Here is a 114,160-nt window from a genome sequence, read left to right as displayed (position 1 = left end):
AAGGTCTGGCGCGCGCAGGACGAGGTCCTGCACCGCACGGTCGCGGTGAAGGAGCTGACGGCGGGTCGGTTCGTCTCCGAGGCCGACCGGGTCGTCCTGCACGCCCGGACGCAGAAGGAGGCGCGGGCCGCCGCGCGGATCTCGCACCCGGGTGTCGTCACCGTGCACGACGTGCTGGAGCACGACGACCGGCCGTGGATCGTCATGCAGTACGTCGACGGGCCCTCGCTCGCGGACGCGATGAAGGAGGCGTCGCCCGACGCCCGCGAGGCGGCCCGGATCGGCCTGCACGTCCTCGGCGCGCTGCGCGCCGCGCACGCGGCCGGGGTGCTGCACCGGGACGTAAAGCCCGGCAACGTGCTGCTGGCCCGCGACGGCCGGGTGCTGCTCACCGACTTCGGCATCGCGGCCATCGAGGGCGACTCCACCATCACGCGGACCGGTGAACTCGTCGGCTCCATCGACTATCTGGCACCCGAGCGGGTACGGGGCGGGGCGCCCGGCCCGGCCTCCGACCTCTGGTCGCTCGGCGCGACGCTGTACGCGGCGGTGGAGGGGACGAGCCCGTTCCGCCGCGACTCGCCGATCACCACCATGCAGGCCGTCGTGACCGAGGAGCCGGACGCCCCGCGCAAGGCGGGCCCGCTCGCGCCGGTGATCACCGCACTGCTGCGCAAGGACCCGGAGGGCCGTCCGTCGGCCGACGAGGCCGAGCGGATGCTCCTGGAGGCCATGGAGGGGCGTACCCCGAAGGCTGCGCAGGCGTTCGTGCCGACCCAGCGGGTCGACCCGGCCCAGCTCGGCTCGGTCGCCACCCTGCAGCAGCCCGTCCCGCCCGCCTCCGAGCTCCCGGCCGCGACCCCGACCGTCCCGTCCGTCCCGGCGTCCGGCGGCGGTCGGTGGCGCACGGCGGTCCTCGCGGCGGTCGTCGCCGGTCTGGTCGCGGGCGCCGCGGTGTTCGCCGTGATGCAGTACGGGGGCGGTCAGGGCGGCGGCGACCAGGGGCGCGGCACCGGCCCGACGGCCGACAGCACCGCCGAGCCCGGCAAGGACAAGAGCAAGGGCAAGGTCGACCCCGTCCTCGACCCCGCCGGCTGGCACCGTGTGCAGGACCCGGAGGGCTTCAGCATCCTCGTGCCCAAGGGCTGGGAGCGGCAGATCAACACCCAGGGCAGCATCGACTACACGCCCGACGACGGCCGGCACCTCATCCGGATCAGCATCGACACGTCACCCGACTTCGAGACGCCGCTGGTGCATGCCGAGGACCTGGAGAAGCAGCTGAAGAAGCGGGCGCGCTACGAGCGGGTGCGGCTGACCCAGAACCTCTTCCGGGACCAGCAGTACGCCTGCCTGCTCGAGTTCACCTGGACGGAGCGGCGGAACAACCCGGGGCCGCGGCACGCCATCGACCAGCTCTACTACGGCGACGACGGCACGGAGTACGCGCTGTACATGTCCTCGCCCGAGAAGGACTGGGACACCACGCGCCGGCAGTTCGATCACCTCCTGAAAAGCTGGCGACCGCCGGCCGAAGCGCAGTGAGGTTCGACAGGATGGTGGCATGAACGACTACGGGGGACCGATGAACGAGCCCACCAGCTACGGACTTCAGCCGCCGAGGTCGCCGCAGCACGGACCCGTCCCGCCCCAGCACGGACCCGTGCCCACGCAGCACGTACCCGTCCCGCCGCAGGCCGCGCCCGGCGCCGGTCCGCTGGTCGGCGGCCGGTACCGGCTGCTGTCCCGGCTCGGGCACGGCGGCATGGGTACGGTGTGGCGCGCCCGGGACGAGGTCGTGGACCGCGACGTGGCCGTCAAGGAGCCGCGCGTGCCGGACCACCTGTCCGAGCAGGAGCGCGCCAACATCCACCTGCGGATGCAGCGGGAGGCCCGCGCGGCCGCCAGGATCGAGCACCCGTCCGTGGTCACCGTGCACGACGTCGTCGTCGAGGCCGGGCGGCCGTGGGTCGTGATGGAGCTGGTCAGTGGGCAGTCGCTGGGCGACCGGCTCCAGGAGGGCACGCTCGATCCGCGGGAGGCGGCGCGGATCGGGTTCGACGTGCTCGCCGCGCTGACCGCCGCCCACGAGGCGGGCGTGCTGCACCGCGACGTGAAGCCGGACAACGTCCTGCTCGGCCGCGGCGACCGGGTCGTGCTCACCGACTTCGGCATCGCGCAGATCGAGGGCGAGCAGCGGCTGACCGAGACCGGCGCGTTCGTCGGCTCGCCGGAGTTCGTCGCCCCGGAGCGGCTGCTCGGGCAGCGGCCGGGGCCCGCGTCGGACCTGTGGTCGCTCGGTGTGGTGCTGTACGCGGCCGTGGAGGGCATGTCGCCGTTCCGCCGGACCAACACCCCGGCCACCCTCCAGGCGGTGCTCTCGGCGGAGCCGCAGAGCCCGGCGCGCGGCTCGGGCGCGTTCGGCGCCCTGGTGATGCGGCTGCTGAGCAAGGACCCGGCGGCCCGGCCGGGGCCGACGGAGATCCGTGCGGCGCTGGAGGCGGTGGCCCGTCCGGTGCCGTCGTCCGCCCCCACGCAGACGGCCGGGCCGGCCGCCGCGGGGACCGTGGCCCCGCAGAACCGGTGGCTGCCGCCCGTCCTGGCGCAGAGCCGGGGCGCGCGGTACGGGCTGCTCGCCGGCCTCCTCGCGATCGCGGTCGCCACGACGCTGCTGGTCACCGACCCCTTCGGCGGGGACGAGCCGCTGCCCGGCTGGCAGGTGCGCCCGGAGCGGGAGTTGCTGGGCGCGGAGGTGACCGTGCCGCAGGACTACAAGCGGTCCCAGGAGGACGGCGACGGGGTGGTCTGGTTCTCCGACCCCAGCGGCGTCTTCGAGATCGACTTCTGGCGCACGGAGGCCGGCGGCGACGACCTCGGCCCGGGCGCCGCGGCGCGGAAGGCGAAGTACGAGCGCGGTGGCAACAACGGCCTGGAGATGAAGGACCCGAAGGTCACGGTCAAGGAGACGCAGCACCAGGGGCGGAAGGCCTCCGAGCTGGTCGTGGACTACACGCCGTACTCGTCGAGCGGCGACGACCCGGTCCGGTACCGCTACCACGAGCTGCTGATTCCGGGGGAGGGCAAGACGTACTGGCATCTGCGGGTGAAGATGCCGGCCGCGGGCAAGGCTGCGGGAGATGGTGAGGGGATCTACACCGAGGTTGTGAAGGGACTGCGGATCGAGGATTTCTCAGCGGCCTCGAAGCAGGGCTAAGCCCCTGATCAGGGCTTATCTGCCAGTGATCGCTGGCGTGGTTGTGCGCGGGCGGTGAAAACTGTTACCGACGGGTACCCAAAGTCCGGAATGACGCCTACCCTCGCCCTCATGACGGACTCGCAGGCCATCACCTCCACCGCCCCGGACACCGAGGCCCCCGCGGCCCGCGCCGGCGCCGGCACCAACCCGATCGCCCCCGCGCCGACCGGTGTGCGCACCGCCGCCGACGTCGTGACGCCGGACCTGGTCGCCCGGCTCACCAAGGGCGTCGTCGGGTCCGGTCGTACCGCCAACCACACCCCCTTCACCGGGGACAAGCTGGCGGACCTGCCCGAGTCCACCCCCGAGGACGTCGCCGAGGCGTTCGTGCGCGCCCGCGCCGCCCAGGGCGCCTGGGCGGCCACGCCGGTCCGCCGCCGCGCCGCCGTTCTGCTCCGCTTCCACGACCTGGTCCTGGAGCGGCAGGGCGAGATCCTCGACCTGATCCAGCTGGAGACCGGCAAGGCCCGGCTGCACGCCCACGAGGAGGTCCAGGCGGTCGCCGTCGCCGCCCGGCACTACGGCCGCAAGGCCTCCTCGTACCTGAAGCCCAAGCGGCACACCGGCGTCGTCCCGACCCTGACCAAGGTCACCGAGCTGCGCCAGCCGCGCGGCGTCGTCGGCCAGATCGCCCCCTGGAACTACCCGCTGGAGCTGTCGGTCGGCGACGCGCTGCCCGCGTTCGTCTCCGGCAACGCGGTGGTCATGAAGCCGGACACCGAGACCGCGCTGACCGCACTGTGGGCCCGCGACCTGCTGATCGAGGCGGGCCTTCCGGCCGCCGTCTTCCAGGTCGTCCTCGGCGAGGGCCCGGTCGTCGGCCCCGCCGTCGTCGAGCACGCCGACTACGTGTCCTTCACCGGCTCCACCCGCACCGGCCGCGAGGTCGCCCAGGGTGCCGCGGCCCGCCTCGTCGGCGTCTCCCTGGAGCTCGGCGGCAAGAACGCCATGCTGGTCCTGAAGGACGCCGACGTGGAGAAGGCCGCCGCCGGCGCCGTCCGCGCCTGCTTCTCCTCCGCCGGACAGCTCTGCATCTCCATCGAGCGGCTCTACGTCCACGAGTCGGTCGCCGACGACTTCGTCGCCCGGTTCGCGGCCCGGACGAAGGCGATGCGGCTGGGCAACGCCCTCGCGTACGGGGCCGACATGGGCTCCCTGGTCGGCGAGCGGCAGCTGGAGACGGTGTCCCGGCACGTCGAGGAGGCCGTCGCCAAGGGTGCGAAGCTGGTCGCCGGCGGCGTCGCCCGGCCCGACATCGGCCCGCTGTTCTACGAGCCGACCATCCTCGACGGCGTCGAGACGCCGATGGCGGTCTGCTCCGAGGAGACCTTCGGCCCGGTCGTCTCGATCTACCGCTTCAAGGACGAGGACGAGGTCGTCGAGCTGGCCAACGCCACCCCGTACGGCCTGAACTCCTCCGTCTGGACGAAGGACTCCCGGCGCGGCCACGCCGTCGCGGCCCGGCTGCGCACCGGCACCGTCAACATCAACGAGGGCTACGCCCCGGCCTACGGCAGCGTCCAGTCCCCGATGGGCGGCATGAAGGACTCCGGCCTGGGCCGCCGGCACGGCTCCGAGGGCATCCTCAAGTACACCGAGGCCCAGACCGTCGCCCAGCAGCGGCTGATCCCGCTCGCGCCGTCCTTCGGCATGGACGACGAGAAGTACGCGGCGTTCATGAGCGTGTCCCTGAAGGCGATGAAGGCCCTGCGCCTGCGCTGACCTGCCCGTCCCACCTGACCCGTTGCCCAAGAGGAGAGCCATGACCGCGGTAACCCCTGCCCAGAATCAGGACGAGGACGGTTCGTACGACTACGACGTCGTCGTCGTCGGCTCCGGCTTCGGCGGCTCGGTCACCGCGCTGCGGCTCACCGAGAAGGGCTACCGGGTCGGCGTCCTCGAGGCGGGCCGCCGGTTCGCCCGCGAGGAGCTGCCCCGGAACTCCTGGGACCTGAAGAACTTCCTCTGGGCGCCGGCCCTCGGCCTGTACGGCATCCAGCGCATCCACCTGCTGGGCAACGTCATGGTCCTGGCGGGCGCCGGCGTCGGCGGCGGTTCGCTGAACTACGCCAACACCCTCTACGAGCCGCTCGCGCCGTTCTTCGATGACCCGCAGTGGAAGGACATCACGGACTGGCGCGAGGAGCTGGGCCCGTACTACGACCAGGCCAAGCGGATGCTGGGGGTCCGGCTCAACCCGACCATGACCCCCTCGGACGTCCACCTGAAGGCGACCGCGCAGGCCATGGGCATCGGCGACACCTTCCACATGGCGCCGGTGGGTGTGTTCTTCGGGGACGGCAAGGACGCCGTCGGCGAGGACGGGGCAGGGACCGCGAAGGTGAAGCCGGGCGGCGAGGTCGCCGATCCGTTCTTCGGCGGCGCGGGCCCGTCCCGCAAGGCCTGCACCGAGTGCGGCGAGTGCATGACCGGCTGTCGGCACGGCGCGAAGAACACCCTCAACGAGAACTACCTCCACCTCGCGGAGAAGGCGGGCGCGACCGTCCACCCGATGACCTCGGTCGTCGCCGTCACCGAGGACTCCCGGGGCGGCTACGCGGTCAAGACCCTGCCCACCGACAACCGGAAGAAGGGCAAGGGCCGCACCTTCACGGCCCGCAAGGTCGTCATCGCCGCCGGTACGTACGGCACCCAGACGCTGCTGCACCGGATGAAGGACACCGGCCTGCTGCCCCGGATCTCGGCCCGGCTCGGCGAGCTGACCCGCACCAACTCCGAGGGCCTGGTGGGCTCGCAGACCACCGACCGCCGCTACCGGAAGAAGCACGGCAAGGACAAGGTCGACTTCACCCGCGGCGTCGCCATCACCTCGTCCGTCCACCCGGACGAGAACACCCACATCGAGCCGGTCCGCTACGGCAAGGGCTCCAACTCGATGGGCGCGCTGACCGTCCTCCAGGTGCCGTACGGCGCGCACCGGGTGCGCAGGTGGCTGGTCGAGCTGGTCAAGCACCCCACGCTGGCGGTCCGTTCGCTGTCCAACCGGCGCTGGTCGGAGCGGACCATCATCGGTCTGGTCATGCAGTCCCTGGACAACTCCCTGACGACGTACCGCAAGCCGGGCGGCATCGGGAAGGGTCTGCTCACCGCCCGCCAGGGCCACGGCGCGCCGAACCCGACGCAGATCGAGGCGGCGACGCAGGCGGCGAGCCTGCTCGCCGAGGAGATCAACGGCTTCGCCGGCTCCAACGTCGGCGAGCTGATGGGCACTCCGCTGACCGCGCACTTCCTCGGCGGCTGCCCGATCGGCGCGGACGCCGAGTCCGGCGTCATCGACCCCTACCACCGGCTGTACGGTCACCCCGGCATCTCGGTCGTGGACGGCGCGGCGGTCTCCGCGAACCTGGGCGTCAACCCCTCGCTGACGATCACGGCGCAGGCGGAGCGGGCGATGTCGTTCTGGCCGAACAAGAACGAGGAGGACGCCCGCCCGGCCCAGGGCGCGGCGTACGTGCGCCTGGCCCCCGTCGAGCCGAAGTCCCCGGCGGTCCCCGCGGACGCCTTCGGCGCCCTGAGGCTCCCGTTCCTCGGCATCCCGACGGTCCCGCCGAAGAAGTCCTGATTCCCCCACGCAACAAGAAAGGCGCTGCGCCCCCCTCCGAGCGCAGCGCCTTCCCAGTTTTGGGTGGTGCTGCATACATGACCTGTGACCAGGGGGATTGGTTGCACGCGAATATGCGGATCGGCATGTGACACGCGTCACTCACAACCCTCGCGGGGGCACGACGGTCATAAGGGGCGCCATCTCTTCTTGATCAAAGGTTCATGCATGAGACGCCTGTTCTCCGCCCTCGCTTCAGTGGGCCTCGCCGCCACGGCCGCCGGCCTCGCCGTGACCCCGGCGCAGGCCGAGCCGAACGAGTTCGAGCTCCTCGGCCCGGCCGAGGTCAGTGTCTGGCCGCAGACCCCGGGCGGCACGCCGAAGCCCTCCGAGTCGGACATCATGCTGCACTGGGACACGGGGGGTGACGAGGGCATGGAGAGCGGTCAGGCCACGATCACCTACGACTTCAGCGCCCTCGCCGGAGTCGCCACCGCCGAGGTCCAGAACGCGCCCGCCTTCCCGTGCACCGTCACCGGCGCCAAGGTGGTCTGCGAGCGGGACGTCGTCTGGGGCGGGTACGAGAAGGTCGCCCGGCTGAAGCTCACCGCGGCCGACGGCGCCGCCGTCGGCGCCACCGCCGACGTCAAGGTGACCGGACAGCTCGTCACCGCGCACGCGACGGAGACCTTCGCGCCGCTGACGACCAAGGTGACCGTGGGCGGCCCCGACCTCGCGCTGAAGGAGCTGCCGCTGAAGTCCGGCCTCAAGCCGGGTGCGAGCCAGGCGCTCCCCGTGACGTTCGCCAACGTGGGCACCACCAAGGTCGACGGCGCGCTGCTGACCATGTTCCGCACGCCGGGCCTGGAGATCCCCGAGCGGTACTCCAACTGTGAGTACGGCAAGGCCCCCGAAGCGGTCTGGCAGGGCTTCGAGAAGGTGCTGTGCACCCTCGACGGCCCGTACGAGCCGGGCGCGGAGTACACCCTGGAGCAGCCGCTCAGCCTCAAGGCGGCGGCGGACGGGCTCTACGAGCGCTTCACCTACCGGATCGGCATCGACGACCCGGCCGAGCGGGCCGAGCAGCGCGGCGCGGGCACCTTCACCAAGGGCACCGGACCGGCGCTCACCGTGAAGAAGAAGTCCGTCGCCCCGCTCGCCGCGGAACTCGACCTGCGGAACAACCAGTACTCGGCGGACCTGGACGTCGACAGCACGGCCGACTTCGTGGCGCGCGGCGCGAGCGTCGAGAAGGCAGCGGCCGGCGAGAAGCTCACGCTCGCGGTCGGCTTCCGCAACGAGGGCCCGGCCCGGGTCGACCGCCGTCGCGGCGTCGAGGGCATCGCCAAGGTCGACGTCGAGATGCCGCGGGGCGTCAAGGTCACGGCGGTGCCCGCGCAGTGCGTCGCCACGGAGGCCAACCGCCGCTACGTCTGCGACGTCCCCCCGGTCGTCGAGAACGGCGCGGAGCGCACGCTGCCGTTCGAGGTGAAGGTCACGAAGGTGATCGAGGACGCGACCGGCAAGATCACCGTCCGGCACGCCGACGGGGCCGGCAAGAAGCCCGCCTTCGACCCCGACCCGGCCGACAACACCGCCGCGATCGTGCTCAACGGCACCGCCCCTGCCGCCACGACCGGCGGCGGTGTCGTCACCGGCGGCGTCCCGGGCGGTGACACGGGCGCCGCCACCGCCGGCGGTGCGGGCGGGAACGCCGCCACCACCGGCGGTTCGGCCGGCGGCGACGCCTCCGCGCAGGGCGGCCTGGCCTCGACCGGCGCCGCGGTGTGGACCGCCGCCGGCCTGGCGGCCGCCGCGCTCGCGGCCGGCGCCGGGTTCGTGGTCGTCACCCGCCGCCGCGCGGCGGCCGGCCGGAACTGACCGGCGACGACCTGACCGGCAGGCGAACGAGGGCCCCGCTCGCGGCGATGGTCGCGCGGGCGGGGCCCTCGGCGTCGGCGCCGTGGGGAAGGCGGCGCTCGGGGGACTCGTACGGGACGGTGCAGACGGCACAGGTACGGGCGGATGCGGTCGGCCCCGGGCGTCCCCGGGACCGACCGTCCTTTCTGGGTGACCGGGCTGCTGTCCCCTGCCGTCCGGTCACGAGCGCCGGGGCGCGGTCCCACGACGCACCTGCGGTGCGTCACACGCCCCAGCGAAGCCACGCGTGGGTTCTTCTGGCCCGCCCCTGGCTGGCACGGACAACGGGACCAACGAACCGCCGGCGCGGCCGGTCACGCGCCGTACGGGTGAGAGAGGAACCGTACGGGCGTTCACGGGCAACCGGTCAGGCGGTTCCCCGGCAGTCGTTCGGCGTGCTCCCCGGCAGCCCGCCCGGCGGTCAGATGCGGCCCCGGCACAGCTCCAGCATCGTCATCGCCAGGGCCGTGCCCGGCTTGCCCAGCGCGTCGCGGTAGTGGCCGAGGACCTCCATCTCGCGGGCCAGGTTCACCCGGCGGCCGCCCGAGGAGATCCGGGCCTCCTGGATGACGGCCGAGACGGCCATCCGTTCCTGGATCAGTCCGATGATCCGGTCGTCGAGCGCGTCGATGCGCTCGCGGGCGTCGCCGATCAGCGCCGCCGCCTCGTTCGTGCGGGCGCCGGTCTTCTCGGTCTGGGTCGGGACGGTCATGGGGCTCCTCGTCGGTTCGGTGCGGGAGGCCCCGGAGCGGTTCGGCCCGGAGAAACGCAGAACGCCCCGGGCCTTGTCGGCCCGGGGCGCCTGGGAAGTCGCTTGTCAGTTGCTCAAGCAGCACGACCATGGCAGCCGGTGGGCCGGTTGCCATAGGTAAAGGAGAAGATCGTGAGCTTGCGCATGGGGGACAGTATGGCCCCGTTTGCAACGGCCCGGTCAACCGGGTTCGGATGGTGAGACGAAAGGGACTACCGGCGCGCCGGTAGAATCGACAAATAGAGACCCCTCCCAACCCCCGCCGGAAGGCCGCCGTAGTGTCCTCAGCGCACCCCGCTGCCGCGCCCCACTCCAACCCGGACGTAGTCCTCGTTGTCGATTTCGGCGCCCAGTACGCCCAGCTCATCGCCCGCCGTGTCCGTGAGGCGCGGGTCTATAGCGAGATCGTCCCGTCCACCATGCCGGTGGCCGAGATGCTCGCGAAGAACCCGAAGGCGATCATCCTCTCCGGCGGCCCCTCCTCCGTGTACGCCGAGGGCGCCCCGCGGCTGGACCGCGCGATCTTCGAGGCCGGCGTCCCGGTCTTCGGCATGTGCTACGGCTTCCAGCTGATGGCGACCACGCTCGGCGGCACCGTCGACAACACGGGCGCCCGCGAGTACGGCCGTACCCCGCTGCACGTCTCCAAGGCCGGCTCGACGCTGTTCGAGGGCACGCCGGTCGAGCAGTCCGTGTGGATGTCGCACGGCGACGCCTGCTCCGCCGCCCCCGAGGGCTTCACCGTCACCGCGTCCACCGACGTCGTGCCGGTCGCCGCCTTCGAGAACGACGAGAAGAAGCTGTACGGCGTCCAGTACCACCCCGAGGTGCTGCACTCCACGCACGGCCAGCAGATCCTGGAGCACTTCCTCTACCGCGGCGCCGGCATCGAGCCGAGCTGGACCACCGGCAACGTCATCGAGGAGCAGGTCGCGGCGATCCGTGCCCAGGTCGGCGACAAGCGCGCCATCTGCGGTCTCTCCGGCGGCGTCGACTCGGCCGTGGCCGCCGCGCTGGTGCAGAAGGCCATCGGCTCGCAGCTCACCTGCGTGTACGTCGACCACGGTCTGATGCGCAAGGGCGAGACCGAGCAGGTCGAGAAGGACTTCGTGGCCGCCACCGGCGCCAACCTGAAGGTCGTCGACGCGCAGCAGCGCTTCCTCGACGCGCTGGCCGGCGTCTCCGACCCGGAGACCAAGCGCAAGATCATCGGCCGCGAGTTCATCCGCGTGTTCGAGCAGGCGCAGCTGGAGATCCTCCAGGAGGAGGGCCCCGAGGTCGCGTTCCTGGTCCAGGGCACGCTCTACCCGGACATCGTCGAGTCCGGCGGCGGCACCGGCACCGCCAACATCAAGTCCCACCACAACGTGGGCGGCCTCCCCGACGACATCGAGTTCGAGCTCGTCGAGCCGCTGCGCCAGCTGTTCAAGGACGAGGTCCGTATGGTCGGCCAGGAGCTCGGCCTGCCGGACGAGATCGTCCAGCGCCAGCCGTTCCCCGGCCCCGGTCTCGGCATCCGCATCGTCGGCGAGGTCACCAAGGACCGCCTCGACCTGCTCCGCGAGGCCGACGCGATCGCCCGCGAGGAGCTGACGGCCGCCGGTCTCGACCGCGAGATCTGGCAGTGCCCGGTGGTGCTGCTCGCCGACGTCCGCTCCGTGGGCGTCCAGGGCGACGGCCGCACCTACGGCCACCCGATCGTGCTGCGCCCCGTGTCGTCCGAGGACGCCATGACCGCGGACTGGTCGCGCCTGCCGTACGACGTGCTCGCGCGGATCTCCACCCGGATCACCAACGAGGTCGCCGACGTGAACCGCGTCGTCCTCGACGTGACCAGCAAGCCGCCGGGCACCATCGAGTGGGAGTAGTCCCACCGCGTTCCACCGTCGGAGCCGCCGCCCCCTCGCGCAGGGGCGGCGGCTCCGCCGCTTTCGGCGTGTGATCTCTCTGGTCAGTTCGACGGCCCGGCGTTACCTTCCCGCCCATGAGCGAGACACCGGCCCCCATACCCGCGGATCGGCTCCACTTCGCGACGCCCCCCGTCCACGCGACCGCCGACGAGGAGCGGACGTACCGCAGGCAGCGGCTCGCGGGCGCGCTCCGGCTCTTCGGACGGTTCGGATACGAGGACGGCGTCTCCGGTCACCTCACCGCCCGGGACCCCGAGTACGACGACTGCTACTGGGTGAACCCGTTCGCCGTGCCGTTCGCCGAGATGACCGCGAGCGACCTGCTCCTCGTCGACGGGGACGGCCGGGTCCGGCACGGCGCGCACCGCGTCAACCAGGCGGCCTTCGGGGTGCACGCCGCCGTGCACCGCGCCCGGCCCGAGGTGGTCGCCGTCGCCCACGCCCACACCGTCCACGGCCGCGCGCTGTCCGCGCTCGGCGAGCTGATCGAGCCGATCACCCAGGAGTCCTGCGACTTCTACCGCGACCACGCCCTCTTCGACGCGTTCACCGGCGCGGCCGTCGACCAGGACGAGGGGCCGGCGATCGCCGCCGCCCTCGGCCCGTACAAGGCGCTCGTGCTGCGCAACCACGGACTGCTCACCGTCGGCGGCTCCGTCGACGCGGCGGCCTGGTGGTTCATCCAGATGGAGCGCGCCTGCCGGATCCAGCTCGCCGCGCGGGCCGCGGGCAAGCCGGTCCTCATCGGGCACAAGGACGCGCTCGCCTCCCGGTCCCAGACCGGCAACGACCTGGTGGCCTGGTTCAGCTATCAGCCGCTGTGGAACCGGATCAGTCGTGCGGAGCCCGAACTGCTGTCGTAGCCAAGTCGGATATGAGCGACTGACTCGTCAATACGATCAGGCGGCAATCACTCTCCGGCGGGGCGCGCGGAGCACCGGAAGGACTCCCTCCGTGCGGCACAATTCCGTGTACTCGGACGGCAGTTGACGGTCGGCCCGGGAACATCGACCAAACCGGCAGGGGAGTGCGCCGTGGCGCTGCAGGAGGCGGAACAGTGCGCCGACCGGACGGCGTGCGCGCACGGCGGGCGCGAGGCACACCGCCGCGCCGTCGCCGCCTTCCTCGCCCGCCGGGAGGAACTGGCAGCCGGACGCGGCGTGCCCGCCGCGCTGGCCCACTCGCCCGTCGCGTCCAGGCAGTGGGTCTCCGACGAACTCGCCCAGTCCGCCCGCGCCGTCACCGCGCGCGGGCGCGCCGCCGGCGAGGAGTGGACCGCCCGGGTCCGCCGGGCCAGCCTGCTCGGCGTCGGCGGGGGACTGGTGGCGCTGCTGCTCGCCCAGGCGTTCACCGCGATCGGCGCCGGCTGGACCACCGCCCGGACCTGCGCCCTGCTCGCCGCCGTCCTCACCGCCGCCGCGCTGCTCGCCGCCGCGCTCGCGCACCGCGCCCGCGGCGGCCTCCTCGCCCCGCTGCTCGGCGAGGACAACCGGCTCTCCACCTCCCGTACCGTCGCGGCGGCCTGGCTGTTGTTCGCCGGCCACACCGTGCTGCTGCTTGCGCTGTGCCGGGTCGCCGGCGCGGGGCCGGTGGACCTCGGGCTCAACCGGGGCGCCGGCCTCCTCACCGTGTTCGCGCTGGTGTCGGTGACCGCCGTCGCCGTGCGCCGGATCGTGCTCGTACGGGTCCTGGGGCGGCGGCTGCAGAAGGTGCGCGCGGACCGGCCGCGCGCCGCCGACCTGCTCTGCGACGACGGCGGCCGGGCCTGCCTCGCCGACGTCCAGTACGTCCTGGTCTCCGCCGTGGCCCTCGTGTACGCAGCGGCCGAACTGGCCGGCGCGCCTGCCCGGCTGCCGCAGCTCCCGTGGTCGCTCGTCGTCCTGGTGGGGGTGTCGACGGCCGGGTACCTCGCCGGGAAGGGCGCGGAGGGCGGCCGGCCGGTGGTCCTCTCGGTGGTCCGGGCCCGCGAGGCGGGTGACCTGGACGCGCCGATCCGGATCGGTGACGACATCGAGATCCGCGGCGCGGGCTTCGTGCCCCCGGGCGCCGCCGGGCCCGAGGCGCTGACTCGGCTGGTCGTGCGGATCGGGCCGGTGCACACGCACGTGCCGCTGGTCCCGGTGCCGGGCGGCTTCGCCAACCCGACCGACGGCGTGCTCACCGTCCCGCTGCCGGCGGACGTGGAGCCCGGCCGGGTGGAGGTGTCGGTGGTCACCGCCGCCGGCCTGGAGACCGACCGGGTCACGATCGACGTCGCCGACTGAGCCTTGTGGCCCCCTCCCACGTACCTCCTGGCAGGGGGTCCGAGGACAATCGGTTCTGCGGACAGTGGCGTGGGAGAGGCGGACCGGCGATGACGAACCTGCACCGGGCGACGGCGGACGACGGGATCGACGGCTGGAGGGCGACGGCGTCGCGGTACGCCCTGCTGCCGCTGCGCGTCTTCCTCGGCGTCACCTTCATCTACGCCGGGCTCGACAAGCTCACCGACCCGGCGTTCCTCTCCGACACCGGCAGCGGCTCGATCGGCGAGATGATGCGCGGCGTCCGCGACGGCGCCGCGATCCCCGCGATGGTCGACCTGGCCCTGAAGAGCCCCAGCGGGTTCGGCTACGCGATCGCCGTCGGCGAGCTGGCCGTCGGCCTCGGCACCCTGGCCGGGCTGTTCGCCCGGGTCGCCGCCCTCGGCGGGGCGCTGATCTCGCTGAGCCTGTGGCTGACCGTGAGCTGGCAGGTGAAGCCGTACTACTACGGCAACGACCTCGCCTACCTGATGGCCTGGCTGCCGCTGGTGCTCGCCGGGGCGTCGGTGTTCTCGCTGGACGCGCTGATCGCCGAACGACGGCGTCGCAACCGGTAGGCGACCAGGGCCGCGAGGCCCGCGAGAGCCAGGCCGCCGCAGGTCACCGGGAACACCAGGTACCAGGGGGTGACCCAGGCGCCCGCGGCGTCGCCGCCGTACAGCACCGCCAGGGTCAGCGCGGTCGCGCCCGCGAGCAGTCGGCCGGGACGGAACTCATGCAGCAGCACGGTCGACCTCCACCTGTCCGTATCCCAGATCCAGACGCAGTTCCAGCGTGCCGCCGGGCTTCACGCCGGCCGGCGGGGCGAGCGTGCGGCGTTCCGTGAAGTCGCCCCGCACCCGGATGTCGTCGGAGCGCTCGCCGGGCATCCGCAGGTCGGCGAAGCGGGTCCTGGCGACCAGGTGCACGGTCACGTTCCTCGGCACGATCACCTTCAGCCTGCCCGCGTCGCCCTCGGCGCCGGTGCGGACGGTCGTCCCGGCCGGGATCGCCAGACGGGACAGGTCGAGCGTGCCGACGCCGGTGCCCATCTCGTACCGCGGCTGCACCGCGGCGACGGTCGCGGGCTGCCACGTCGTGCGGACCCAGTGCGTGCCGATGTCGGAGGGCAGCGCGGCGGAGACCGCGAGCAGGCCACTGGCGACGAGTGTGACGAAGACGGTGCCGGAGCCGGTACGGCCCAGGAAGCTGCTCAGCATCATGCCCAGGCCGAGCACGCCCAGAGCGCAGACCAGGCCGATCTGGACGGCCGTGCCCAGGGGCTGGGCCTCCCACGACAGGCCGGTGCCCAGTCCCCCGGCGACCAGCGCGAGGAGGACCACCCGGCCGCCGATGGACCGCGCTCCGCGTGCCGCGCGCGGCACGGCGGCCGGGCCGCCCCACGGCGTACGGGCCTCGGCGGCGGCTTCCTGGTCCTCGTCGAGCGGGCCCCACAGGTAGCCGACCGGCACCGGGCCGGTCGACCCGTCCTTGACGATCGGGTCCCGCCACCACGACGGCGCGTCCGCGAGGGGCGGGGCCTTGGTCTCCGGCGGCGCGGCGTCGGCCACGGCCTGCGCGGCCGTGGCGTCCCGGCGCACCCGGCCGTCCGGCTCGCCCGTCCCTGCCTGGCGGCGGCGCTGGGACCAGATGGCCGCGCCGCACACCGCGATCGACAGCATCATCGCGAAGGAGAGGGTGCTGCCGTTGCCGCTCATGGTGAGGAAGAGCCCGCTGCCGACCAGCGCCGTCATCACGGCGGTCAGCGAGGCCCCGTCGACCCGGCCGGTGAGCAGCCGGCGCGCCTCGTTCTCCTCCTCCCCCTCCAGGGGGAGCGCCAGCCAGGCGAAGCCGTAGAAGATCAGTCCGACGCCGCCGGCCGCCGACAGGACGCCGACCGCGATCCGGAAGATCACCGGGTCCAGGTCGAAGTGCCGTGCCAGGCCGCCGCAGACCCCGGCCACGACCTTCTGCCGTCGTGCCCGGCGCAGTGGCGGGGCGTCGACGGCCGGCGGCGGGGCCTTCTCGGTGGTGGTCGAACGTGTCATGCGTCCATGGTGGGGGGCCGCGTCCGGCCGCGGCACCGGGGACGACCCTGGCACGTCCCTGATATTCACGACCGGCGCGTACATGCGCGCCGTACGTGCCCGCCGGCCGTCTCCGGGTGCATCTCAGGGCCGACCCTGATGTCCACGGCCCCGCCCGCATGTGACGATCGGGGCATGCCCGTTGCCGCCCATCCGACCGAGACCGACGAACCGCCGCTGCGCAAGCTCTACCGGAGTGCCGACGGCCGGATGCTCGGCGGTGTCGCGCGCGGCCTCGCCGGCCACCTCGGACTGCCCGTCGTGTGGGTGCGGTTCGTGTTCCTCGCGCTGTTCTTCGCCGACGGGCTCGGCTCGCTGCTGTACGCGGTGTTCTGGATCGTGGTCCCGCTCGGCGTCGGTGGCCGGGCTCCCGAGCCGCGGTCGCTCTTCGAGACGGCCCCCGACGGCCGGCGGCGGCTGCGCAAGCCGGACCGGGGCCAGGTCTTCGCGCTGATCGCGCTGGCGATCGGGGCCGCCGTGTTCGTGAGCAACATCGACCTCGGCGGCAGCGCCAACCGCTACATCTGGCCCACCCTGCTCATCGGGCTCGGCGTCATCCTGGTCTGGCGGCAGGCGGACAACGCCCGCCGGGCCAGCTGGACCGAGGAGGGCCGCCGCCGGCGCACGCTGCAGATCGCCCGCGGCCTCGCCGGGGTCGGCCTGGTCGGCCTCGGCCTGACCGCCTTCGTCGTGGTCCGCGGCTCCGCCGCGCAGCTCGGCACCGCGGTCACCGCCGCCATCGCGGTCCTCGGCGGCATCGCGCTGCTCGCCGGACCCTGGCTGATCAGGATGTCGCAGGACCTCTCCGAGGAGCGGACGATGCGCATCCGCGCCCAGGAGCGTGCCGAGGTGGCCGCCCACGTCCACGACTCCGTGCTGCACACCCTCACCCTGATCCAGCGGAACGCGGAGGATCCGGGGGAGGTGCGCAGGCTGGCCCGCGCGCAGGAGCGGGAGCTGCGGAACTGGCTGTACAAGCCCGAGGGCACCGGCAAGGACGAGGACGAGACACCGGACACGCTCGCCGAGGCGGTGAAGAAGGCGGCGGCCGAGGTGGAGGACAAGCACGGCGTGCCGCTGGAGGTCGTGGTGGTCGGCGACTGCCCGCTCGACGACGGGCTCGTGGCCCAGATGCAGGCCGCGCGCGAGGCCATGGTGAACGCCGCGAAGTACGGTGGCGAGGGCGGGGCCGTCCAGGTCTACGCGGAGGTCGAGGGCCGGCGGGTGTTCGTGTCCGTACGGGACCGGGGGCCGGGCTTCGACCTGGACGCGGTGCCCGGCGACCGGATGGGCGTCCGGGAGTCGATCATCGGCAGGATGCAGCGCAACGGCGGCACCGCCCGGCTGAAGTCGGCGCCGGGGGACGGCACCGAAGTGGAACTCGAGATGGAGAGGGCGGACGGATGACCGAGGAGACCACCGGGGGCGCGGGCGGGGACGCGGGCTCTCAGGCGCGTCGCGTACGGGTCGTGCTGGTCGACGACCACCGGATGTTCCGGGCCGGCGTGCAGGCCGAGATCGGGCGGACCGAGGAGACGGGCGTCGAGGTGGTCGGCGAGGCCGCCGACGTCGACCAGGCGGTCACGGTGATCACCGCGACCCGCCCGGAGGTGGTGCTGCTCGACGTGCACCTGCCCGGCGGCGGCGGGGTCGAGGTGCTGCGGCGCTGCGCGAACCTGATGGGGGCGGCCGAGAACCCGGTCCGCTTCCTCGCGCTGTCCGTGTCGGACGCGGCCGAGGACGTGATCGGCGTGATCCGCGGGGGCGCCCGCGGCTATGTGACCAAGACGATCACCGGGACGGACCTGGTCGCCTCGGTCTTCCGGGTGCAGGAGGGCGACGCGGTGTTCTCGCCGCGGCTCGCCGGCTTCGTCCTGGACGCGTTCGCGTCGACGGACGCGCCGCCGGTGGACGAGGACCTGGACCGGCTGACCCAGCGGGAGCGCGAGGTGCTGCGGCTGATCGCCCGCGGCTACGCGTACAAGGAGATCGCCAAGCAGCTCTTCATCTCGGTGAAGACGGTCGAGTCGCACGTCTCGGCGGTGCTGCGCAAGCTCCAGCTCTCCAACCGGCACGAGCTGACCCGCTGGGCGACGGCGCGCCGGCTGGTCTGACGCCGTCGGGCCCGAAGCCGCGTCAGCTCGACGTCTGCGCCGCGTCGAGGCGGCGGTGGGCGTCGTCCCAGCTGATCGGGAGCTGCTCGACGGGCGCCTCCCAGAAGGTGAACGTCGAGTCGCGCATGGTGGAGCGGAGCCCGGTCATGATGCTCCGGTGCGGCTCGGCGCGCGCGTACGCGTAGAGGGCGTCGCGGTCCTCCCAGGCCGAGAGGGTCAGGAAGGTGCGCCGCAGCGGTCGCGCGACCAGCGAGGCGCCGAGGGCTCCGGGCGCGGTGCGGACCTGGCGCCAGGCGGCCAGGGACTTGAGGAAGAACCGCGGTACGTCCTTCAGCGAGCGGACCTCGAAGCGCGAGGCCATCACGTACGCGTGGGTGGTGCTGGGGCTGGGCGGGTTCGGGGTGGTCCAGGGGAGCGTGGGCATGACACGTACCTCTTCCGGCGTCGCGCTTATTGGCTAGCGGCACTATCCATAGTGGAGAGTGCCGCTATCCATGTCAATCCCCGTAGCCCCGTGGTCCCCGTTCGGGCCGGCCCTCAGCCCACCCGGGTCGCCCCGGCGAACGGCATCTCGTCGATCGGCGCGATCCGCACCGGCGCGCCCGGCCGGGGCGCGTGGATCATCTGTCCGCCGCCGATGTAGAGCCCGACGTGGCTGATGCCCGAGTAGAAGAACACCAGGTCGCCCGGGGCCAGTTCGGAGCGCGAGACCCGCTGCCCGGCGTTGATCTGCGTGTACGTGGTGCGCGGCAGCGAGACGCCCGCGGAGCGCCAGGCGGCCTGCGTCAGCCCCGAGCAGTCGTACGCGTTCGGCCCCGTCGCACCCCACACGTACGGCTTGCCGATCGCCCCGTACGCGAACGCCACGGCCTGCGCCGCCCGCGGGTTGGGCGCGCTCACCGGGCCGCGGGCCTGTGCGCGGTCGGCCCGCGTCCCGGCCGGGGCCGCCCCGTCCTGGCGCCCGGCGCCCTGCGCCTCGTACGCCCGGCGCTGCTCTGCGGTGAGGCGGGCCAGCAGGGCCCGCGCGTCGGCGAGCTTGTCCTGCACCGTCGTCTTGTGGCGCTTCAGCGCGGCCTCGCTGCTCCTGAGGTCCGCCAGCTTCCCCGTCGACTCGGCGCGCAGTCGTCCGATCTCGGCGAGTTCGCGCCGTACCGACGCGATGGTGACGGCCTGCCGCTCGCCGGCCCGGTCGGCGAGCGCGGCCCGCTCCAGGTACTGGTCCGGGTCCGAGGTGAGCGCGAGCTGCACAGCCGGGTCGAGCCCGCCGGAGCGGTACTGCGCGGTGGCGGCGGAACCGAGCGCCGTACGCGCCTCGTTGAGCCGGGCGGTCCGCCGGGCGGACTCGTCGCGCAGGCCGTCGAGCGCCGTACGGGCCTCGTCGGCCCTCTCCTTCGCGCCGTTGTACCGCTCCGTGGCCTCCTCGGCCTCCCGGTACAGCCGGTCCACCTTCGCCTTGACCTGGGCGGGCGTGAGGCGGGGGTCGGCGTGCCCCGCGCCCTCGAAGGCGGTCGCGGTCGCCGCGCCGGCGAGGGCCAGCGTGGCGGCGGTGCGGGCGGCGGAGCCGCCGAGGGGGCGCTGCTTGGGCTTTCGGTGTGCTGCCACGAGGGCGGGTCACATCCTTTCCCTGCGGGGGAGTTCGCTGCTCGGCTCCCGGCTGCGATGGACGCTAAACCTGGGGGACACGGACGAACGGGGAGATGACCGCTATTGGTTGCGGATGTCGGCACGGGACCGTTCGGGAACGTTCCGGGTGCCGTACGGGCCGCGCAAATGCCCGGATAGGCTCCGGGCCATGGACGTACTCATCAATGTCTTCGTGGCCCTGCACATCATCGGCATCGCCTCCCTGCTGGGCGGGTTCCTCACCCAGATGAAGGCGATGGGCGCGGGAACGGCGCGCTTCGTCCCGGGCATGCTGCACGGCGCGCTGACCATGCTGGTCACCGGTGTGATCCTGGTCGGCCTGAACCAGGCCGACGACCAGCCGGTCAACAACCTGAAGATCATCATCAAGCTGGCGATCCTGGTCGCCGTCCTCGGCCTGGTCTACGTCAAGCGCGACGAGGAGTCCGTGGACAAGGGCCCCTTCATCGCGGTCGGCGCCCTCACGACCGCCAACATCTTCATCGCGACGCTCTGGACGTGATTCGGCCGGGGGTCCGGGGGTTGTCCCCGGGAAGGTGCAGCATCGCGACGCTCTGGACGTGATTCGGCCGGGGGTCCGGGGGTTGTCCCCGGGAAGGTGCAGCATCGCGACGCTCTGGACGTGATTCGGCCGGGGGTCCGGGGGTTGTCCCCGGGAAGGTGCAGCATCGCGACGCTCTGGACCTGATCCGGCCGGGACCTTGACCCGCCCCACCCGGCCGGGATCGGCCGCTACGCCGGGCGGACGCTGCCGTAGATCGGCATGTAGTAGATCGACTCCTCGCGGACGAACGCGCCCGGCTTCGGGGCGTGGATCATCTTGCCGCCGCCGATGTAGATGCCGACGTGGCTGATGTCGTCGTAGAAGAAGACCAGGTCGCCGGGGAGCAGGTCGCCCGTGGCGACCCGGGTGCCCACCTTCACCTGGTCCCAGGTGGTGCGCGGCAGGTCCACGCCGGCCGCCTTCCAGGCGGCCTGGGTCAGGCCGGAGCAGTCGTACGAGCTGGGGCCGGTGGCGCCCCACACGTAGGGCTTGCCGATCTGCGCGCGGGCGAAGTCCAGGACCTTCGCCGCCTTCGCCGCGTACGTGTCGCCGCCGCTCGTCGGCGGCTCCGGGGTGGGCGTCGTCGGCTGCTGCGTCTCCTGCTGCCGCTCCCGCGCGGCCTGCTCCTGGCGGAGCCGCTCGGCCTCCGCGGCCTCCGCGCGGGCCTGCTCCTCGGCCTTGCGGCGGGCCTCGGCGGCGCGCTTGCGCTCCAGCTCGGCGAGCCGGGCCTTCTCCTCGGCGGTCAGCCGCGACAGCAGGCCCCGGGCCTCGGCCAGCTTGTCCTGGACCGCCTTCTTGCTCTTCTGCAGGGCCTTCTGCGACTCGGTGAGCGTCGCCAGGCTCTTCGTCGCCTCGGCGCGCTGCTTCGCCGCCGCGGCCCGCTCGCCCTCGTACTCGGCGACCGCCCCGCGCTGCCGGGCGGTCATGCGGTTCATCAGCTGCGTCTGGTCGAAGTACGCCTGCGGGCTGTCCGCGAAGATCAGCGCGGCGGTCGGGCTCACCGCGCCGGTCCGGTACTGGGCCGCGGCGTAGGCGCCCAGCGCCCGCCGGGTCTCGTTGATCGACTCGGTGCGCTCCGCGGCCTCGTCGAGCATCGTCTGCACCTTGCGGCGCTGCTTGTCCGTGCTCTCCTTGGCGCGGTTGTACTCCTGCGTCGCCGTGCCGGCCTGCCGGTAGAGGTCGTCGACCTTCTTCTGCACCTCCTCCACCGTCGGCTTCGGCGGCGCCGCGGGCGCGGCCTCGGCGCTCTGCGTGGAGAGCAGGGTGACCGACGCGAGCGCGGCCGTCGTGACGCCGACGGCCGGAGAATGCGGGCGGGTGCTGCGCGGCTTGCGGTGGGATGCCAAGGCCGGCATCTCCTTCCCGTGGGGGAACGGAGGAGCCCCGGTGGAGAAACGCGGGGCGCGGGCTGTTGGGCGTGCACGCTAGCCAAGTCCCGGTGCCCCTGGGAAGGTTGCCGGGCGTTATGTCCGATACATTTTCGTGACCTGATGCGGACTGTCACCCTCCGTATGTCGCCGGTGACGTGCTGGTCCCCGCTCCCTGCCGGAAGGCGGGGCGGGTTGTCGGTGCGGCGGCCTAGACTCGTTGAGCGATGAGCAGCCTCTTTGACGACAGCTTCCTGGCGAGCCTCCAGAACCACTCCTCGGAGGAGCCCCCGCCCCCGCCCGAGGACCACGAGCACGGCGCCCCGGTTCAGGAGGAGGTCCCGCACGACCTCTTCGGGGACCACTTCGACGTGCCCGCGGCCCGCGACGCCCATTACCGCGACGGCGCCCCGCGCCCGGTCGTGGACGCCGCCGCGCTCCTCGACGGGCTGAACGAGCAGCAGCGCGCCGCCGTCGTCCACACCGGCTCCCCGCTGCTCATCGTCGCGGGCGCCGGCTCCGGCAAGACGAGGGTGCTCACCCACCGCATCGCCCACCTCCTGGCCACCCGGCACGTCCATCCCGGCCAGATACTGGCGATCACCTTCACCAACAAGGCCGCCGGCGAGATGAAGGAGCGCGTCGAGCAGCTCGTCGGCCCGCGCGCCAACGCGATGTGGGTCATGACGTTCCACAGCGCGTGCGTGCGCATCCTGCGCCGCGAGAGCAAGAAGCTCGGCTTCACGTCCTCGTTCTCGATCTACGACGCCGCCGACTCCAAGCGCCTGATGGCACTGGTCTGCCGCGACCTGGACCTGGACCCGAAGAAGTTCCCGCCGAAGTCCTTCACGGCCAAGATCTCGAACCTCAAGAACGAGCTGATCGACGAGGAGACCTTCGCCGACCAGGCCGCCGACGGCTTCGAGAAGACCCTCGCCGAGGCGTACCGGATGTACCAGGCGCGGCTGCGCGAGGCCAACGCGCTGGACTTCGACGACATCATCATGACGACGGTCCACCTGCTCCAGGCGTTCCCGGACGTCGCCGAGCACTACCGCCGCCGCTTCCGCCACGTCCTCGTCGACGAGTACCAGGACACCAACCACGCCCAGTACACGCTGGTGCGCGAGCTGGTCGGCGAGGGGTACGAGGACCTGGCACCGGCCGAGCTGTGCGTCGTCGGTGACGCGGACCAGTCGATCTACGCCTTCCGCGGCGCGACGATCCGCAACATCCTCCAGTTCGAGGAGGACTACCCGGACGCGACGACGATCCTGCTGGAGCAGAACTACCGCTCGACGCAGACGATCCTCTCCGCCGCCAACGCGGTCATCGAGCGCAACGAGTCCCGCCGCCCCAAGAACCTGTGGACCAACGCGGGCGCGGGCGCGCAGATCACCGGCTACGTCGCGGACACCGAGCACGACGAGGCGCAGTTCGTCGCCGACGAGATCGACCGGCTCACCGACGCGGGCGACGCGAAGGCGGGCGACGTCGCAGTCTTCTACCGGACCAACGCGCAGTCCCGTGTCTTCGAGGAGATCTTCATCCGCGTCGGCCTGCCGTACAAGGTCGTCGGCGGCGTGCGCTTCTACGAGCGCAAGGAGGTCCGGGACGTCCTGGCCTACCTGCGCGTCCTCGCCAACCCCGAGGACAACGTCCCGCTGCGCCGCATCCTCAACGTGCCCAAGCGGGGCATCGGCGAGCGCGCCGAGGCGATGATCGACGCCCTCTCGCTGCGCGAGAAGATCACCTTCCCGCAGGCCCTCAAGCGGGTCGACGAGGCGTACGGCATGGCCGCGCGGTCGGCGAACGCCGTCAAGCGGTTCAACACGCTCATGGAGGAGCTGCGGACGGTCGTCGAGTCCGGCGCCGGACCGGCCGTCGTCCTGGAGGCCGTCCTGGAGCGGACCGGCTACCTCGCCGAGCTCCAGGCCTCCACCGACCCGCAGGACGAGACCCGGATCGAGAACCTGCAGGAACTCGCGGCGGTGGCCCTGGAGTTCGAGCAGGAGCGTGGGGAGGAGGAAGGGGCCGGCACGCTCGCCGAGTTCCTGGAGAAGGTCGCGCTCGTCGCCGACTCCGACCAGATCCCCGACGAGGACGAGGACGGCTCCGGCGTCATCACGCTGATGACGCTGCACACCGCCAAGGGCCTGGAGTTCCCGGTGGTCTTCCTCACCGGCATGGAGGACGGCGTCTTCCCGCACATGCGGGCGCTCGGCCAGACCAAGGAGCTGGAGGAGGAGCGCCGGCTGGCGTACGTGGGCATCACGCGCGCCCGCGAGCGGCTCTACCTGACCCGCTCGGCCATGCGCAGCGCCTGGGGCCAGCCCTCGTACAACCCGGCCTCCCGGTTCCTGGAGGAGATCCCGGCGACGTACCTGGAGTGGAAGCGGACCGGCCCGATGTCCAAGCCGGCCGGGCCGACCGCCGGGATCACGTCCTCGCTCTCCTCGTCCCGGGCCCGCTCCGGCCCGTCGGGCTTCGCGACCCGCCGGACGACCGAGAAGCCGGTGGTCACGCTCCAGGTCGGCGACCGCGTCACGCACGACCAGTTCGGCCTGGGCACGGTCATGGCGGTGACCGGCGCGGGCGCGGACGCGCAGGCGACGATCGACTTCGGCGACGAGAAGCCCAAGCGGCTGCTGATGCGGTACGCACCGGTCGAGAAGCTGTAGCCGCTCGGCACGGACACGAGAAGGGCCCCGGCCGCTGTGGCCGGGGCCCTTCTCGTACGCGCGGTGTGTGCTCCGGGGGCTCAGCCCACCGGGTTGAGGCCGTGCTGCAGCAGCCAGGGCAGCGGGTCGATGGCCGAGCCGCCGCCGGGCCGGACCTCGAAGTGCAGGTGCGGGCCGGTGGAGTTGCCGGAGTTGCCGGAGTACGCGATCACGTCGCCGGCCTTGACCTTGCCGGAGCGGATCTTGGTGCTGCTGAGGTGGCAGTACCAGGTCTCCGTGCCGTCCTTGGTGGTCACGATCGCCATGTTGCCGTAGGCGTTGTTCCACTGGGTGCGCACGGTGCCGTCGGTCGCGGCCATCACGGGCGTGCCGTACTGGACCGGGAAGTCGATGCCGGTGTGCAGGGACATCCAGTTGACGCCGGACTGGCCGTAGCGGGCGCTGAGCTGGTGCAGCTTGACCGGCAGCACGAACTTGGGGCGCAGGGCCTCCTTGCGGGCCGCCTCCTCCTCGCGCTTCTTCTTCTCCGCGTCCTGCCGCGCCTTGAGGTCGATGCGCTCCTGGGTGCGGCTGGCGCGGTCGCCGAAGTCGCGGGCGTCGGCGCTGAGCGCGGCGAGCTGCGTGTCGAGCTCGGTGTTCGCGGCGACCGGCTTCACGGAGGAGGGGTCGGCCGCGGCCATCGAGGTCGTGTCGTCCGCCTTGTCGGCGTCGGTGAGTCCACTGACCGAGGCGGCGGCGATGCCGGCGACGCCCATGACGCAGGCCGAGGGGACGGCGACGGTGAGGAGCGCGGAGCGCTTCGCCGGGGTACGGCGGCGGCCGCGGCTGCCGCCGGAGGCGCGGCGCACGGGGCGGGCCTCGACGCGGGACTCGGGGAGCTCGACGCGCGGGGCGATCATGGTCTCGGCGGAGTGCAGCGAGGCGTCCTCGCCGTCCGCGTCGGCGTAGTCGTCGTACGCGTCGTGACCCTCGGCCGGATAGTCGGCGTACGCGTCGTGGGCGTCCGTGGCGACGGGCTCGGGCGTGGCGAAGTCCAGCACCTCGAACTCGGCCGTCATGTCGGCCTGCGGCGCGGCCTGCGGCTCCGGCGCGGCGTCGTAGGTGCTGTAGCCGTCCTGGTACCCGTAGCCGTAGCCCGGTGCGGTGTCGTGCTCGGGCGTGTACTGCTCCGGGACGACCGGCTCCGCGTGCGCGGTCCCGTCCGGCGCGTAGTTCCAGGCGGTGGCGTCGTACGCGCCGGTGTCGTAGTGCTGGGCACCCGTCCACTGGGCGGTGGCGTCGTAGGAGGCGAACTGCGAGGCGTCCCACTGGCCGGTCTGCTGCTGGGCGGCCTGGGCCTGGTTCCAGGCGGTGGCGTCCCACTGGCCCGTGGTGTCGTACTGCTGGGCACCCGGCTGTTGCGCGACGTAGGCGTCGTACGCGGGGGCGTCCCACTGCTGACCGCCACCGGTCCACCGGGTGCTGTCGTACTGGCCGCTCTGTCCGGCGTCGTAGCCGCCCGGCATAGCGCCGAACAGCGGGTCGGTGGCGAAGCTGCCGGTCATGTGGGCGTCGTCTCCGACGTACCCGGCGTGGGGGTGCTGGTCGTTCACCAACTTCTCTCTCGCCTCGGCAGCAGGACCAGTCCGGGACGGGCGACCTGAAGGGGGTGTCCCGGGGGCAATCAGTGGCGCGACTGTACCCGGCGGTACGCACGGCCGACAATCTTCGGCAGGTTTTGGCCGCGCGGGAAACGGGCAATCGGCCGCGTTTTGGCGCTCTGTGGGCAGAGCCTTGGCCTTGTGTTCGAGGAACGTTCGAAGAACAGTCGCCGGATGACGGGCTGTCAGACCGGAACTGTCGGGCTCAGGCGACCGAGACGGCGCCCGTCGCGTCGGCCGCGCCGTCGGCGCCGACCGACAGTCCGTCGGAGCCGAGCGCCTGCCGGATGCCCGCGGCGACGGTCGGGTGGACCGGCAGCGCGAGATGGCCGATGCCGCTCACCCGGACGTTGTGCACCTGGAGGTCGGGGTGGTCGAGCCGGGCCGTCTCCACCGGGACCATGATCTGGTCCAGATCGCTCCAGAAGCTGACGAACCGCGTCCGGCAGCCCCCGCTCGGCCCGGCCAGCTCCCGCAGCACCTCGGAGCCCGGCCGCATCTGCCGGATCAGAGGGTGCGCGTCCGCCAGCGGGGCGACGGTGGTCCCCGCGTGCGGGGTGCCGAGCGTGACGAGGGTGCGGACCCGTGCGTCACCGCCCAGGCGCTGTACGTAATAGCGGGCGATCAGCCCGCCCAGGCTGTGTCCGACGACGTCCACCTCGTCATGGCCGGTCCGGGCGCGGATCGCCTCGACGTGCCGGCCGAGCAGCTCGGCGGCGGCGCGCAGGTCGCAGGTGAGCGGCGAGTAGTTGAGCGCCTCCACGTGCCGCCAGCCGTGCCGGGCCAGGGAACGGCGCAGCAGGACGAAGACGGAACGGTTGTCGACGAAACCGTGCAGCAGGGCGACGGGGCGGCGCGGCGGGGCGAGCGCGGTGGCGGCCTCGGCGCCGGGCGCGGTCGCGTCGGCGGGGCGGGGGCGCTCCGGGACGAGTCCGGAGGGGTAGAGGAGGACGTGGCCGGTGAGGATGGCCAGCTCCAGAGCGGTGGCCTTGAGCAGAGGTGTGAACCGGGTCAACTCCGTGAGTTCCATCGCCTACCTCCCGACCGGCACGCCGGGGAGCCGGCCGAGGAAGCGGGCGTACGCGACCTCGAAGCGGCTCCCTTGCGACCGACCCGGGTGCGGCTCACGCTGGGTACGGCGCAGAGCGAACATGTCCCACGTGTGATTTCCCCCTCGCTCTCCACCGTGAAACGGTTGCTTGCGGGATGCTGTCGATAACGTTCGTTCACCTCCCCGGCGAGTCGCGCTCGGGGGTCGCATGTGGAGGCAGTGATGGGTGTGACCGGTCCGATCCGCGTGGTGGTGGCCAAGCCGGGTCTCGACGGCCACGATCGCGGGGCCAAGGTCATCGCGCGGGCGCTGCGCGACGCGGGTATGGAGGTCATCTACACCGGGCTGCACCAGACGCCGGAGCAGATCGTCGACACCGCGATCCAGGAGGACGCCGACGCGATCGGTCTGTCGATCCTCTCGGGCGCGCACAACACGCTCTTCGTGAAGGTGCTGGAGCTTCTGAAGGAGCGCGACGCGGAGGACATCAAGGTCTTCGGCGGCGGCATCATCCCCGACGCGGACATCCCGCCGCTGAAGGAGAAGGGCGTCGCGGAGATCTTCACGCCCGGCGCGACGACGGCGTCGATCGTGGACTGGGTCAACGCGAACGTCCGCGTCGCGGCCGCGTAACGGCTGCTCCGAAGGCGTTCTGGCCCGGGTTTCCGCACTGCGGAAGCCCGGGCCCGACCCGTTCTACGGGGCCGCCAGCTCCGCGTGCATCGCCGCGCGCAGGCGCAGCGTGGACACCAGGCGCTGGAAGGCCTCCGACCAGTAGCCCGCCGCGCCCGGTGACGCGTCCTCGCTCTCCGTCGCGAGCGTCGTCAGCGCCTCCAGCTGCGGCGCCGCGGCCGGGTCGAGGCAGCGCTCGGCGAGGCCCATCACGCCGCTGAAGCTCCACGGGTAGCTGCCCGCGTCCCGCGCGATGTCCAGCGCGTCCACCACCGCCCGGCCCAGCGGACCGGCCCACGGCACCGCGCACACCCCCAGCAGCTGGAACGCCTCCGACAGGCCGTGCGCCGAGACGAAACCGGCCACCCAGTCCGCCCGCTCGTCCTCCTCCAGCGTCGCCAGCAGCTTCGCCCGCTCGGCCAGCGACGACGTGCTCGGCGAGCCGAGGAGCGCCCGGGACCAGGCCGCGTCGCCCTGCCTCACCGCCGCCCGGCACCACGCCGCGTGCAGCTCGGGCTGCCAGTCGTCGGCGACCGGCAGCGCGACGATCTCCGCAGGCGAGCGACCGCCGAGCCGGGCCGGCCAGCAGGACAGCGGCGCGGACTCGACGAGCTGGCCCAGCCACCAGGAGCGCTCGCCGCGGCCCGGCGGCGGGGTCGGCACCATTCCGTCCCGCTGCATCGCCGCGTCGCACTCGTGCGGTGCCTCGACGACGAGCGCCGACCGGTCGCCCGTACGGTCCCCCGTGCGGTCGAGGGCGATGCAGGACGCCGCCCGGTCCGCCATCCGCGCGGCCAGCGCGGACGCGGGCAGCGCGGAGAGCAGCCCGGCCGCCGTCGCGCGCACGTTGCGGCTCCGGTCGGTCAGGGCCGTCTCCAGGAAGTCCTCGTCCGCGTCCGACAGGCCGGCCCGCAGCGAGTCCAGGAACATCAGCCGGTCCTCGGCCCGCTCCGTCGCCCAGGTCGAGGCGAGCAGCTCCCGCGCGGCGCCGGGCGCCTCGGCGCGTACGGCGGCGAGCAGCGCGACGCGCTCCGCGAAGAGCCCCTCGTCCCACAGACGGCGCACCTGCTCGGTGTCGTCGGTGGGCGGCAGTGCCGCGCCGCCCGCGGCGCCGCGCAGGGCGAACCGCCACTCCGGGTTCTGCCGGGCCAGCCACAGCCCGCGCGGCCCGGCGAAGGCGAGCGCGAGCGGCCGCAGGTCGGTCCGGGCCCGGGCGGCGTCGAGCAGGGCGGGCAGGGCCGAGGCGGGCGCCTTGTAGCCGTGCCGGCCGGCCGCCGCGAGCCACTGCGGCAGCAGCTCGGCGACGTCGGGAGCGGCCCCCCGCCGCCCCCCGGCCGGCGCGGGCGCGGCCCGCCCCGCGAGCAGCTGCCCCAGCCGCCGCCGGGCGGGCTCTGGCAGCCGCGCCCGCTCGTCCGGCGGCGCGGCCTCGGGCGGCTCCGCGACGGCCCCGGCCCGCAGCCCGGCGCGACGCCGCACGGTGTGCACGGCCGCCGCGTCGAGCACCGCCTCGGGCGCCGCCCCGCCCCGCCGGTCGGTACCGAGCAGCGCGGCGGGGACGAGGTCTTCCCAGGGCATCGCGCCGGCCGTGTGGGCGGTGTTCGCCGGGTCCATCCGGTCCATCGGGTTCCTCCGGTCCATCGGCTGCTCCGGGCGGGTGCGTCGGTCGGGTCGGGGGTCAGACGAGGGGGACGGTTTCGGTCGGGTCCTCGGGGGACCAGCAGGTCAGTGGCGTGAAGCCCTGGTGGCCGCATTCACCGAAGACCGTCACCGGTGCGCCGCCGGACAGGGCGACCAGGCGCCACAGGCCCGGACGGTTGGCTGCGGCGGGGGTGAGCGGGAGCGCGCCCGCCGCGTCCTGGAGCTGCCGGCCCGTGTCCGTCCGGACCGGGACGACGCCGGTCAGCGTCGCCGGGCGGGCGTCCAGCCAGGGGTCGTCCCGCAGGGCCCCGCCGTACGCGGCTATCGCCTCCGCCGTCGTCCCGCCCGGCGGAGGGCCCGCCGCCGGGACGGGCGCGGAGAACTGCTCCACCAGCTCCGCGCGGACCTGGCCCGCCCCCGGGTAGGCGCTGAGCGCGGCATCCAGGACCGCACCGACCGGCAGGGCGAGCTGCGGGGCCCGGCCGGCCGCGCCGAACGACAGCAGCAGCGCCGTGCGGCCGGTCTCCGTGCCGTGCAGCCAGATCCGGCGCGTGGTCAGCTTCGCGTCCCCTGTGTCGTACTGCGCGAGCACCTGCCAGTGGTCCCGGACCGCCGGACCGGACGCGGGCGCGGTCAGCCCGACCCGCGTACGGACCGTCGCCGCGAGCGGCTCCGGCAGGCGGTCCAGCGAGAGCCAGGCCCGGTCGAGCAGGTGCGTGAGCGCGATCTCCTCCAGGAGCCGCAGCGGCCAGCCCGCCCCGGAGCCGGGTATCGCCCCCAACTCCCGCACACGGGCCGCCAGTCCCGGTGCCTGCGCGTCGACCATCCGGGCGGCCGTCTCCTCCCACACCCCGTACCCGGGCTGCTCGGCCGAGGCGAGGCCGCCGCGCACCAGGTCGGCGAGGCGCTGCTCCAACTCCCGCGCGCCCGCGGTGATCCGGGCAGCCCGCCGCTCGGCGCGCCGCCGGGCCGCCTCCGGATCGGCGGGCCCGGCGGCGGTGGCGGTGCCGCCCCCCGTGACGGCACCGCCCTCCGCCGCCGGCTCCCGACGCCCCGTCAGCCACCGCTCCGCCCAGTCCGGCACGGCCTCCCCCTCCGAGACCGTCCCGTCGTCCCCCGCCCAGAGCAGCAGCAGGCCCAGCGTGTGCTTGCAGGGGAACTTCGGGCTCGGGCAGTCGCACGACGCCGCCGGCCCGCCGGTCAGGTCCACGACCGTCCGGTACGGCGTGCTGCCGCTGCCCTTGCACCGCCCCCACACGGCTTCCCCGGACGCCGAGCAGCCCGTCTCCGACCAGGGCCCGGCCACCCCGAGCCGACTCCCCGCGCTCGATGACGCTTCGTCAGGAGCCAGTGCCAGCACCTGTTCCGGCGTCCATCGTGCTCGCGCCCCCATGCGAACCCCCGTCCGACTCATGGAACGACCGTACGCCGCCCCACTGACAATCGCCCCGGCCTGCGACGACGGCCGAACGCCCGCGAAGTGTCAGTGGCGTGGTGCACGGTGGAGGCGTAACGGGTCGAACGATCTGGAGGGGGAACCCATGACCGTGCCCGGAACCGAGACCGAGGTACTGCGCCCGCACGCGGAGCACGCCTTCGCTGGCGAGCTGCGCGCCCTGGCCGCCCACGACGACCGCCCGCGCCCGCCCCGCTGGCGGCTCTCGCCGTGGGCCGTCGCCCGCTATCTCCTCGGCGGCACGCTCCCGGACGGGACGGTGATCACCCCGAAGTACGTGGGCCCGCGCCGGATCGTCGAGGTCGCCGTCACCACGCTCGCCACCGACCGCGCGCTCCTGCTGCTCGGCGTCCCCGGCACCGCGAAGACCTGGCTGTCCGAGCATCTCGCCGCGGCCGTCAGCGGCGACTCCACGCTGCTCGTCCAGGGCACCGCCGGCACGCCCGAGGAGGCGATCCGGTACGGCTGGAACTACGCCCAGCTCCTCGCGCACGGCCCGAGCCGGGACGCGCTCGTGCCCAGTCCCGTGATGCGGGCCATGACGGACGGCATGACCGCGCGGGTCGAGGAACTCACCCGCATCCCCGCGGACGTGCAGGACTCGCTCATCACGATCCTGTCCGAGAAGACGCTGCCCGTTCCCGAGCTGGGGCAGGAGGTGCAGGCCGTCCGCGGGTTCAACGTGATCGCCACCGCCAACGACCGGGACCGCGGGGTCAACGAGCTCTCCAGCGCGCTGCGGCGCCGCTTCAACACGGTCGTGCTGCCGCTGCCCGCCACGGCGGAGGCCGAGGTCGACATCGTCTCCCGGCGGGTCGACCAGATCGGCCGCTCGCTGGACCTGCCGGCCGTCCCCGACGGCGTGGACGAGATCCGGCGTGTCGTCACCGTCTTCCGCGAACTGCGCGACGGGGTCACGGCCGACGGCCGCACCAAGCTCAAGTCCCCCTCGGGGACGCTGTCGACGGCCGAGGCGATATCGGTGGTCACGGGCGGCCTGGCGCTCGCCGCCCACTTCGGCGACGGCGTGCTCCGCCCCGCCGACGTCGCCGCCGGCATCCTCGGCGCGGTCGTCCGCGACCCGGCGGCGGACCGGGTGGTGTGGCAGGAGTACCTGGAGACGGTGGTCCGCGAACGCGACGGCTGGAAGGACTTCTACCGCGCCTGCCGCGAGGTGACGGCGTGACCGCCCGGCGCGCGCGCCGCGCGCGGGACACCGCGGGCCCCGGCGGGCCCGGCGCCGCCACGCGGCACCCCCGACCCGGCCTCGTACCGGCCGGCGTGGCCCGGGCGGCCGGCGGCGGAGTCGGGCCGGACCGGCCCGCAGGCACCCCGAGTGCCGTCGGCCTCGGGCCACTTGCCGGCGCGGCGCGGGAACTCGGGGGCGCGGTCGGGCCGACCGCGGGCGCCACCGGCGGCTCCGGCGCCGATGGGACCTCCGGGCCCCTCGGGCCCACCGGTCCCGCCGGGGCCTCCCGTTCGGGCCGCGGCGACCCCGGGGCGGCCGGTGGGCCCGTCACGGTGCGGCGGGGGGACTCGGACGCCCGAGTGGGTGGCGACGTCACCCCGGGGCCGCTGCTGCTCGGGGTGCGGCACCACGGGCCCGGGTCGGCCCGGGCGGTGCGGGCCGCGCTGGATGCCGAGCGGCCGGCCGCGGTGCTGATCGAGGGGCCGCCGGAGGGGGACGCGCTGCTGGGGCTCGCCGCCGATCCCGGGATGCGGCCACCCGTCGCGCTGCTCGCGCACGCCGTGGACGACCCCGGCCGGGCCTCGTTCTGGCCTATGGCCACGTTCTCGCCGGAATGGGTCGCGCTGCGCTGGGCCCTGGACAACGGCGCGGCCGTCCGCTTCGTGGACCTGCCCGCCGCGCACACCCTCGCCCTCAACTCCGACCCGACCTGGGGCGACGGGGACGACGAGGAGCCCCAGCAGTCCGACCCCGCGGTCGGGCTGCGGATCGACCCGATCGCGGTGCTCGCCCGGACCGCCGGGCACGACGACCCCGAGCGCTGGTGGGAGGACGTCATCGAGCACCGCGGCGACGGCGACCCGCGCGCCCCGTTCGCCGCCGTCGCCGAGGCGATGGGCGTGCTGCGCGAGACGTACGGAGCGGGCGGACACGGCCGCGACCTCGTCCGCGAGGCCCACATGCGGCTCAAACTGCGCGCCGCGCAGAAGGAGTTCGGGGACGACCGGGTCGCCGTCGTGTGCGGCGCCTGGCACGTCCCCGCGCTGCGCCGCCGGACCACGGTCGCCGCCGACCGGGCCCTGCTCAAGGGGCTGCCCAAGGTCAGGACCGAGACGACCTGGGTGCCCTGGACGCACCGCCGGCTCGCCCGGCGCTCCGGCTACGGCGCGGGCATCGACTCGCCCGGCTGGTACGGCCATCTCTTCGCCGCCCCCGACCGACCCGTCGAGCGCTGGCTGACCAAGGTCGCCGGGCTGCTGCGGGACGAGGACCGGTCGGTCTCTCCCGCGCACGTCATCGAGGCCGTCCGGCTCGCCGAGACCCTCGCCGCGCTGCGCGGCCGGCCGCTCGCCGGGCTCAGCGAGACCACCGACGCCGTGCGGGCCGTGATGTGCGAAGGCTCCGACGTGCCGCTCGCCCTCGTCCGCGACCGCCTGGTCGTCGGGGACGTGCTCGGCGAGGTCCCGGCCGGCGCCCCCGCCGTACCGCTGCAGCGCGACCTCGACCGGCTCCAGCGCAGCCTGCGGCTGAAGCCGGAGGCGCGGGAGCGGGACCTGGAGCTCGACCTGCGGAAGGAGAACGACACCGCGCGCAGCCGCCTGCTGCACCGGCTGCGGCTGCTCGGTGTCGACTGGGGCGAGCCGGTCGCCGGCCGGGCCGGCACCGGCACCTTCCGGGAGAGCTGGCGGCTGCGCTGGGAGCCGGAGCTGCACGTCCGCGTCGCCGAGGCGGGCGTGTGGGGCACCACGGTCGACGGCGCGGCGACGGCGCGGGCCGAGTCCCGTGCCCTGGCCGCCCGCACCCTCGCCGACATGACCGCGCTCGCCGAGCGGTGTCTGCTCGCCGGTCTCGCCGACGCGCTGCCCGTCGTGATGCGCGCGCTCGCCGACCGGGCCGCGCTCGACGCCGACGTGGGGCACCTCGCGCAGGCCCTGCCCGCGCTCGCCCGCGCACTGCGGTACGGCGACGTCCGCGCCACGGACACCGCCGCGCTCGGCGAGGTCGCGGCCGGGCTCGCGGAACGGATCTGCGTCGGCCTGCCGCCCGCCTGCGCCGGGCTCGACCGGGACGCCGCCGACGAGATGCGCGGCCATCTCGACGCGGTGCACGCCGCGCTCGGCCTGCTCCCCGACAGCGCGGACCGGGCCGACCGCTGGGCCGCGGTGCTGCACCGGCTCGCGACCCGCGAGGCCGTCGCGGGGCTGATCCGCGGTCGGGCGGTCCGGCTCCTCCTCGACGACGGTCGGCTCGGCGAGGACGAGACGGCGCGGCTGATGGGGCTCGCGCTCTCGCCCGGCACCCCACCGGCCGACGCGGCCACGTGGATCGAGGGCTTCGTCGGCGGCGGGACGGGAGGCGGCATGCTGCTCGTCCACGACGAGCGGCTGCTCGCCCTCGTCGACGCGTGGCTGACCGGGGTGCCGGAGGAGGCGTTCGCGGACGTACTGCCGCTGCTGCGGCGCACGTTCTCCGCGTACGAACCGGGCGTCCGGCGCACCATCGGCGAGCTGGTCGCCCGCGGCCCGTCCGCCGCCGCGGCCCGTGCCCAGGCCGGCGTACCCGGCTTCGCCGACGCCCTCGACGAGCACCGCGCGGAGGCCGTACTGCCGGTACTGCGCCTGCTGTTGGGGAACGACGAGATGACGGGGGCGGACCGATGAACCCGATGAGCCCCATGAACCCGACCGGAAGCGGCGACGAACGGTTGCGGCGGTGGCGGCTCGTGCTGGGCGGGGGAGAGGCGGACGGTACCGGGCGGGCGTTGAGCGGGCGGGACGCGGCCGTGGACGGGGCGCTCGCCTCGCTCTACGACGAGCGGCCCGACCCGGTGGCGCGCGGCGAGCGGGGGCGGACGGCCGGGCTCGGCGCGTCCGCGCCGTCGGTCGCCCGCTGGCTCGGCGACATCCGCCGGTACTTCCCCAGCTCCGTCGTCCAGGTCATGCAGCGCGACGCCATCGACCGGCTCGGACTGTCCACGCTGCTCCTGGAGCCGGAGATGCTGGAGGCCGTCGAGGCGGACGTGCACCTGGTCGGCACGCTCCTGTCGCTGAACAAGGCGATGCCCGAGACGACCCGGGAGACCGCCCGCGCGGTCGTCCGCAAGGTCGTCGAGGACCTGGAGAAGCGGCTCGCCGCCCGCACCCGCGCCACCCTCACCGGCGCGCTCGACCGCTCGGCCCGGATCAGTCGGCCCCGCCACCGGGACATCGACTGGGACGCCACGATCCGCGCCAACCTGAAGCACTACCTGCCCGAGCACCGCACGGTCGTGCCCGAGCGTCTCGTCGGCCACGGCCGGGCCGCGCGGTCGGCGAAGAAGGACGTCGTCCTCTGCATCGACCAGTCGGGCTCGATGGCCGCGTCCGTGGTGTACGCCTCCGTCTTCGGGGCCGTCCTCGCCTCGATGCGGTCGCTCGACACCCGGCTGGTCGTCTTCGACACGGCGGTCGTCGACCTGACGGACCGCCTGGACGACCCGGTCGACGTGCTGTTCGGTACCCAGCTCGGCGGCGGCACCGACATCAACCGGGCGCTCGCCCACTGCCAGAGCCGGATCACCCGCCCCGCCGACACCGTCGTCGTGCTGATCAGCGACCTGTACGAGGGCGGCATCCGTGACGAGATGCTCAAGCGGGTCGCGGCCATGAAGGCCTCGGGCGTGCAGTTCGTGGCGCTGCTCGCGCTCTCCGACGAGGGCGCCCCTGCCTACGACCGGGACCACGCGGCGGCGCTCGCGGCGCTCGGCGTCCCGGCGTTCGCCTGCACCCCGGACCTCTTCCCGGAGGTGATGGCGGCGGCCGTCGAGAAACGTCCACTGCCCATACCGGACATGGCGACTCATCAGTAACACGGGACTTGCGTGACCCGGGGAGGCTCGTGCGAGCATCGGGCCGCATGCGCGGAACCTGCTGTTCCGCGCCGTCCCTCCCCGTGCTTCCGGAAGGCCCCGTCCCGTGACCGCCGCAGCCGTCGTGCCGCCCGCCGTACCGCGCCCCGCGCGCGGTACGGCGCTCCGGCGCGTGCTGGGCACCCTGGTCTTCCTGGGCGGCCTGTTGCTCCTGGCCGTCGCGTACGGCGGGCGCGCCGAGGCCGCGGAACTCCCGCCGGCTGCGACCGCCGAGACCGGGCGACTCGTGGACAGGTCGGCCGGCACGGCCGACGAGCCCCTCAGGGCCGTCGAGCACGTCGCCGCCACCGCAACCGCAACCTCCACCGCAACTGCCGTCGAACCGGTCGTCCGGCCCGTGACGAACACCGTCCGGGAGACCGTGCGCCGCGTCGCGGGTGCTCCCGTGGTGCGGGACATCGTCGAGCCCGTGCACGAGGCTGTGCACCTAGCCGTCCAAGACGCTCGTGACCGCGTGCCACTCCCCGCGGCCGAGTCGGTCCCGGCCGCGCCGTCGGTCCCGTCCGACGGCGCCACGTTCGAGCAGCTTTCGACCGTCCTGGCCACGTCCGCCGCGTCCCCGGCGGACGTCGCCGAGGCCACCGTCGTGCACGTACCGGCCGCGGACCCGCTCCCCGTGGTCGTACGGGAGTTCCGCCGCGCCCACGCCCGTACCGAGGCGCCCGCCACCGCTCGTCCCGCCCTGCCCGCGCACGCCCCCGTCCCCGGCCGGCCCTGCGGGGCGCCCGCGGTGGGGCAGGCGAGCGCGCCCCGGGGCGGCGACCAGCAGGACGCGACCCTCACCCCCGGCACGCCGTGCGCCGGGCCCGTCCGGGGCGCGACGCTGCCCGCGACCGCCGCAGTACTCCTCGACCGCACGGACGACGTTCTCGAATTCCCCGGCTAGAGCAGGCCCTTCTCCCCGCCTGCTCCACCACCAGCCGAAGAATTCGAGAAAGCGATCTCCCCCGTGAACAAGAACCTCCGCCGTTCCCTCGCCGTCGCCGCCACCGCCACCGGCATGTGGGCCATCGGCACCGCCGCCGCGAGCGCGAGCGAGCTGCCCGTCGACGTCCCGCTCACCACCCCGGACGCGACGGCCGGCCTCACCGACGCGACCGACGGCCTCCAGGAGGCGGTGACCGGCGTGACGGACACCGTCAAGGACGCCGTCGAGCTCCCGAGCACCCCGTCCGTCCCGGCGAAGCCGGCCGCACACGCCCCCGCCGTCGAGGCCCCCGCCGCCCCCGCCGTCCAGGCTCCGACCGTCGACAAGGCCCAGGCAGCCGCCGAGGACGAGGTCGACTACCTCTTCGGCCCGCTGGCCGCCTTCGCCCCCGACCTGGAGCAGACCCGGGCCGAGGCCGCCCCGGTCGTGGCCGGTGCCTCGCAGGACGTGCTGCCGCCCCTCGCCGCCCGCGCCGTGGAGTCGCTGGCCCCGGTCATCGGCCTGGCCGTCAACGACGCGGGCCTGCTGGCCGACGGCGTCCTCGCCGAGGTCCCGGAGTTCGCGGGCGGTGTCACCGGCACCGTCGACGGCGCCGTCCGGCCGATCGTCGGCGCGGTGACCGACCAGGTCCGGCCGGTCGTCACGGGCGTCGGCGGCAGCGCCGCGGGCCTGGCCGGATCCGTCACGGACGGTGCCACGCCGCTCGCCGGCAACGCCGTCACCGGCGTCCGTAGCGTCACCGTCGCCGTGACCCCGGACTACCTCCCCGGCTACGGCGGCTGATCACCTCACCGGTACCCCGGCAACCCCCGGCGACGGATTCCGCACCGCTGCGGAATCCGTCGCCGGGGCGCCACCCGCCCGGCCGTCTCCGGGCCGACTGAGGCCCATATCACATCGGCGCCCGTTCGCACCTCACCCCGCGGTCGGGCGCGTCGTGAGGCCCCCAAGGCCCCTTCCCCGCCTGGCACAAGGGGTTGAGGGGGTCCCGCCGCACCCCCTACGCACCGCCCCGTCCCCCCTACGATCTGTGACCCGTATCACCGCCCTGAGGTGATCTGCGATTTAGGGACCCAGGTCCGGCAGGGATAACCTGCGAGACGGACATGCCGCGTCCACGGACACCGTGTACGCCTCCCTTGTGACAGCGCAGTCACGTTGCCCTCCGCGGCACGCCCACGCAGACAACGAACCGCGATCATCAGAAAAGGGACGGACGCGCGTGGACCTGTTCGAGTACCAGGCGAGGGACCTCTTCGCCAAGCACGGTGTACCGGTGCTGGCCGGTGAAGTCATCGACACGCCTGAGGCGGCGCGCGAGGCCACTGAGCGTCTCGGCGGCAAGTCGGTCGTCAAGGCGCAGGTGAAGGTCGGTGGCCGCGGCAAGGCCGGCGGCGTGAAGCTGGCCGCCACCCCCGACGAGGCCGTCGCCCGCGCGACGGACATCCTCGGGATGGACATCAAGGGCCACACGGTCCACAAGGTGATGATCGCGGAGACCGCTCCGGAGATCGTCGAGGAGTACTACGTCTCGTACCTCCTCGACCGCACCAACCGCACCTTCCTGGCCATGGCCTCGGTCGCCGGCGGCATGGACATCGAGGAGGTCGCCGCGACGACCCCCGAGAAGCTCGCCAAGGTCCCGGTCGACGCCGTCGAGGGCGTCTCGATCGAGAAGGCCCGCGAGATCGTCGCCCAGGCGCAGTTCCCGGCCGACGTCGCCGAGAAGGTCGCCGAGGTCCTCGTGACCCTGTGGGACACCTTCATCGCCGAGGACGCGCTCCTCGTCGAGGTCAACCCGCTGGCCAAGGTCGCCTCCGGCGACATCCTGGCGCTGGACGGCAAGGTGTCCCTGGACGCCAACGCCGACTTCCGTCAGCCCGAGCACGAGGCGCTCGAGGACAAGGACGCGGCCAACCCGCTCGAGGCCGCTGCCAAGGCCAAGGGCCTCAACTACGTCAAGCTGGACGGCGAGGTCGGCATCATCGGCAACGGCGCCGGCCTGGTCATGTCGACCCTGGACGTCGTCGCGTACGCCGGTGAGAACCACGGCGGCGTGAAGCCGGCCAACTTCCTCGACATCGGCGGCGGCGCGTCGGCCGAGGTCATGGCGAACGGCCTGGAGATCATCCTGGGCGACCCGGACGTCAAGTCCGTGTTCGTCAACGTCTTCGGCGGCATCACCGCCTGCGACGAGGTCGCCAACGGCATCGTCCAGGCCCTGGAGCTTCTCGCCTCGAAGGGCGAAGAGGTCACCAAGCCGCTGGTCGTGCGCCTCGACGGCAACAACGCGGAGCTGGGTCGCAAGATCCTGTCGGACGCGAACCACCCGCTCGTGCAGCGTGTGGACACCATGGACGGCGCGGCCGACAAGGCCGCCGAGCTCGCGGCTGCGAAGTAAAGGGACGAGGTCAAGCACACCATGGCTATCTTCCTCAACAAGGACAGCAAGGTCATCGTCCAGGGCATGACCGGTGCCACGGGCATGAAGCACACCAAGCTCATGCTGGGTGACGGCACCAACATCGTCGGTGGCGTGAACCCCCGCAAGGCCGGCACGACCGTCGACTTCGACGGCACCGAGGTCCCGGTCTTCGGCACCGTCGCCGAGGCGATGGAGAAGACGGGCGCCAACGTCTCCGTCCTCTTCGTGCCGCCGGCCTTCGCCAAGGCCGCCGTGGTCGAGGCGATCGACGCCGAGATCCCGCTCGCCGTCGTCATCACCGAGGGCATCGCCGTCCACGACTCCGCCGCCTTCTGGGCGTACGCGAAGTCGAAGGGCAACAAGACCCGCATCATCGGCCCGAACTGCCCCGGTCTCATCACCCCGGGCCAGTCCAACGCCGGCATCATCCCGGGCGACATCACCAAGCCGGGCCGTATCGGCTTGGTGTCGAAGTCCGGCACGCTGACGTACCAGATGATGTACGAGCTCCGTGACATCGGCTTCTCGTCGGCCGTCGGCATCGGTGGCGACCCGGTCATCGGCACCACGCACATCGACGCCCTCGAGGCGTTCGAGGCGGACCCCGACACCGACCTGATCGTCATGATCGGCGAGATCGGCGGCGACGCCGAGGAGCGTGCGGCGGACTACATCGCCAAGCACGTCACCAAGCCGGTCGTCGGCTACGTCGCGGGCTTCACCGCCCCCGAGGGCAAGACCATGGGCCACGCCGGCGCCATCGTCTCCGGCTCCTCCGGCACCGCCCAGGCGAAGAAGGAGGCCCTCGAGGCCGCCGGTGTCAAGGTCGGCAAGACGCCGACCGAGACCGCCAAGCTGGCGCGCGCCATCCTCGCGGGCTGAACGACCTGAAGGGCCCCCGGGCCTGACGGTTCTTCGAACCACTGCGTGACCGCACAGGTGGGCCCCGCTCCCGGATCTCCGGGGGCGGGGCCCACGCGCGTTCTCAGCCCGTTTCGGGCAGCAGCCGTTCCGGGCCGTGGTGCGGCCGAGAGTGGAGCAGCTCGCGCAGCTTCTCGTCCTCGGGGCCCAGCTTGGGCGGGCCGCCGCGCACCGGGACGCCGTCGACCGTCCGCCCCGGGGCGACCTCGGGCTGGTACTGGGTCGGCGCGGTGTGCAGCGTGAACGCCGTCGCGCCGATGAGCGTCGCGGTCAGCACGAACGTCGTCCGGGTCCACAGCCGGATGCGGCGCTCGCTGCCGCCCCGGACCGTGCGCGCGGGTGCGAGCGACACCGTCGGTGCCTCCGCGACCAGCGCCCGCAGCCGTTCGTGCAGGGCGTCCGGGTCCGCGAGTTCGGGGATCCGGGTGCCGATGAGCGTCCGGGCGTACAGGAGCCGGTTGCCCGCCGCCGGGGTGCTCGCCTCGGTCTCGGCGGCCGTCTCGGGCAGGTCGAGGCCCAGGCCGTCGTAGAGCAGCACGGTGCGGCGGTACGGCGGGGGCAGTTCGAGCAGCGCCGCGAGCAGGGCCCGGCGGCCCGCCTCGGTCGGTGGGGCGTCGGGGTGCCGGTGGGCGCGGCGCAGCCGGTGCCAGGGCGAGAGGGCGTACTCGTACGCCGCCGCCCGCACCCAGCCGACCGGGTCACGGTCGCGGGCGACCTCGGGCCAGTGCTGCCAGGCGTGGTGGAAGGCGCGCTCGACGGACTCGCGGGAGAGCCGGCGGCGGCCGGTGAGCAGGTAGGTCTGGTGGACGAGTCCGGGGGCGGCGTACGCGTAGAGCGCGTCGAACGCCCCCTCGGGGGTGAGCCCGGGCTCGGCGGCGACGGCGGGCTCGGCGGCGGGCTCCGGCCGCGCGGTGGCCTCGGCCGACTCGGGTTTCAGCCGCTCCAGGCGCGCCTGGGCCGCGGGCGCGGGTGCCTCCGGCGGTGGCGCCGCTGCCGCCGGCTCGGGCGACGGTGCCTCCGCAGGGCGGGCGGTGGTCTTCGGCCGGGGCGCGGGGCCTGTCGGCGGCTTCTGGACGCGCTTGGCGGCGGCCTTGGGCCGGGTGGTGTCGCGGCCCGGTTGAGGTGCGGAGGTCTTCGAGGGCGCGGGAGCCGCGTCGGGCGCCTCTCCGGACGGCGCGAACGCCGTGTCGTCGCCGCTGAGCAGCTTCACGTACGCCTCCAGCTTGCGCCCCCGAGGCTTCGAGCGCCCGGTCTCCCAGGAGCGGACGGTGGCCCGGGTGACGCCCAGCGCGTCGGCCACCTGCTCCTCGGTCAGGGCCCGCGCCTCGCGCAGCCTGCGGCGCTCCTTCGGGGAGGGCAGCGAGTCGGCGGGGACGGAGTGTCCGGTGCTCTGGCTCATGGACGACGACCTCCCGCAGAGCTGCTCTGGCCGGAAAAGCACATAAATGTATCTTGAACGACACAACGGAGGTTTGCCTGTTACGCCACAAAAGGGCGTGTCGTTGGCAGCATGGGCCGGGTGACCCACGTGACCGAGCAGGGCTCTCCGCTGTCGCCCGACCCCCTTGTCCGCAGCGGTCGTTCCGCCGTCCTGGCGGCGGCCTTCGCGCGCGGCGGCATCGCGGCCGGGCTCGGCCTCGGCGCGCTCGCGGTCCTCGTGACGGTCCTGTGGATCAGCTCGCCGTACCCGGACCGGGGCCCCGGCGGCGCGCTGCACGCCGCCGCGGGCCTGTGGCTCCTCGCGCACGGCGTCGACCTGGTGCGCACCGACACCCTCACCGGCGTGCCCGCGCCGCTCGGGGTCGTCCCCATGCTGCTCATGGTGCTGCCGGCCCGTCTGGCGCACCGGGCCGCGCGGGACGCCCTGGAGTCCGAGGACGGCCGCCCCCGGCTGTCGGCGGCCGGCGCGGTGGGCGCGGTCACCGGCGGGTACCTGCTGGCCGGCGCGGTGGTGGTGGCGTACGCGTCGGCCGGCCCGCTGCCCGCCGACCCGCTGGCGGCGGCCGTGTGGCTGCCCGGTACGACGGTCGCGGCGGCCACGGCGGGCGTCTGGACGGCGAGCGGCCACCCGCTCGGCGCCCTGGCGCGACGGGTGCCGCGAGCCGGGGTGGCGCTGCGGTCCGCGGCGGTCGGGGTGCTGACCCTGCTGGCCGGCGGGATCGTGCTGGTCGCGGTCTCGTTGGCGTGGCACGCGGGCGAGGTCGGAAAGGCGTACGGCGGGCTTGCGGCGGAGTGGTCGGGACGGCTCGCGGTGGCGTTGCTGATCCTGGCGCTGGTCCCGAACGCGGCGGTGTGGGGCGCGGCGTACGGCATGGGCCCGGGGGTCACGCTCGGCACCGGCTCCCTCGCGACCCCGCTCATGGTGACCGGCACCCCGGCGCTGCCCGCGTTCCCCCTGCTCGCGGCCCTCCCGGAGCCGGGTCGGGGAACATGGGTGCACTGGCTGTCCGCGGCGGTCCCGCTGGCGGCGGGCGTCGCGCTGGGCCGCCGTACGGGACGGGTCGCGACGACCTGGACCGCCCGCGCCACGACCTGGACGACCCTGCAGGCCGCGGGCCTGTGCGGCGTGGTCGCGGCGCTCCTGGCGGCGCCGGCCGGCGGCTCGCTGGGCGTGGGGCGGCTGGCCGCGTTCGGTCCGGTGTGGTGGGCGACGGGCGGGGCTGCGGCGCTGTGGACGGCGGTGATCGGTGTCCCGGTCGCCCTCGGCGTACGCGCCTGGGCCCGCCGCGCGGAGGCGTCCGCGGACCTGGACCCGGCCGCGGAATCGGCCCCGGACCTGCACCCGGGCCCGGCCCCGGACGCGAAGGCGGCCGGCGCGAGGACCGCGGGCGCGAAGGCCGCGGGCGCGGAGACCGCGGGCGCCGCCGCCCCCGTACCGTCGATGCCCCTGCCGGTGACCCTGCTGCCCGCCCCGGAACCCGAGCGCCTGGACGACGAGCCCTACGAGCCGTACGACCTCTTCCCGGCGGCCTGGGAGACCCCGCGTCCAGAGCAGCCCCCGCTGACCCCAGCGCCCTCGGAGCCCCCGGCCGAGTAGGCGCCGCCCCTGCTAGACGCGCGTGTCGTCGAAGAGCTTCCGCAGCGGCTCCGGCAGGTGCCGGTTGCAGGCCTGCTGCCCGGACTGGGTCAGCGAGTCCTCGACGCAGGTGAAGTAGTCGCTGTAGGCCAACCGGAACGTGAACCCCGCCGCCACGATCGAGAGCGCCAGCAGGCCCGTCACCAGACCGCTGATCGCCGCGGTGCGCTGCCGCTTGCGCGCCCCCTCGGTCGTGGCCACGGACACCGGGGTCGAGCCCGGCGTGCCCGGCTCGACCGGCTTCGGCTTGGCGCGCAGCGAGCTGATCGCCCAGTACAGCGCGAGGGCGCCGAGCAACAGGGCGATCTCGGACAGGTTGAAGATCGCGAAGAAGAACGCCCACATGCCCGCGAGCAGTGCGTACCGGGCCCGCCGCTGGGCCGGGTCCGTCGGGTCCCAGCGCAGGCCGGGGCCCTCCTGCGGCCCGTCGGGGCCGCCGCCCTGACCGCCCTGGCCGCCCTCCGAGCGGCGGCCCCAGCCTGCCGACGAGCGGCCCGGCTGGCGGCTGCTCCAGCGGCCCGGGGTGTCGTCGGAGTCCGCGGGCTGCGACGGTTCCGAGGCGCCGTCGTCGTCCGCGCCCTCCGGTCGCCGCGGCTGCCAGGGCTGGTCCGGCGCGCCCTCCGGCGGCGGCGCGAACGGATTGTTGTCGTCCGTGGACTGGCGTTCCGTACGGCGGCGGTCCGGCATGTGGTGAACGTCTTCTCTCTGTCGTCGCGTTGAGGCGCCCGGCGGGTGTGTCGTCCGGCGTCGTCCTCAGACGCTACCGCCCGGCCGTGCCCCCGTCCCGTGGGGGCCGTCCGGTGTGCCGGTATCGTTGCTGACGGTCGGACCCTTCGTAGGGTTCCCCGTATCGAGGGATGCGATTCGTTCGTACGACCGCACAAACACCACGGAAAGAGTGACCCAGTGGCTGCCGCCCGCCTTGTCGTCCTGGTCTCGGGGTCCGGTACCAATCTGCAGGCCCTGCTCGACGCCGTCGCCGCCGACCCCGAGGGGTACGGCGCCGAGATCGTCGCGGTCGGCGCGGACCGCTCGGACATCGTCGGCCTGGAGCGCGCGGAGCGCGCCGGGCTGCCGACGTTCGTGTGCCGGGTCAAGGATCACGGGACCCGTGAGGAATGGGACCGGGCGCTGACCGAGGCCACCGCCGCGTACGAGCCCGATCTCGTGGTGTCGGCCGGCTTCATGAAGATCGTCGGCAAGGAGTTCCTCGCCCGTTTCGGCGGCCGGGTCGTCAACACGCACCCCGCGCTGCTGCCCAGTTTCCCCGGAGCGCACGGCGTGCGCGACGCCCTCGCGTACGGCGCGAAGGTCACCGGGTGCACCGTCCACTTCGTCGACGACGGCGTCGACACCGGCCCGATCATCGCCCAGGGCGTGGTCGAGGTCCGGGACAGTGACGACGAAGCCGCTCTGCACGAGCGCATCAAGGAAGTCGAGCGCTCGCTGCTCGTCGAGGTCGTGGGGCGTCTCGCCCGCAACGGCTACCGCATTGAGGGACGAAAGGTTCATGTCGGTGAATAAGCCCATCCGTCGCGCGTTGATCAGTGTCTACGACAAGACGGGCCTGGAAGAGCTCGCGAAGGGCCTGCACGAGGCCGGCGTGGAGCTCGTGTCCACCGGCTCCACCGCCTCGAAGATCGCCGCGGCCGGCGTCCCGGTGACCAAGGTCGAGGAGCTGACCGGCTTCCCCGAGTGCCTGGACGGCCGGGTCAAGACCCTGCACCCGCGCGTGCACGCCGGCATCCTCGCCGACCTGCGTCTCGACTCGCACCGCGAGCAGCTCGCCGAGCTGGGCGTGGAGCCGTTCGACCTGGTGGTCGTGAACCTGTACCCGTTCCGCGAGACCGTCGCCTCCGGCGCGACCCCGGACGAGTGCGTCGAGCAGATCGACATCGGCGGTCCCTCGATGGTCCGCGCCGCCGCCAAGAACCACCCGTCGGTCGCCATCGTCACCAGCCCGGAGCGGTACGCCGACGTCCTCACCGCGGTCGCCGCCGGCGGCTTCGACCTCACCGCCCGCAAGCGCCTCGCGGCCGAGGCCTTCCAGCACACCGCCGCGTACGACGTGGCCGTGGCCTCCTGGTTCGCGGACGACTACGCCGCCGCCGACGAGTCCGGCTTCCCCGACTTCCTCGGCGCCACCTACGCCCGCAAGAACGTCCTGCGCTACGGCGAGAACCCGCACCAGGGCGCCGCGCTGTACGTGGACGGCACGGGCGGCCTCGCCGAGGCGGAGCAGCTGCACGGCAAGGAGATGTCGTACAACAACTACACGGACACCGACGCCGCGCGCCGGGCCGCGTACGACCACGCCGAGCCCTGCGTCGCGATCATCAAGCACGCCAACCCGTGCGGCATCGCGGTCGGCGCGGACGTCGCCGAGGCGCACCGCAAGGCGCACGCCTGTGACCCGCTGTCCGCGTTCGGCGGCGTGATCGCGGTCAACCGCCCGGTCTCCGTGGAGATGGCCAAGCAGGTCGCCGAGATCTTCACCGAGGTCATCGTGGCCCCGGGCTACGAGGACGGCGCGGTCGAGGTCCTCGCGAAGAAGAAGAACATCCGCGTGCTGAAGGCCGAGGGCGCCCCGAGCAACCCGGTCGAGGTCAAGCCGGTCGACGGCGGCGCGCTGCTCCAGGTCACCGACCGCCTCCAGGCGGACGGCGACGACCCGGCGAACTGGACCCTCGCGACCGGCGAGGCGTTGTCCGCCGAGGAGCTGGCCGAGCTGGCGTTCGCCTGGAAGGCGTGCCGCGCGGTCAAGTCCAACGCGATCCTGCTCGCCAAGGACGGCGCCTCGGTCGGCGTCGGCATGGGCCAGGTCAACCGCGTCGACTCCGCGAAGCTCGCGGTCGAGCGGGCGGGCGAGGAGCGGGCCCGTGACGCGTACGCCGCGTCCGACGCGTTCTTCCCGTTCCCGGACGGCCTGGAGATCCTCCTCGACGCCGGTGTGAAGGCCGTCGTGCAGCCGGGCGGCTCGGTCCGCGACGAGCTGGTGATCGAGGCGGCGAAGCAGGCCGGCGCGACGATGTACTTCACGGGCACGCGCCACTTCTTCCACTGATCCGCGGTACGCGCAGGGCCCGCCGGTACGGTCACCGGCGGGCCCTGCCGCGTTCTCGGCGCTACGTCAGCACTCGCCCCGCCAGGTCACCGACCCGATCGTGCGCCCGCCGGAGGGGAAGTTGCCGCGGCCTTCCGCCCAGCCGTAGTGGAGGCAGGCCCCGCCGCCCTCCTTGTACGTGACGCCGACGTGGTCGTAACCGGGCTGCGGACTGCCGTTGTTGAAGTACGACTTCCGCAGACCGCACGGGCTCGTCGGGGTGTTCACGTCCGTCTTGCAGACCGTGCCCGTTCCGTCGGCGCCCGAGTAGAAGCAGACGAACCCGGCCGGGCACTGCCAGGGCTGCGGGCTGCCCGAGCAGTTGTTCTGGCTGGTCACACTGAGCCATTGGGCGCCCGCCCCGCTGTACTCGACGCCGTTGAAGTGCACCGGCTTGCGGTGCGACTCGTCCGTGAAGTCGCCGGAGGCCAGGTAGCGCTGCTCGTAGTGCAGATGCGCCCACTCGGACGCGCCCGAGGTGCCGACCCGGCCGATCTGGGTGGCTCCGGTGACCGCCTGTCCCTTGCTCACGTACGCCGTCGGCGCGTCCTTCAGGTGGTAGTACGCGGTGAACCAGCCGTTGGCGTGCTTGATCTGGATGGTGTTGCCGGACCCCGAGTCGGTGTACACCGCCGAGACGGTCCCTGGCGCGGAGGCGTACACCGGCAGGCTGTCGGAGCCGGGGTTGCCCTCCTTCACGATGTCGAGGGCCGGGTTGTGGCCCCAGGTGTTCAGCTGCCACTTCGTGCCGCAGGCGAACGGCAGTTGGAAGTTCGGCTTCCCGGTGGGCGGCGCGGCCGCCTCCGCCCGGTCGGCCCCGGCGACGCCCACCCCGAGGGTGAGCGCCACCGCGGCGAGGAACGCGAGCAGCGCGGTGCGGAACTGTGCGAGGGACACGTTCGGGATCCTCCTCGGGTTCGGTTGACGCCTCCACGGTCGCGCGGGTGGAGGCGGGGGCCGTACTCGGAACTACGAGGGTGACGCGGCGCAGTTCGGCACCCACTCGTGCGAGCGGGGCTTGGGCGGATCGGAGAAGTTGGTGCGGCTGCCCCGCGTCAGGCAGTCCATCCGGTCGACGTACTGGGGCTTGGTGAACAGGGCGACGTCGACGAGCAGCGTCCCCATGTCGGGGCCGTAGCCGTTGTTGTACGCCGACTTGGCGCCCAGCTCGGACGCCCACGGGCAGGCCGCCCCGCCCTTGAGCCAGTCCTTCGAACCGCCCACCCAGGTGCACATCTCGCCGCGGCCGTCGCGTTCGGCGAAGAAGCAGATGCTGCCCGCGGCGCAGCGCTCCCAGCCCGGGGGGTCGTCCGGCAGCAGCATGCCGGCCGTGAGCGCGATTCCCATCGCGGTCGCGGCCAGCCCCGTGACGACCAGCCCGGGCCGCCGTCGCCGTCTGCGGCGCGGGACGCGCCCCTGCGCCGCCGCGCGGACGCGCTCCAGGGGTGCGGCCGCGTCCCGGCCCGCCCTCAGGGCGCGGTCCTCGTGGTTGCGGCTCAGGCAGGCCGTGACGATCTCCCGCCACGCGTCCGGGAGTTCGGGCGACAGGCGAAGTTCCTCGTCGCCGCGGGCGTAGCGGACCGCCGCGTCCCGGCGGGCCGACGGCGTGCCGCCGGGCAGCGGGAAGGTGTCGGTGAGGACCACGTGGGCCAGTACCCCGAAGGCCCACAGGTCCGCGGTGGGTCGGGTCCGCGTGCCGCGCTCGCCGAACTCGGACCAGAGCAGCTCGGGCGGCGTGTAGTCGGCCGTGGCGAACGCGGGGGAGTACGCGTGGGTGCCGTCCAGCTCGCTCGCCGTGCTGAAGTCCCCGAGCCGGGCCGAACCGTCCGCCATCAGCAGCACGTTGCCCGGCTTGAGGTCGCCGTGCACCCAGCCGGCCCCGTGCAGCTGGGCGAGCCCCTCGCAGACCTGCACCAGGACCTCGGCCCGCTCGCGCGGGGCGAGCCGCGGCAGCGCCGTGTGCAGCGAGTCGGCGGCCTCCTCCAGGACGAGCACGGTCGCGCCGTCCAGCTCGGGGCGCTCCGGGTCGTCGACGGTGAGCGTCTCGTACATCCGGATCAGGCGCGGCGCGCGCAGCCGCCCGAGGAGCTCCACCTCCCGCGCGGCGAGGTCCCGCAGATGTCGCAGCTGACGTGGGCCGCAGGTGCCGGTCGGCAGGAACTTCAGGGCCGCCCGGTCCGGCGTCCCGCCGGGGCCGGCCCGCCGGACCGCCGCGTACACGCTGCCGAACGCGCCCGCGCCCAGAGGTCGTTCGACGGTCCACGGGCCGACGCGGTAGCCCTCGGGGACGGTGATCGCGAAGCTTCCGGAACCGGTGGTCCCGGCGCTCACCGCAGCACCCCGCTCGGCACGGACAGCGCCGTCAGGTCGTCCTCGCGGACCAGGTCGAAGCGGAGCGCCAGGGACACCAGCGACTCCTTCTTGCCGTTGAGCCGCGGGCCGGTGTCCGCCGTCTCGGGGCCGGGCTTGAGCCGGAGCTTCACCGCCAGGTAGTCGATGTTCCACTGCACGGCGGCCCGGTTCACCGCCGGCCACACCGGCCGCAGTCGCGTGCAGACCTCCTCGACGGTGGGCAGCGGCGCGTGCGGCTCGCCGCGCAGCCGGGCCTCGCACAGGGCGGCGAGAACGAGGAAGTACCGCTTGCCGCGGTCCAACGGAAAGGCGAGCGCGGTCGGTTCGCCCCCGGGCGGGTCCCCGAGCACGTAGTCGTGGCGCGGCGCCCAGACGGAGAAGCTGAGCAGGTCACGGCCCGCGGGCAGCACGACCCGGGCGAACTCGAAGGGGATGGGGGCCTCGACCCGGCCCGGGGCGATCTTGACGTGCTCGCCCGCGCCCTCCGGGTTCTCCACGACGTAGGTCGAGGCGGCGCTGAAGTTGCTGATCGCCCAGAACGTTCCGGTGGCCGTGATCTCGCCGGCGGTGCGGGACACCCCGGGGTGCGGGATGTCCAGGTGCGGGCGGTCGGCCGCGGGGGTGGTGCGGCCGAAGTGGAGCCGGCCGCCCGGGGCCAGCCGCAGCTGGCCGGCCGGGGTGGTGGCGTGTGCGGGCACCACGATGATGCTGTACATGGCGCTTCCTTTCCCCGAGGTGTGGGCGTCAGGGTAGGGAGCGGCGATAAACGAACGCAGAACGCGCGAAGGCCCGCCGGTCCGGGGACCGGCGGGCCTTCGCGCGTGGAGCGGGGTTACTTCTTGATGACGATCGTGCCGGCGGCACGGTCGTGCCAGCCCTGCAGCTTGCCCGAGTTGTCGAAGAACGGCGACACGTAGACGAGCAGCTGGCCGATACCGCAGGCGATGCTGCCGACGATCGGGATGATCCAGCGGATGAAGCCGCCGCCGATGCCCGGGACCTGACCCGTGCTCTCCTTGACGACCCGCAGGCCGAGCGCCATCTTGCCGACGGTGGCGCCGACGAAGGAGACCATCAGCCACTCGTAGAGCAGGCCGATGAGGCCGAAGAGCAGGAAGACGCCGATGAAGCCGGCGAAGACGCCGGTGGCCGCGTCGGTGGCGTCGTTCATGCAGGAGTCGTACGCGGAGGACAGCGGGTCCATCGCGGCGCACTCCTGCGCCTTGCTGTTGATGTCGTCCGCCGCACCGGCCGCGCCCGCGAAGCCGATCGCCGACAGGATGAAGTACACGACGACGTAGATGACCGCGTCGATCAGGCGGGCGCCGAAGCGCGCGCCCATCGTGGCGACCTGGACGGTGCCGAGGACCGGCACGTTGATGTAGCCGTTGTTCGCCTGCAGCGTGCCCGGGGCCTGCGGAGCGGCACCGTACGGCTGCGCCGGCTGCTGCGGGTAGCCGTAGCCCTGCTGGGGCGGCACGCCCGGCTGCTGCGGCTGCTGCTGCGGGTAGCCGTAACCGGGCTGGCCCTGCGGGGGCTGCTGCTGCCCGTACGGGTTGTTCGGGTCGCCGAAGCTCATGTGGGGTCTTTCCTCCGTTGTGCGGGGACGACGCGGCCTGGCGGAGGAAACAGGAAAAACTGATGCGGTTGCGCCCCCCGGCAGTGCCCGCGGCACTGTTCGGCCCCCATCGTCATAAGTGCCGCGTAAGTTTGTCCAGCCGGAATGCAGATGTGTTGCAGGAGTGCAACCGCCGAACCGGTCGTCCCGGGCTCCTCGAACCCCTCCTGGACGCCTTACGGGCGCCCGGCCGCGGCGTCCGGATTGGAACAAGGACGGGGTCATCCGGGAGGATGGCGGCATGAGCGCGCAGATTCTCGACGGCAAGGCCACCGCGGCCGAGATCAAGTCCGATCTGGCCACCCGTGTGGCGGCCCTGAAGGAGCGGGGTGTCACGCCCGGACTCGGCACCATCCTCGTCGGCGACGACCCGGGCAGCCAGAAGTACGTCGCGGGCAAGCACCGCGACTGCGCCGAGGTCGGCCTCGCGTCCATCCAGCGCGAACTGCCCGCCACCGCCACGCAGGAGGAGATCGAGGCGGTCGTCCGCGAGCTGAACGAGGACCCGGCCTGCACCGGTTACATCGTCCAGCTGCCGCTCCCCAAGGGCATCGACGAGAACCGCGTCCTGGAGCTGATGGACCCGGCGAAGGACGCCGACGGTCTGCACCCGACGAACCTGGGCCGGCTGGTGCTCAACGAGCCCGCGCCCCTGCCCTGCACGCCGAACGGCATCATCGCGCTGCTGCGCCGGCACGGCGTGGAGATCAAGGGCGCGGAGGTCGTGGTCGTCGGCCGCGGCGTCACGATCGGCCGCCCGATGCCGCTGCTGCTCACCCGTCGTTCGGAGAACGCGACGGTGACGCAGTGCCACACCGGCACGAAGGACCTGGCCGCGCACCTGCGCCGGGCCGACATCATCATCGCGGCGGCGGGCGTCCCGCACCTGATCAAGCCGGAGGACGTGAAGCCGGGCGCGGCCGTGCTCGACGTCGGCGTCTCGCGCAACGACGAGGGCAAGATCCTCGGCGACGTGGACCCGGGCGTGGCCGAGGTCGCGGCCTGGATCTCCCCGAACCCGGGCGGAGTCGGCCCGATGACGCGCGCGCTGCTGCTCGTGAACGTGGTCGAGGCGGCGGAGCGCGCGGCCGCGGCCGCGGCGCACTGACGTGAAGGGCGCGAGCCCCATGCCGACCGACCGCGACCCGGAGACGCCGGAGACCCCCGAGGCTGCGGAGACCGCTGAGGCTCCGGAGGCTCTGGACGCCGCCGGCGCGGACGCCGAGGGCGACGACGCGGCCGCGGCGCACTCCGCGGCGCACCGGTCGCGTCGGCCGCCTTCCGTCACGCGGGACACCGCGCGGCCCGAGGGCGGTGGCCGGGCCGCGCCCGGCGACGCGCCCGCGCCCGCCCGGCAGTGGCCGCTGCTGACCGTGCTGGGGCTCGCCGCGCTCGGCCTGCTGATCGTGGGGACGGACCCGTTCGCGCAGTCCTTCCGGGTCGGGACGATCCTTGTCGGCGTCGCCCTGCTCACCGGAGCGGTGCTGCGCCGGATCCTGCCGTCCGTGGGCATGCTCGCCGTCCGGTCCCGGTTCACCGACATGGTCACGTACGGGATCATGGGCACGCTCATCGTGCTGCTCGCGCTCATGGTCGAGCCGAACCCGTGGCTGAAGATCCCGTTCCTGGAGGACGCCCTCCACCTGACGATCACGTAGGCGCGAACCGGCCACACGACGAACGGCGCCCGTCCTCTCCCCCGAGGGAGGACGGGCGCCGTTCGCGTTCCAGGGTCATGTACGCGCCAATGTTGGATCAAGGTCCGTAGGCGCCCTGTGGCACGGAGGTGACCATTCCGGTACGTCGGGGCGCGCGCCCGATTCGTATGCACCCGTGCGGACCTGCCCCGGAACTGCCATCCTGCCTCCGAGCATCCTTCTGGGGGAACAAAAGGGGCCGAGGGGGGAACCGCACATGCCTCGTTGGAAGGCACTGCCGGACGAACTGGACCCGCAGATCCGTGAGTTCGCGAGCCAGTTGCGCCGGCTCGTGGACCGCAGCGGACTGAGCGTCTCCGCCGTCGCGGACCGCACGGGCTACAGCAGGACCTCGTGGGAGCGGTACCTGAACGGGCGGCTGCTCGCGCCGAGAGGCGCGGTCGCCGCGCTCGCCGAGGTGACCGGCACCGACATCGACCATCTGACGACCATGTGGGAGCTGGCGGACCGCGCCTGGAGCCGCTCCGAGATGCGCCACGACCGGACGATGGAGGTGCGGCGCGTCTCCCGGGCGAGGGCGGCGCTCGGTACGGCGGAGGAGGCGGGCGCGGGGGCTGCGACCGAGGCCGGGGCGGCCGGGGCCGGTCCACGGGAGCCGGCCCCCGACGAGCCCACGGACCTGCTCCGCGACGAGCCCAGGGATCCGCCCCGCCACCCGCTCCCGGCCGCGCCGCCCGTGCGGCCCCTCGCCCCGCCGCCCGCGCCGCCGCCGGGCTCGCCGCCCGCGCCGCCGGCCCGCGCCGCCGGCGCTCCCGCCGGCGGCCGCGGGCGCCGCCGGGTCCTGACCGCCCTGGCCGCAGGCGTCGGTCTCCTGCTCGTCGCCGTCGCCGTCGTGCTGCTCGTCGATCCGGGCGGCGCGGGCGACGACGGCGACGGGCGGACCGCCCCGCCGTCGAGCCGGGCCCCCACCACCGCCCCCGGTACGCCGCTCCCCGCCGGGGTGAAGTGCGCGGGCGCGGGGTGCGCCGGGCGGGACCCGGAGACCATGGGCTGCGGGGGCGAGTTCGCGACGACCGTCTCCCGGGCGCGGGTCGGCCCCGCCCGGGTGGAGGTCCGGCACAGCGTCACCTGCCGGGCCGCCTGGGCCCGGCTCACCGGTGCGGCGCCGGGCGACACCGTCCGCGTGACCGCGAAGGGCATCGGCGGCCAGGAGGCCCTGGTGGACGCCGACGGAGACGCGTACACGCCCATGGTCGCGGTGGCCGCGGCGGACGACGCGAGGGCCTGCGCGACCCTGAAGGGCGGTGCGGTCGGCTGTACCGGTGGCTGACGCGGAGCACGGCACGGGGGTTCGGGCGCGCCCCGGACGGGTGGCAGTGAGCCGTCCCACAAGGGGGAGGGGGTTCGAGGGGACCGGGGTCGGATAGCCTGACCGCTGGATATCTCTTCACATCGAGACACCGATCGATCGCGTGATCGATCTTCGATCAGAGGAGGCGTCCGGATCAGGGGCAGGGACCCCCACCGCCAGCTGTCTTAACGGAGATCGCCATGACCCGCACTCCCGTGAATGTCACCGTGACCGGCGCCGCCGGTCAGATCGGCTACGCGCTGCTCTTCCGCATCGCCTCGGGCCACCTGCTCGGCGCGGACGTGCCGGTCAAGCTGCGCCTCCTCGAGATCCCGCAGGGCGTCAAGGCCGCCGAGGGCACCGCCATGGAGCTCGACGACTGCGCCTTCCCGCTGCTCAAGGGCATCGACATCTTCGACGACCCGAACCAGGGCTTCGAGGGCGCGAACGTGGCCCTGCTCGTCGGTGCGCGCCCGCGCACCAAGGGCATGGAGCGCGGCGACCTGCTCGCCGCCAACGGCGGCATCTTCAAGCCGCAGGGCAAGGCCATCAACGACCACGCCGCGGACGACATCAAGGTCCTCGTCGTCGGCAACCCGGCCAACACCAACGCCCTGATCGCCCAGGCCGCCGCCCCGGACGTGCCGGCCGAGCGCTTCACCGCGATGACCCGCCTGGACCACAACCGCGCGCTGACGCAGCTGGCCCAGAAGACCGGCGCCTCCGTCGAGGACATCAAGCGCCTCACCATCTGGGGCAACCACTCCGCGACCCAGTACCCGGACATCTTCCACGCGGAGATCGCCGGCAAGAACGCCGCCGAGGTCGTCAACGACGAGCAGTGGCTGGCCGACACGTTCATCCCGACCGTCGCCAAGCGCGGCGCCGCGATCATCGAGGCCCGTGGCGCGTCCTCCGCCGCCTCCGCCGCGAACGCCGCCATCGACCACGTCCACACCTGGGTCAACGGCACCCGTGAGGGTGACTGGACCTCCATGGGCATCCCGTCGGACGGCTCGTACGGCGTCCCGGAGGGCCTGATCTCCTCCTTCCCCGTCACCTGCAAGGACGGCAAGTACGAGATCGTCCAGGGCCTGGACATCAACGAGTTCTCCCGCACCCGCATCGACGCCTCGGTGCGCGAGCTCGCCGAGGAGCGCGACGCGGTCCGCGAGCTCGGCCTGATCTGAGCGTGATCCGGGCCTGAGCCCGAACACCGCCTGCGCCCCACCCCCCGGTCTCCTGAGACCGGGGGGTGGGGCGTTTTGCGGCTGGTGGCGACGAGGTCGACCGCCACTTCATGTTGTGTATCTGCGCTCGGATGTAGTACTTCTTATACATGAGCGAGCAGGTGCACAACAGGCTCTCGGCCGTCCGGGCCGAGCGGAAGGTGTCGCGGCAGGCACTCGCCGAGGCAGTGGGCGTCCACTACCAGACCATCGGCTACATCGAGCGCGGCCAGTACAACCCCAGCCTCGACCTGGCCCTGAAAGTGGCCCGGTTCTTCGAGCTCCCGGTGGAGGCGCTGTTCTCCCTGGAGCCGTTCCAGCCGCTCACCGCAGAGGTCTACGGGAGGAAGCAGTGATGACCGACGCCACGCGCTACGACCGGCGCATGTACGCCGTGATGAACGACCGCAGGGCCCAGTCCCTGTACGCCACGGCGGCCCGCCGCCGCGCGGTCGCCGGGGCGCACATCGCGCTGACGATCGCCGGGATCGCCGCCGCGGTGTTCTGGCCGGGGCTCTGGGGCGGGATCGCTCTCCTCGTCCTCCTGCTGCCGTGGGCGGTCGCCACCGGCGCGATCAACGGGGCCACCCGCGGGCTGTTCGAGCTGCGCGGCCGGATGCTCGACGAGCGGCAGCTCGTCGAGCGGGACCGGGTGCGGTCGATCGCCCACCGCGTCACGGGTGTGCTGCTGGCGGTGGGGACCCTCGTCGCCGTCGTGGCCCCCGGGTCCACCGGCGTACGGCCCGACCGGATGCTCGTTCCGTTGCTGGCGGCCGCCCTGGTGCTGCACTGGCTGACGCCGCTGTGGGTCGCGATGCTGCGGGTCGAGGACGAGCCCGCCGACGACGAGGCCTGACCGTCACATCACGCGCCGCGCAACTCCTCGGCCAGGTCCCGGACATGGCCGAGGGTGCGCTCCAGCAGGCCGCCCCCGAAGGTGATCCGGGTCGCCCCCAGCCGGCCCAGCTCCGCGAACGACGGTCCGCCGGGTCGCGCCAGGACGTTGACCGGCAGGCCGTCGCCGAGCCCGGCCCGCAGCGCCGGCAGGTCCTCCGGCGGACCGACGATCGGATAGACGCAGTCGGCGCCGGCCGCCGCGTACAGCAGGGCCCGCTCCAGCGCCGCGTCGGCCGGGTCGGGTACACCGCGCAGGTAGACGTCCACGCGGGCGTTGACGAAGAGGGCGTCCCCGGCCGCCGCCCGTACCGCGGCCAGCCGGTCGGCGTGCTCGTGCGGGTCCTTCAGGGCGCCGCCGTCCGAGTCCTCCAGGTTCACGCCGGCCGCGCCGGTCTCCAGGACCCGCTCGACGAGCTCCTCCGGGGCGAGCCCGTACCCGCCCTCCACGTCCGCGGTCACCGGGACGGACACCGCGCGGACGATCCGCGCGACCGCCGCGAACATCTCGTCGGCGGGCGTGCTCCCGTCCTCGTACCCCAGCGCGGCGGCGATCCCCGCGCTGGGCGTCGCGAGGGCCGGGAAGCCGGCCGCCTCGAAGGCGCGGGCGCTCGCCGCGTCCCACGGGCCGGGCAGAACCAGCGGGTCGTCCGTTGCACGGCCCAGGTGCAGTTCCCTCAACAGGTGTGCGGCGTCGCTCACTTCTTGTACATCCCCGGGGTGTAGTGACCCGGCACCATGCGGGTCGTGACGGCGATCCGGTTCCAGGCGTTGATCGTGACGATCGCGCCGATCACCCGGGCGAGCTCCGTCTCGTCGAAGTGCTCCGCGGTCCGTGCGTACACCTCGTCCGGGACGAAACCCTCCGTCAGGACAGTGACGGACTCGGTCAGTTCGAGCGCCGCCGCCTCCCGCTCGGTGTAGAAGTGTCGGGACTCCCGCCAGGCCGGGAGCTGGACGATCCGCTCGACGGTCTCCCCCTCGGCGAGCGCGTCCTTGGTGTGCATGTCGATGCAGAACGCGCAGTGGTTGACCTGCGAGGCGCGGATCTTGATCAGGTGGTAGAGCGTCGGGTCGATGTCCTTCGCCGCCGCCCGTTCCAGTCGGAACATCGCCTGGTAGAACTCGGGCGCCGCGTCGGCGAAGCCCATGCGCGGGGCGTGCTCGGGGGCGTATTCGTTCTTCGTGTCGTTCACCGCTGTCGTCGTCATGACCACCACCGTACGGAGCCGATGGCACACCGGTATGGTCCATTCACATGGCGAGTGACTGGGCCACTTTCGGGGCCGACCTCCACCTTGACCTGCACGGTACGACCGGACTGCGGACCGGCCTGATGGACGCGCTGCGCGACGCGGTGCGCACCGGCAGACTCGCGCCCGACACCCGGCTGCCGTCCTCCCGGCAGCTCGCATCCGACCTCGGGATCGCCCGGAACACCGTCGCCGACGCGTACGCCGACCTCGTCGCCGAGGGCTGGCTCACCGCGCGCCAGGGATCCGGCACCCGGGTCGCCCGGCGGGCCGAGCCGCGCCGCGCCGGGCCCGGCGCCGCGGCCCCGGCCGGCGCGCGCCGCCGGCGGCCGGGCGGGCCCGCGCACGACCTCACGCCCGGGACCCCCGACCTCGCCTCGTTCCCGCGCGCCGAGTGGCTCAAGGCGGCCCGCCGCGCGCTGACCGCCGCGCCGAACGAGGCCTTCGGGTACGGCGATCCGCGCGGCCGCGTCGAACTGCGCACCGCGCTCGCCGAGTACCTCGCACGGGCCCGCGGCGTGTACGCGAGCCCCGAACGGATCGTGGTCTGCTCCGGCTTCGCGCACGGACTGATGCTGCTCGGGAAGGTGCTGCGGGCGCGGAAGGTCCGGGAGATCGCGGTCGAGTCGTACGGGCTCGACGTGCACTGGGACCTGCTGACCGGCGCGGGACTGCGGCTGCCCGCCCTCGGCTCCGACGAACGGGGCACGCGGACCGGGGAGTTGGCGTCGCTGAAAGGCGTCGGAGCGGTGCTGATGACACCGGCCCACCAGTTCCCGCTCGGCGGGGCGCTGCACCCCGACCGGCGCGCGGCGGCGGTCGACTGGGCCCGCACGACCGGCGGGCTGGTCCTGGAGGACGACTACGACGGCGAGTTCCGCTACGACCGCCAGCAGGTGGGCGCCCTGCAGGGACTCGACCCGGAGCGGGTCGTCTACCTGGGCACGGCGAGCAAGTCGCTCGCCCCGGCGCTCCGGCTGGCCTGGATGGTCCTGCCTGAGGCGCTGGTCGGCGAGGTCGCTGCGGCCAAGGGCCCGGTCGACTGGCACTGCGGCGCCCTCGACCAGCTGACCTTCGCGGACTTCCTCGCCTCGGGGGCGTACGACCGGCACGTACGCGCGATGCGGCTGCGCTACCGGCGGCGGCGCGACCAGCTGGTGGCGGCGCTGGCCGAGCGGGCCCCGGACATCCGCGTGAGCGGCATCGCGGCCGGCCTGCACGCCGTGCTCCCGCTCCCGCCGGGCACCGAGCGGGCGGTGCTGCGCGCGGCGGCGTGGCAGGGCCTCTCGGTGCTCGGCGTCGACGCCTTCCGCCACCCCTCGACCCCGCACACCATGGACGGCCTGGTCGTCGGCTACGCCACCCCGACGGACAGCGCCTGGCCGGGCGCGCTGGAGGCACTGTGCCGGGTGCTGCCGGGGGAGTCGGGAGAGTCGGGGGAGTGACGGGCCGGGCGCCGTCCAGGAACCACGGCACCCGCCCCGCCCCGCTGCTCCCGACCGGACGTCAGTCCGACAGCACCGCCCGCAGCTGCTCCAGACCCCAGTCCAGGTCCTCCTTGCCGATCACCAGCGGCGGCGCGAGCCGGATCGTCGAGCCGTGGGTGTCCTTCACCAGGACGCCCCGCTCCATCAGCTTCTCCGAGATCTCCCGCCCGGTGCCGCGCGACGGGACGATGTCCACGCCCGCCCACAGCCCGCGACCGCGGACCGCCTCCACCGCGCCGCCGCCCACCAGCAGGTTCAGCTCGGCGTGCAGGTGCTCGCCCAGCTCCGCCGCGCGCTGCTGGTACTCGCCGGTGCGCAGCATCGCGATCACCTCCAGGGCCACCGCGCAGGCCAGCGGGTTCCCGCCGAACGTCGAGCCGTGCTCGCCCGGTGCGAAGACCCCGAGCACGTCCCGGTCCGCGACCACCGCCGAGACCGGCACGACGCCGCCGCCCAGCGCCTTCCCCAGGATGTACACGTCGGGCACGACGTCCTCGTGCTCGCACGCGAAGGTCCGCCCGGTACGGCCCAGACCCGACTGGATCTCGTCCGCCATGAACAGCACGTTCTTCCGGCGGGTCAGCTCCCGCACCCCGCGCAGATAGCCGGCCGGCGGCACCAGCACCCCGGCCTCGCCCTGGATCGGTTCGAGCAGCACGGCGACCGTGTGGGCGGTGACCGCGTTCGCCATCGCCGTCAGATCGCCGTACGGGACGATCTCGAAGCCCGGCGTGTACGGGCCGTAGTGGTCGCGCGCCTCGTGGTCCGTCGAGAAGCTCACGATCGTCGTCGTGCGGCCGTGGAAGTTGTTCGCCGCGACCACGATCTTCGCGTGCCCGTCTGGCACGCCCTTCACCTCGTAGCCCCACTTCCGGGCGGTCTTCACGGCCGTCTCGACCGCCTCCGCCCCGGTGTTCATCGGCAGCACCATCTCCTTGCCGCACAGCTCGGCCAGGCGCGTGCAGAACTCGGCGAACCGGTCGTGGTGGAACGCCCGCGAGGTGAGCGTCACCCGCTCCAGCTGCGCGCGCGCCGCGTCCAGCAGTCGCCGGTTGCCGTGCCCGAAGTTCAGCGCCGAGTACCCGGCGAGCATGTCGAGATAGCGGCGGCCCTCGACATCGGTCATCCACGCGCCTTCGGCCGTGGCGACGACCACGGGCAGCGGGTGGTAGTTGTGCGCGCTGTGCGCCTCCGCGGAAGCGATCGCGTCTTGCGTCCTCGACACGGGATCTCCGTTCGTCCTGCGGCCAGGGGCGGGTGTGAGCCCTGTTTCTATCGTCGCTCGGATGCTGGACGAAGAAACCTCGGTGACGGCGCGCCCGCTAGTCTGGAAACACGCACGGCGACTGGCGTACGGGGAAGCGACCCCGGGGGAGCCGTGCGCGGCAGACCGCACGAGGTGCCGCTCGCCTGGGCATCACGGGAGACCCGTCCCGTGTGGTGCCGCGAGCGCAGCGCCCCGGGATCCGCCGAACCGCCCGGAGGCACGCCATGACCACGCCCCATCCCGCACTCGCCGTCACCGACCCCGAACTCGCCGCCCTCGTCGGCGCCGAGGAACGGCTCCAGGCCGAGACGCTCCGGCTCATCCCCAGCGAGAACTACGTCTCCCAGGCCGTCCTGGAGGCGTCCGGGACCGTCCTGCAGAACAAGTACAGCGAGGGCTACCCCGGCCGCCGCTACTACGAGGGCCAGCAGAACATCGACCAGGTCGAGTCGCTGGCGATCGAGCGCGCCAGGAGCCTCTTCGGCGTCGACCACGCCAACGTCCAGCCCTACTCCGGCTCCCCGGCCAACCTCGCCGTCTACCTCGCCTTCGCCGAGCCCGGCGACACGGTCATGGGCATGGCCCTGCCGATGGGCGGCCACCTCACCCACGGCTGGGGCGTCTCCGCGACCGGCAAGTGGTTCCGGGGCGTGCAGTACGGCGTACGCCAGGACAACGGGCTCATCGACTTCGACCAGGTCCGCGAACTCGCCATGAAGGAACGCCCGAAGGTGATCTTCTGCGGCGGCACCGCGCTGCCCCGCACCATCGACTTCGCGGCCTTCGGCGAGATCGCCCAGGAGGCGGGCGCGGTCCTCGTCGCCGACGTCGCGCACATCGCCGGCCTGATCGCGGGCGGCGCCCACCCGTCGCCGGTGCCGTACGCCGACGTCATCTCGACGACCACCCACAAGACCCTGCGCGGCCCGCGCGGCGCCATGCTGATGTGCCGCGAGGAGCACGCCAAGGCCGTCGACAAGGCCGTCTTCCCGGGCCTCCAGGGAGGCCCGCACAACCAGACCACCGCCGCGATCGCGGTCGCCCTGCGCGAGGCGGCCCAGCCGTCCTTCCGGGCCTACGCCGAGGCCGTCGTCGCCAACGCCAAGGCCCTCGCCGAGGCGCTGCTCGCCCGCGGCTTCGACCTGGTCTCCGGCGGCACCGACAACCACCTGATCCTGATGGACCTCACGCCCAAGGAGGTCCCGGGCAAGGTCGCCGCGAAGGCGCTCGACCGGGCCGGGATCGTCGTGAACTACAACACGGTGCCGTACGACCCGCGCAAGCCCTTCGACCCGTCCGGCGTCCGCATCGGCACCCCGTCGCTGACCTCCCGCGGCCTGGGCACCGAGCACATGGCGCAGGTCGCCGAGTGGATCGACCGCGGCGTCGCCGCCGCGGCAACCGGCGACGAGGCCGCGCTGACCGCGATCCGCGCCGAGGTCGCCGAGCTGATGGCCGCCTACCCGGCCCCCGGTCTGCCGGTCTGATCACCGGGCCCGGGCGGACGTGCGTGCGTCCGCCCGGGTCTGTCCGGAGCGCGTCCCGCACCTGAGAGAATGATGAGCATGGCCTCTGACAGTCCTCGCGTGCTCTCCGGAATCCAGCCCACCGCAGGCTCGTTCCACCTCGGCAACTATCTCGGCGCGGTCCGCCAGTGGGTCGCCCTGCAGGAGACCCACGACGCCTTCTACATGGTCGTCGACCTGCATGCGATCACCGTTCCGCAGGACCCCGCGGAGCTGCGCGCCAACACCCGGCTGGCCGCGGCCCAGCTGCTGGCCGCCGGTCTCGACCCGGAACGCTGCACGCTCTTCGTCCAGAGCCACGTCCCCGAGCACGCGCAGCTCGCCTGGGTGATGAACTGCCTCACCGGCTTCGGCGAGGCCTCCCGCATGACGCAGTTCAAGGACAAGTCCGCCAAGCAGGGCGCCGACCGGGCGACCGTCGGCCTCTTCACGTACCCGATCCTCCAGGTCGCGGACATCCTGCTGTACCAGGCCAACGAGGTCCCGGTCGGCGAGGACCAGCGCCAGCACATCGAGCTGACCCGCGACCTCGCGGAGCGCTTCAACGGCCGCTTCGGGGACACGTTCACGATCCCGGCGCCGTACATCCTCAAGGAGACGGCGAAGATCTACGACCTCCAGGACCCGACGATCAAGATGAGCAAGTCGGCGTCCACGCCGAAGGGTCTGATCAACCTCCTCGACGAGCCGAAGACGACCGCGAAGAAGGTCAAGAGCGCGGTCACCGACACCGACACCGTGATCCGCTTCGACGCGGAGAACAAGCCGGGCGTCTCCAACCTGCTCAGCATCATGTCCACGCTCACCGGCACCGGGATCCCCGAGCTGGAGAAGAGCTACGAGGGCAAGATGTACGGCGCGCTGAAGACCGACCTCGCCGAGGTGATGGTGGACTTCGTCACTCCGTTCCGCAGCCGGACCCAGGAATACCTGGACGACCCGGAGACGCTGGACGCGGTCCTGGCCAAGGGAGCGGAGAAGGCCCGGGCGGTCGCCGCGGAGACGCTGGCGCAGACCTACGAGCGGGTGGGCTTCCTGCCCGCCAAGCACTGAGTCCAAGGACCCTGGCCCAGAGGGGGGTGCAGGCCGCACACTGGCGGCTGCACCACCGCACACCATTCGACCGACGACGGAGGAGAACGACGTGGGGACCGTAACGCTCGGCGTTTCGATCGCGGTCCCGGAGCCCTACGGCAGCCTGCTCCAGGAGCGGCGCGCGGGCTTCGGGGATCCCGCCGCGCACGGCATCCCCACGCACGTCACCCTCGTCCCGCCGACCGAGGCCGACCCCGAGCGGCTGCCCGCGATCGAGGCGCACCTCGCCGAGGTCGCGGCGGCCGCGCGGCCCTTCCCGATGCGGCTCAGCGGCACCGGAACGTTCCGTCCGCTGTCCCCGGTGGTCTTCGTCCGGCTCGCCGAGGGCACGTCCGCGTGCTCCTGGCTGCAGGAGCGGGCCCGTGACGCGTCCGGTCCGCTGGTGCGCGAGCTGCAGTTCCCGTACCACCCGCACGTCACCGTCGCGCACGGCATCTCCGAGGAGGCGATGGACCGGGCGTACGCGGAGCTGGCCGACTTCGAGGCGGCCTGGACCTGCGCGTCCTTCGCCCTGTACGAGCAGGGGCCGGACGGGGTCTGGCGCAAGCTGCGGGTGTACGAGTTCGGTGCCGGCCCCACCGCGCCGGCCGTCCCCGCGCAGAGCTCCCCGGTCGACGAGCCGGCCCCGACGCAGGCGTAGGCCCCCGGCCCAGGCCCGGGGCCCAGGGTTCGGGGCCCGACGTCCCGGGCCCGGCGGCTCACAGCGGCAGGCGGCGGAACAGCGGCCGCGGCACGTGCCGCAGCGCCGACATCACCACGCGCAGCGCCCCCGGCACCCACACCGTCTCGGCGCGCCGCCGAAGGCCCAGCTCGACCGCCAGGGCGACCGCCTCCGGGGTCGTCGCCAGCGGCGCCTCCGCGAGCCCCCGCGTCATCTTCGTCCGCACGAACCCCGGCCGGACCACCATCACGTGCACCCCGGTGCCGTGCAGCGCGTCCCCGAGGCCCTGCGCGAAGGCGTCCAGGCCGGCCTTCGACGAGCCGTAGATGAAGTTCGCCCGCCGGGCCCGCTCGCCGGCCACCGACGACAGCACGACCAGCGAGCCGTGCCCCTGCGACTGCAGCGCCTTCGCGCACACCAGTCCGGCGGAGACCGCGCCCGTGTAGTTGGTCTGCGCGACCCGGACGGCGGCGAGCGGCTCGTCCTCGTCGTGGGTCTGGTCGCCGAGGACACCGAAGGCGAGCAGCACCATGTCGATGTCCCCCTCCGTGAACAGCTTGCCGAGCCGCTCCTCGTGGGACGCGGTGTCCAGTGCGTCGAAGGGGACGGTGTGCACCTCCGCGCCGAGGTCGCGCAGCGACTGCGCGGCGGCGGTCAGCGCGGGGGAGGGCCGGCCGGCCAGCCAGACCGTACGGGTGCGGCGGGCGACGAGTCGGCGGGCGGTGGCCAGCCCGATCTCGGACGTGCCGCCGAGCACGAGCAGGGACTGCGGCGCACCGAAGGCGTCCTTCATGGGTTCACGCTCCTCAGAGGGGTCGCCGGGGCCGTCACAGGCCCAGGCGGCGGGACAGGTCCGACCTGAAGACGGACCGCGGGTCCAGCTCCGCACGCAGGGCGCGGAAGTCGGCGAGCCGGGGGTACATCGCGGCCAGCAGCTCGGGCCGCATCCGGGAGTCCTTCGCCAGGTACACCCGGCCGCCCGCCGACGCGACCACCTCGTCGAGCTCGTCGAGGAACACGCCGAGTCCGCTGAGGTTCGCCGGGATGTCGAGGGCGAGCGTCCAGCCGGGCATCGGGAACGACAGCCAGCCCGGGTCGCCCTCGCCGAACCGCTTCAGCACGGCGAGGAACGACGGGCAGCCGCGGCGCGCGATCCGCCGTACCACCTGGCGCAGGGCGTCCTCCTGCCCGTACCCGACGACGAACTGGTACTGGACGAAGCCGCTGCGGCCGTAGACCCGGTTCCAGTGCGGGACGCCGTCGAGCGGGTGGAAGAAGGCGGAGAGCCGCTGGAGCCGGCCGGTCGAGCGGCGCGGGGCCTTGCGGTACCAGAGCTCGTTGAACAGGCCGACCGTGGTGCGTCCGAGCAGCCCCTCGGGGACGTACGCCGGCGCGGCGGGAAGCTGCCCGGGCCGGAAGGCGAGCGGCGCGCGGCGGGCGCGGCGCGGCAGCGCGTCGTACGCGGCGTGGTCGCCGCGGGTGAGGACGGCCCGGCCGGTCGCGGCGCCGCGGGCGAGCAGGTCGATCCAGGCGACCGAGTAGCGGTACCGGTGGTCGGTGGCGGTGAGCCGGGTCATCAGGTCGTCGAGGTCGGTCGCCCGCTCGGTGTCGACGGACATCAGCGAGGTCTCGACCGGCAGCAGTTCGATCGTCGCGGACAGGATCACGCCGGTCAGGCCCATGCCGCCGGCGGTCGCGTCGAACAGCTCGGTGCCACGGGCCGCCGAGCGGACGCCACCGTCGGCGGTGAGCAGCCGCAGTGAGGTGACATGGCGGGAGAAGGAGCCCGAGACATGATGGTTCTTGCCGTGGATGTCCGCGCCGATCGCACCGCCGACGGTGACGTAGCGGGTCCCGGGGGTGACGGGCACGAACCAGCCGAGCGGCAGCAGGACCTCCATCAGCCGGTGCAGGCTGACGCCGGCGTCGCAGACCACGATGCCCCGGGTCGTGTCGATGGAGCGGATCCGGTCCAGGCCGGTCATGTCGAGGACCACGCCGCCGGCGTTCTGCGCGGCGTCCCCGTACGCGCGGCCCAGGCCGCGGGCGATCGAGCCGCGCGGTCCGCAGGAGCGGACCGTGGCTGCGGCCTCCTCGTACGAGCGGGGTCGGATCACACACGCGAGCGTCGGGGCGGTACGGCCCCAGCCGGTCATCGGTACGACGTCGGGGAAGTCGGTCGGGGCAGCCATGCCCGTGACCGTATCGCCCTACCTGTGAGGTTTGCGTGGTTTGTCACGAGGCTCGCCGAAATGGGTGATAAAACGAGTGTCAGGAAAGATTGCCGTGCCGTTCGGCGCCTCCTCGCGTCAGAGTCGCCCCCGGGCCGTTGAGAACCCGGAAGGCAGGGGAGGCAGGGCGGATGCGATACGGGGACTGTGCCGGCGCCGAGCGGCGACTGCTGGCCGTACTGCGCGGCTGCGGCCGTCGGCCGGCCGTGGCCGCGACGGCCAGGCTGCTGTCGTTCAGCGGCGAACACGCCGCGGTGTGGCTCGCCGCCGGACTCGCCGGCGCCGCCGCCGACCCGGACCGGCGCGCGCAGTGGCTGCGCGGCGCGGCCCTGATCGGCACGGCGCACCTGGCGAGCGTCGCCGTCAAGCGGGTGGTGCGCCGCCCACGGCCCGGACACGAGGAGTTCGCCCCACTGGTGCGCACCGCGGGCCGGCACTCCTTCCCCAGCTCGCACGCCACCTCCGCCGCCGCGGCCGCCGTCGCCTTCGGCGTCCTCCGCCCCGCCGCCCGCCACGCGGCAGCCTCCGCCGCGGCCGCGATGTGCCTGTCCCGGCTCGTCGCCGGCGTCCACTACCCGACGGACGTCGCGGCCGGCGCACTCCTCGGCGCGACGACGGCGACCCTGGGCCGCAACTGGCTACGGTCCGGCCCCGGGGCCACACGGCCGGGCCGCCCGGTCGCTGCCGCCGGACAGGCCCCGTTCCCCCGGACCTGGAGCGCCCGTGTCTGAACGTGCCGTCGGGACCGCCGTCCTGGAGAAACCCGGCCCCGCACCCCTCCCGCCCCGGCCCCGCGGGCCGCGGGCCGCGCTCGCGGTGCCGCTGGGGCTGGTGCGGACCGCCCGGCCGCGCCAATGGGTCAAGAACGTGCTCGTCGTCGCCGCGCCCGCCGCCGCCGGACGGCTCGGCTCCTGGGACGCGGCCGGCCGACTCGCCCTCGTCTTCGGCCTGTTCACCGCCGCAGCCGCCGCCGTCTACCTGGTCAACGACGCCCGCGACGCCCCCGCCGACCGCGCCCACCCCGTCAAACGCCGCCGCCCGGTGGCCGCCGGAACCGTCCCCGTACCCGTCGCGTACGCGGCCGGCACCGCCCTCGGACTCGGCGCCGCCGCTGCCGGCGCGGCACTGTGCAACCCCATGACGGCCGCGCTGCTCGCCGCGTACCTGCTCATGCAACTCGCCTACTGCGTCCGCCTCAAGCACGTCCTCGTCGTCGACCTCGCCGTCGTCACCACCGGCTTCCTCATGCGCGCCATGATCGGCGGGGTCGCCCTCGGCATCCCGCTGTCCCGCTGGTTCCTGATCACCACCGGCTTCGGCGCGCTGTTCATGGTCGCCGCGAAGCGGTACTCCGAGGCCCTCCGGATGGAGGGCGCGCACGGCGCGACCCGCGCGCTGCTCACCCAGTACACCCCCGGCTACCTGCGCTTCGTCTGGCAGTTGGCGGCCGGCGTCGCCGTCCTCGGCTACTGCCTGTGGGCCCTGGAGAGCGGCGGCGTCGCGGCCGGCGCGCTGCTGCCCTGGCGCCAGCTCTCCATGATCGCGTTCATCCTGGCGGTGCTGCGGTACGCCGTCTTCGCCGACCGCGGCGCCGCCGGTGAACCCGAGGACGTCGTGCTCGGCGACCGCCCGCTCGCCGTGATCGGCCTCGTGTGGGCGGCGATGTACGGGATGGCGGTCACAGACCTGTGAGGCGCCCGTGAGGCGCGAACTCGCCGGATTCGCCGCCGTCGGACTCGCCGCGTACGCCGCCGACCTCGTGCTCTTCGCCCTCCTCCGCGGCCCCTCCGGGCTCGGCCCGATCGCCGCGAAGTGCCTGTCCTTCCTGGCCGGCTGCACCGTCGCGTACCTGGGCAACGCGCTCGGCACGTACCGCCGCCGCACCGTGGGCCTGCGCGAGTACACCGTCTTCTTCACCGTCAACATCGCGGGCGCGGCGGTGCAGTTGGCCTGCCTGGGCGTCTCCCACTACGGCCTCGGACTCACCTCCGCCCGCGCCGACACCGTCTCCGGGCTCGGCATCGGGATGCTGCTCGCCACCTGTCTGCGCTTCTGGGGCACCCGGACACTTGTCTTCGGACCGGACCACCGGTCGACCGGACGATCAAGGGGTACGGGTACCACATGGACTGGCTGACCAAGCTCCCCGTCATCGGCCCCGCCGCCGAGCGGCTCATGCGCACGCACGCCTGGCGCTCGTACGAGACCCTCGACGCGGCCCACTGGACCCGCCTCGCCGCCGCGATCACCTTCATCAGCTTCATCGCGATCTTCCCGCTGATCACCGTCGCCGCAGCGATCGGCGCGGCCCTTCTCAGCGACGAACAACTCGACAAGATCGAGGAGAAGATCGCCGACCAGGTCCCCGGCATCTCCGACCAGCTCGACATCGGCGGCCTCGTCGCCAACGCTGGCACGATCGGCCTCGTCGCCGGCGTCGTGCTGCTGTTCGCCGGCATCAGCTGGATCGGCAACATGCGCGAGTGCCTGCGCGCCGTGTGGGGCCTCGACGAGACGGACGAGGGCAACCCGATCCGCCGCAAGGCCCTGGACGCCGTCGTCCTGCTCGGCCTCGGCGGCGTCGGCCTGTGCTCCCTGGCCGCCTCCTGGCTCGGCTCCACCGCCGTCGGCTGGACCACCGACCGGCTCGGCATCTCCCACGAGGGCGCCGGCGGCGTCCTCATCCAGATCGCCGCGGTCCTCGTCGCCGCCGCCGCCGACTTCCTGATCCTGCTCTACGTCCTCACCCTCCTCCCCGGCGTCCACCCCCCACGCCGCCGGCTGCTCGTCGCGGCGCTGATCGGCGCGATCGGCTTCGAGGCCCTGAAGCTGCTCCTGGGCGGCTACATGCGCGGAGTCGCGGCGAAGTCGATGTACGGCGCCTTCGGCGTCCCGGTGGCCCTGCTCCTGTGGATCAACCTCACCGCGAAACTCCTGCTGTTCTGCGCGGCCTGGACGTCTACGGGTTCACGTCCGGATCCGGACCCTGATCCGAGCCCCGCATCGAGCCCTGAGGGTGACGGCGGCGGACCAGCTCGGGCAGGGGCCAGCGGCGGTTGACCAGGTAGCCGGCAGCGGCCAGCAGGACCAGCGCGCCGCCCGCGACGGCCAGGGCGGTGCCGACGCCGCCGGGCTTGTCCGATCCGGCCGAGGCACGGACCGTGTCGCTCTGCTTGTTCTTTCCAGGGGCGGGCGCGGTGCCGTCGGTGGAGGAGTCGGTGCGGGCGGACTTCGGCGGGACCAGCTGGCCGACCGGGGTCACCTTGCCGGCCGCCGCGAAGCCCCAGTCGAACAGCCGCTGGGTCTCCTTGTAGACGGCGTGCGACTCGGTCCCGGCCGGGTTCATCACCGTCACCAGGAGCACCTTGCCGTTCCGTTCGGCGACACCCGTGAAGGTCGACCCGGCGTGCGTGGTGTTGCCGTTCTTGACGCCGGCGATGCCCTTGTACGGGGCGATGCCGTAGTCACCGGTCAGCAGCCGGTTGGTGTTCTGGATCTCGAAGGTCTCGCGCTTCTTGCCCTTCTTCTGCTCGCCGGGGAACTTTGCCCGGGCGGTCGCGCAGTACTCCCGGAACTCGGCCTTCTGCATGCCGCTGCGGGCGATCAGCGTGAGGTCGTACGCGGACGAGACCTGGCCGGGCGCGTCGTAGCCGTCCGGCGAGACGACGTACGTGTCGAGCGCCTGCAGCTCGGCGGCGTGCGCGTTCATGTCCTTCACGGTCTGCGGGACGCCGCCGTTCATCGCCGCCAGCACGTGCACCGCGTCGTTGCCGGAGCGCAGGAACACGCCCAGCCACAGGTCGTGCACCGAGTAGCTCTGCTTCTCCTTGATGCCGACCAGGCTCGACCCCTCGCCGACGCCCTTCAGGTCCTCGGGCGTGACGAGGTGGGCCTGCTCCTTGGGGAACTTCGGCAGCAAGGTGTCCGCGAACAGCATCTTCAGGGTGGACGCGGGCGCCAGCCGCCAGTGCGCGTTGTGCGAGGCCAGCACGTCACCCGACTCGGCGTCCGCCACGATCCACGACCGGCCCGACAGCTGCTTCGGCAGCACCGGCGCGCCCGCCCCGAGCTGCACCTGCGTCCCCGGCCGGCCCAGCAGCGACCCGCCGACGGTGGACATCACCGCGGGTGGCTTGGGCTGTTTGTCCTTCGTGTCCGCCACTGGTCGCGCGAGCGCGGGGGCGGCCGTGAGGAGCGGAAGGAGGGCGGCGACGGCGGTAGCCGTGGTGACCGTCAGAGCGGCCTTCTTCGAAGCAGACACGGACGAGAACGTACACGCGGACCTCGTCATTCCGTACCCCGCAAGGACCGTCCGCCCCAGCCGGCCACCCGGACGTGGCCGCCGTGGGGCCGCCGGTGATACTGGGGCCATGAAGCTCAGCCGGTCCGTCTCCTGGTTCCTGCTCGCGTTCGGCGTGTGGAGCTGGTTCATCTGGATCACTTTCGCTAAGAACCTGTGGAACGACGGGAGCGGTCTCGCGTTCGACGACGCGGGCGAACCGACGGCGTACTTCTGGGTTCATCTACTGCTCGCCATCACGTCCTTTGTCCTGGGGACGGTGATCGGCGTGATCGGGTTGCGTGGCGTGCGCGCGTCGCGTCGCGAACAGGGTTAGGGGATCCGGGCCGTGCTGCTCGTACTGCTGGTGATGATCGTGGTCGTGGCCCTGCTGGTCGGGGTTCACTGGTACGTGTGGCGGCGCCTGGTCCGGGATGTGACGCTTCCGGGCGGGCTCGCGCGGCGGATCGGGACCGTGGCCGCTGTCGCGCTGCCGGTGCTGTCCGTGGCGGCGCTCGTGTCGGGGCGCGCGGGCGCGCCGTTCTGGCTCCAGCAGGCGGTCGCCTGGCCCGGGTACCTGTGGCTGGCGGTGCTGCTGTACGTGACGCTGGCGCTGCTCGTCGGCGAGCTGGTCCGGCCCGTGCTGCGGCGGGTCCTGAGGAAGCGTGAGGCGGCCCCGGTGGCCGCGCCGGAGCCGGAGGCCGTGGCCGTCGGTGTGCCGCGGGCCGCGGGCCCGGAGGGCGGCGCGCTGCTGACCGAGGAGGAGGCGCCGGGCGAGGCTCCTGCCGCGGGGGCCACTCCGACCGGGGACTTCTCGCGGCGGCTGTTCGTGTCCCGGGTGGTCGGTGGGGCCGCGGCCGCCGCGGCCGTGGGGACCGTCGGGTACGGCACGTACGGCGTGCTGCGCGGGCCGAGCATCAAGCGGGTGACCGTGCCGCTGGCCAAGCTGCCGCGGGCGGTCCACGGCTACCGGATCGCGGTGGTCTCCGACATCCACCTCGGGCCGACTCTCGGCCGCGCCCACACCGAGCGGATCGTGCACGCGATCAACTCCACCCAGCCCGACCTGATCGCGGTGGTGGGCGACCTCGTCGACGGCACCGTCGAGAACCTCGGCCCGGCCGCCGAGCCGCTCGCGCGGCTCCGGGCCCGGCACGGTTCGTTCTTCGTGACGGGCAACCACGAGTACTTCTCCGGCGCGGACGCCTGGGTGGACCACGTCCGCGAGCTCGGCCTGCACCCGCTGCGGAACGCGCGCGTCGAGATCGACGGCTTCGACCTCGCGGGCGTCGACGACGTGGCCGGCGAGAGCGAGGGCCAGGGCCCGGACTTCGTCCGCGCGCTCGGCGACCGAGACCGGTCCCGCGCCGCCGTTCTGCTCGCGCACCAGCCGGTGGTCATCCACGACGCGGTCGAGCACGGTGTCGACCTCCAGTTGTCCGGCCACACCCACGGCGGCCAGCTCTGGCCCGGCAACCTCATCGCGGACCGGGCCAATCCGACCCTCGCCGGTCTCGAGCGGTACGGCGACACCCAGCTGTACGTGTCGCGCGGTGCGGGCGCCTGGGGTCCGCCGGTGCGGGTCGGGGCGCCCTCCGACATCACCGTCGTACAGCTCGCGTCGAAGCGGGCCTGAGCCGGCGGGCGGTCGGGCGAGGCGCCCTGACTTGCCCCGGAGTGACCGATTGCGAAGTGACCGATACGTACGGTTCAGCCCCGCGAATCTCATATCCCGGACATATGCGTGTGTGGTGAAGGTTTCCTCTTCCGCTTGTGAAACCGGTGTGATGGGATGAGCGCCATCGCGATCGGATAGGGGCCGTCGCGACAGGGGTGGGCTCGAAATAAAGGAAACACGGCAATGCAGTCGGTCCGTCTGCGGATCCTCATCACGTGTGGCGTCCTGGTGGCCGCCGGATTCGGAGGATGGCAGCTGCTGCCGTCCGACGAGGTCAGGAAGGATCCGATCACCGTCGGCACGACCGACGAAGTGACCTCACTGGACCCGGCCGGGGCGTACGACGCCGGCTCGTGGGCCATGTACAGCAACGTCTTCCAGTCGCTGTTGACGTTCAGCCCGGGCTCCACCACGCCGGTGCCGGACGCGGCGCGCAGCTGCAAGTTCGTCGGGATGAAGCTGCAGACGTACCAGTGCGAACTGCGGGACGATCTGACGTTCTCCAACGGGCGGAAGATCACCGGCGAGGACGTCAAGTACTCGTTCGAGCGGATGCTCGGCATCAAGACGGACGTCGGTCCGCAGCCGCTGTTCCCGACGCTGAAGTCGGTCGTCGCCGAGGGGCAGACGGTCACCTTCAACCTGAGCAGCCGCGACGCGACGTTCCCGCAGAAGCTCGCGACGGGCGCCGGTTCGATCGTGGACCGGACCCAGTACCCGTCGAAGTCGCTGCGCGAGGACGTCCGGGTGGACGGCTCGGGCCCGTACGTGCTCAAGGAGTACAAGCCGGGCGTCAGCGCCAGGCTGGAGCCGAACCCGAAGTACAAGGGCGCGATCAACCGGACCGGCGGCGCCGTGGTGATCAAGTACTTCAAGGAGTCGGAGCAGCTCGCGGAGGCGTGGGAGACCAAGAAGGTCGACGTGACGCACCGGCAGCTGCCGCCGCAGATGGTGTCGACGCTGGACGACACGAAGGGCGACATCCGGCTCACCGAGGCGGACAGCCCGGAGATCCGGAACCTGAACTTCAACGTGCGCTCGGGCTCGGTGATGTCCGACAAGGCGGTCCGGCGGGCCGTAGCGGCGGTCGTGGACCGGCCGGCGGTCGTCACGAACGTCTTCCACGGCACGGTCGCGCCGCTGTACTCGCTGCTCCCGCAGGGCTTCACCGGTCACAGCACGGCGTTCTTCGACGCGTACCCGAAGCCGGACGCGAAGGAGGCGGAGCGGATCCTGAAGGACGCGGACGTCAAGACGCCGGTCGCGTTCACCCTCGGTTTCCGCAAGGACGCCACGTACGCGGCCGAGGCCGCCGAGCTGAAGCGTCAGCTGGAGGCGACCAAGCTGTTCGAGGTGAAGGTCGTGCAGGCGGACTGGCAGAACTTCCAGAAGGGGTACGCGTCCGGTGCCTACGACGCGTACACGGTCGGCTGGCTGCCCGACTTCCCGGACTCCGACAGCTTCACCGCCCCGCTGGTCGGCACCGACAACACGCTGCACAACGGCTTCTCCAGCCGGCGCATCGACCAGCTGATCTCCTCCACCCAGCAGTACGGCGACCGGGGCCGCGCGGCCGGGGACTTCAAGGAGATCCAGCGCGAGGTGGCCAAGGACGTCCCGCTGGTCCCGCTGTGGCAGAAGAAGGACTACGTCCTGTCGACCCAGGCGGTCGGCGGCTCGCAGTACCTCTCGGACGGCACGGGCATCTGGCGCCTGTGGGAACTGGGCTGGATCTAGCCCTCCGACGGCTCCGGCCCCTGGCCGGGGCCGGTCCTGGGCCGGAGCCGGTTCGCGGGAGTGCCTACTCCGCGGCCGGCTTCTTGGCGCGGGTGGGCTTGCCGGAGGCGGCCATGCCGGCCGCGGTCGGCATGAAGTCGGCCAGCAGGTCGTGGGTCTCCTTGACCAGGGGCCGCAGGATGCGGAAGCGGGAGAGCGAGATCGCGCGGGCGGTGACCGGGGCGAGGCGCTCGACCAGTCGGCGGCTGTTGGCGGCGCCCTCGGAGCGGTCGTAGACCCAGAAGAGGACCAGTCCCATCTGCTGGAGCCAGAGCAACCGGGGGAGCGGCTCGGCGAGTTCGGGGTCGATCTTCACCGAGGCGCCGGAGATGACCCGGCGGTGCACCTCGATCACGGCCTCGCGGGGGCCCTCCGACTCGGGCGAGAAGGGGCTGAGCGGGCTGTCCGGGTCGGCGGCGTTCTTGAAGAACTGGGCCGCGAACTCGTGGTACGGCTCGGCGATGTCGAGCCAGGCGAGCAGGACCCCGCGGATGCGGGCCGTGAGGTCCTTCTCGCCGCCGTCCAGGATCTCCCGCACGGCCGTCTGGTGCTCCTCGGCGATCCGGTCGTAGAACCCCTGGACCAGGTGTTCCTTGGAGGAGAAGTAGTAGTACGCGTTGCCGACGGAGACGCCGGCCTCCTGGGCGATGGCCCGCATCGTCGTCTTGTCGTAGCCGCGCTCCCTGAACAGGCGGAGCGCGGTCTCGAGGATGAGGGTGCGGGTCTGCTCGCTCTTGGGGGCCTTGGCGGCAGGGGCTTTCTCGGCGGGCGCCTTGCCGGCGAGGGCCTTGCCGGCGGGGGCCTTGGCGGCCTCGGGGGGCCTCCCGGCTTCGGCGGCCTTCTCTTCCTTCACGTCCTTCACGGTGTCCGAGCCTAGCCGGGCGCGCGGGGCGGGAGAAAAGCCGAGGCGGGCGACGGCCCGGCTGCTTAGGGTCTGCGGGTGATCCTTGCTCATGACCTGGCCGGTGAAGGCCCCTCGACCGTCGTCCTGCTCCACTCCGGCGTCTGCGACCGGAGGATGTGGGACGTTTCCCTCGACGCCCTGGCCGAGGCCGGCCACCGGGTGGTCCGGTGCGATCTGCGCGGCTTCGGGGAGACCCCGATCGATGCCCCGCACACCCATGCCGAGGACGTCCGCGCGCTCCTCGACTCCCTCGGGGTCGAGCGCGCCGCCGTCGTCGGGTCCTCGTTCGGCGGCAAGGTCGCGCTCGAACTCGCCGTGCTCCACCCCGAGCGGGTCTCCGCCCTCGCGCTGCTGTGCGCCGGCGCTCCCGGGCACGAGCCGAGCGCCGACCTCCGCGCCTTCGGGACCGCCGAGGACGCGTTCCTGGAGGCCGGTGACGTCGCAGCGGCGGTGGACCTCAACGTCGACTTCTGGCTCGGCCCGGACGCCGACGAGGCCGCGCGCGAGCTGGTCCGGCTGATGCAGCGGCGCGCCTTCGACGTCCAGCTGGCGGTGCCGGAGGAGAACTGGCCGGTGGGCGCTGAGGTGGCCGCGGCCGACCTCGCGCGCATCTCCGTGCCCGTCCTGGCCGTGTCCGGGGCCCAGGACGTGGACGACTTCCGGCAGATCGCCGTCCGCCTCGCGGAGACGCTGCCGGACGCCCGTCACCTCGTCCTGGACTGGGCGGGGCATCTCCCGTCCCTGGAGCGCCCGGCGGAGACCGCCGAGCTGCTGACGCGGTTCCTGGCCGGCGTCACAGCCCCCGGCGCAGCTGGGCGGTGATGGTGGGGTCGGTGATCTTCGCGTCGTCGGCGAGCAGGAACGCCTTCGACAGGATCACGGACAGCAGCCCGCCGTCCTCCTCGAACGGCAGGAAGAGCCGGTCGCCCCGGGCCGCCGTGCCCCGGTCCGCGACGATGCACAGGTAGGAGTCGTCCGGCTCCATCAGGATGTTGCCCGAGCCCAGGTGGATCCGGTACGTACGCCGGTCGCCCCGGACGCGCAGGAAGCGGTCCGTCAGCTCGATCCGGTCGGCCACGCGGGTGCGCGGCAGGAGCCGCGCCAGGGCCTCCTTCCGCAGCTTCGCGGACTCGGTCAGCTCGCCGAAGGCGTACGTCTGCCAGTACGTGCCGTACGCCCGGTCCGCGCCGCGGTCCCGCCAGTCGGGGTGGGCGCCGATCGACGCCACGCCGGTGAACAGGTCGACGTCCCGCAGCGCCTCCGACAGCACCAGCGCCGGGACGTCGGTGAGCGGGGCGGTGTCCCAGGCCCCGCGCGGTCCGGCCGAGGCCGCGCGGCGCTCGATCCGCACCTGGTCGGTGGAGCACAGCTCGGCGACCCCGTCGCCCCGCGTCCCGGCGTCGACCAGTTCGACGAAGAACCGGGCCCGCCAGAACACGCCCTCGGACAGCGGGAGTTCGCCGGGACGGGGCAGCTCCTTGAGCATCTCGGCGGCGTAGTTGTCGCCGAAGTGGCCCAGGTGGTTGCCCGTCCAGCCGCGTTCGGTCATCAGCGACCGGGCCTGGCCGTAGCGCAGGACGTGGCCGGCGAAGCGGTTGGAGTAGGTGCCCGTCGTCGCCTCGGCGGGGGTGAGCGGGTACACCTCGCGGAACACCTGCTTGAAGGGCTGCCGCACCTCGCGTGCGGTCAGTTCCTCGCGCCACTCGGCGACCTCGTCGGCCCCGGCCCGCAGCGGATGCCACAGCCGCACCCGCGCCCCCGGGCCGACCGGGGTCGCGGTGCCGTCGGGTCCGGCCAGCGCCCAGCCGCCGCCGGTCCGCTCGGGCAGACCGGCCGTCCAGCGCTCGCCGTCCTCCGCGTCGGCGCGGACCTCCCACAGCAGGGCGCGGGCGACCGAACCGGTGATTGGGTGGTCGATGCCGTACCGCTGCCAGTCCGCCGCCGCCCAGGTCGTCCCGGCGGCCAGGTGTTCCTCCAGGCGGGCCCGCTCGCCGGCCAGCAGAGTCCGCAGCTCCTTCAGGGCGCGCCGGAGCGGCTTCAGGGCCTCGGCGTGCTCCTCACGGACTGCCTTGGGCGCGGACTTCAGCGCCTTGCCCCGGGGGCCCAGGAACGACAGCCCGGCCACGCCCGGAGCCGCGGCCGACAGCACCGCCGTGTACGCCCCGAGCGGCTCCTCCCTCATCCCGCGCGCGTCGAGCCCGTGGTCGGGTACGCCGCGCTCGCGCAGCATCGACGGGGTGAGCCCGGCCCGCGCGGAGACGGCCTCCACGGCTTTGGCGAGGCCCTTGAGCACCGTCCGGTTGCGGACCTTGGTCCTGACCCGGGCCAGCGCCTGGATCGCCTGTTCGCCGTGCGGCCCGTCGAACTCGCCGAGGACGGCGACGGCGGTCGTGGTCAGCGGCTGGCTGCGGCAGGAGCCGCCCGACCCGCCCATGCCCGTACCGGCGTTGATCGCGACCTCGCCGATCAGCGGGGCCGCCCAGTCGGTGTCCAGGTCGCGCGCCGCCCACAGCAGTCCGCGCACCAGGCAGGTGTTGGTGTCGGCGGCGATGCCGAACCAGTTCATGCCCCACGGGCTGAGGTCGGAGATGTGGTGCTCGGGCTGGGCGGCGATCCCCTCCAGCAGCCGCCGCACCAGCTCCGCGCCGGCCTCGGTCTCCGCGAGGAGTTCCGCGGCCCGTCCGCGCCAGGCCTTGGTGGCCCGGACCTGCCCGACCTGGAGGCAGTGCGCGAGGAACGCGGCCGTGCCCCGCCCGGCGAGCAGTTCCGGGTGTGCGGCGCGCATCGCGGGACCGTAGTCGTCCAGGCCGTCGAGGACGTGCCGGGGCAGTCCGTCCGGGCCGATCCGGGGCTCGCGGGCCAGCAGGGCAGTCACCCGCCGCTTCAATGGCGCGTACTCGTTGCTGTGGGAGAGCCATGCGCCGTCGGCCGCGAGGTGCAGCGCCCGCAGCCGGGGCCGGTCGAAGTCCTCGGCCCGCTCGGCCGCCGAGAGCGCGAGGGACATCAGCGTGATGAACTCCTGCTCCAGCTCGTACGGCGACACGAGGGAGTCCCTGCCCAGCAGCCGTGCGAGCAGCAGGTCCGACTCGGCGGTCGTCCAGGCGAGTTCCTGCTCCGCGAGGGCCGCGAGGGCCCGCCCGACGACGCGACGGGGTTCCGTGCACATGCGTCGGTGCAGGTGCAGTGCGGCGGCCCGCCGCCCCGCGTCGTCCAGCGATTGCAGCAGCGTGCCGATCCGCCCGCCGTCCGCCGCGGCGTCGGCCGCGGCGGCCTCGTCCAGCCTGCTCTCCAGGCTCGTGCTCCCCACCATGTGCACGACGGTAGGGGACTCCACCGACAACGTCTCAGTCGGCCCGCACGGTGGACCGTTCCTCCGCCCCGAAACGCCGTACGCCCGGCACCAGCGCCGTGCCCAGGCAGCACCCGCCGACCGCCACCGCCGCCACCAGCAGCGGTACTTCGGACCCCCAGGCCGCGGCGGCGAGCGGGGCCAGGACGTAGCCGAGGGGCATCGCGGCGAGCGAGAGCAGCCAGTCGTACGAGGTGACGCGCGCCAGCGCGTGGGCGGGGACGGCCCGTTGGACGGCGGTCTCCCACACCGGGGACAGGAACCCGAGGCCGGCCTGCGCGATCCCGTACGCGGCGATCGTCACCGGTGCCGGCGCGGGCAGGGCCAGCAGCACCAGCGGCAGCGCGTACGTCGCGAGGCCGAGGTTGGCGACGAGGACGGGGCGGCGGGGGCGGGCCCGGCCGGCGACGAGGGAGCCCAGCAGCAGACCGACCGAACCGACCCAGAGGAACACGACCCAGGTGGCCTCGCCGCCCAGCTGCGCGACCGCGATCGCCGGGCCGAGGGTCAGCAGGACGGCCGCGGCCCCGTTCCAGGCGCTGTGGCCGATCAGGCTGGTCCAGTACCAGTCCCGGGTCCTGACCTCCTGCCAGCCCTCGCGGAGGTCGGCGCGCAGGGTGCTGCGGGGGACGGGAACCCGTACGACGCGGACGGCGGTCAGCAGCGCGGCGCTGACGGCGAAGCTGGCCGCGTCGAGGACGAACGCCCAGCCGGCCCCGACGGTCAGCACCAGCGTGCCGCCGAGCAGCGGGCCGCCGAGGCGGGTGGCGCTCTGCGCGATGCCCAGGGCGGCGTTGGCGGCGTGCAGGGACGCGGTGGCCACCGTGCCCTTGACCAGGGGCGCGCCGGTCGGCATGGCGAACGCCCCAGCCGCGCCGCCGACGACCTCGGCGGCGGCGATGACCCAGAGCGTCGGATGGCCGCTCAGCAGCTGGGCGCCGACGAGGAGTTGGGTCGCGCAGCGGACGAGGTCGGTGGTCAGGGCGATCGTGCGGGCGTCGAACCGGTCGCCGGCCACGCCGCCCAGCGGCAGCAGGAGCAGCTTGGGGACCACCGCGCAGGCGAGGACGAGGGCGAGTGCCGAGGTGGAGCCGGTGGCCTTCAGGACGGCGAGGGCGAGCGCGGCGGGGATCGCCGCGTCGCCGAGCAGCGAGAGCGTGCGGCCGGCGAAGAACAGCCGGAAGTCGCGGGTGCGCAGCGGGTGGGGGAGGGGCACGGCGTCGGGTGCGACGACGGCGTCGCCGGGAGCGGCAGGCATGACCGCGAGAATATTTCGGTACCGAATAATTCGTCAACGAAATATTCGGGGGCGAAGGATCGTGGACATCGACGTACGATCGGTCCATGGAGCCGACGCAGCCCCCGACCCCGCCCGCGGAACCCCCGCGGCGCGACTGGACCGACGCGCACGTGGCCCGCTGGCAGCCCGTGCTGCCCGGCCTCGACCCGGCCGTCGAGGGCGCGGTCACCCGCATGAAGAAGCTCTCCGTGCACCTGCGCCGGGTGCGCGAGCAGTCGCTCGTCGACTTCGATCTGGAACGCCACGAGTTCGACACCCTGCACAAGCTGGCAGGCCGCGGCGGCAGCGCCGCGCCCTCCGAGCTCGCGCAGGACCTCGACCTCGCGCCCGCCTCCGTCACGGGCCGCCTCGACGCCCTGGAGAAGCGCGGCTTCGTCCGCCGTACGCAGTCGACGACCGACCGCCGTCGGGTCGTCGTCGAACTCACCGCCTCCGGGCGCGAGACCTGGGTCGGCGCGATGGACTTCCTCGGCCACGAGGAGGAGCGGCTGCTCGGCGTCCTCGACAAGGACGAACTGACGCGGCTCAACGACCTGCTCCGGCGCGTCATGCTGGTCGCCGAGGAGGGCGTCACCGACCACTGGCACGCCTGAGCCCGACGGTCTGCGCCCGCTCCCCTCCCGAGCCCGGCAGGGCCGTTGTCAGACGGCTCTCCTACGCTGCTCCGCATGGCAATGGTGAAGTTCGTCGACGAGACGACGTCAGGGGCGCGGACCGAGGCCGGGGGCCTGGCCGTCACCGAGGAACGCCTCGCGCTGCGCGAGCTGATCCGCCGCCGCGTGGCGCAGGAGGCCGCGCCCGAACAGGCCGAGCGCGAGTTCGCCCGCGCGGTCGAGGCGTTCGGCCGGAACGGCTTCCTGGTCCTGGTGGGGGACCGTCAGGTCGAGGACCTCGACGAGACGGTGGAACTGGGCCCGGGCGTCGAGGTCACGTTCCTCAAGCTGGTCCCGCTGGTGGGGGGATGATGAACGCGCAGGACGTACGCGACCGGGTCCAGGAGATCGTCGACCGGGACAACATGGGGGAGCTGGCCGAGACGCTGGTGCGGATCGGCACGATCGACAACAACCGGTGGTCGGGCGAGCGGGCCGAACTGCCCGCGCTCGTCCGCGGGCTGTCCGAGGAGCAGCGCGTGCGCCTCGTCGGCGCCTGGGTCGCCCGCTACCAGCGCGGCACGGACGCCGAGAACGTCCGCTCGGTCGTGCTCACCCTGGCCGGGATCGCGGGCCGGGACCTGCCCGGCGACCAGCTGTCCGTCGAGCGCCTGAAGCGCATCGAGGAGCTGCGGACCGCGTACGAGTTCTACGCCACCAACGAACTCGTCGCCCTCGCCCGCGGCGAGCTCGACGCCGGCCGGCCGCTGCCCGGCGGCTTCGTCGCGCTGCTGCGCCGCTGCCAGAACAGCACGTACCTGACGGACAAGACCCTCCAGAAGATCCTCGGCCGCATCGAGGACCCCGTCCTCAGCCCCGGCGAGCCCTGGGCCGAGCAGGCCATGGCCGACGCCCCGGCCCGGCTGCTCGCGCACCTGCTCACCGCCACCGCCGCCCGGCCGACCGTCGCCTGGGACAAGGAGGCGCTCGCGCTCGCCGCGGAGGCCGGCGGCCCCGAGGCCGTGCGCGACATGCTGGCGCGCTGGATCGGCCTCGTGGGCGCGCCGCGCACCATCGAGCTGTACGTGCGCGAGGGCTGGACCGACCACAACAAGACCTATGACCCGTACAACTCGGTCGCCCTCAAGGGCCTCGCCTGGCTGCTGTCCCTGCTCCCGGCCGACCCGGCCGCCGTGCGCGCCCTCGGCCGGCTCGTCGAGGTCTCCCTGCGCAAGGTCCCGGGCATCGGCCCGCACAGCCCCAAGGTCGCCAACGCGGCCGTGCTCGCCCTGGCCCGCACCGACGACGAGGCCGCACTCGGCGAACTGGCCCGGCTCTCCGCGAAGGTGACCTTCAAGGGCACTCTCAAGCAGCTCACCGCCGCCCTGGACGCCAAGGCGGCCGAACGGGGCGTCGGCCGCGCGGAGATCGAGGAGCTGGCCGTCCCCGCCTTCGGACTCACCGACGTCGGCCGCCGCGAGGTGCGGCTCGGCGACGCGCACGGGCTCCTGGAGGTGCAAGGCACCAAGGCGAGGCTCACCTGGACCAACGCCAAGGGCAGGCAGGTCGCGACCGTGCCCGCCGAGGTCCGCCGTGACCACGCCGACGCGCTCAAGGAACTCAAGGCGTCCCTCAAGGACATCGAGAAGATGCTGACCGCGCAGAGCGACCGCCTGGACCGGCAGTTCCTCGCCCGCCGCAGCTGGAACTTCTGGACCTGGCGCGAGCGGATCCTCGACCACCCGCTCGTCGGCACGCTCGCCCGCCGGCTGATCTGGGCCGTCGGCGGCGAGACCCCGGTCCTCTTCGACGGAACCGACCTGCGCACCCTCCGGGGCGACCCGGTGTGCCCGACGCGCACCGCGACCGTCACCCTCTGGCACCCCGTCGGCCGCCCCGCCGAGGAGATCAGCGCCTGCCGTGACCGACTCGAACAGCTCGGCGTCACGCAGCCGTTCAAGCAGGCGCACCGCGAGGTGTACCCGCTCACCGACGCCGAGCGCGCGACCGCCACGTACTCCAACCGCTTCGCCGGGCACGTCCTGCGCCAGTACCAGCTCAACGCCCTGGCCGTACAGCGCGGCTGGACGGCGAAGCTGCGGCTGGCCGTCGACGACTCGTACCCCCCGCTGTACCGCGAGCTGCCCGAGTGGGGTCTGCGCGCCGAGTACTGGGTGGAGGGGGTCGGCGGCGACCAGGACGGCGACCTCACGACCTCGTACGCCTACGACCGGGTCGCCACCGATCAGGTCCGCTTCCATCGACTGGACGCGGAGCACAACTGGGCCCACGCGGGCGGCGGTCGGTACACCACCGCGTCCGATCCGCTGCCGCTGGAGCGGATACCGGAGCAGGTGCTCACCGAAGTCCTGCGCGACGTCGACCTGTTCGTCGGCGTGGCCGGCGTCGGCAACGACCCGACGTGGCAGGACGGCGGCCCGGGAGGTCGGCACCGCGACTACTGGGAGCGGTACGGCTTCGGCGAGCTCTCGCAGAGCGCCGAGACCCGCCGCGAGCTGCTCGCCCGCCTGGTGCCCCGGCTCGCGATCGGCGAACGGTGCACCGTCGAGGGCCGGTTCCTGCACGTGCGCGGTGCGCTGCACACGTACCGGATCCACCTCGGCTCGGGCAACGTGCTGATCGCGCCGCACGACCGCTATCTGTGCATCGTCCCGAAGTCCACCGCCAAGGCGGCGGTCGCCGCGGGCCCGCTGCCGTACGAGGGCGACGGAATGCTCGCGATCGTCCTCAGCAAGGCGATGCTCCTCGCGGACGACACGTCGATCACCGACCCGACGATCCTCAGTCAGCTCGGATGAGACGAGGGGTCAGATGCTCAGCGTCCGGGCGTAGTTGATCTGACCCATCACCCAGAAGAAGGTGTCGGGCGTGGTGGCCGGGATCAGCGTGGAGTGGTGCCGGCCGCCGCTGGTCACGGTCACCTGGACGTAGCCGGTGGTCTGCTTCTCCTTCATCAGCAGGAACAACAGGCCCAGCAGGCAGAACAGGAAGAAGACCACGGCGAGCACGATAGCGACCGGCGGGATCCGCTCCTCCACCCGCGACATGTCCGCCGCGTTCCACACCGCGCCCTTGAGCGGCATCGGCCCGGCGGGCGTGATGATCTGGTCGCCGACGATCGCGATGTCACCCAGGCTCAGCGTCGGGCCGGTGCCGGGCGGCGCCATCGGCGGGTAGGGCGGCGGGACGGGCGCGCCGGGCATCGGCGTCTGCTGTGGATAGCCGTAACCGGGCACACCCGGCTGCTGGTCCGGCCCCCACTGGTACCCGCCGTCGTCCGACTTGTACGGGTTCGGCTCGCTCATGAGTCCCCGCTCTCCACAACGTAAAAGCCCGCTTCCGCACGCCGAAGCGTACAGAAGCGGGCCCTTGCGCCGGGCGACCGGTCAGAAGCGACGCGTGATCAGCGCGCGCTTCACTTCCTGGATCGCCTTGGTGACCTCGATGCCACGCGGGCAGGCGTCGGTGCAGTTGAACGTGGTGCGGCAGCGCCACACACCGTCCTTGTCGTTCAGGATCTCCAGGCGCTGCTCGCCCGCCTCGTCACGCGAGTCGAAGATGAAGCGGTGCGCGTTGACGATCGCGGCCGGACCGAAGTACTGGCCGTCGTTCCAGAAGACCGGGCAGGACGACGTGCACGCGGCGCACAGGATGCACTTGGTGGTGTCGTCGAAGCGCTCGCGGTTCTCGGCGGACTGCAGGCGCTCGCGGGTCGGCTCGTTGCCCTTGGTGACCAGGAACGGCATGACGTCCCGGTACGCCTGGAAGAACGGCTCCATGTCGACCACGAGGTCCTTCATCACCGTGAGGCCCTTGATGGCCTCGATGGTGATCGGCTTCTCGGGGTTGATGTCCTTGATCAGCGTCTTGCAGGCGAGCCTGTTCTTGCCGTTGATCCGCATCGCGTCCGAGCCGCAGATGCCGTGCGCGCACGAGCGACGGAAGGTCAGCGTGCCGTCCAGGTCCCACTTGATCTTGTGGAGACCGTCGAGCACACGCTCCTTCGGGTCGATCTCGAGCTGGAAGTCCTCCCAGACCGCCGCGTCCGAGACCTCGGGGTTGAAGCGGCGGATCCGGAAGGTGACCGTGATGTACGGGGAGGCGGCGGCCTCCGCCTCGACCTTGTCCAGTACGGGGGTAGCCATCAGTACTTACGCTCCATCGGCTGGTAGCGGGTCTGGACGACCGGCTTGTAGTCGAGACGCACGGTCTCGGAGCCGTCCTCGCCGACCTCGCGGTACGCCATCGTGTGGCGCATGAAGTTGACGTCGTCGCGGTTCGGGTAGTCCTCGCGGTAGTGACCGCCGCGGGACTCCTTGCGCGCCAGGGCCGAGACGGCCATGACCTCGGCCAGCTCGAGCAGGTTGCCCAGCTCGACGGCCTCCAGGAGGTCGGTGTTGAAGCGCTTGCCCTTGTCCTGGATGGACACGTTCTCGTAGCGCTCGCGCAGCTCGGCGATCTTCTCGACGGCCGTCTTGATGGTCTGCTCGGTACGGAACACCATCACGTTGGCGTCCATCGTCTCCTGCAGCTCACGACGGATGTCGGCCACCCGCTCGTTGCCGGTGGAGTTGCGGAGCTTCTCGATCGTCTCGACGACGAGCGACTCCGGGTTCTCCGGCAGCTCGACGAAGTCGTGCTTGGCGGCGTACTCGGCGGCGGCGATGCCGGAGCGCTTGCCGAACACGTTGATGTCGAGCAGCGAGTTGGTGCCGAGGCGGTTGGCACCGTGCACGGAGACACAGGCGACCTCGCCGGCCGCGTACAGGCCCGGGACGACGGTGGTGTTGTCGCTGAGAACCTCACCCTCGACGTTGGTCGGGATGCCGCCCATGGCGTAGTGCGCGGTGGGCTGGATCGGGATCGGGTCCGTGTAGGGCTCGATGCCGAGGTAGGTGCGCGCGAACTCGGTGATGTCCGGGAGCTTGGCGTCGAGCTGCTCCGGCGGGAGGTGCGTCAGGTCCAGGTAGACGTGGTCGCCCTCGGGACCGCAGCCGCGGCCCTCGCGGATCTCCGTGTAGATGGAGCGCGAGACGACGTCACGGGACGCGAGGTCCTTCATGACCGGCGCGTACTTCTCCATGAAGCGCTCGCCGTCCTTGTTGCGGAGGATGCCGCCCTCACCACGGGCGCCCTCCGTCAGCAGGATGCCCATGCGCCAGATGCCCGTCGGGTGGAACTGGAAGAACTCCATGTCCTCCAGCGGCAGCCCGCGCCGGTAGCAGGCCGCCTGGCCGTCGCCGGTCAGGGTGTGCGCGTTCGAGGTCACCTTGAAGAACTTGCCGGTGCCGCCGGACGCGTAGATCACGGCCTTGGCCTGGAAGATGTGGATCTCGCCGGTGGCCAGCTCGTACGCGACGACGCCGGCGGACTTCTTGACGCCGTCGACCTCGGTGATCAGCTGGTCCAGGACGTAGAACTCGTTGAAGAACTCCACGCCCTCCTTGACGCAGTTCTGGTACAGCGTCTGGAGGATCATGTGGCCGGTGCGGTCCGCGGCGTAGCAGGACCGGCGGACCGGGGCCTCGCCGTGGTTGCGCGAGTGACCGCCGAAGCGGCGCTGGTCGATGGTGCCGTTCGGGGTCCGGTTGAACGGCAGACCCATCTTCTCCAGGTCGAGGACGGCGTCGATGGCCTCCTTCGCCAGGATCTCGGCGGCGTCCTGGTCGACCAGGTAGTCACCACCCTTGACCGTGTCGAAGGTGTGCCACTCCCAGTTGTCCTCCTCCACGTTGGCCAGCGCGGCGGCCATGCCGCCCTGCGCGGCGCCCGTGTGGGAGCGGGTCGGGTACAGCTTCGTCAGCACGGCGGTGCGGCTGCGCTTCGTCGCCTCGATGGCGGCGCGCATGCCGGCGCCGCCGGCGCCGACGATGACGGTGTCGTACTTGTGGATCTTCATGACGTGGATTACCTCAGCCCCGTGCCTAGCGGATGTTCGGGTCGAAGGTGAAGATCACCAGCGTGCCCAGAAGGATGGTGAACACCGTGGCGGTGTACAGCAGGCCCTTGAGCCACAGGCGCGTGTTCGGGCGCTCCGCGTAGTCGTTGATGACGGTACGGAGGCCGTTGGCGCCGTGCAGCATGGCGAGCCACAGCATCAGCAGGTCCCAGGTCTGCCAGAACGGGGACGCCCAGCGGCCGGCCACGAAGGCGAAGCCGATCTTGGAGACGCCGCCGTCCAGGAAGAGCTGGATCAGCAGGTGGCCGAGAACCAGCACGACGAGGACGACGCCGGACAGGCGCATGAAGAGCCATGCGGCCATCTCGAAGTTGCCGCGGGTCGCGCGCGGGGTCTTGCCGGTGCGCTTGCGGGGGGCCTCGATGTACGGGGCCGGGTTCTCCACGTCGTAGGCGGCGGCGCCTTCGACGGGACCGATCGCGGAGGTGGTGTCAGCAGACATTTCTGGCGTCAGCTCCCGAACAGTTCACGTGCGGCGTGGCCGAGGACGGGGTACAGCGAGCCCGCCATCAGGACCACCCAGACGCCCACGACGGTCCAGAGCATCTGCTTCTGGTAGCGCGGGCCCTTGGACCAGAAGTCCACGGCGATGACCCGAAGGCCGTTCAGCGCGTGGAAGAGGATGGCGGCGACCAGGCCGTACTCCAGAAGAGCGACGATCGGCGTCTTGTAGGTCGCGACGACCTCGTCGTACGCCTCGGGGGAGACGCGGACGAGAGCGGTGTCCAGCACGTGTACGAACAGGAAGAAGAAGATGAGGACGCCGGTGACTCGATGAGCCACCCAGCTCCACATTCCTTCCCGGCCGCGGTACAGCGTTCCAGCCGGCACGGAAAAACCCTCCGGGAGCGGGGATCAGGGTCGGCCGGCTTCAGTGTCGGTCTGACCCGGCCGGGTACGGTCCACCGGCCCCGGTCATCGTAGCGACGACTTGTCGGTTCGCTCGCGCGGGGTCCGCCAGTGTGATCAAACAGGCACGGACGGGCTATCACTCGGCCCTGGAACGCCCGTATTCCGGACGAACTCACGGACCTGCGACCGAACGGGTGAGCCGGGCGCGGGCCAGCCGGCGCAGCTCGTCGGCGGCCACCGACCGCTCCTCGTCCCTTTCGTTGCCGAGACGTGACCGGATCCCGGCAAGGACCTGGTCGAGCCGCTCGTCCGGGAGCACTCCGTCCAGGCTGATGACGAACGCGTGTCCGAAGGTGCTCTCGTACGCGGCGTGCGCGGCGCGCAGCGCGGTCAGCGCGGCGGGCGGCGTGCCGAGGGCCGGCGCGGCCGTGGACTCGTGGGCCAGGGCCTCGTCGAGGTCGGGCGAGGAGAGGTCGTAGCCGGCCTCGTCGGCGGCGGCGAGCAGCGCGTCGACCGTCGGGTACGGGCGGTGGGCGGCGATCCGCTCGGCCCAGCGGCGGCTGCCGCAGCAGGCCAGCAGCGTGGCCGCGGCGGCGGCGTGCGGGGCGGCGTTGAAACCGGCGAGGCCGCCGGGGTGCCGTGTGTCGCCGTGCTGGGCAGGTATGGCGGGTGGGACCGGGTTCCTGGAGCAGGCATGGGTGTCGCTGGTCAGCGGAAGCTCCGAACGCGGGAGAGGTGAGGTGGATGTGGCGCAACGCTATCGACGGGTCGGGGGAACTGTCCGACGGATGCGCGAATTTCACCCGGAAGGGAGGGTTTCGGAACCTGGGGTGGACGTACGCGGCGCCGCGATGGAGTGAATTGCCGAAAATGCCCCGAATGGCCGGTAAGGGCCGTTCGGGGGAGGATGCCGAGTGATGCGGTATCTCATACGCGGCCGGCGGACCGGCCCGGTGCTGATGGCCGCCGTGCTGGCGACGGCCGGCGTGGCGGCCTGTTCGAACGGCGCGCCGGACGCCGGCGCCGGCGGGACGCCGACACCGACCGGCTCGGCGGCGTCGAGCCCGGCGACCTCCGCCGCGCCCTCGCCGACGCCCACGCCCACGCCGACCCGCACCTACCCGCTCTCCACGGCGCCGCGCACCATCCCCGCCGTGCAGGAGCACCGACCCGCCCGCGGCCCCGGCTGGAGTCCCGGCCCGGCGGCCGGAATCGTCGTCGCCGCCGGCAGCGAGGCGCTCACCGACGAGGGGAAGCTGCTCGCGGGCGAGCTGAAGGTCGCCTTCCGGGGGACGGTCGCGGCCGGACCCCACGACATCGAGCTGGCGCTCGGCGGGAGCGGCGCGCCGGAGTCGTACACCCTGACCGCCACCGGCGGAAACGTCCGGATCACCGGCCCGGACCAGGCCGGCGTCTTCTACGGCACCCGCACGGTGAAGCAGGCCGTACGGTCCGCCGGGGTGGTCCCCGAGGGCGTGATCCGCGACCGGCCCGCGAAGCCGCAGCGCGGCCTCCAGGTCGACATCGCCCGCAAGTTCTTCACCGCGGGCTGGATCGAGGCCCGGCTGCGCGAGATCGCGGACCTCAAGCTCAACCAGTTCGAGCTGCACTTCGCCGACGACCAGGGCTTCCGGATCGCCTCGGACAGCCACCCGGAGATCGTCTCCGCCGAGCACCTCACCAAGGCCGAGGTGCGGCGCATCATCGCCCTCGCGGCGAGCCTGCACATCACGGTCGTGCCGGAGGTCGACTCGCCCGGACACCTCGGCGCGGTCCTGAGGGCCCACCCCGACCTCCAGCTGCGCAACGTGCAGGGGGTGCCGCGGCAGGGCGCGATCGACATCTCGAAGCCCGAGTCGGCGGGGATCGTCGACGACCTGCTCCGCGAGTACGCGGCGCTGTTCCCCGGCGGCTGGTTCCACGTCGGCGCGGACGAGTACCAGGCGCTGACGGTGCGGGACCCGGCCGCCTCGTACCCGCAGCTGGCGAGCGCGGCGACGGCAAAGTACGGGGCGGGGGCGAGCGTCGCGGACCTGGCCGAGGGCTGGCTGAACGACCGGGCGGCGGTGGTGCGGGGCGCCGGCAAGACGGCGAAGGCGTGGAACGACGGGTTCTTCCGGGGCGGCCGGGTGAGCGCGGACCGGCGTATCGAGGTCGAGTACTGGACCGGCACGGAGATCGGCGCCCGCCCGCCGTCGGAGTACCTGGCGGAGGGCCGCAAGGTCGTGAACCTGAACGACAAGTACCTCTACTACGTCCTCGGCGAGCCCAATCAGTTCAAGTACCCCACCGGCCGGGCCATCTACGAGGAGTGGACCCCCCGCGTCCTGCGCGGCACGACGCCGGTCGCGGCCGGCTACGACCCCCTGATCCTCGGCGGCCGCTTCGCCGTCTGGTGCGACCGCGCCACCGCCCAGACCCAGACCCAGGTCGCGGCCGGCATCCGCCTCCCCGTGACGGCCACGGCCCAGAAACTCTGGGACGCCCGCCGCCCGACCATGGACTGGCCGACGTTCCGAGCGCTGGCGGCGGAGGTGCGGGGCTGAGCCGCGAGAAGTCGCTCGGGGTGTGATCCGTCGGCTGACCTCTATGCAGCACACCAGGGCCACGGGCATGATTCCAGCCACTCAGTGACGGAATCATCACGGTCGGCGCAGTAGAAGGAAGTACTGCGTCCGCGACGGGAGGCGTCTCATGACGTCGGCAACGAGCCGAAGCCTGCTGGAAATGATCGCCCTGGCCGACGAGCGGGGTCTGGCCGCCGCCGGGCTCGCGTGCCTGGATCGCTGCCTGCCGCTGCTCGACCCCGACGCGGCGGACGTGCTGCGGCCCGCGTGGGCCGCCGTGGCCCGTGGGGGCGGGGGCGCGGCCTGGGGCGAGGCGGTCGGCAAGGCCGGGGCCGAACTCGACGGCGCGGGCGGCGCCGCCCCGCACGCCGGGGACGTCCGCGCGATGCTCGGCGCCGCGCCCGCCGACTGGGCCGAGGAGCCGCTGCGCGCCTGGGCCGACGCCTGCTCGGCTGCCGCGCTCACCCTGCACGCGCGGTACGACGCGGGCGCGGAGAGCGAGCGCGCCGCGCTGGTGGAGCGCTGCCGGGCCGGCGAGACCGAGGGCGCCGGGCCGCTGCTGGCCGGCGAACTCCGCCGCCAGCAGGCCGTCCTCGAGTCCGCCGAGCACGGGCCGACCGGGCTGCGCCGCGCCCGGGACCTGTCGACGGAGGGCCGCCGCGTCCTGAAGGCCGTCGTCTCGCGCCGTGCGCGCACCGCCTGACGCGGCGGAAGAGCAAAAGGGGAGAGGCCCGCCGGACATCGTCCGGCGGGCCTCTCCTCGTTCACCTCGCCGCGTTACGGGACCAGCGGCATCATGCCGATGCGCGCGCCGGCCACCGTGCCCAGCTGCGTCATGCCGTAGTACAGACCGGACGCCCGCGCGACACCTGCGCTGCCGTTGTCGATCTGGACGATCGTGCCGTTGTTCGCGTCCTCGCCGTCCGCGCCGATCGCCAGGTCCGCCCGCACGTAGCCGGACAGGTCCTTCAGCGTGACGGCCGAGCCGAAGCGGTCGTTGGCCTCGGCCGCGCCCGGCAGGCCGCTGTAGCCCTGCGCGTACCCGGTCGAGCCGGTGCCGGTCGGGCCGGTGGACGTGCCGGGCAGGTAGATCGCCATGCCGGCGTTCGCCAGGACGGTGCCGTTCGCGGAGATGTCCTGGCCCGGCATGCCGACCAGCACGTCGCCGTACCCGTCGAGGTTGACGTCGCCGATCGAGACGGCCGCGCCGAAGTCGTCGCCGACCTCGCCCGTGCCGTACACGTTCGCCGAGTCCTGGCCGAGGGTCCGGCTGCCGGTGGCGGTCAGGCCGGTCGACGAGCCGAGCACCGCGGTGACGGCGCCGCCCTTGAGCGCGTGACCGGACTCCGTGGTGGCCGGCTGGCCGACCACGATGTCGTCGTAGCCGTCGCCGTTGAGGTCGCCCGCCGCGAGCGAACGCCCGCCCCGGGTGCTCAGCAGTCCGCCGCGCGTGAGGCCGGCCGAGGAGCCCTTCAGGACGAGGACCCGGCCGACCGAGGACGGGTCGCGGTAGTTGATCGCGACGTCCGCGTAGCCGTCCTTGTCGAAGTCGCCCGTGGCGGCCGCCACCGCGCCGACGGCCGCGGTGTACGCCGCCGTGTTCAGGTAGCCGGACTTCGCCGTGCCGGTCGCGCCGTCCCAGGCCCACCAGCGGCCGGGCGCGCCGGGCGCGACGGAGAGGATGTCGGCCTTGCCGTCGGCGTTGAAGTCGCCGGAGGTGACGACGGTGCCGACCTTCTCGCCCGCGGCGCGCGCCGCGGTCCAGTAGCTCTGGCCGCTGCTCAGGCCGGGGCCGTACAGGACCGAGACGGAGCCGGTGTCGGTCTGGCCGGTGACGCCGTCCTCGCCCGGCACGCCGACGACCAGGTCCGCGTTGCCGTCGCCGTTGACGTCGCCCCAGGCGCTGGCGTAGCCGAAGAGGTCACTGGCCTCGTTGGCGTCGGGCACACCCGCGCTGTTCTGGTCCAGGTTCTTCTTCGCGGTGTGGCTCGGGCCCGCGGTGGTGCCGGGCAGCACGCTCACGCGACCGGCGAAGCCGGCCTCCCGCGGCAGTCCGACGACCAGGTCGGTGATGCCGTCCCGGTTGAAGTCGGACGTCGGGATCGCGGAGTTGCGGCCGGGCTTGGCCGCGAAGTCCCGGATCGCGCCGAGCTTGGAGTAGAGGTTCGCGCCGGGGCACTCGGTGGCGAAGCCGTCGCGGTGGCCCGAGATGGTGTTGAACGTGACGTCGCCGGCGGGCGAGGTGCTGCCGTCCGGGTTGCTGACGAGACGGGTCAGCGTGACCTTGCCGGTGGGGCTGACCCCGTACTGCCCGAGCTTGTACGCGGCGATGCGCGCGGCGGACTCCAGCGCGGCCCGGGTGGGCTTGCCGGTCTCGAAGTTCCCGAGCAGTGCGATGCCGGTGGAGTACGAGTTGAAGCCGGAGGTGTGCGCGCCCTTGACGGGCAGGTCCGTGCCGCCGCCGCGGCCCTCGAAGATCCGGCCGCACTTGTCGACCAGGAAGTTGTAGCCGAGGTCGTTCCAGCCGTTGGACTGCACGTGGAAGAGGAAGATGCCGCGGACCAGGGCGGCGGACTCCGAGCAGCTGTAGTTGTTGCTGTCCACCGTGTGGTGGATGTACGCCGCCTGGATCTTCTCGATGTACTCCGGCGGGTCCTCGACCTTGGTCTCGTCGGCGCCCCACTGGGCGCGGGAGATGATCGGCGGCTTGGTGGTGTTCGACGGCGGGGCCACCGGCACGGTGGCGGTCGGCTCCGGCGTCGGCTCGGTGCTCGGCGTGCCGGAGGGGGACGCGGCGGGAGACTCCGGGGCCGAGGTGGCGGGCGTCGGCTCGGTGCTCGGCTCCGCACCGGTGCCGGCGTCCGTGCCCGTGCCCGGCTCCGTGGTCGGCGAGGTGGGGGCGGGCGGCTCGGGCGTCGCGCTCTCCTCGGCCACGAAGGCGGCGGGCTCGGCGAACGCCAGGTCCTGCGGCCCGGCCTGCAGGGCGCGGCCCTGGGCGGTGGCCTCCTGCGGGGTCACGCCCGGGTCGATCAGGTTCAGTTCGAGGCCGCCGGGCAGCGGGATCCGGCTGCCGTCCTGGTCGACCACGCGGGCCTGGGCGCCGTTGGACGCGCCGACCCAGAGCGGCTCGGTCGAGCCGCGGACACCGGCGAGGTCGGAGCCCTCGGGCTGGTCGGCGGACCGCTCCAGGTGCTGCCAGCCGGACCACTTCCCGGTCTCGACGGACCGGGTGCGGACCTCCACGGCGCCGTCGAACTTCGCCTTGGCGGAGTCCCAGCTGACGCCGACCATGGAGAAGGTCTTCGTGTCGGTGCTCGCCAGCTCGCGCTTGCCGACGGCCGTGGCCTCGAGGGCGTAGTCGAACACGCCGCCCTTGCGCGCCGACGGCGGCTTCGGCGGCTCGTCCGACGGGTTGGCCACCGCGACGGTGACCACCCCGGCCCCGCCGAGCACGACGGCCCCCAGGGTCAGCCAGGCTCGGCGCTTGGTGCTCAGAGGTCGGTACGCATGCGATCTGCGTGGGCTCAAGTGCCCCACTCCTCGGGTGAGTTACGTGCTCAGAAGTTCACGTCCGGCCCACGCGTCACAGCAGCGGGCACACCCACACAGCGCGGGCCGGGGTTCAAACGTCACGCCGGAGAGGAGTTCTGTGGCACGGATCACAGCCCCCGCCGCGCGGGCGGCGGGGGCTGTGGGTGGATATGTCCGTGCAAGGCGGCTGTGGCGGCCGTGGCGGCCGCGGTCGGGTCAGTCCTGCGGGGTCTCCGAGGCCGCGCCGGCCGCCGAGGTCACCAACTCGGCGATCTCGGTCTCCGCCGTCGCCTTGTCCAGGCCGAGTCCGGAGAGCAGGCCCTGCCCGTCCTCGTGCTCCAGGAGCGCCAACAGGATGTGCTCGGTGCCGACGTAGTTGTGCCCGAGCCGGAGCGCCTCGCGGAAGGTCAGCTCCAGGACCTTCTTGGCGTCCGGGCCGTACGGGATCAGCGGAGGCACCTCCGCGACGGCCGCGGGCAGCGTCGGCGTCACCGCGTCCCGTACCGCCTGCGGGGTCACGCCCCGGGTCTTCAGCCAGGTCATGGCGAGCGACTCGGTGTCGGCGAGCAGGCCGAGGGTCAGGTGGCCGGGAACCTGCTGGTCGTTCCCGGCCGCCCGCGCCTCCTCCTGGCCGGTCACGACCGCCTTCCGGGCGCGCGCGGTGAACCGGCTGAACCCGGCGCTCGCGTCCATCTGCGCGGTGTCCGGCTCCTTCGGCACGAAGCGCTTCTGGGCGGCCTGCCGGGTCACGCCCATGCTGCGGCCGATGTCCGTCCAGGACGCGCCGGAGCGCCGGGCCTGGTCGACGAAGTGGCCGATGAGGTGGTCGGCGAGGTCGCCGAGGTGGTCGGCCGCGAGGACCGCGTCGGTGAGCTGGTCGAGGGCGTCGGGGTGGACCTTCTTGATCGCGTCGATGAGGTCGTCGAGACGTACGGGGATGTTCGGTCCGCCAGGATTCGTCATGGAGGCAACCCTAGGTTGACAGTAGAGAGGTGTCAACCGGCAGTTGACATCTGATGTGACGACGAACACGTCCGCACCGCGTGACGATCTTGTGAGGGACGGCGCTTGATCCGGTGTGGATGAAGACTCTCTGAGCTTGCCGACGGCGGACGGGATGCGGCCCTACGTCACGCGCTTCGTCGCGGGACTGACCCGGCGCAACCGCCTGCCGCTCGACTACTCCGCGGCCAGCCTGCGCCTCGTGGACCTGGTCGTGGACGGGCTCCGGCGCGACCGGCCGGAGCGGGTGCGGGTCGACGCGATCCTGCAGGGCCTCGGCGCGTACACCGGCGAGGTGATCGTGCGCCGGGCCGGTGCGCGCTGGGTGGACTTCGACGCGGCGCAGCGCGCGTACTTCGGGCAGCCGGTCGGCGTCCGGATGCCCGACGGGCGCGCGTGGAACCCGCTCGGCAAGGTGGTCAACCGGTTCGAGAACGGCCCGGAGGACTCCGTCGAGCGGTTCTACCTGCTGCTCCACGGACGCGTGCGCACCCCGGTCCGCTGTCTGTGACCGGCGCCCCGAAGCTGTGACGTTTCTGTGCGCCGGGGCGCAGAGAGCAGGGGCGCACGTGCGGCGTCCACGGGGGCATGGGCACGGTGAACGGTGCGGAGTCGGTACGAAGAGGGAAGCGTGGGGGCGTACGACGCGGAGCTGGGCATCGCCGTGGAGCGGGCCCAGGGCGGGGACGAGGACGCCTTCGCCCGGGCGTACCGGATCGTGCATCCGGGACTGCTGGGGTACGTGAAAGGTCTGGTCGGGGAGGACGCCGAGGACGTCGCCTCCGACGCCTGGCTGGAGATCGCCCGGGACCTGGGGCGGTTCCGCGGCGACGGCGCGGGGTTCCGGGGGTGGACGGCGACGATCGCCCGCCACCGGGCGCTGGACCATCTGCGCAAGCAGCGGCGGCGGCCCCTGACGGCCTTACTCGAGCAGGACGTGCTGGAACTGCCGGGCGGCCACGACACGGCCGCCGCGGCGCTGGAGACCCTGTCCACCGGGCAGGCGCTCGACCTGATCCGTTCCCTGCCGAGGGAACAGGCCGAGGCGGTCCTGCTGCGCGTGGTCGTCGGTCTCGACGGCCCGGCGGCGGCACGCGTCCTGGGCAAGCGCCCGGGCGCGGTCCGCACCGCGGGACACCGGGGACTGAAGAAACTGGCCGGAATGCTGGCCGCCGAGCCGCCGCAGGGACAGAGGGACGGAACATGAGACGCCAGCGGGACCCGCGGGAGACCCCGGCGGGAACGGAACCGACCGGGCGGTCCGCAGCGGCCGGGCATTCCGTATCGTCCCGGGACAGGTCGTCCGACCCGTCCGAGGACCCCTTCCGCACGCCCTTCGCCGACCGGATCGCCGACGCGCTCGCCGTCCCCTCCGCCCGTCCGCCCAAGGGCGCGCCGTACGCCGCCCGGGCCGACGCCCGTCCGTCCGGCGAGCCCGCCGACCCCCGCGAGGCCGCGGCCGTCGACGCGTTCCGGCGGGCCCGGGACGCCGGCGAGCACCGGACCCGGCGCACCCGGCGGCGGGACGACTGGCGGCCCGTGACCGTACGGCGCCGCAGCGCCTTTCCCGTACGGGCCGCCGGCCTGGGCATCGCCGTCACCGTGCTGCTCGGCGGTGTGGCGGTGGCCGCCGGGACCGGCGTGCTGCCGACCCCCTTCGCCCCCCGTCCCGAGACGCCCTCGCCCTCGCCCGTGCCGTCCCGCTCCGCGGGCGGGCAGCCGGAGGACGGCGGGCCGGGCCGCGACGGGACCCCGCCCGGGCGGCTCGACCCCGAGCTCTCCCCGGCCGCCGGGCGGCCGAAGCCGCCCCGCCCGTCCGCCGCCCGGGACGAGGAGGGGCACTGCCGGAGCTACCTCGCGGCGCAGCGGCGCAAGGGCGAAGCCCCGGACGGGACGGCGTACGAACGGTTGGAGGAAGCGGCCGGCGGCCCGCGCCGGGTGGCGGCGTACTGCGCGCCGCTGCTCGCGGAGGCGGAGAAGGACCGCGGGAACCCGAGGAGCCGCAAGCCCTGAACGGGCGGCCGGGCCCGGAAGTAGAGGACGACCGGGGCCGCCACCCCCCACAGGAGAGGCCCCGGTCGTCATCGACGGGGCCGCAGCACGGCCCCGTACTCCACTCAGCGCCGGGCGTGCGTTTTCTGTCACACCGCACTGCGTCCGCCGACTGTTGCAGCTTGTACAAACACGCCGACGCACGTGGACGTGACACCCGGTAAGGACGTAGCGTGCTGCTGCGTGCGCTGGGCGGCGCGGCGGCGATGACCAGCCGCGATGACGGACAGGTGTGGGGATTGCTGGGGGACGACGCGGAGCTGACTGCCGCGGTGCTTGCCGCGCAGGGCGGGGACGAGCATGCCTTCCGCGCTGTGTACCGCACCGTGCATCCCCGGCTGCTCGGCTACATACGCTCCCTCGTCGGTGAGACCGACGCCGAGGACGTAGCCTCCGAGTCCTGGCTCCAGATAGCCCGTGACCTCGACCGATTCAGCGGTGACGCCGACCGTTTCCGGGGCTGGGCGGCCCGCATCGCCCGCAACCGCTCGCTCGACCACATACGGATGCGCGGCAGACGGCCCGCCGTGGGCGGCGACGAGACCGAGCTGACCGACAAGCCCGCCGAGTCCGACACCGCGGTCGAGGCGATGGAAGCCCTCTCCACCAGCCGCACGATGGACCTGATCGCCCGGCTCCCGCAGGACCAGGCCGAGGCCGTGGTGCTGCGCGTGGTCGTCGGCCTGGACGCGAAGAGCGCCGCCGACACGCTGGGCAAACGACCCGGAGCGGTCCGCACCGCGGCCCACCGGGGACTCAAACGACTGGCCGAACTCCTCGCCGCCGACGGATCCGGTGGAGACGGAACCGACGTGAACGGAACCTCCTCTTCCTTGGAGGGCGTGCCCCCGCAGCGCGGGCGTGGGTCGGGTTCGACCGCGCCGGGCGGTGTGACGCATTCACGCGCGCGGACGCAGAAGGACATGTGATGGCCGACGAGCGGTACCAGTGGCTCGACCTGGAGGCCGCGGAGCGACTGCTGCGCGGAGACCGGGTCGAGGCCGTCGACGATCACGCGCGCGCCGAGGCGGAGACGCTCGCCGAGGCCCTCGAATCCGCCCGCCCCGCCGCGCTGTCCGGAACGGCTCCGCTTCCGGGCGAGGAGGCGGCGATGGCCGCGTTCCGCGCGGCTGCGCACGCCCGCGCGACGGCGCCCGACGCGGTCTCCGCGCCCGCCCCTGCCTTCGCCACCGCCCCCGATCCGGCTCCCTCGCCGGTTCCGGTTCCCGCCTCCGCCGCTCTGGGCGACGTGCGGCTGGGCGCCCCCGCCGGGCGGCGGGCGAGGCGCCGCCGCTGGACGCGGTCCATGCGCTTCGGCCTCGCGGCCTCGGTCGCCGGCCTCGCCGTCGGCGGAGTGGCCGTCGCGGCCGGCACCGGGATGCTGCCGACGCCGTTCGGGCCCGTGCCCGCCAGCTCCGTGTCGGCCGCGGTCACGCCGGGCCCCGTCGAGTCCGGCTCGACCGCAGGCGGCGGCGAGTCCCGTACGCCCGGTCACGGGGACGCGTCGGGGCCGGTCCCGACCCCGACGGCCTCCGGCGGCCCGTCCGAGACGAGCCCGCCGCGGGTGGGCGGCACCGAGGGCCCGGAGCGGGGCACGCCCGACGCGACCCTGCCCGACAAGGACCGGGCCGGCATGCGGGCCAAGTACCTCACGGCCTGCCAGGACCTCCGGGCCGGGCGGATCGACGCCTCCGACCGGCGCCGCCTGGCCGAGGCGACGCGGGGCGGCAGCCAGACGGTGAAGGCCTTCTGCGACCGGCTGCTCGGCGACGAGGAGAAGGACGGCGGTTCCGGCGAGGGCGCCTCCGGCGGCAACGGCGACGACGACGGCCAGAACGGCCGCACCACCGGGTCGGAGGACGGCACCGGCTCGGGCTCCGACGAGAACGACGCCACCGGCGCCCGCACCGGCTCCGTCTCCGACCGCGCCTCCGGCGCGGACGCCGAGACCACCCCCGTCCCGGTGGTCTCGTTCCAGCCGCTCTTCCTGCAGCCGGCCGGCATGGACGACGAGGCCGCGTCGGCCCCGTCCCACTCCGCCTGAATTCCCTGCGTCCTCCGTAAAACCCCTCTGACCTGCGGTGATGCATGCATCGTGGCACCCGCGCGGTCCGTTACCGTTTCGTTTCCACGGAGGTGTGACGTTTTCGGGGGCGGTGACGCAGTACTGAATGAGCCGACTGGTCATCGGCGGCGCCATCGAGCCGGGGTTCCCCCCGTACCTACGGCTCGGCGCACATGGCGCGGGCGGGACACGTTCCCCCGGTCCCGCCCGCGCCCTCTCTCTTCTCCCGTCCCGGTCCTACCAGTGGACGACGACCTTGTCCCCGACCTTCACCTGGTCGAAGAGGGCCGAGATCTTCCCCCGGTCACGGACGTTCACGCAGCCGTGCGAGGCGCCGTTGTAGCCGCGCGCCGCGAAGTCCGCGGAGTAGTGCACCGCCTGGCCGCCGCTGAAGAACATCGCGAACGGCATCGGCGTGTGGTAGATCGTCGACACGTGGTCGCGGCTCTTGGAGTTGACCTTGAACGTGCCCTCGCGGGTCGGGGTGTTCTCCGAGCCGAAGCGGACGTCCATCGACGACTGGACCTTGCCGTCGATCATCCAGGCCAGCGTCCGGGTCTCCTTGCTGATGCACAGCACCCGGCCGGTCATGCAGCGCGGGTCCGGCTTGTCCAGCTTGTTGCTGGTCGACGGCCGCAGCTCGTCCTTGGTCGGCTTGTGGGTCATCCCGACCAGCCGCTGCCAGGTGACCTCGTCCACGGAGCCGGTCTGCGGCAGCTCCCGCTTCTTCTGGAAGGCCTTCACCGCACCGCCGGTCAGCGAGCCGTAGAAGCCGGTGGGGGCGCGGTCGAAGTAGCCGATCTGGCGCAGCCGGGCCTGGAGTTCGCGCACCTGGGCGCTCTCGTCGCCGTCGCCCATCAGGACCTTGGCCTTCGGCTTCTCGCTCGTCGGCGTGGCCGACGGCGACGGTGCCCCGGTCGAGGGGGAGGCAGAGGGCTTGTCGTCCGAGGGGGCCTCGGTCGTGGGCGCGCTCGACGAGGGCGCGGCCGGCGACTGCGAGACGGTGCCGGGGCCGTCGCCCGCGGCCGCCGGGTTGCAGCCGGCGACGAGTGCGACCGCCGCGGCGGCCAGGACTGCTCTGCGTATGACGGAACTGTGGCGCATGGTTTTGCCCCCCGGGACGAGTGTGTGTACGTAGTGATGCTTCCCGCGCCCACTTGGTTGCGCACTCGAGGGCATCCGGGAGCATCCTGTGAGGAAGGTCCCAACGTGCGGCCCTCCACCCGCCGCACGGCCGCCGCTACAGTCCGTCGCGAGGGTCGGTACCGCACAGTAGGTCTATCGAGAGGCACAGAGATGTCGCGCGAGTCGGAGTCGGGTCTTCCGATCGAACCGGTCTACGGGCCGGACGCCCTGACCGGGTGGGACCCCGACGAGAAGCTGGGCGAGCCGGGCTCGTACCCCTTCACGCGCGGTGTCTATCCGTCGATGTACACCGGCCGGCCGTGGACGATGCGGCAGTACGCGGGCTTCGGCACCGCGGTCGAGTCCAACGCCCGGTACAAGCAGCTGATCGCCAACGGCACGATGGGCCTGTCCGTGGCCTTCGACCTGCCGACGCAGATGGGGCACGACTCCGACGCCCCGATCGCGCACGGCGAGGTCGGCAAGGTCGGCGTGGCGATCGACTCGATCGACGACATGCGGGTGCTGTTCGACGGGATCCCGCTGGACAAGGTCTCGACGTCGATGACCATCAACGCTCCCGGCGCCCTCCTGCTGCTGCTGTACCAACTCGTCGGCGAGGAGCAGGGCGTCCCGGCGGACAAGCTGACCGGCACCATCCAGAACGACGTGCTCAAGGAGTACATCGCCCGCGGGACGTACATCTTCCCGCCGAAGCCGTCGCTGCGGCTGATCGCGGACATCTTCAAGTACTGCAAGGCCGAGATCCCGAAGTGGAACACGATCTCGATCTCCGGCTACCACATGGCCGAGGCCGGTGCCTCGCCCGCGCAGGAGATCGCGTTCACCCTCGCCGACGGCATCGAGTACGTCCGCACCGCGGTCGCCGCCGGCATGGACGTGGACGACTTCGCGCCCCGCCTGTCGTTCTTCTTCGTCGCGCGCACCACGATCCTGGAGGAGGTCGCCAAGTTCCGGGCGGCCCGCCGGATCTGGGCGCGGGTGATGAAGGAGGAGTTCGGCGCGAAGAACCCCAAGTCGCTGATGCTCCGCTTCCACACCCAGACCGCGGGCGTGCAGCTGACCGCCCAGCAGCCCGAGGTCAACCTGGTGCGCGTCGCCGTGCAGGGCCTGGCGGCGGTCCTCGGCGGCACCCAGTCGCTGCACACCAACTCCTTCGACGAGGCGATCGCGCTGCCGACGGACAAGTCCGCCCGGCTCGCGCTGCGCACCCAGCAGGTCCTCGCCTACGAGACCGACGTCACCGCGACCGTCGACCCGTTCGCCGGTTCGTACGTGGTCGAGAAGATGACGGACGACGTCGAGGCCGCGGCCCTGGAGCTGATGACCAAGGTCGAGGACATGGGCGGCGCGGTCAACGCGATCGAGCGCGGCTTCCAGAAGAACGAGATCGAGCGCTCCGCCTACCGGATCGCGCAGGAGACCGACAGCGGCGAGCGGGTCGTCGTCGGCGTCAACCGCTACACCATCGACGTCGAGGAGCCGTACGAGCCGCTGCGGGTCGACCCGGCGATCGAGGCCCAGCAGGCCGAGCGGCTCGCCAAGCTGCGCGCCGACCGCGACCAGGCGGCCGTCGACGCGGCGCTCGCCGAGCTGAAGAAGGCCGCCGAGGGCACCGACAACGTGCTCTTCCCGATGAAGGACGCGCTCAAGGCGCGCGCCACGGTCGGCGAGGTCTGCAACGCGCTGCGCGAGGTCTGGGGCACCTACGTCCCGACCGACGCCTTCTAAGACGCAGGTCACGGCGGAGTGTCGTACCGGTGTGCGACACTCCGCTTCATGCTGGGTGTCACCGATCTGCCGACCTATCTCGCGGGCCTCGTCCTCATCATCCTTCTGCCGGGGCCGAACTCGCTGTACGTGCTGTCCGTCGCCGCCCGCAAGGGCACCCGTACCGGGTACAAGGCGGCGGCCGGAGTGTTCACCGGGGACGCGATCCTCATGACGCTGGCCGCCCTCGGCGCGGCCTCGCTCCTCCAGACCACTCCGCTGCTCTTCATGATCGTCAAGTACGCGGGCGCGGGATATCTGACCTGGATGGCGATCGGCATGCTGCGGGCGGCCCGAGGCATGTGGCGGGCGCGCAGGGAGGCCGTCGCCGAGGCGGAGGCGGAGGGGCCGGCCGCGTCCCCGGGGGAGAACCCGTTCCGGCGGGCGCTGTTCATCAGCCTGTTCAACCCCAAGGCGATCCTCTTCCTGATCTCGTTCTTCGTACAGTTCGTGGATCCGGCGTACGCCTACCCGGCGCTCTCCTTCCTCGTCCTCGGCAGCCTGCTCCAGCTGGGCAGCTTCCTCTACCTGACGACCCTGATATTCGGCGGCACGCGCCTCGCGGGCGCCTTCCGCCGCCGCCGTCGTCTCTCCGCCGGCGCCACCTCCGCGGCCGGAGCCCTCTTCCTCGGCTTCGCCGCGAAACTCTCCCTCAGCAGCGCCGCTTGACCCTGACACCGTGTGAGGTCGTTCCGTAGGAGTCGCCATGTTCACCATCGGAGACTTCGCCCGGCACGGGCGGGTGTCGGTCCGGATGCTGCGTCATTACGACGCGATCGGACTGCTGCGCCCGGCCCGGGTCGACCCGCACAGCGGCTACCGCTTCTACGAGGCGGCCCAGCTCGCCCGGCTCAACCGCGTCATCGCGCTCAAGGACCTCGGCTTCACCCTCGAACAGGTGCAGACGATCCTCGACGAGCGGGTGGGCGCGGAGGAGCTGCGCGGGATGCTGCGGCTGCGGCAGGCCGAGCTGGAGACGGCCGCCGCGGAGGCGGCGGCCCGGCTCGCCCGGGTCGGCGCGCGGCTCCGAGCCATCGAGAGCGAGGGACGCATGTCCACCCAGGACGTCGTCGTGAAGAAGATCCCGGCCGCCCGGATCGCCGAGCTGAGCGCGCCCGCCGCGAGCTTCGGCCCCGGCGACATCTCGCCGGTCATCACTCCGCTGTACGAGGAGCTGTGCGCCCGCCTGGAGGCCGCCGGTGTCGCCTTCGGGCCGGGAATCGCGTACTACGAGGACGCGGGCGACGGGGACGGCTCGATCGTCGTGCACGCCGGGATGACCGTCCCCGAGGGCACCTCGGTCGAGGGCCTCGAAGTGCTCGTCCTGCCCGGCCTCGACGAGGCAGCGACCGCCGTCCACCACGGGTCGATGGACACCATCCTGTCCACCGCGCAGAACCTGGCGGCGTGGATCGACGACAACGGCTACCGCTCGACCGGCTACGCCCGCGAGCTGTACCTGGAGTGCCCCGAGGACCGCGGCCGGTGGGTCACCGAGATCCAGGAGCCGGTGGCCCGCGCGTAGTCGCGGGCCACCGGCGCGGCTACCGGCTCATCCGGCGCAGCGCCGCGCGCTTCAGCCGGCGGGCGCTGCGGGCCAGCCGGCGGACGGCCGCGTGCCGGGGGACCGGCAGGCCGCCGGGGAGGCCGAGGACCGTCAGCCTGCGGCGGGTGAAGTACCGCCAGGCCGCCGGGGACGGCCCGCCCGCCAGGTACGCCTCCGCGACCGGCCGCAGGTCCGCCCGGACCTGCGGCTGCATCGCGAAGCCCACCGCGCCGACCAGCCCGGCCAGTTCCCCGGCGACCGTCGCCGGGGACGGCGGGGCCCAGGCCGCCACGGCGGCCGGGTCCGCGAGGTCCGGCAGCAGGGCGTCCACGATCGTGACCGGGACGCGGTTGCTGTTCTCGTACGGGCTCAGCCGCTCCAGGAGCGTGTCCGTGCCGATCCGGGCCACCGGCAGCCCGTAGAACGTGCTCGCCGTCAGCAGCGCCGTCGAGAAGCAGCCCACCACCAGGGCGGGCCGCAGCTCCCGGTACAGCACCTCCGCGAGCACCGGCCGCTCCACCACGGTCAGTTCCGCACCCAGCCGCTCCGCCTCCTCGCGCAGCGCCCGCGTCCAGGACTGCGGGGCCGTCGGGTGCGGCTTGAAGGCCAGCCGGCGGTGGCCGAGGGCGACCGCGCCGCGCACCATCCGCAGGTGCAGCGACTCCTCCTCGGCGGGCGTGAGCAGGGACAGCGCGGCCAGGTACTGGCCGAGCAGCAGGACCGGCCCGGTCTCGTCCTGCGCCGCGGGCGGGCCCGCGAGCTCCGCGATCACCTTGGTGAACGCCTCCGCCGGCACCACCCGGGCCGCCGCGCCGAACTCGGCGAGCAGCAGCGGCGCGAGCCCGGGCACCAGGTCCAGGTGGAACAGCCGCCGCACCCGCTCGCCGACCAGCGGGTCGATCTTGTTGCGGGTGGGGCCGTAGCTCATCAGCCCGTCCGCGTACACGTCGAGCGCGGCGTCCGGGAACAGCTGCGCGATCGATAGCGCCGGGGTGACCTGAACGGATTCCACGGCCAGTTCGAGCCGGTCGTCGCCGAGGTCCCACAGCTTGCGCAGGTGCCGCTCCAGGAGCGGGACGTCGTCCGGGCGCGGGGTCCAGCCGGACGGGTGCAGCGGGGAGATCGCCTCGTTCCAGGAGAGCACCCGGTCGAAGCGGTCGCGCAGCCGCTCGAAGCCCTCCATGCCGTCCGGGGCGACCGCGGTCTCCGGCACGGCCGCGTTGTTCGCGAGCAGCAGCAGGCGCCGGTCGGCCGGGCCGAAGCAGCCGCTGTCCAGCGCGGCGGCCAGCGTGGCGACGCCGTACAGGGTGGAGGCGTAGAAGATCTGGGTGGTGCGCGCGGCGCCGGTGTTACGGGCCGTGCCGGTGGTACGGGTGCTCATGCCGCGGCCACCTCCGCGGAGACCGGACGGCGGCGCAGCTTGCGCAGCAGACCCGCGCGTTCGGCGTCCATGGAGTTCAGCGCCTCCTTCAGAACGCCCTGCGGCATTCTTTTCAGTGCGGCCGTGCTGAGCGACCGCAATTTCTTCGCGACCGCCGGTTCGAATCGGCCGGTCGACGCGTTGTGGTGGGCGATGATCGCGCAGTACGTGCGGACCGCTTTCGGCAGCAATCGGTCCGCGTCGGGATCGTTCGCTGTTTCGTCGATCACCTGGTCGAATGCGCGAATGAAATCGAGTTGGCGCACATCGCCGATCTGGGTGAGGGACGTCGCCACGCCGCGCCGGTAGAAGACGCCGAGCGTGCTCACCGCGGCGAAGGACTCCGCCTCGCGGTGCAGCCGCCAGATCCACGGCCGGTCCTCGGCGGTCCGCAGCCCGTCCGTGAAGTGCAGCAGCCCCCGGTCGAGCAGCCGCCGGTGGTAGATCCCGGCCCAGGCGTACGGATAGTCCACCGAGGTGGTGCGGTGCGCCGGCAGGATCGCGTCCCGGGGCCGCAGCACCTCGCCGCGCCGGCCGACCGGCGCCCGCTTGACCGAGCGGTTGCGGCCGGTGGCCACGACGTGGTCGGTGCGGACGAAGTCGCAGCCCAACTCCTCGGCTGCCGCGAGGAGTTGGGTGAAGTGGCCGGGGGCCGCCCAGTCGTCGCCGTCCAGGAAAGTCAGGTACGTGCCGCGGGCCGCGTCGAGCCCGGTGTTGCGCGCGGTGGCAAGACCGCCGTTCTCCTCGTGCCGGACGAGCACCGCCCCCGGCAGCTCCCGCGAGGCCCGTTCCAGGATCCGCGGCGTCCCGTCCGTCGAGCAGTCGTCGACGAGCACGAACTCGACGTCGTCCCGCGCGTTCGCGCGGAGACTTCTGAGGGTGTCGGGGGCGTATGTCTGCACGTTGTAGAACGGCACGACGACAGAGAGCTTGACCACGTCGCCGACGCTAGGCGGGCCCCCGGCATTCGCCCTTTCTGAAAGGGAGATGTTCGGTGAACGCGCGGCGACGGTCTGCTGAATCGGGTTGACCGGAAGGCAACGACACGAATTTCTGTGGCCTTTTCAGAACGTGTAATGCCGGTGTTCACCGTTTGTTGTGGCCGAGTTGGGCCATCGAGCCGGATGCCTTTCTAACGTCCTCGACGTGCCATCACCCAGCAAAGCGGCGGTACGCGTCGCCGTACTCGCCGACTCCGACACCCGGTGGAAATGGGGAGCGCTCACCGCGCGCCGCATCGCCCCCGGCGGTGCGGAGCTCACCGGCTTCCTCCTGCGCGGCCGGGCCACCCCCACCGCGCGTCAGCTCGCCGAGACGGGGGTCTCCGACGAGCCGCCGCGCGAGGTGACCGGGGCGGGATTCCTGCGGGCGCTGCGGGACGAGGAGTTCGACGTCGTCGTCCTCGCGCTGGTCGGTGGCACCGTACGCGCGGTCCTCGAGGGGATCTCCGGACTCGCCCTCGAACGACGGCCGGTGATCGTCACCGGCTACGTCGGCGTCGTGTACGAGAAGCTCACCGACGGCCTGCTGCTGCGGCACGGCGCGGACGTGGTCCTCGCCAACTCCCGGCACGACGCCGAGCGTTTCCGCGCCGTGTACGAGGGAGTGGGCGCCGACGCCTCCTCGGTCGTCGAGGCCGCGCTGCCCTTCCTCGGCGGCGCGCCGTACGCCCCCGAAGCAGGCCGCGACACGCTCGTGTTCGCCGCCCAGCCGTCGGTGCCGGTGACCCGCGCCGAGCGCGTGTACCTGCTGCGCCGGCTCGTCGGCCACGCCCGGGAGCACCCCGAGCGCGAGGTGCTCCTCAAGCTCCGCTCCAAGCCCGGCGAGCACACCACGCACCTGGAGGAGCTGCCGTACCAGAAGCTCGTCCGCGACCTGGCCGTGCCGCCCAACTTCCGCCTGGTGTACGGGCACATGGGCGAGGTCCTGGACCGCACCGACCTGCTGGTCACGGTCTCCTCGACGGCCGCCCTGGAGGCCCTGCACCGGCGGATCCCGACCGCGGTCCTCACCGACCTCGGTGTGCGCGAGGTGCTCGGCAACCACCACTTCACCGGCTCCGGCCTGCTCACCTCCTTCGACGCGCTGGACAAGGACGAGCGGCCCGTCCCGGACGAGGACTGGCTGGCCCGCCAGGGCGTGGCCTCCGACAGTTCGTACGAGACGGCGTTCGACGCCGCGCGCGCCCGCGTCGCGGAGCTGCTCGACGGTCCGCCGCCGCCCCCGATCGACCCCTACTACACGGCGGAGACCGCCCCCGGGTACCTGCCCGGCATCCTCGCCCGGCACCGCCTCGACGTGACCGCGCCGGAGACCCCCGAGAGCGGGCTGCGCCGCATCGTCCGCGAGGCCGCCCGGGGCGCGTACCGCCACGGCGTGCAGCGCGTGGCCCCCGTCATCCGCCGCCTTGGAGAACTCTGATGACGACCGAGACCACCGCGACCGTCCTCGCCGTGATCCCCGCCCGCGGCGGCTCCAAGGGGGTCCCCGCCAAGAACCTCGCCCCCGTCGGCGGCGTCCCGCTGGTCGCCCGCGCCGTGCGCGCCTGCCGGGGCGCGCGCCTGGTGACCGACGTGGTCGTCTCCACCGACGACCCCGCCATCGCGGACGCGGCCCGCGCCGCCGGCGCGGAGGCCGTGCACCGCCCGCCGTCGATCGCGGGCGACACCGCGTCGAGCGAGTCGGCCGTGCTGCACGCGATGGACGCCTTCGAGGCGACCCACGGGCGGCGCGCCGACGTGGTCCTCCTCGTCCAGTGCACGAGCCCGTTCCTCACCTCGGGGGACGTCGACGGCGTCACCGCCGAGGTGCTGCACGGCCCCGCGGACACGGCCCTGACCACCGCCCCGTCCCACGGCTTCCTGTGGCGGGCCCGTACGGCGGACCCGAGCGACGCCACCGGCGTCAACCACGACAAGGCATTCCGCCCGCGCCGCCAGGACCGCGAGCCGGAGTACCTGGAGACCGGCGCCGCGTACGCCATGGACGCCGAGGGCTTCCGCCGCCACGGCCACCGCTTCTTCGGTCGGACCGCCGCCGTCGTCACCGACCCGGCCCGGGTCCTGGAGATCGACGACCCGCACGACCTGGCCCGCGCCCGCGCCCTCGCGCCGCTGCTCGACCCGGTCGCCACACCGGGCCCGGCCGATGTCGACGCCGTCGTCCTCGACTTCGACGGCACCCAGACCGACGACCGGGTCCACCTGGACGCCGAGGGCCGCGAGTTCGTCTCCGCGCACCGCGGCGACGGGCTCGGCATCGCCGCGCTGCGCCGCGCCGGGCTGCCCGTCCTGATCCTGTCCACCGAGCAGAACCCTGTGGTCGCCGCCCGCGCCCGCAAGCTGAAGATCCCCGTCCTGCACGGCATCGACCGCAAGGACCGCGCCCTGAAGCAGTGGTGCGACGAGCAGGGGATCGACCCGCAGCGGGTGCTCTACGCCGGCAACGACGTCAACGACCTGCCCTGCTTCCACCTCGTCGGCTGGCCCGTCGCGGTCGCGAGCGCCCACGACTCCGTCAAGGCCTCGGCCCGCGCCGTCACCGAGACCGCCGGCGGCGCCGGCGCGGTCCGCGAGATCGCCGGCTGGCTGCTCGGTCCCGAACTCGACCGGATCCCCGCACAGCGCCCCACCCAGCTCCCCGCTCCGACCCCGAACGCGTAAGGAACCGCACGCCATGAGCATCGACACCCGTCTGCGCACCCTCGGCGGCAAGACCGCCGGCCCCGGCCAGTCCGTCTACGTCACCGGCGAGATCGGCATCAACCACAACGGCGACCTGAACAACGCCTTCGCGCTGATCGACGTGGCCGCCGAGGCCGGCTGCGACGCCGTGAAGTTCCAGAAGCGGACCCCGGAGATCTGCACCCCGCGCGACCAGTGGGACATCGAGCGCGACACCCCCTGGGGCCGGATGACCTACATCGACTACCGCCACCGCGTCGAGTTCGGCGAGGACGAGTACCGCGCCATCGACGAGCACTGCAGGAAGCGCGGCATCGACTGGTTCGCCTCCCCCTGGGACACCGAGGCCGTCGCCTTCCTGGAGAAGTTCGACGTCCCCGCGCACAAGGTGGCCTCCGCCTCCCTCACCGACGACGAGCTGCTGCGCGCCCTGCGCGCCACCGGCAAGACCGTCATCCTCTCCACCGGCATGTCGACCCCGGCCCAGATCCGGCACGCCGTCGAGGTCCTCGGCAGCGCGAACATCCTGCTCTGCCACGCCACCTCGACCTACCCGGCCAAGGCCGAGGAGCTCAACCTGCGCGTGATCAACACGCTGCAGCAGGAGTTCCCGAACGTCCCGATCGGCTACTCCGGCCACGAGACGGGCCTGCAGACCACGCTCGCCGCGGTCGCCCTCGGCGCCGCGTTCGTCGAGCGCCACATCACCCTCGACCGCGCGATGTGGGGCTCCGACCAGGCCGCCTCCGTCGAGCCGCAGGGCCTGCAGCGTCTCGTCCGCGACATCCGCACCATCGAGACCGCCCTCGGCGACGGGATCAAGAAGGTGTACGAGTCCGAGCTCGGCCCGATGAAGAAGCTCCGCCGGGTCCAGGGGCTCGTCGCCGCATGACCGGGCAGCTGGCGTTCGTCGAGAGCCCGGTCCAGCTCCTGAACGTCCTGGAGTGGGCGTACGTCCGTACGCCCGTTCCCGCGCAGCGCGGCTCCGAGGCCCCGCAGGGCTTCGGCGGAGGCGATCTCACGATCGTCGTCCTGCCGCCGGTCGACCCGATGTCGCGCGGCCAGCTCCGCCGGATGGCGCAGCTGGCCCGCGACGAGGGCGTCGCGGTCCGCTGGCAGGAGGCCCGCGGCGGCGCCGGGGCGGTGCTGCGCACACTCGCCGGGCTCGCCCCGGAACTGAACCGGGCGGACCGGATCGTCATAGGCGACCCGTTCTCCCGCTACGTCCAGCTGCTGCTCACCCTGGTGCGCGCCGACCGGCTCACGGTGGTCGACGACGGCACCGCGACGATGGAGTTCGCCGCCCAGCTGACCCGCGGCGAACGGCTGGTGCGCTGGCACCGGCGCGGCAGCCGGGGCCCGCGCGAACTCGCGCTCGCCCCGGTCTCCGCGCTGGCCCGGCACCGGCTGGCGCCCACCGACCGGCGCACGGTGGAGATCTTCAGCGCGCTGCCGGTGGACCCGCCGCCGGGCACCACGGTCACCCGCAACCGGTTCGCCTGGACCCGGGCCCGGTTCGGTCCGCCCCGGCGGACCGGCGGGGCCGACCTGGTCGGGACCTCGCTGGTGGAGACGGGCGTGGTCGACCCGGACCGGTACGCCCAGGCCGTCGGCAGCCTGTCCGCGGCGCACGGCGCGACCCGGTACTTCGCGCACCGCCGGGAGAGCGCCGAGAAGCTGCACCGGATCGCCGTCGAGACCGGGATGGAGATCGTCCGGCCCGACCTGCCGCTGGAAGTGATCGCGCGGCGCGGTCCGATCGGGCGGACGGTGGTGAGCTTCCCGTCCACGGTGGTGCATACGCTGCCGGCGGTGCTCGAGGGGACCGGGGTGCGGATCGCGGTCTGCGAGGTGGCGCCGGAGTGGCTGCGGGAGAACGCGTCGCCGCGGGCCCAGGGCTTCCTGTCCGGAGTGACGGGCACGGCACCGACCGTGATCGAACGGCTCGAATTCGGCTGAGGATACCCACATGGGGTGGCTCCCATGCCTTCGGGAATCGGCTTTCTTCCCCTAACGGGCTGAACTTTTGTTGATCGACGGGCAGTTGATCTTCCAGGGGGCCTACCCTTCAAAAGGTGAACCAGTTGAAGTCCCGTGAGACCGACTCCGTCGTCCTGCCCGGCCGCCTGCCCGAAGCCCTGCGCAACGAACTGATCGCGTTCCGCAGGGACTTGCACATGCACCCCGAGCTCGGCAACCAGGAGTTCCGTACCACCGCCCGGCTCAAGGCCCGCCTGGAGGCGGCCGGCCTGCGGCCGAAGGTGCTGGCCACGGGGACCGGGCTGATGTGTGACATCGGCTCCTGGGCCGGGGCGAAGCCCATGCTGGCGATCCGCGCCGACATCGACGCGCTGCCGATCCCGGACGTCAAGACCGACGTCCCGTACCGCTCGACCGTGCCCGACATGGCGCACGCCTGCGGCCACGACGTCCACACCACCGCCGTCCTCGGCGCCGGACTGGTCCTGGCGGACCTGGACCGGCAGGGGCTGCTGCCCGCCCCGGTCCGGCTGATCTTCCAGCCCGCCGAGGAGGTGCTGCCCGGCGGCGCGCCCGACGCCATCGAGTCAGGCGTCCTGGAGGGCGTCGGCCGGATCGTCGCCGTGCACTGCGACCCCCGGGTGGACGCCGGCCGGATCGGGCTGCGGCCCGGGCCCATCACCTCCGCCTGCGACCGGCTGGAGATCACCCTGGACGGCGCCGGCGGCCACACCGCCCGCCCGCACCTGACCACGGACCTGGTCACGGCCGCCGCGAAGGTCGCCACCGAGGTCCCGGCGCTGCTCTCCCGCCGCGTCGACGCCCGCTCCGGGCTCGCGGTGACCTGGGGCCGGATCGAGGCCGGGCACGCCTGCAACGTCATCCCGCAGCACGCCGAGCTGTCCGGCACCGTCCGCTGCCTGGACCTGCCGGGCTGGCGCGACGCGCCCGACCTGGTGCACGCCGCCGTCGACGAGATCGCGACGCTGCACCGGGCCAAGTCGACGATCAACTACATCCGGGGCGTCCCGCCGGTCGTCAACGACCCGGTGATCACCGAGCTGCTCCGGGACGCCATGGCCGCGCGCCGCGGACCGTATGCGATCGAGGACACCGAGCAGAGCCTCGGCGGCGAGGACTTCTCCTGGTACCTGGAGCACGTTCCCGGCGCGATGGCCCGGCTCGGCGTGCGCACCCCGGGGGACACGACACGCAGGGATCTGCACTGCGGCGACTTCGACGCCGACGAGCGGGCCATCGAGGTCGGCGTCGAGCTGTTCACGGCGACCGCGCTCCTCGACGCGGCCCGCTGATCGCCTCTCCGGCGTGTTCCGCGTGGCGGACGCGCCGGACCTGTGTCACGGTGTGGTCAAACCGCCTCTGCGCTGATTGACGTCGTGGCTTGTTCGCGTCGATCCGATAACGACTCATGAACGCGTCTTTAACTGACATCTACGCGCGTTACGATCGCGGCGAAACCAGCGCCGGAAGAGGCGCTTTCGGTCAGTCTTGAAGGGACCTCGTCGTGCGCCGGGTATCCAAGATCACCGCCGCGTGTGCTGTCACCGCGGCTCTCGCAATCACCGCCACCGCGTGCGGCGAGTCCTCCAACGGGGACTCCGGCTCCGATGGCACCATCAAGGTCGGCATGGCCTATGACGTCGGCGGCCGTGGCGACAACTCCTTCAACGACTCCGCCGCGCGCGGTCTCGACAAGGCCAAGGCCGACCTCGGCGTCGAGACCAAGGAGCTCACCGCCAAGAACGGTGAGACCCCGGCCGACCGTGAGCAGCGCCTCGCCTCCCTGGCCGAGGGCGGCTTCAACCCCGTCATCGGTGTCGGCTTCGCGTACAAGGACGCGATCGACAAGGTCTCCGCGAAGTACCCGAAGACCACCTTCGGTCTCGTGGACTCGGTCTCCGAGAACAAGAACGTCGACTCGATCGTCTTCACCGAGGAGCAGGGCTCGTACCTCGCCGGTGTCGCGGCCGCACTGAAGTCCAAGGACGGCAAGATCGGCTTCATCGGCGGTGTCGACACCCCGCTGATCAAGAAGTTCGCCGCCGGCTTCCAGCAGGGCGTCAAGGACACCAAGCCGAACGACACGGTCACGATCCAGTACCTGTCCACCGGTACGGACTTCTCCGGCTTCGGTGCCCCGGACAAGGGCAAGGCCGCCGCCAAGGGCATGCTCGACAAGGGCATCGACGTCATCTACGCCGCCGCGGGCGGCTCCGGCGCCGGCGCCATCGAGGCCGTCGCCGCGAAGCCGGGCACCTGGGCGATCGGCGTCGACTCGGACCAGGCCAAGGACCCGGCCCTGTCGAAGTACGCCGGCTCGATCATGACCTCGATGGTCAAGAACGTCGACACCGGTGTCTTCGAGCTGATCGACTCCGTCAAGGACGGCAAGCCGATGACCGGCACGCACGTCTACTCGCTCGCCGAGAACGGTGTCTCGCTGACCACCACGGGTGACCACCTCAAGGACATCCAGGCCCAGCTCGACGCGGCCAAGCAGAAGATCATCGACGGTCAGATCAAGGTCAAGACGACCCTCTGACATCCGTGTGACGGGGGCCCGGAGAGCGGCTTCGGCCGACACTCCGGGCCCCCCTTCTCGCGTCCGCCCGTGGGCAGTTGAACGATTTTCCGAACGCTACGCGCGTAGCGTCCGTCCCACAGGGTAATTTTCGCCACCGACAGCGCCTGCGTCCCCGTCTCGTCCTCCTCACGCTCCCTGCCTAGGAGAGTGCGTCATCAAAGCCTCCAGCCCCAGTAGTCCGAACGCCGTAGAACTCCGCGGCATCACCAAGCGTTTCCCCGGCGTCGTGGCCAACCACGACATCGACATCACCGTGCGCCGCGGCACCGTGCACGCCCTCGTGGGCGAGAACGGCGCGGGCAAGTCGACCCTGATGAAGATCCTCTACGGCATGCAGAAGCCGGACGAGGGCACCATCACGGTCGACGGCGAGCTGGTGACGTTCAACAACCCCGGAGACGCCATCGCCCGCGGTGTCGGCATGGTGCACCAGCACTTCATGCTCGCGGACAACCTCACCGTCCTCGAGAACGTCGTCCTCGGCTCCGAGAAGCTGTACGGCATCGGTGACAAGGCCCGCGCGAAGATCAAGGAGATCTCCGACGCGTACGGCCTCGGCATCCGCCCGAACGTCCTCATGGAGGACCTCGGCGTGGCCGACCGCCAGCGCGTGGAGATCCTCAAGGTCCTCTACCGCGGCGCCCGCACCCTGATCCTCGACGAGCCGACCGCCGTGCTCGTCCCGCAGGAGGTCGACGCGCTCTTCGACAACCTGCGCGAGCTCAAGGCCGAGGGCCTGACGGTCATCTTCATCTCGCACAAGCTGGGCGAGGTCCTGTCGGTCGCCGACGAGATCACCGTCATCCGGCGCGGCACCACGGTCGGCACCGCCGACCCGAAGCACACCACCACCAAGCAGCTCGCCGAGCTGATGGTCGGCGCCGAGCTGCCCTCCCCGGAGACCCGCGAGTCGACCGTCACCGACGTGGCGATGCTGACGGTCCAGGACCTGTCGCTGAGCGCCGTCGACCCCGACGGCGTGGTCCGCGCGGTCCTCGACGGCATCAGCCTGACCATCCACAAGGGCGAGGTCCTCGGCATCGCCGGCGTCGAGGGCAACGGCCAGTCCGAGCTCGTCGACACGATCATGGGCATGCGCACCGCCGACGGCGGTGTGGTGACCCTGGACGGCGCCGACATCTCCGCCGCGCCGACCCGCAAGCGGCGCGAGGACGGCATCGGCTGCATCCCCGAGGACCGCCACCGGCACGGTCTGCTCCTGGAAGCCCCCCTCTGGGAGAACCGCATCCTCGGTCACGTCACCGAGAAGCCGAACTCCAAGGGCGCGATCCTCGACCTGAAGGCCGCCCGCAAGGACACCGAGCGGATCGTCCGCGAGTACGACGTCCGCACCCCCGGCATCGAGGTCACCGCGGCCTCCCTCTCCGGCGGCAACCAGCAGAAGCTGATCGTCGGCCGCGAGATGAGCCACGACCCCAAGCTGCTGATCGCCGCCCACCCCACCCGGGGCGTGGACGTCGGCGCGCAGGCGCAGATCTGGGACCAGATCCGCGCCGCCCGCCGCGAGGGCCTGGCGGTGCTGCTGATCTCCGCCGACCTGGACGAGCTGATCGGCCTGTCCGACACCCTGCGGGTGATGTACCGCGGCCGGCTGGTCGCGGACGCCGACCCGGCGACCATCACCCCGGAGGAGCTCGGCTCGGCCATGACCGGCGCCGCCGCCGGTCACCTTGCGCACGATGAGAGCCCTGAGGGCACCGACGGCCCGGAGGACGAGGCCCGATGAAGAAGATCGACAAGGAGCGGCTGCTCCTGGGGATCGCGGCCCCCGTGCTCGCGATCGTCGCCGCCTTCCTGATCACCGCCCTGGTGCTCGGCGCCACCGGCAAGGAGCCGTTCAGCGCCTTCGGGATCATGTTCGACTACGGCATCAAGTCGGACAGCCAGGTCTACATCATCAACAAGGCGACGACGTACTACCTGGCGGGCATCGCGGTGGCCATCGGCTTCCGCATGAACCTGTTCAACATCGGTGTGGACGGCCAGTACCGGCTCGCGGCCTTCTTCGCCGCCGCCGTCGGTGGCGCGCTGACCCTGCCGGGCATCGTCCAGATCCCGCTGATCATCATCACCGCGATGATCGTCGGCGCCATGTGGGCGGGCATCGCCGGTGTCCTCAAGACCACCCGTGGCGTCAGCGAGGTCGTCTCGACGATCATGCTGAACTTCATCGCGACCGCGATCATCGGCTACCTGCTCCAGCCCGGCCGCCTCGGTCACCTGGACCCGGCCGGCACCAAGGTCGCCACCACGCCGCTGCCGGAGTCCTCGCACTTCTTCGAGTTCCCGACCACCCCGACCCCGATCTACGGCTTCGTCGTGGTCGCGGTCCTCGCGGGCGTCGCGTACTGGTTCACGCTCTCCCGCACCCGCTTCGGCTTCGACCTGCGCACCGTCGGCCAGTCCGACACCGCCGCCGCGGCCAGCGGTGTCGACGTCAAGAAGATGGTCGTCACCTCCATGCTGATCTCCGGCGCCATGGCCGGTCTGATCGGTATGCCGACGCTGCTCAACGACTCGTACGAGTTCGGCGGCGACTTCCCCGTCGGCATCGGTTTCACCGGCATCGCCATCGCCCTGCTCGGCCGCAACCACCCGATCGGCATCGCGCTCGCCGCGATCCTCTGGGCGTTCCTGGAGCGCGGCGGCCAGCAGCTGGAGTTCGAGGACTACGACCGCGAGATCGTCGGCGTCATGCAGGGCGTCATCGTCCTGTGCGTCGTCATCGCCTACGAGGTCGTCCGCCGTTACGGCATCAAGCGCCAGCAGCGCCAGGTCGGCGAGAAGCTCGCGGCCCAGGCCCGTTCCCACGACACGACGGAGGTGTCGGCGTGACCGCCACGGCGACTTCCACCCCGCCGCCCGCCGCCCCCAAGGTGACCGGCGGCAAGGGCGGCCGCTCCCGCCTCTCGCTCCCCTGGATCCTCCTGATCGTGGCGGGAGGGCTCATCGCCCTCTCCGCCGTCCGCGCCATCACCGGCGCGCAGGACCTCACCTCGGCCGGCCAGATCAACGCCGCGCTCTCGCTCGCCGTCCCGATCGGCCTCGCCGGTCTCGGCGGTCTGTGGTCCGAGCGCGCGGGCGTGGTCAACATCGGCCTCGAGGGCATGATGATCCTCGGCTCCTTCTTCGGCGCCTGGGCAGGCTGGCAGACCGACCCCTGGCTCGGCATCCTCGCCGGCATCCTGGGCGGCATGATCGGCGGTCTGCTGCACGCGGTCGCCACGGTCACCTTCGGCGTCGACCACATCATCTCCGGCATCGCGATCAACATCCTGGCGGTCGGTTTCACGACCTACTTCGCCAAGCTGTGGT

100 protein-coding genes and 1 riboswitch (2 of these 101 cut by a window edge) are annotated in these 114,160 nt (G+C 72.9%); of the genes, 64 read left to right on the top strand and 36 right to left on the bottom strand.

What is annotated here, in order from left to right; translation table 11 throughout:
- The 5 genes from R2D22_RS14845 to R2D22_RS14825 form a co-directional block, all read left to right on the top strand.
- Positions 1-1,545, top strand: partial view of a serine/threonine-protein kinase gene (locus tag R2D22_RS14845; protein WP_318103701.1) — the 3' portion only. 87 nt of this gene lie to the left of the window's left edge; only the last 1,545 of its 1,632 coding nucleotides appear in the window; the start codon falls outside the window, past its left edge; its stop codon occupies positions 1,543-1,545.
- A 19-nt stretch (positions 1,546-1,564) separates the two neighbouring features.
- Positions 1,565-3,214 carry a serine/threonine-protein kinase gene (locus R2D22_RS14840; RefSeq protein ID WP_318103700.1) on the top strand — a complete coding sequence of 550 codons (1,650 nt, stop codon included), beginning with the start codon at positions 1,565-1,567 and terminating at the stop codon, positions 3,212-3,214.
- Between the two features lie 111 nt (positions 3,215-3,325).
- Positions 3,326-4,978: a succinic semialdehyde dehydrogenase gene (locus R2D22_RS14835; RefSeq protein WP_318103698.1), complete on the top strand. Its 1,653-nt coding sequence runs from the start codon at positions 3,326-3,328 to the stop codon at positions 4,976-4,978.
- Between the two features lie 40 nt (positions 4,979-5,018).
- Positions 5,019-6,839, top strand: a complete 1,821-nt coding sequence (locus R2D22_RS14830; protein ID WP_318103697.1) for a GMC oxidoreductase — start codon at positions 5,019-5,021, stop codon at positions 6,837-6,839.
- Positions 6,840-7,046: 207 nt separating this feature from the next.
- Entirely contained in the window at positions 7,047-8,699 is a 1,653-nt protein-coding gene (locus tag R2D22_RS14825) for a peptidase (protein WP_318103695.1), read from the top strand.
- Positions 8,700-9,159: 460 nt separating this feature from the next.
- On the opposite strand, the gene R2D22_RS14820 is transcribed toward R2D22_RS14825, so the two are convergent.
- Complete coding sequence (locus R2D22_RS14820; protein WP_318103693.1) at positions 9,160-9,450, bottom strand: chorismate mutase; 291 nt, start codon at positions 9,448-9,450, stop codon at positions 9,160-9,162.
- A 317-nt stretch (positions 9,451-9,767) separates the two neighbouring features.
- On the opposite strand from R2D22_RS14820, the gene guaA reads away from it, so the two are divergent.
- From guaA to R2D22_RS14800, 4 genes are all read left to right on the top strand, one after another.
- Positions 9,768-11,357, top strand: coding sequence for a glutamine-hydrolyzing GMP synthase (gene guaA / locus R2D22_RS14815; protein ID WP_318103691.1), 1,590 nt, complete (start codon positions 9,768-9,770; stop codon positions 11,355-11,357).
- Positions 11,358-11,473: 116 nt separating this feature from the next.
- Complete coding sequence (locus R2D22_RS14810; RefSeq protein WP_318103689.1) at positions 11,474-12,262, top strand: class II aldolase/adducin family protein; 789 nt, start codon at positions 11,474-11,476, stop codon at positions 12,260-12,262.
- 171 nt (positions 12,263-12,433) lie between these two features.
- Positions 12,434-13,663 (top strand): hypothetical protein, encoded by a 1,230-nt coding sequence (locus R2D22_RS14805; RefSeq protein ID WP_318103688.1) that lies wholly within the window; start codon positions 12,434-12,436, stop codon positions 13,661-13,663.
- Between the two features lie 89 nt (positions 13,664-13,752).
- Complete coding sequence (locus R2D22_RS14800) at positions 13,753-14,259, top strand: DoxX family protein (protein ID WP_318103687.1); 507 nt, start codon at positions 13,753-13,755, stop codon at positions 14,257-14,259.
- Here the strand turns inward: R2D22_RS14800 and R2D22_RS14795 are convergent.
- A complete protein-coding gene (locus tag R2D22_RS14795) occupies positions 14,166-14,429 on the bottom strand; it encodes a hypothetical protein (protein ID WP_318103685.1) in 264 nt (87 codons plus the stop codon). The two genes, R2D22_RS14800 and R2D22_RS14795, sit on opposite strands and share 94 nt — an antisense overlap.
- On the bottom strand, positions 14,416-15,729 hold the full coding sequence (locus tag R2D22_RS14790; RefSeq protein ID WP_318103683.1) for a PspC domain-containing protein: 1,314 nt from the start codon (positions 15,727-15,729) through the stop codon (positions 14,416-14,418). Before R2D22_RS14790 ends, R2D22_RS14795 begins: the two co-directional genes overlap by 14 nt.
- 174 nt (positions 15,730-15,903) lie before the next feature.
- Between R2D22_RS14790 and R2D22_RS14785 the strand changes: the two genes are divergently transcribed.
- Both R2D22_RS14785 and R2D22_RS14780 read left to right on the top strand, forming a co-directional pair.
- Entirely contained in the window at positions 15,904-17,175 is a 1,272-nt protein-coding gene (locus tag R2D22_RS14785; RefSeq protein WP_318103682.1) for a PspC domain-containing protein, read from the top strand.
- A complete protein-coding gene (locus R2D22_RS14780) occupies positions 17,172-17,882 on the top strand; it encodes a response regulator transcription factor (protein WP_318103680.1) in 711 nt (236 codons plus the stop codon). Before R2D22_RS14785 ends, R2D22_RS14780 begins: the two co-directional genes overlap by 4 nt.
- A gap of 22 nt (positions 17,883-17,904) precedes the next feature.
- Here R2D22_RS14780 and R2D22_RS14775 read toward each other — a convergent pair whose 3' ends face one another.
- Complete coding sequence (locus R2D22_RS14775; protein WP_318103679.1) at positions 17,905-18,306, bottom strand: DUF3291 domain-containing protein; 402 nt, start codon at positions 18,304-18,306, stop codon at positions 17,905-17,907.
- A gap of 113 nt (positions 18,307-18,419) precedes the next feature.
- Entirely contained in the window at positions 18,420-19,484 is a 1,065-nt protein-coding gene (locus R2D22_RS14770; RefSeq protein WP_318103677.1) for a C40 family peptidase, read from the bottom strand.
- A gap of 190 nt (positions 19,485-19,674) precedes the next feature.
- On the opposite strand from R2D22_RS14770, the gene R2D22_RS14765 reads away from it, so the two are divergent.
- Positions 19,675-20,028: a hypothetical protein gene (locus R2D22_RS14765; protein WP_318103675.1), complete on the top strand. Its 354-nt coding sequence runs from the start codon at positions 19,675-19,677 to the stop codon at positions 20,026-20,028.
- Positions 20,029-20,258: 230 nt separating this feature from the next.
- Here R2D22_RS14765 and R2D22_RS14760 read toward each other — a convergent pair whose 3' ends face one another.
- Positions 20,259-21,425, bottom strand: coding sequence for a C40 family peptidase (locus R2D22_RS14760; protein ID WP_318103673.1), 1,167 nt, complete (start codon positions 21,423-21,425; stop codon positions 20,259-20,261).
- A gap of 239 nt (positions 21,426-21,664) precedes the next feature.
- On the opposite strand from R2D22_RS14760, the gene pcrA reads away from it, so the two are divergent.
- Positions 21,665-24,118 (top strand): DNA helicase PcrA, encoded by a 2,454-nt coding sequence (pcrA, locus tag R2D22_RS14755; RefSeq protein ID WP_318103672.1) that lies wholly within the window; start codon positions 21,665-21,667, stop codon positions 24,116-24,118.
- Between the two features lie 80 nt (positions 24,119-24,198).
- Here the strand turns inward: pcrA and R2D22_RS14750 are convergent, their stop codons facing one another.
- Both R2D22_RS14750 and R2D22_RS14745 read right to left on the bottom strand, forming a co-directional pair.
- Entirely contained in the window at positions 24,199-25,710 is a 1,512-nt protein-coding gene (locus tag R2D22_RS14750) for a M23 family metallopeptidase (RefSeq protein WP_318103670.1), read from the bottom strand.
- Positions 25,711-25,963: 253 nt separating this feature from the next.
- A complete protein-coding gene (locus R2D22_RS14745; protein WP_318103669.1) occupies positions 25,964-26,788 on the bottom strand; it encodes an esterase/lipase family protein in 825 nt (274 codons plus the stop codon).
- A gap of 243 nt (positions 26,789-27,031) precedes the next feature.
- Here R2D22_RS14745 and R2D22_RS14740 point away from each other — a divergent pair, with 243 nt between their 5' ends.
- The gene (locus R2D22_RS14740; RefSeq protein WP_318103668.1) at positions 27,032-27,442 is read left to right on the top strand and encodes a coenzyme B12-dependent isobutyryl CoA mutase small subunit; all 411 of its coding nucleotides are present in this window, start codon (positions 27,032-27,034) and stop codon (positions 27,440-27,442) included.
- Positions 27,443-27,505: 63 nt separating this feature from the next.
- Here the strand turns inward: R2D22_RS14740 and R2D22_RS14735 are convergent, their stop codons facing one another.
- Positions 27,506-29,092, bottom strand: coding sequence for a DUF5691 domain-containing protein (locus tag R2D22_RS14735; RefSeq protein ID WP_411977138.1), 1,587 nt, complete (start codon positions 29,090-29,092; stop codon positions 27,506-27,508).
- Between the two features lie 64 nt (positions 29,093-29,156).
- Entirely contained in the window at positions 29,157-30,533 is a 1,377-nt protein-coding gene (locus R2D22_RS14730) for an SWIM zinc finger family protein (RefSeq protein WP_318103667.1), read from the bottom strand.
- Positions 30,534-30,660: 127 nt separating this feature from the next.
- Between R2D22_RS14730 and R2D22_RS14725 the strand changes: the two genes are divergently transcribed.
- From R2D22_RS14725 to sucD, 7 genes are all read left to right on the top strand, one after another.
- Complete coding sequence (locus R2D22_RS14725; RefSeq protein ID WP_318103665.1) at positions 30,661-31,761, top strand: ATP-binding protein; 1,101 nt, start codon at positions 30,661-30,663, stop codon at positions 31,759-31,761.
- 335 nt (positions 31,762-32,096) lie between these two features.
- Complete coding sequence (locus tag R2D22_RS14720) at positions 32,097-34,424, top strand: DUF5682 family protein (protein ID WP_318109765.1); 2,328 nt, start codon at positions 32,097-32,099, stop codon at positions 34,422-34,424.
- A complete protein-coding gene (locus R2D22_RS14715; RefSeq protein ID WP_411977024.1) occupies positions 34,421-35,611 on the top strand; it encodes a vWA domain-containing protein in 1,191 nt (396 codons plus the stop codon). The genes R2D22_RS14720 and R2D22_RS14715 overlap by 4 nt, the downstream gene beginning before the upstream one ends.
- 106 nt (positions 35,612-35,717) lie before the next feature.
- The gene (locus R2D22_RS14710) at positions 35,718-36,557 is read left to right on the top strand and encodes a hypothetical protein (RefSeq protein WP_318103662.1); all 840 of its coding nucleotides are present in this window, start codon (positions 35,718-35,720) and stop codon (positions 36,555-36,557) included.
- A 63-nt stretch (positions 36,558-36,620) separates the two neighbouring features.
- On the top strand, positions 36,621-37,382 hold the full coding sequence (locus R2D22_RS14705; protein WP_318103660.1) for a hypothetical protein: 762 nt from the start codon (positions 36,621-36,623) through the stop codon (positions 37,380-37,382).
- 439 nt (positions 37,383-37,821) lie between these two features.
- The gene (gene sucC / locus R2D22_RS14700; protein WP_318103659.1) at positions 37,822-39,000 is read left to right on the top strand and encodes an ADP-forming succinate--CoA ligase subunit beta; all 1,179 of its coding nucleotides are present in this window, start codon (positions 37,822-37,824) and stop codon (positions 38,998-39,000) included.
- A 21-nt stretch (positions 39,001-39,021) separates the two neighbouring features.
- The gene (gene sucD, locus R2D22_RS14695) at positions 39,022-39,906 is read left to right on the top strand and encodes a succinate--CoA ligase subunit alpha (protein WP_318103657.1); all 885 of its coding nucleotides are present in this window, start codon (positions 39,022-39,024) and stop codon (positions 39,904-39,906) included.
- A gap of 103 nt (positions 39,907-40,009) precedes the next feature.
- On the opposite strand, the gene R2D22_RS14690 is transcribed toward sucD, so the two are convergent.
- Positions 40,010-41,344, bottom strand: coding sequence for a transcriptional regulator (locus R2D22_RS14690; RefSeq protein ID WP_318103655.1), 1,335 nt, complete (start codon positions 41,342-41,344; stop codon positions 40,010-40,012).
- A gap of 120 nt (positions 41,345-41,464) precedes the next feature.
- Here R2D22_RS14690 and R2D22_RS14685 point away from each other — a divergent pair, with 120 nt between their 5' ends.
- On the top strand, positions 41,465-42,982 hold the full coding sequence (locus R2D22_RS14685; RefSeq protein ID WP_318103653.1) for a cell division protein PerM: 1,518 nt from the start codon (positions 41,465-41,467) through the stop codon (positions 42,980-42,982).
- A 12-nt stretch (positions 42,983-42,994) separates the two neighbouring features.
- Here R2D22_RS14685 and R2D22_RS14680 read toward each other — a convergent pair whose 3' ends face one another.
- Positions 42,995-43,708 carry a hypothetical protein gene (locus R2D22_RS14680; RefSeq protein WP_318103651.1) on the bottom strand — a complete coding sequence of 238 codons (714 nt, stop codon included), beginning with the start codon at positions 43,706-43,708 and terminating at the stop codon, positions 42,995-42,997.
- A 219-nt stretch (positions 43,709-43,927) separates the two neighbouring features.
- On the opposite strand from R2D22_RS14680, the gene purN reads away from it, so the two are divergent.
- The gene (purN, locus tag R2D22_RS14675; RefSeq protein ID WP_318103649.1) at positions 43,928-44,545 is read left to right on the top strand and encodes a phosphoribosylglycinamide formyltransferase; all 618 of its coding nucleotides are present in this window, start codon (positions 43,928-43,930) and stop codon (positions 44,543-44,545) included.
- Positions 44,532-46,085, top strand: a complete 1,554-nt coding sequence (purH, locus tag R2D22_RS14670) for a bifunctional phosphoribosylaminoimidazolecarboxamide formyltransferase/IMP cyclohydrolase (protein ID WP_318103648.1) — start codon at positions 44,532-44,534, stop codon at positions 46,083-46,085. The genes purN and purH overlap by 14 nt, the downstream gene beginning before the upstream one ends.
- Before the next feature lie 66 nt (positions 46,086-46,151).
- Here the strand turns inward: purH and R2D22_RS14665 are convergent, their stop codons facing one another.
- The 4 genes from R2D22_RS14665 to R2D22_RS14650 all read right to left on the bottom strand — a co-directional run bounded on the left by R2D22_RS14665 (position 46,152) and on the right by R2D22_RS14650 (position 50,055).
- The gene (locus tag R2D22_RS14665) at positions 46,152-47,021 is read right to left on the bottom strand and encodes a peptidoglycan DD-metalloendopeptidase family protein (protein WP_318103645.1); all 870 of its coding nucleotides are present in this window, start codon (positions 47,019-47,021) and stop codon (positions 46,152-46,154) included.
- A gap of 72 nt (positions 47,022-47,093) precedes the next feature.
- On the bottom strand, positions 47,094-48,455 hold the full coding sequence (locus tag R2D22_RS14660; protein ID WP_318103643.1) for a protein kinase domain-containing protein: 1,362 nt from the start codon (positions 48,453-48,455) through the stop codon (positions 47,094-47,096).
- The gene (locus tag R2D22_RS14655; protein WP_318103641.1) at positions 48,452-49,192 is read right to left on the bottom strand and encodes an FHA domain-containing protein; all 741 of its coding nucleotides are present in this window, start codon (positions 49,190-49,192) and stop codon (positions 48,452-48,454) included. Before R2D22_RS14655 ends, R2D22_RS14660 begins: the two co-directional genes overlap by 4 nt.
- A gap of 116 nt (positions 49,193-49,308) precedes the next feature.
- Complete coding sequence (locus R2D22_RS14650; protein WP_318103639.1) at positions 49,309-50,055, bottom strand: RDD family protein; 747 nt, start codon at positions 50,053-50,055, stop codon at positions 49,309-49,311.
- 280 nt (positions 50,056-50,335) lie between these two features.
- Here R2D22_RS14650 and R2D22_RS14645 point away from each other — a divergent pair, with 280 nt between their 5' ends.
- The 6 genes from R2D22_RS14645 to R2D22_RS14620 all read left to right on the top strand — a co-directional run bounded on the left by R2D22_RS14645 (position 50,336) and on the right by R2D22_RS14620 (position 55,188).
- Entirely contained in the window at positions 50,336-51,202 is an 867-nt protein-coding gene (locus R2D22_RS14645; RefSeq protein ID WP_318103638.1) for a bifunctional methylenetetrahydrofolate dehydrogenase/methenyltetrahydrofolate cyclohydrolase, read from the top strand.
- Between the two features lie 19 nt (positions 51,203-51,221).
- Positions 51,222-51,752 (top strand): DUF3017 domain-containing protein, encoded by a 531-nt coding sequence (locus tag R2D22_RS14640; protein WP_318103636.1) that lies wholly within the window; start codon positions 51,222-51,224, stop codon positions 51,750-51,752.
- A gap of 256 nt (positions 51,753-52,008) precedes the next feature.
- Entirely contained in the window at positions 52,009-53,082 is a 1,074-nt protein-coding gene (locus R2D22_RS14635; RefSeq protein WP_318103635.1) for a helix-turn-helix domain-containing protein, read from the top strand.
- A gap of 221 nt (positions 53,083-53,303) precedes the next feature.
- A complete protein-coding gene (locus R2D22_RS14630; protein WP_318103633.1) occupies positions 53,304-54,293 on the top strand; it encodes a malate dehydrogenase in 990 nt (329 codons plus the stop codon).
- A 149-nt stretch (positions 54,294-54,442) separates the two neighbouring features.
- A complete protein-coding gene (locus tag R2D22_RS14625) occupies positions 54,443-54,688 on the top strand; it encodes a helix-turn-helix transcriptional regulator (protein ID WP_318103631.1) in 246 nt (81 codons plus the stop codon).
- A complete protein-coding gene (locus R2D22_RS14620) occupies positions 54,688-55,188 on the top strand; it encodes a hypothetical protein (protein ID WP_318103630.1) in 501 nt (166 codons plus the stop codon). Before R2D22_RS14625 ends, R2D22_RS14620 begins: the two co-directional genes overlap by 1 nt.
- A gap of 8 nt (positions 55,189-55,196) precedes the next feature.
- Here R2D22_RS14620 and R2D22_RS14615 read toward each other — a convergent pair whose 3' ends face one another.
- Together R2D22_RS14615 and R2D22_RS14610 are read right to left on the bottom strand one after the other, a co-directional pair.
- Positions 55,197-55,928 (bottom strand): isocitrate lyase/PEP mutase family protein, encoded by a 732-nt coding sequence (locus R2D22_RS14615; protein WP_318103628.1) that lies wholly within the window; start codon positions 55,926-55,928, stop codon positions 55,197-55,199.
- The gene (locus R2D22_RS14610) at positions 55,925-56,437 is read right to left on the bottom strand and encodes a carboxymuconolactone decarboxylase family protein (protein WP_318103626.1); all 513 of its coding nucleotides are present in this window, start codon (positions 56,435-56,437) and stop codon (positions 55,925-55,927) included. The genes R2D22_RS14615 and R2D22_RS14610 overlap by 4 nt, the downstream gene beginning before the upstream one ends.
- Positions 56,438-56,484: 47 nt before the next feature.
- Between R2D22_RS14610 and pdxR the strand changes: the two genes are divergently transcribed.
- The gene (gene pdxR / locus R2D22_RS14605; protein ID WP_318103625.1) at positions 56,485-57,924 is read left to right on the top strand and encodes a MocR-like pyridoxine biosynthesis transcription factor PdxR; all 1,440 of its coding nucleotides are present in this window, start codon (positions 56,485-56,487) and stop codon (positions 57,922-57,924) included.
- Between the two features lie 61 nt (positions 57,925-57,985).
- Here the strand turns inward: pdxR and rocD are convergent, their stop codons facing one another.
- A complete protein-coding gene (gene rocD / locus R2D22_RS14600) occupies positions 57,986-59,191 on the bottom strand; it encodes an ornithine--oxo-acid transaminase (protein WP_318103624.1) in 1,206 nt (401 codons plus the stop codon).
- Between the two features lie 107 nt (positions 59,192-59,298).
- A riboswitch (ZMP/ZTP riboswitch) is annotated at positions 59,299-59,389 on the top strand.
- A 68-nt stretch (positions 59,390-59,457) separates the two neighbouring features.
- Here rocD and R2D22_RS14595 point away from each other — a divergent pair.
- The 3 genes from R2D22_RS14595 to R2D22_RS14585 all read left to right on the top strand — a co-directional run bounded on the left by R2D22_RS14595 (position 59,458) and on the right by R2D22_RS14585 (position 62,494).
- Positions 59,458-60,720 (top strand): serine hydroxymethyltransferase, encoded by a 1,263-nt coding sequence (locus tag R2D22_RS14595; protein ID WP_318103623.1) that lies wholly within the window; start codon positions 59,458-59,460, stop codon positions 60,718-60,720.
- 78 nt (positions 60,721-60,798) lie between these two features.
- A complete protein-coding gene (gene trpS / locus R2D22_RS14590) occupies positions 60,799-61,812 on the top strand; it encodes a tryptophan--tRNA ligase (protein ID WP_318103622.1) in 1,014 nt (337 codons plus the stop codon).
- A gap of 91 nt (positions 61,813-61,903) precedes the next feature.
- The gene (locus R2D22_RS14585; RefSeq protein WP_318103620.1) at positions 61,904-62,494 is read left to right on the top strand and encodes a 2'-5' RNA ligase family protein; all 591 of its coding nucleotides are present in this window, start codon (positions 61,904-61,906) and stop codon (positions 62,492-62,494) included.
- 58 nt (positions 62,495-62,552) lie between these two features.
- On the opposite strand, the gene R2D22_RS14580 is transcribed toward R2D22_RS14585, so the two are convergent.
- Both R2D22_RS14580 and R2D22_RS14575 read right to left on the bottom strand, forming a co-directional pair.
- The gene (locus R2D22_RS14580; protein WP_318103619.1) at positions 62,553-63,308 is read right to left on the bottom strand and encodes a decaprenylphospho-beta-D-erythro-pentofuranosid-2-ulose 2-reductase; all 756 of its coding nucleotides are present in this window, start codon (positions 63,306-63,308) and stop codon (positions 62,553-62,555) included.
- A gap of 34 nt (positions 63,309-63,342) precedes the next feature.
- Positions 63,343-64,707: a decaprenylphosphoryl-beta-D-ribose oxidase gene (locus tag R2D22_RS14575; RefSeq protein WP_318103617.1), complete on the bottom strand. Its 1,365-nt coding sequence runs from the start codon at positions 64,705-64,707 to the stop codon at positions 63,343-63,345.
- Between the two features lie 170 nt (positions 64,708-64,877).
- On the opposite strand from R2D22_RS14575, the gene R2D22_RS14570 reads away from it, so the two are divergent.
- Genes R2D22_RS14570 through R2D22_RS14555 form a run of 4 tightly spaced genes read left to right on the top strand, consistent with a single transcriptional unit; the run spans position 64,878 to position 67,806 of the window.
- Positions 64,878-65,477, top strand: a complete 600-nt coding sequence (locus R2D22_RS14570; protein ID WP_318103616.1) for a phosphatase PAP2 family protein — start codon at positions 64,878-64,880, stop codon at positions 65,475-65,477.
- Entirely contained in the window at positions 65,470-66,438 is a 969-nt protein-coding gene (locus R2D22_RS14565; RefSeq protein ID WP_318103614.1) for a decaprenyl-phosphate phosphoribosyltransferase, read from the top strand. Before R2D22_RS14570 ends, R2D22_RS14565 begins: the two co-directional genes overlap by 8 nt.
- A gap of 7 nt (positions 66,439-66,445) precedes the next feature.
- Positions 66,446-66,883, top strand: a complete 438-nt coding sequence (locus R2D22_RS14560; protein WP_318103612.1) for a GtrA family protein — start codon at positions 66,446-66,448, stop codon at positions 66,881-66,883.
- Positions 66,871-67,806 (top strand): YihY/virulence factor BrkB family protein, encoded by a 936-nt coding sequence (locus R2D22_RS14555; RefSeq protein WP_318103611.1) that lies wholly within the window; start codon positions 66,871-66,873, stop codon positions 67,804-67,806. Before R2D22_RS14560 ends, R2D22_RS14555 begins: the two co-directional genes overlap by 13 nt.
- Here R2D22_RS14555 and R2D22_RS14550 read toward each other — a convergent pair.
- The gene (locus tag R2D22_RS14550; RefSeq protein ID WP_318103610.1) at positions 67,706-69,007 is read right to left on the bottom strand and encodes a D-alanyl-D-alanine carboxypeptidase family protein; all 1,302 of its coding nucleotides are present in this window, start codon (positions 69,005-69,007) and stop codon (positions 67,706-67,708) included. The genes R2D22_RS14555 and R2D22_RS14550 overlap by 101 nt on opposite strands.
- Before the next feature lie 109 nt (positions 69,008-69,116).
- On the opposite strand from R2D22_RS14550, the gene R2D22_RS14545 reads away from it, so the two are divergent.
- The 3 genes from R2D22_RS14545 to R2D22_RS14535 all read left to right on the top strand — a co-directional run bounded on the left by R2D22_RS14545 (position 69,117) and on the right by R2D22_RS14535 (position 72,440).
- Positions 69,117-69,362, top strand: coding sequence for an SCO4848 family membrane protein (locus tag R2D22_RS14545; protein ID WP_318103608.1), 246 nt, complete (start codon positions 69,117-69,119; stop codon positions 69,360-69,362).
- 12 nt (positions 69,363-69,374) lie between these two features.
- A complete protein-coding gene (locus R2D22_RS14540; RefSeq protein ID WP_411977023.1) occupies positions 69,375-70,661 on the top strand; it encodes a metallophosphoesterase in 1,287 nt (428 codons plus the stop codon).
- Between the two features lie 225 nt (positions 70,662-70,886).
- Positions 70,887-72,440: an ABC transporter substrate-binding protein gene (locus tag R2D22_RS14535; protein ID WP_318103607.1), complete on the top strand. Its 1,554-nt coding sequence runs from the start codon at positions 70,887-70,889 to the stop codon at positions 72,438-72,440.
- Positions 72,441-72,504: 64 nt separating this feature from the next.
- On the opposite strand, the gene R2D22_RS14530 is transcribed toward R2D22_RS14535, so the two are convergent.
- Positions 72,505-73,341 carry a TetR/AcrR family transcriptional regulator gene (locus R2D22_RS14530; protein WP_318103604.1) on the bottom strand — a complete coding sequence of 279 codons (837 nt, stop codon included), beginning with the start codon at positions 73,339-73,341 and terminating at the stop codon, positions 72,505-72,507.
- Positions 73,342-73,419: 78 nt separating this feature from the next.
- Here R2D22_RS14530 and R2D22_RS14525 point away from each other — a divergent pair, with 78 nt between their 5' ends.
- Positions 73,420-74,205, top strand: a complete 786-nt coding sequence (locus tag R2D22_RS14525; RefSeq protein WP_318103602.1) for an alpha/beta fold hydrolase — start codon at positions 73,420-73,422, stop codon at positions 74,203-74,205.
- Here R2D22_RS14525 and R2D22_RS14520 read toward each other — a convergent pair.
- Positions 74,177-76,693 carry a DUF4132 domain-containing protein gene (locus tag R2D22_RS14520; protein ID WP_318103601.1) on the bottom strand — a complete coding sequence of 839 codons (2,517 nt, stop codon included), beginning with the start codon at positions 76,691-76,693 and terminating at the stop codon, positions 74,177-74,179. The two genes, R2D22_RS14525 and R2D22_RS14520, sit on opposite strands and share 29 nt — an antisense overlap.
- A 34-nt stretch (positions 76,694-76,727) precedes the next feature.
- On the bottom strand, positions 76,728-77,990 hold the full coding sequence (locus tag R2D22_RS14515) for an MFS transporter (RefSeq protein ID WP_318103599.1): 1,263 nt from the start codon (positions 77,988-77,990) through the stop codon (positions 76,728-76,730).
- Between the two features lie 86 nt (positions 77,991-78,076).
- Between R2D22_RS14515 and R2D22_RS14510 the strand changes: the two genes are divergently transcribed.
- The 3 genes from R2D22_RS14510 (at position 78,077) to R2D22_RS14500 (ending at position 81,444) form a co-directional block, all read left to right on the top strand.
- A complete protein-coding gene (locus R2D22_RS14510) occupies positions 78,077-78,625 on the top strand; it encodes a MarR family winged helix-turn-helix transcriptional regulator (protein WP_318103598.1) in 549 nt (182 codons plus the stop codon).
- A gap of 75 nt (positions 78,626-78,700) precedes the next feature.
- Positions 78,701-78,997 (top strand): hypothetical protein, encoded by a 297-nt coding sequence (locus R2D22_RS14505; RefSeq protein WP_318103597.1) that lies wholly within the window; start codon positions 78,701-78,703, stop codon positions 78,995-78,997.
- Complete coding sequence (locus R2D22_RS14500; protein WP_318103596.1) at positions 78,994-81,444, top strand: DUF4132 domain-containing protein; 2,451 nt, start codon at positions 78,994-78,996, stop codon at positions 81,442-81,444. The genes R2D22_RS14505 and R2D22_RS14500 overlap by 4 nt, the downstream gene beginning before the upstream one ends.
- 9 nt (positions 81,445-81,453) lie before the next feature.
- On the opposite strand, the gene R2D22_RS14495 is transcribed toward R2D22_RS14500, so the two are convergent.
- The 6 genes from R2D22_RS14495 to R2D22_RS14470 all read right to left on the bottom strand — a co-directional run bounded on the left by R2D22_RS14495 (position 81,454) and on the right by R2D22_RS14470 (position 86,037).
- Positions 81,454-81,951: a hypothetical protein gene (locus R2D22_RS14495; protein WP_318103594.1), complete on the bottom strand. Its 498-nt coding sequence runs from the start codon at positions 81,949-81,951 to the stop codon at positions 81,454-81,456.
- Positions 81,952-82,032: 81 nt separating this feature from the next.
- Positions 82,033-82,791, bottom strand: a complete 759-nt coding sequence (locus R2D22_RS14490; RefSeq protein WP_318103593.1) for a succinate dehydrogenase iron-sulfur subunit — start codon at positions 82,789-82,791, stop codon at positions 82,033-82,035.
- Positions 82,791-84,545 (bottom strand): succinate dehydrogenase flavoprotein subunit, encoded by a 1,755-nt coding sequence (gene sdhA, locus R2D22_RS14485; RefSeq protein WP_318103591.1) that lies wholly within the window; start codon positions 84,543-84,545, stop codon positions 82,791-82,793. The genes R2D22_RS14490 and sdhA overlap by 1 nt, the downstream gene beginning before the upstream one ends.
- A 25-nt stretch (positions 84,546-84,570) precedes the next feature.
- On the bottom strand, positions 84,571-85,047 hold the full coding sequence (locus R2D22_RS14480; protein WP_318103590.1) for a succinate dehydrogenase hydrophobic membrane anchor subunit: 477 nt from the start codon (positions 85,045-85,047) through the stop codon (positions 84,571-84,573).
- 8 nt (positions 85,048-85,055) lie between these two features.
- Positions 85,056-85,436 (bottom strand): succinate dehydrogenase, cytochrome b556 subunit, encoded by a 381-nt coding sequence (sdhC, locus tag R2D22_RS14475; protein WP_148005862.1) that lies wholly within the window; start codon positions 85,434-85,436, stop codon positions 85,056-85,058.
- 193 nt (positions 85,437-85,629) lie between these two features.
- Positions 85,630-86,037 carry a 2-oxo-4-hydroxy-4-carboxy-5-ureidoimidazoline decarboxylase gene (locus R2D22_RS14470; protein WP_411977137.1) on the bottom strand — a complete coding sequence of 136 codons (408 nt, stop codon included), beginning with the start codon at positions 86,035-86,037 and terminating at the stop codon, positions 85,630-85,632.
- Positions 86,038-86,374: 337 nt separating this feature from the next.
- Here R2D22_RS14470 and R2D22_RS14465 point away from each other — a divergent pair, with 337 nt between their 5' ends.
- Positions 86,375-88,003, top strand: coding sequence for a beta-N-acetylhexosaminidase (locus R2D22_RS14465; RefSeq protein ID WP_318103589.1), 1,629 nt, complete (start codon positions 86,375-86,377; stop codon positions 88,001-88,003).
- Positions 88,004-88,151: 148 nt separating this feature from the next.
- Positions 88,152-88,727, top strand: a complete 576-nt coding sequence (locus R2D22_RS14460; protein ID WP_318103588.1) for a hypothetical protein — start codon at positions 88,152-88,154, stop codon at positions 88,725-88,727.
- 74 nt (positions 88,728-88,801) lie between these two features.
- On the opposite strand, the gene R2D22_RS14455 is transcribed toward R2D22_RS14460, so the two are convergent.
- Together R2D22_RS14455 and R2D22_RS14450 are read right to left on the bottom strand one after the other, a co-directional pair.
- Positions 88,802-91,561: an FG-GAP-like repeat-containing protein gene (locus R2D22_RS14455; protein ID WP_318103587.1), complete on the bottom strand. Its 2,760-nt coding sequence runs from the start codon at positions 91,559-91,561 to the stop codon at positions 88,802-88,804.
- A gap of 210 nt (positions 91,562-91,771) precedes the next feature.
- Positions 91,772-92,518 (bottom strand): Clp protease N-terminal domain-containing protein, encoded by a 747-nt coding sequence (locus R2D22_RS14450; RefSeq protein ID WP_318103585.1) that lies wholly within the window; start codon positions 92,516-92,518, stop codon positions 91,772-91,774.
- A 154-nt stretch (positions 92,519-92,672) separates the two neighbouring features.
- Between R2D22_RS14450 and R2D22_RS14445 the strand changes: the two genes are divergently transcribed.
- From R2D22_RS14445 to R2D22_RS14425, 5 genes are all read left to right on the top strand, one after another.
- Positions 92,673-93,068: a hypothetical protein gene (locus R2D22_RS14445; RefSeq protein ID WP_318109758.1), complete on the top strand. Its 396-nt coding sequence runs from the start codon at positions 92,673-92,675 to the stop codon at positions 93,066-93,068.
- A gap of 120 nt (positions 93,069-93,188) precedes the next feature.
- Complete coding sequence (locus tag R2D22_RS14440) at positions 93,189-93,764, top strand: RNA polymerase sigma factor (protein WP_318103584.1); 576 nt, start codon at positions 93,189-93,191, stop codon at positions 93,762-93,764.
- On the top strand, positions 93,761-94,570 hold the full coding sequence (locus R2D22_RS14435; protein ID WP_318103583.1) for a hypothetical protein: 810 nt from the start codon (positions 93,761-93,763) through the stop codon (positions 94,568-94,570). Before R2D22_RS14440 ends, R2D22_RS14435 begins: the two co-directional genes overlap by 4 nt.
- A gap of 278 nt (positions 94,571-94,848) precedes the next feature.
- The gene (locus R2D22_RS14430) at positions 94,849-95,538 is read left to right on the top strand and encodes an RNA polymerase sigma factor (RefSeq protein ID WP_318109756.1); all 690 of its coding nucleotides are present in this window, start codon (positions 94,849-94,851) and stop codon (positions 95,536-95,538) included.
- Positions 95,538-96,653: a hypothetical protein gene (locus tag R2D22_RS14425; protein WP_318103582.1), complete on the top strand. Its 1,116-nt coding sequence runs from the start codon at positions 95,538-95,540 to the stop codon at positions 96,651-96,653. The genes R2D22_RS14430 and R2D22_RS14425 overlap by 1 nt, the downstream gene beginning before the upstream one ends.
- Before the next feature lie 258 nt (positions 96,654-96,911).
- Here R2D22_RS14425 and R2D22_RS14420 read toward each other — a convergent pair whose 3' ends face one another.
- Entirely contained in the window at positions 96,912-97,778 is an 867-nt protein-coding gene (locus tag R2D22_RS14420) for a L,D-transpeptidase family protein (RefSeq protein ID WP_318103581.1), read from the bottom strand.
- 192 nt (positions 97,779-97,970) lie between these two features.
- On the opposite strand from R2D22_RS14420, the gene R2D22_RS14415 reads away from it, so the two are divergent.
- Genes R2D22_RS14415 through R2D22_RS14405 form a run of 3 tightly spaced genes read left to right on the top strand, consistent with a single transcriptional unit; the run spans position 97,971 to position 101,115 of the window.
- Entirely contained in the window at positions 97,971-99,551 is a 1,581-nt protein-coding gene (locus tag R2D22_RS14415) for an acyl-CoA mutase large subunit family protein (protein WP_318103580.1), read from the top strand.
- Positions 99,552-99,599: 48 nt separating this feature from the next.
- Positions 99,600-100,259 (top strand): leucine efflux protein LeuE, encoded by a 660-nt coding sequence (gene leuE / locus R2D22_RS14410; RefSeq protein ID WP_318103579.1) that lies wholly within the window; start codon positions 99,600-99,602, stop codon positions 100,257-100,259.
- A gap of 37 nt (positions 100,260-100,296) precedes the next feature.
- Entirely contained in the window at positions 100,297-101,115 is an 819-nt protein-coding gene (locus R2D22_RS14405; RefSeq protein WP_318103578.1) for a MerR family transcriptional regulator, read from the top strand.
- 19 nt (positions 101,116-101,134) lie between these two features.
- Here the strand turns inward: R2D22_RS14405 and R2D22_RS14400 are convergent, their stop codons facing one another.
- Complete coding sequence (locus R2D22_RS14400; RefSeq protein ID WP_318103577.1) at positions 101,135-102,517, bottom strand: alpha-2,8-polysialyltransferase family protein; 1,383 nt, start codon at positions 102,515-102,517, stop codon at positions 101,135-101,137.
- Positions 102,514-103,494 (bottom strand): glycosyltransferase family 2 protein, encoded by a 981-nt coding sequence (locus R2D22_RS14395; RefSeq protein WP_318103576.1) that lies wholly within the window; start codon positions 103,492-103,494, stop codon positions 102,514-102,516. Before R2D22_RS14395 ends, R2D22_RS14400 begins: the two co-directional genes overlap by 4 nt.
- Before the next feature lie 208 nt (positions 103,495-103,702).
- Here R2D22_RS14395 and R2D22_RS14390 point away from each other — a divergent pair, with 208 nt between their 5' ends.
- The 9 genes from R2D22_RS14390 to R2D22_RS14350 form a co-directional block, all read left to right on the top strand.
- On the top strand, positions 103,703-104,977 hold the full coding sequence (locus R2D22_RS14390) for a DUF6716 putative glycosyltransferase (RefSeq protein WP_318103575.1): 1,275 nt from the start codon (positions 103,703-103,705) through the stop codon (positions 104,975-104,977).
- Positions 104,977-106,218 carry an acylneuraminate cytidylyltransferase gene (locus R2D22_RS14385; RefSeq protein WP_318103574.1) on the top strand — a complete coding sequence of 414 codons (1,242 nt, stop codon included), beginning with the start codon at positions 104,977-104,979 and terminating at the stop codon, positions 106,216-106,218. Before R2D22_RS14390 ends, R2D22_RS14385 begins: the two co-directional genes overlap by 1 nt.
- A 13-nt stretch (positions 106,219-106,231) precedes the next feature.
- Positions 106,232-107,131 (top strand): N-acetylneuraminate synthase family protein, encoded by a 900-nt coding sequence (locus R2D22_RS14380; protein ID WP_318103572.1) that lies wholly within the window; start codon positions 106,232-106,234, stop codon positions 107,129-107,131.
- Positions 107,128-108,198 (top strand): polysialyltransferase family glycosyltransferase, encoded by a 1,071-nt coding sequence (locus R2D22_RS14375; RefSeq protein WP_318103571.1) that lies wholly within the window; start codon positions 107,128-107,130, stop codon positions 108,196-108,198. Before R2D22_RS14380 ends, R2D22_RS14375 begins: the two co-directional genes overlap by 4 nt.
- A gap of 116 nt (positions 108,199-108,314) precedes the next feature.
- Positions 108,315-109,532, top strand: a complete 1,218-nt coding sequence (locus R2D22_RS14370) for a M20 family metallopeptidase (protein ID WP_318103570.1) — start codon at positions 108,315-108,317, stop codon at positions 109,530-109,532.
- 212 nt (positions 109,533-109,744) lie between these two features.
- The gene (locus tag R2D22_RS14365; RefSeq protein ID WP_318103569.1) at positions 109,745-110,782 is read left to right on the top strand and encodes a BMP family lipoprotein; all 1,038 of its coding nucleotides are present in this window, start codon (positions 109,745-109,747) and stop codon (positions 110,780-110,782) included.
- Positions 110,783-110,978: 196 nt separating this feature from the next.
- Positions 110,979-112,571, top strand: coding sequence for an ABC transporter ATP-binding protein (locus tag R2D22_RS14360; RefSeq protein WP_318109754.1), 1,593 nt, complete (start codon positions 110,979-110,981; stop codon positions 112,569-112,571).
- A complete protein-coding gene (locus R2D22_RS14355; RefSeq protein ID WP_318103568.1) occupies positions 112,568-113,680 on the top strand; it encodes an ABC transporter permease in 1,113 nt (370 codons plus the stop codon). The genes R2D22_RS14360 and R2D22_RS14355 overlap by 4 nt, the downstream gene beginning before the upstream one ends.
- Positions 113,677-114,160 carry the 5' end (the start) of an ABC transporter permease gene (locus tag R2D22_RS14350; protein ID WP_318103567.1) on the top strand. Its footprint extends 806 nt past the window's final position, so the window shows 484 of its 1,290 coding nt (coding positions 1-484); the start codon lies at positions 113,677-113,679; its stop codon lies off the right edge, out of view. Before R2D22_RS14355 ends, R2D22_RS14350 begins: the two co-directional genes overlap by 4 nt.

This window comes from Streptomyces sp. HUAS YS2 (genome assembly GCF_033343995.1).
Lineage (GTDB): Bacteria > Actinomycetota > Actinomycetes > Streptomycetales > Streptomycetaceae > Streptomyces > Streptomyces solicathayae.
Note: the sequence above shows the minus strand (reverse complement) of the source record. Positions and strands in the feature narration are given on the sequence as shown.

Excerpts from the sequence above, each read along its gene's own strand:
- R2D22_RS14420 (WP_318103581.1), bottom strand. The coding sequence starts at position 97,778 with ATGCGCCACAGTTCCGTCATACGCAGAGCAGTCCTGGCCGCCGCGGCG.
- R2D22_RS14400 (WP_318103577.1), bottom strand. The coding sequence starts at position 102,517 with ATGAGCACCCGTACCACCGGCACGGCCCGTAACACCGGCGCCGCGCGC.
- R2D22_RS14775 (WP_318103679.1), bottom strand. The coding sequence starts at position 18,306 with ATGCCCACGCTCCCCTGGACCACCCCGAACCCGCCCAGCCCCAGCACC.
- R2D22_RS14790 (WP_318103683.1), bottom strand. The coding sequence starts at position 15,729 with ATGACACGTTCGACCACCACCGAGAAGGCCCCGCCGCCGGCCGTCGAC.
- R2D22_RS14570 (WP_318103616.1), top strand. The coding sequence starts at position 64,878 with ATGCGATACGGGGACTGTGCCGGCGCCGAGCGGCGACTGCTGGCCGTA.
- R2D22_RS14645 (WP_318103638.1), top strand. The coding sequence starts at position 50,336 with ATGAGCGCGCAGATTCTCGACGGCAAGGCCACCGCGGCCGAGATCAAG.
- R2D22_RS14460 (WP_318103588.1), top strand. The coding sequence starts at position 88,152 with ATGACGTCGGCAACGAGCCGAAGCCTGCTGGAAATGATCGCCCTGGCC.
- R2D22_RS14830 (WP_318103697.1), top strand. The coding sequence starts at position 5,019 with ATGACCGCGGTAACCCCTGCCCAGAATCAGGACGAGGACGGTTCGTAC.
- R2D22_RS14740 (WP_318103668.1), top strand. The coding sequence starts at position 27,032 with ATGGGTGTGACCGGTCCGATCCGCGTGGTGGTGGCCAAGCCGGGTCTC.
- R2D22_RS14810 (WP_318103689.1), top strand. The coding sequence starts at position 11,474 with ATGAGCGAGACACCGGCCCCCATACCCGCGGATCGGCTCCACTTCGCG.
- R2D22_RS14500 (WP_318103596.1), top strand. The coding sequence starts at position 78,994 with ATGATGAACGCGCAGGACGTACGCGACCGGGTCCAGGAGATCGTCGAC.
- purH (WP_318103648.1), top strand. The coding sequence starts at position 44,532 with ATGTCGGTGAATAAGCCCATCCGTCGCGCGTTGATCAGTGTCTACGAC.
- R2D22_RS14505 (WP_318103597.1), top strand. The coding sequence starts at position 78,701 with ATGGCAATGGTGAAGTTCGTCGACGAGACGACGTCAGGGGCGCGGACC.
- R2D22_RS14715 (WP_411977024.1), top strand. The coding sequence starts at position 34,421 with ATGAACCCGATGAGCCCCATGAACCCGACCGGAAGCGGCGACGAACGG.
- R2D22_RS14555 (WP_318103611.1), top strand. The coding sequence starts at position 66,871 with ATGGACTGGCTGACCAAGCTCCCCGTCATCGGCCCCGCCGCCGAGCGG.
- R2D22_RS14595 (WP_318103623.1), top strand. The coding sequence starts at position 59,458 with ATGACCACGCCCCATCCCGCACTCGCCGTCACCGACCCCGAACTCGCC.
- R2D22_RS14520 (WP_318103601.1), bottom strand. The coding sequence starts at position 76,693 with ATGGTGGGGAGCACGAGCCTGGAGAGCAGGCTGGACGAGGCCGCCGCG.
- R2D22_RS14535 (WP_318103607.1), top strand. The coding sequence starts at position 70,887 with ATGCAGTCGGTCCGTCTGCGGATCCTCATCACGTGTGGCGTCCTGGTG.
- R2D22_RS14445 (WP_318109758.1), top strand. The coding sequence starts at position 92,673 with ATGCGGCCCTACGTCACGCGCTTCGTCGCGGGACTGACCCGGCGCAAC.
- R2D22_RS14735 (WP_411977138.1), bottom strand. The coding sequence starts at position 29,092 with ATGGACCCGGCGAACACCGCCCACACGGCCGGCGCGATGCCCTGGGAA.
- R2D22_RS14380 (WP_318103572.1), top strand. The coding sequence starts at position 106,232 with ATGAGCATCGACACCCGTCTGCGCACCCTCGGCGGCAAGACCGCCGGC.
- sdhA (WP_318103591.1), bottom strand. The coding sequence starts at position 84,545 with ATGAAGATCCACAAGTACGACACCGTCATCGTCGGCGCCGGCGGCGCC.
- R2D22_RS14630 (WP_318103633.1), top strand. The coding sequence starts at position 53,304 with ATGACCCGCACTCCCGTGAATGTCACCGTGACCGGCGCCGCCGGTCAG.
- R2D22_RS14635 (WP_318103635.1), top strand. The coding sequence starts at position 52,009 with ATGCCTCGTTGGAAGGCACTGCCGGACGAACTGGACCCGCAGATCCGT.
- trpS (WP_318103622.1), top strand. The coding sequence starts at position 60,799 with ATGGCCTCTGACAGTCCTCGCGTGCTCTCCGGAATCCAGCCCACCGCA.
- R2D22_RS14835 (WP_318103698.1), top strand. The coding sequence starts at position 3,326 with ATGACGGACTCGCAGGCCATCACCTCCACCGCCCCGGACACCGAGGCC.
- R2D22_RS14820 (WP_318103693.1), bottom strand. The coding sequence starts at position 9,450 with ATGACCGTCCCGACCCAGACCGAGAAGACCGGCGCCCGCACGAACGAG.
- R2D22_RS14610 (WP_318103626.1), bottom strand. The coding sequence starts at position 56,437 with ATGACGACGACAGCGGTGAACGACACGAAGAACGAATACGCCCCCGAG.
- R2D22_RS14765 (WP_318103675.1), top strand. The coding sequence starts at position 19,675 with ATGGACGTACTCATCAATGTCTTCGTGGCCCTGCACATCATCGGCATC.
- R2D22_RS14465 (WP_318103589.1), top strand. The coding sequence starts at position 86,375 with ATGCGGTATCTCATACGCGGCCGGCGGACCGGCCCGGTGCTGATGGCC.
- R2D22_RS14680 (WP_318103651.1), bottom strand. The coding sequence starts at position 43,708 with ATGCCGGACCGCCGCCGTACGGAACGCCAGTCCACGGACGACAACAAT.
- R2D22_RS14375 (WP_318103571.1), top strand. The coding sequence starts at position 107,128 with ATGACCGGGCAGCTGGCGTTCGTCGAGAGCCCGGTCCAGCTCCTGAAC.
- R2D22_RS14650 (WP_318103639.1), bottom strand. The coding sequence starts at position 50,055 with ATGAGCTTCGGCGACCCGAACAACCCGTACGGGCAGCAGCAGCCCCCG.
- R2D22_RS14545 (WP_318103608.1), top strand. The coding sequence starts at position 69,117 with ATGAAGCTCAGCCGGTCCGTCTCCTGGTTCCTGCTCGCGTTCGGCGTG.
- R2D22_RS14510 (WP_318103598.1), top strand. The coding sequence starts at position 78,077 with ATGGAGCCGACGCAGCCCCCGACCCCGCCCGCGGAACCCCCGCGGCGC.
- R2D22_RS14655 (WP_318103641.1), bottom strand. The coding sequence starts at position 49,192 with ATGTACAGCATCATCGTGGTGCCCGCACACGCCACCACCCCGGCCGGC.
- R2D22_RS14450 (WP_318103585.1), bottom strand. The coding sequence starts at position 92,518 with ATGACGAATCCTGGCGGACCGAACATCCCCGTACGTCTCGACGACCTC.
- R2D22_RS14385 (WP_318103574.1), top strand. The coding sequence starts at position 104,977 with ATGACGACCGAGACCACCGCGACCGTCCTCGCCGTGATCCCCGCCCGC.
- R2D22_RS14840 (WP_318103700.1), top strand. The coding sequence starts at position 1,565 with ATGAACGACTACGGGGGACCGATGAACGAGCCCACCAGCTACGGACTT.
- pdxR (WP_318103625.1), top strand. The coding sequence starts at position 56,485 with ATGGCGAGTGACTGGGCCACTTTCGGGGCCGACCTCCACCTTGACCTG.
- R2D22_RS14690 (WP_318103655.1), bottom strand. The coding sequence starts at position 41,344 with ATGAGCCAGAGCACCGGACACTCCGTCCCCGCCGACTCGCTGCCCTCC.
- R2D22_RS14435 (WP_318103583.1), top strand. The coding sequence starts at position 93,761 with ATGAGACGCCAGCGGGACCCGCGGGAGACCCCGGCGGGAACGGAACCG.
- R2D22_RS14480 (WP_318103590.1), bottom strand. The coding sequence starts at position 85,047 with ATGTCTGCTGACACCACCTCCGCGATCGGTCCCGTCGAAGGCGCCGCC.
- R2D22_RS14625 (WP_318103631.1), top strand. The coding sequence starts at position 54,443 with ATGAGCGAGCAGGTGCACAACAGGCTCTCGGCCGTCCGGGCCGAGCGG.
- R2D22_RS14415 (WP_318103580.1), top strand. The coding sequence starts at position 97,971 with ATGTCGCGCGAGTCGGAGTCGGGTCTTCCGATCGAACCGGTCTACGGG.
- R2D22_RS14760 (WP_318103673.1), bottom strand. The coding sequence starts at position 21,425 with ATGCCGGCCTTGGCATCCCACCGCAAGCCGCGCAGCACCCGCCCGCAT.
- pcrA (WP_318103672.1), top strand. The coding sequence starts at position 21,665 with ATGAGCAGCCTCTTTGACGACAGCTTCCTGGCGAGCCTCCAGAACCAC.
- R2D22_RS14730 (WP_318103667.1), bottom strand. The coding sequence starts at position 30,533 with ATGAGTCGGACGGGGGTTCGCATGGGGGCGCGAGCACGATGGACGCCG.
- R2D22_RS14780 (WP_318103680.1), top strand. The coding sequence starts at position 17,172 with ATGACCGAGGAGACCACCGGGGGCGCGGGCGGGGACGCGGGCTCTCAG.
- R2D22_RS14825 (WP_318103695.1), top strand. The coding sequence starts at position 7,047 with ATGAGACGCCTGTTCTCCGCCCTCGCTTCAGTGGGCCTCGCCGCCACG.
- sucD (WP_318103657.1), top strand. The coding sequence starts at position 39,022 with ATGGCTATCTTCCTCAACAAGGACAGCAAGGTCATCGTCCAGGGCATG.
- R2D22_RS14425 (WP_318103582.1), top strand. The coding sequence starts at position 95,538 with ATGGCCGACGAGCGGTACCAGTGGCTCGACCTGGAGGCCGCGGAGCGA.
- R2D22_RS14580 (WP_318103619.1), bottom strand. The coding sequence starts at position 63,308 with ATGAAGGACGCCTTCGGTGCGCCGCAGTCCCTGCTCGTGCTCGGCGGC.
- R2D22_RS14620 (WP_318103630.1), top strand. The coding sequence starts at position 54,688 with ATGACCGACGCCACGCGCTACGACCGGCGCATGTACGCCGTGATGAAC.
- R2D22_RS14515 (WP_318103599.1), bottom strand. The coding sequence starts at position 77,990 with ATGCCTGCCGCTCCCGGCGACGCCGTCGTCGCACCCGACGCCGTGCCC.
- R2D22_RS14405 (WP_318103578.1), top strand. The coding sequence starts at position 100,297 with ATGTTCACCATCGGAGACTTCGCCCGGCACGGGCGGGTGTCGGTCCGG.
- R2D22_RS14640 (WP_318103636.1), top strand. The coding sequence starts at position 51,222 with ATGCCGACCGACCGCGACCCGGAGACGCCGGAGACCCCCGAGGCTGCG.
- R2D22_RS14355 (WP_318103568.1), top strand. The coding sequence starts at position 112,568 with ATGAAGAAGATCGACAAGGAGCGGCTGCTCCTGGGGATCGCGGCCCCC.
- R2D22_RS14575 (WP_318103617.1), bottom strand. The coding sequence starts at position 64,707 with ATGGCTGCCCCGACCGACTTCCCCGACGTCGTACCGATGACCGGCTGG.
- R2D22_RS14800 (WP_318103687.1), top strand. The coding sequence starts at position 13,753 with ATGACGAACCTGCACCGGGCGACGGCGGACGACGGGATCGACGGCTGG.
- R2D22_RS14785 (WP_318103682.1), top strand. The coding sequence starts at position 15,904 with ATGCCCGTTGCCGCCCATCCGACCGAGACCGACGAACCGCCGCTGCGC.
- R2D22_RS14490 (WP_318103593.1), bottom strand. The coding sequence starts at position 82,791 with ATGGCTACCCCCGTACTGGACAAGGTCGAGGCGGAGGCCGCCGCCTCC.
- R2D22_RS14745 (WP_318103669.1), bottom strand. The coding sequence starts at position 26,788 with ATGGAACTCACGGAGTTGACCCGGTTCACACCTCTGCTCAAGGCCACC.
- R2D22_RS14495 (WP_318103594.1), bottom strand. The coding sequence starts at position 81,951 with ATGAGCGAGCCGAACCCGTACAAGTCGGACGACGGCGGGTACCAGTGG.
- leuE (WP_318103579.1), top strand. The coding sequence starts at position 99,600 with ATGCTGGGTGTCACCGATCTGCCGACCTATCTCGCGGGCCTCGTCCTC.
- R2D22_RS14725 (WP_318103665.1), top strand. The coding sequence starts at position 30,661 with ATGACCGTGCCCGGAACCGAGACCGAGGTACTGCGCCCGCACGCGGAG.